The following is a 115,343-nucleotide window of genomic DNA, read 5'->3' on the forward strand; positions in this document are numbered from 1 at the left end:
AACAGGTGTTTCAACAACAGGTGCTTTAACAACAGGCGTTTCAACAACAGGTGCTTTAACAACAGGCGTTTCAACAACAGGTGCTTCAGGATATCTTGATTGAACAGGGTCTTCACTTACTTCGATATTTGAAACAACCGCAGTGCTTTCAGTTGTGGCGTTATCTGAAGATTGGCGACGACGTTGTCCATTAGAACGTAAATGTCTAGGTGAACGACGGTTTCTAGGACGTTGTTCATCAGTCGTTTTAGTCTCACTAAGCTCTGGCTGTGTCGCATCAGGTTGAGTAACTACTGTCTCAACTGTTAACGCTTCATCAACTTTAGCTGCTACTTGAGTATTTTCTTCTGCGGCTATTTTGCTTAACGCGGCATTATTAACAACCGTTGAGTTTTCATCAACAATACGTATTTTCTTCGTATTAGTGCGACGCTGACGGCGTACCGTCGTTTTTTCTTCTTTAGGCTTAGTATTACGCTCTACTGGCGCTTTACGAGGCTGTTTATTTTGCTTATTATCTTTATTTTCATTAATGCTGTCTTTACTGTCATTAATGTTAGTTTTTAATTCAGCGCGTTCTTCATTTTGAGCATCATTGCGCTTGTCGTTACGATTTACATTTCTATTGTCGTTACGATTTTCATTGCGATTATTGTTACGGCGTTGTCCTTGACGACTACGCTGAGGACGACGCTCATTACTACTGGTTTCTGGCTTCTTAACTGGCTCAACAACCTTAGGTGCAACTTCTTCAGTAACAAATAGTGCTTTAGCCCATTTAACTAAACCATCAAAAAATCCTGCAGATTCTTTTGTAGCCGTTGTTGTTGGAGCTATTGGTTTAACAATGGTTAAAGGTGCTGATTGCTTAGGCGAAGACATACCCTGTAATGCAGGTTCATCGCGTTTAGCGGCTTGCTTGTCAAATTTTGGCATTACTGCTTCTTCAACTGAAGCTTCAGTAATGGTTCTTTCGTAACTGGCTTCTTCAACACTTTCGTCTGTTCTTACTCTAAGTACTTCATATTGTGGTGTGTCCATATGAGGATTAGGAATAATAAGAATATTAACGCTGTGATGTTTTTCAATATGAAATACTGAGCGACGCTTCTCATTCAAAAGGTAAGTCGCAACGGGTACAGGAACTTGAGCTTGTACATGTTGCGTATTTTCTTTAATGGCTTCTTCTTCCATTAAACGCAAAATAGACAAAGCTAATGATTCGACACTACGTACGTGTCCTGTGCCGTTACAACGAGGACAAACGCCTTGACTGGTTTCACCGATAGAAGGGCGTAAACGTTGACGCGACATTTCTAATAAACCAAAACGAGAAATACGGCCTAATTGAATGCGAGCTCTGTCTTGTTTTACAGCGTCACGCATACGATTTTCAACTTCACGTTGATGGCGCACTGGTGTCATATCAATGAAGTCAATAACGACTAAACCGCCTAAATCACGTAAGCGTAATTGACGAGCAACTTCTTCAGCAGCTTCTAAGTTAGTATTGAATGCCGTTTCTTCTATGTCACTGCCTTTTGTTGCACGGGCAGAGTTAACATCAATTGATGTCATTGCTTCAGTTGGGTCAATAACGATTGAACCGCCTGAAGGAAGTCTTACTTCACGTTGAAACGCTGATTCAATTTGTGTTTCAATTTGGTAATGGGTAAAGAGAGGGACATCGTTAGTGTAGAGTTTGATTTTACTTAGAAAGTCTGGACGAACCACTTCAATATGTTTTTTAACGCTTTCGAATGTTTTCGGGCGATCAATTAACACTTCACCAATATCACGACGTAAATAATCGCGAATAGCACGTAAAATAACGTTAGTTTCTTGATGAATTAAAAAAGGAGCTGGTTTTGTTTCAGCCGCTTCTGAAATAGCTTTCCAGTGATGTAATAAAACATTTAAATCCCAGTCTAGCTCTTCGTAGTCTTTACCAACACCAGCAGTGCGAACGATTAAGCCCATGCCTTTCGGTAAATCTAGTTTATTTAGAGAGGTCTTTAAGTCAGTACGCTCATCACCTTCAATGCGACGAGAAATACCACCAGCACGAGGGTTGTTTGGCATTAATACTAAATAGCTACCCGCTAAACTAATAAAAGTCGTTAACGCTGCGCCTTTTTGGCCACGTTCTTCTTTATCAATTTGAACAATAACTTCTTGGCCTTCGCGCAAGACTTCTTTGATATTTGGACGACCCTGAAAGGTATAACCTTTAGGGAAATATTCGCGAGCGATTTCTTTCATCGGTAGGAAACCATGACGTTCTGCGCCATAGTCAACAAATGCAGCTTCTAGAGAGGGCTCTATACGCGTAATTTTTGCTTTATAAATATTTGATTTCTTTTGTTGATGACCAGGACTTTCGATATCTAAATCATAAAGTTGTTGACCATCGACAAGTGCTACACGTAACTCTTCCGATTGTGTAGCGTTAATTAACATACGTTTCATAGTTTTAGTGACTCGTTTTTAGTCACAACACTATAAGCTTCGAACACAAAGCAATTTATCGCTATGGTAACAGCAAATTGTCAGCCTCTCGGGTGTCATATTACAGCGCCATATTACGCAGTAAGCTGTTATTTAATCTGATTGTACTCTCAGGTGACCTTCACCCAAGAAAAATTGTTTCTTCATGCGCGCAGCAAATCGTGCTGTGCTCGATATTATCAAATTGATATTTGTTGAGCAGTTTGAAGTTCGGCGATTTGGCTTACTATTCGGGTTGTAGCTCGATGGAAATTTATCTAATTTGGTTTATATCATTATAAATACAAAATAGCTTTCGTTGCGCGGGACGAAAATGTTTATGCCGTTTTTTGACTTGTTATTCAGGTCAATTCTTGCAATAGGCCGTTCGGTTAATGTGTCGGCGATAATAATTTATCGAGATAACGCACATTAATGTGGCCGCATTTTGCCTCTTACGTTTCGCTAAAAGCTTCTATTTTTAACCTTATTGTCTTAAATAAACAATAACGCTAAGATTATCCCACTTAATTGAGGCAAAAGGCAATTAAATCGCTGAGTTAATTACTCAAAAATGAAAATATATATGTTAAACTCACTTTTATGAATGAAAATACAAAACCCCAAGTTCGATTTTATACAATCGATAGCGAAGACGCTGGTCAAAGAATAGATAACTTTTTATTAAAAACCTTAAAAGGCGTGCCGAAAAGCATGATTTATCGCCTGTTAAGAAAAGGTGAAATTAGGGCTAATAAAAAACGGACTAAACCAGAATACAAAATTCAAGATGAGGATCTGATTCGTGTAGCACCCATTCGTATTTCTGAAAATACCAATGAAGTTTCAACAAAATTAAATGTTGTTGCTAATTTAGAGAAGCAAATATTATTTGAAGATGACCGTTTAATTGTTATTAATAAACCTTCTGGCATGGCAGTACATGGTGGCAGTGGTTTAAGTTTTGGCTTAATTGAAGCTATGCGAGCTCTTCGTCCTGACGCAAGAATGCTTGAACTTGTTCATCGACTTGATAGAGATACTTCGGGTTGCTTAGTTATTGCTAAAAAACGTTCAGCTTTACGTCACTTGCATGAGCAGTTACGTAGCAAAACCGTGCAAAAATATTATCATGCATTGGTTAAGGGACAGTGGTCGACTAAATTAACGCGTGTCACCGAAGGTTTAAAAAAGAATGATTTGAAATCAGGCGAACGTGTTGTTGTTGTTGATAATATTAATGGTAAAGAAGCTGAAACACGCTTTAAAGTACTGAAAAATTTCGAAAATGCCACACTAATTCGCGCTTTCCCCGTAACTGGGCGAACGCATCAAATTCGTGTTCATTGTCAAATTAAAGGCCATCCTATAGCGTGTGATTCAAAATATGGCTATGAAAACTTTGATGAAGACATGAGAAAGCTTGGCTTAAAACGGTTGTTTTTACATGCGGCGAGTATTGAGTTTACTCACCCTAATACAGGCGAAAAAATGAAAGTAGAAGCGCCTTTAGAACATTCATTACAAAATTTACTGACAAAGCTTAAGTAATTTTTCCAGCGTGATGCAGAAACGATTTCAGTATCACGCTTTTCCTACCTATATACATCTATGTAAAGCCAAGTACTTATCAGTAAATTAACTCGATAATAAATTATTAATTAAAAGAGAATGTATGCACCATTATAAATTGGTTATTTTTGATTGGGACGGTACTTTGATGGACTCTGTCGATCGTATTGTTTTCTCAATGCAAGCGAGTGCGATTGCACTATCACTTGAACCTCCTTGCTATCAGCAAGCTAAACAAATTATCGGTTTAAGTTTACCTAAAGCGATTAAAACTTTATTTCCAAGTTTACATGAAGCACAGATACAACAATTTACAGAACAATATAAGCATCAGTATGTTGAAGTTAATACCACGCCAACGCCTTTGTTTAATGATGCACTTGAATTACTCGTTAATTTAAAAAAAGAAAATAAATTATTAGCGGTTGCTACAGGTAAAGCGCGGGCAGGCCTACAGCGCGTATGGCAGGCGAGTGATACCGAGCACTTTTTCCATGCATCTCGCTGTGCCGATGAAAGTATTTCAAAACCAGATCCAGATATGATTAACAGTTTGTTAAAAGAATTAAATATTCAAAAACATGAAGCAGTGATGATAGGTGATACATCCTTCGACCTTGAAATGGCGCAAAGGGCAGGGGTTGATAGTATAGGTGTGACTTATGGCGTGCATGATAATGAGGTACTGTCAAAGTTCCAGCCAAGAGCTATTGTTGACTCGCTGGCTGAATTACATCAACTCTTATTAAACACCGCAGTAAAGCTTTAAAATAAGTCAGCCTTTGCTATTACCTTTTGATATTTTTATTTATTGACCAAAGGGTAATTGTTGGGGCTGTTTCATTGCCTTTTTATTATTGAGCTATTGTTCTTGCAAAACATCTAAACCTTGGGCCTTGAGCAAGCCAATAAGTTTAATTAAGGGTAAACCTATTAGGGTGTTAGGATCGTCACCCTCAAGTTTCTCAAATAAACAAATGCCTAATCCCTCGCTTTTAAAACTCCCAGCACAATTATAAGGTTGTTCAACATTTAGATAAGCGGTAATTTCTTGTGTTGATAATTTTTTAAAATGTACAGTGAATAATTCAACTAAAGACAGGGACTTTCCTGTTGAACTGTCGAATACGCATAAACCAGTATGAAACTCTACCGATTTACCACTGAAACTAGCGAGCTGTTTAAAGCCATTTTCAAAATTGTGAGGTTTACCTAATATCTTTCCTTCAGATAGAGCTACTTGATCTGAGCCGATGATCAGTGCATTTGGAAATTGACGAGCAACAGCTTTTGCTTTTTCTATGGCTAAACGTTCAACAAGCTCGATGGCTGTTTCGTCAATTAGTGCTGTTTCATCAACATTCGGTTTTGCACACTCGAAGGCCAAATTTAATTTTTCTAAAATAATCTTTCGAAAAGGAGATGTTGAAGCTAAAATTAAGGTTTTCACAGGAATTACTCAAAATATAAACAGTTAGGTAATAATATGTGGGCTTTCTTTAGTTTTTAAACAAAATTTGTTATTTTTCTTTTGACAGAAGAGGGCAAGCACATTAATATGCGCGCCTTATGCAAAATCTTAAACTCCCGATAATGATAAACCCCCGAAAGAGCGCCCAACGTAGGTTGGTGTGTGACGGCTTCTTTGAAGTGTCGGGGATGACTAGATTGCTTGATGTGTGTACTCCATGCAATGAGCATATGCAGGTTAATGTTAAATTTGATGTAGATGATCTAGGCTTGAATGTAATCTCAGGCTCAGGGAACTTATCAGTAGCATTAATTTGTCAGCGTTGTACTGAATCATTAATTATTGATTTGGATATAGAGTTTACTCTTAGTCCAGCCAAGAATGATGAAGCCGCTGAAGCATTGCCGTCATATTATGACGCAATAGAATTAGATGAAAATGGTGAAGTTAACCTGCTAGAATTAGTGGAAGAAGAGTTACTACTCGCAATTCCATTAATAGCAAAGCATGAGCCTAGTCAGTGTCAGGCACCAGTTGACAGTGTATGGGGCGAATTGCCTGAAGAGCTAGAAAAACCAAACCCTTTTGATGTATTACAGAAATTTAAATAAATAATTTATTTAATTATTAACGATTAACCGATTTTAGGAGTAGCTAATGGCAGTTCAAAAGAGCAAAAAGTCTCGTTCAAGACGTGGCATGCGCCGTTCACATGACGCAGTAACAACAGAAAACTTATCAGTAGATCCAGTATCTGGTGAAACACACCGTCGCCATCATGTAACAGCTGATGGCTTTTACAAAGGTGTTCAAGTAATCAATAAGTAAGCTGATTGCTTTGAATAGTCTAACCATAGCGTTAGATGTTATGGGGGGCGATAAAGGCCCCCTTATAACAATACCTGCTGCTATTTTAGCAGTCAGAAACATTCCTGAACTTCATCTCATTCTTTGTGGTGATGCCGATATTATCAACGCTGAATTATCAAAAAAACAGTGTCTTGAACATCCTCAATTATCAATTTTTCCAACCACTCAAGTCGTGGCCATGGACGATAAACCCTTTGTTGCCTTGCGCAGCAAAAAGAATTCTTCAATGCGTAAAGCACTTGATCTTGTGCATGAAAAAAAAGCGCAAGCCTGTGTAAGTGCGGGTAATACAGGTGCGCTATTTTCAATGGCTCATTTTGTCTTAAAAACACTAACGGGTGTCGAACGGCCCGCATTAATTTCTTCTCTACCTACCCATGATGAAAATAAGCATGTCTTTATGCTCGACTTAGGCGCAAATGTTTTTTGTGACTCTAATGTTTTGTACCAGTTTGCAGTTATGGGCTCTGTCATGGCTGAGCAAGTCGATGGTATTAAAGCGCCACGCATCGCATTATTGAATATGGGCGAAGAAGAAATGAAAGGTAGTGACCACATAAAACTAACCGCTGCGATGCTAGCACAAAATAGTGAAATTAATTATATTGGCTTTGTTGAAGGTAATGACATTTTTACGAACAAAGCAGATGTGATTGTCTGTGATGGTTTTGTGGGTAATGTAGCATTGAAAACCTGTGAAGGTGTTGCTCGTTTAGTCTATCAAAAAATGAATACGGTGCTATCACGCAACCTTTTTACCCGAATTGTTGGTCGATTATTGTCCTCAACGTTAAAAAAACTCTTTAAACCCCTGAACCCCGACCAGTATAACGGCGCAAGTCTGATAGGATTACGCGGTATTGTAGTCAAGAGCCACGGCGATGCGAGTTCAAAGGCTTTTTATATGGCTATATTAGAAGCGATAAAGGAAGTTGAACGCCAAGTACCGGATCGAATTAAAGACAAGCTTGAAAATGGTTTTGCTTGTGGCCGTAAATAAATCATGCGTATTTATCTAAGGTAAAATGTATTTAAAAAATTGTTTTTTTCAACAAGAAAACAATTCATTAAGTATCATTGATGCATACTTAATTTAAACACAAATAAACATTAGGTAATAAAATGCAAAATAATTTAGCGTTTGTTTTTCCCGGCCAAGGTTCTCAAACCGTTGGCATGTTAGCTGATTTTGCTGACAATGAAGTTGTACAAAATACTTTTTCAGAAGCTTCGGCTGCTTTAGGTTATAACCTTTGGCAATTAATTGCTGAAGGTCCCGTTGAAAAATTAAACCAAACAAATTTCACACAACCCGCTCTATTAACAGCCAGTGTCGCATTATGGCGTTTATGGGCATCTCAGTCTGATTGTAAGCCTGCAATGTTAGCAGGTCATAGTTTAGGTGAGTATTCAGCGTTAGTTTGTGCCGGTGTTATTTCTTTAACGGAAGGTGTTAAGTTAGTAGAAAAGCGTGGCGAATTTATGCAAGCCTCGGTGCCTGAGGGTGTTGGCGCTATGGCTGCTATTATTGGCCTTGATGATCAAGCGATTATTGATGCCTGTGAAAAAGCACAAGGTGATGATGTCGTTGCGGCAGTAAACTTTAACTCACCTGGGCAAGTGGTTATTGCGGGGCATAAAGATGCTGTAGAGCGAGCTGGAGTGTTATGTAAAGAAGCGGGCGCTAAACGTGTATTACCTTTACCTGTGAGCGTTCCGTCGCATTGTGCATTAATGAAAGATGCCGCGGATAAGCTTGCTGAAGAATTTAGCCAAATTACCTTTAATACGCCACTGATCCCTGTGGTAAATAATGTTGACGTAGTGGCAGAAACTGATGTTGCTGCGATTAAATTAGCCTTAATTAAACAATTATATAGTCCGGTACGTTGGACAGAAACGATTGAAAAACTAGCAAGTAATGGTATTTCATTGGTTGTAGAAGCTGGCCCAGGCAAAGTATTACAAGGGTTAATTAAGCGTATCGACAAATCAATTATCAGTGTTTCAGTTAATGATCAAGTATCATTGACTAAAGCATTAGAAACAATTAAATAGGATAAAATATGTTTTCTTTAGAAGGAAAAGTCGCCTTAGTTACTGGCGCAAGTCGTGGTATAGGCAAAGCGATTGCTACGCAACTTAAAGCCTTGGGAGCAACGGTTTTAGGTACAGCAACATCAGCACACGGCGCTGAAAAAATTAGCGAATATTTAGGTGAAGGGCATGGTTTAGTGCTTAATGTCACCGACAATGATTCAATTGCAGCATTGTTTGATTCTATTAAAGAAAACCATGGTGGCATTGATATTTTAGTCAATAATGCTGGGATTACGCGTGATAATTTATTTATGCGAATGAAAGATGATGAATGGCAAGATATTATTGATACCAATCTTTCATCAGTGTTTAAAATCAGTAAAGCGGTTATTCGCGGCATGATGAAAAAACGCAATGGTCGCATTATTAATATTGGTTCAGTAGTAGGGACTATGGGTAATGCAGGGCAAGTAAATTATGCAACAGCCAAAGCAGGACTGATTGGTTTTACAAAATCATTGGCACGCGAGGTTGCATCTCGTGGCATAACTGTTAATACTGTATCGCCGGGGTTTATCGATACTGATATGACACAAACATTAACTGATGAGCAAAAAGAAGGCATTTTTTCTCAAGTTCCTGCAAATCGTTTAGGTAAACCTGAAGAAATTGCAAACGCAGTTGCTTTTCTAGCTTCTGATGGCGCAGCATATATTACCGGTGAAACATTGCATGTAAACGGCGGTATGTATATGGTTTAATTTGTTTGCTGAGATTTAATAAGGCAATAAATTGAACAATTTTAGAGCAGTCAACAGGTTAGACCAGACGAAAATTAAAATTAGAAGCTTGCAAGCTAGGCTGTTGACGAATAAACTACACACAATTATGAAAAATTATATTTTCTAGAAAGGAAAAAAAATGAGTACTATTGAAGAACGCGTAAGAAAAATTACTATTGAACAATTAGGTGTAAGTGAAGAAGAAGTTAAAATTAGCTCTTCTTTTGTTGACGACCTAGGTGCTGACTCTTTAGACACTGTTGAATTAGTAATGGCGTTAGAAGAAGAATTTGATACTGAAATTCCAGACGAAGAAGCTGAAAAAATCACTACTGTTCAAGCAGCTGTTGATTACGTAACTGCTAACCAATAATTACAACGTAATTATTGGCTTTCAAGTAAAGCTTTTTAAATGAGAATTTAAAGTACATATTCAGGCGGTTTTTACCGCCTGTTTTTTTATCTACGATTTCAGTTTGTTACTTTCTCTAAATGAGAATGTAATGACTTCCTATCCCTTATAAACTCTTAGCGGAGGCACATAGCCATGAGACGCGTTGTTGTTACCGGTCTTGGTATGTTAAGCCCTTTGGGCAATTGTCCTGAATCTACTTGGCAAAATTTATTGCTGGGTAAAAGTGGTATTAGTAACATTGAACATTTTGATACGTCTGCATACACGACCAAGTTTGCCGGTTTAATCAAAAACTTTAATGCAGAAGACTATATTGCACGAAAAGATGCTAAAAAAATGGATCTTTTTATTCAATACGGTGTTGCTGCAGGTGCACAGGCTTTCAAAGATTCTGGTCTTGAAGTTAATGATGTAAACACCCATAGAATTGGCGTTGCTGTTGGCGCGGGTATTGGCGGTCTAGGGCTTATTGAAGAAAACGTCGAAAAAATGTTAAATGCGGGACCTCGCAAGTTGTCACCATTTTTTGTGCCCTCAACTATCATTAATATGATTTCTGGTCATTTATCTATGATGCATAGTTTAAGAGGCCCTAATATTTCTATAGCAACCGCTTGCACGAGTGGGGTTCATAATATTGGTCATGCTGCCCGTATGATAGCCTATGGCGATGCTGACGCTATGTTAGCGGGTGGAGCTGAAAAGGCATCAACACGTACCGGTATTGGTGGCTTTGGCGCTGCACGTGCATTATCAACACGAAATGATGCACCAGAGCAAGCTTCGCGCCCATGGGACAAAGACCGTGATGGTTTTGTACTTGGCGATGGTGCAGGTGTTCTAGTGCTTGAAGAGTATGAACATGCAAAAGCTCGTGGCGCAAAAATTTACTCAGAGCTTGTTGGCTTCGGTATGAGTGCTGATGCTTATCATATGACATCACCACCAGCGAATGGTGAAGGTGGCGCGCGTGCGATGATTAACGCGATTAATGATGCTAAAGTTGATATAAGTAACATTGGTTATATTAATGCCCACGGCACATCAACACCGGCAGGTGATATTGCTGAAACAAATGCGGTTAAATCAGTGTTTGGCGACCATGCTTATAAATTGATGATGGGCTCAACAAAGTCAATGACAGGTCATTTGTTAGGTGCTGCAGGTGCGGTTGAAACTATTTTTACTGTGCAAGCCTTGATGAATAATATGGTACCACCGACAATAAACTTAGATAACCCAAGCGAAGGCTGTGATTTAGATTACATTGCTCATACGGCACGTGATGTGAATTTAGAATATGCCTTATGTAACTCCTTTGGTTTTGGCGGTACGAACGGTTCATTAATCTTTAAAAAAGTTTAAGCGTCATAACCGATAGATATCATCAACTAAACCTTGCAGTTAATTGTTTAAGCCTGAATACTAGTCATCAGTATTCAGGCTTTTCTATTTCTAATGAAACCCAATATGTATTATCAAAGTATTAATGGCCAAGCAGAACAACACTTATCAATCAATAACCGTGGGTTAGCTTATGGCGACGGCGTGTTTACCACTGCGAAAGTGGTTAACGGCCATGTCGCGTTATTATCGGCCCATATCGAACGATTAACACGAAGTTGCGAAACACTCAATATTCCCTTGCCAGACATGGATGACGTTACTCGTGAATTAATTGCTGTAGCCCAGCGTTACGCTTTGTCGGTGGCGAAAATCATTATAACGATGGGGGATGGCGGACGAGGTTATTCTCGACAAGGTTGCTTAACAAGTAACGTTATTATCACCTTCCATGATTTCCCTAAACATTATGCCGATATGCAACAACAGGGTATTCACCTAGGTGTATCTTCATTGAAGTTAGGTGTAAACCCATTACTCTCAGGGATAAAACACCTAAATCGACTTGAGCAAGTGCTTATTCGCCAAGAAGTTGATAACCGAGAGGAGGATGATCTATTAGTACTGAATTACTTTGATGATATTATTGAAGCGAGTGCAGCAAATGTTTTTTGGCTAAAGGATAATTGTTGGTATACGCCACAATTAAATGAATCAGGTGTTGAGGGGCTAATGCGTAATCATATTTTACAGTGTTGTAATAATGATCGTAAAATAATAGTCGTCAAAGAAAAGCTTTTAGGGCTTAAAGATATTGACGCAATGTTCATTTGTAACAGTGTTATGGGGATTATGCCGATTAGACAATTTCAAAATCAACCATTAGCACTAATACCATGCCATGAGATGACTAAATTTATACAGGATGTTAAGTAGAGCATGAAAAAATTTAAGATATTATTATCCGTTTCAGTTATAGCGCTGCTCATATTAAGTGCTTCGTTGGTTGCTTACACCTTCTACCAAATTAAACAACCACTTAATATTCCAACCACCCAATTATTAACCATTAAAGAGGGCACCTCGTTTAGTCGGTTTTCTCAGCAATTGATTAATGAAGGCTGGCTTGAAAGTCGTTTTTGGGTACGTAATTATGTTCGGCTAAAACCTGAATATGCCAATATAAAAGCGGGTACTTATCAAGTTAATAAGGGTAGCTCTATCGAGCATTTATTAGTGCAATTAGTTGCAGGTAAAGAACATCAATTTAGCATCACTTTTATTGAAGGAACAACCTTTAAACAATGGCTAGTACAGCTAAGTGAAATGGATAACCTGGTGCAGACCCTACAGCAAAGTTCGGTGGCTGATATTGTTAGCATACTCAATATTGAACAAGCAAACCCAGAAGGACTTTTTTACCCTGAAACATATGCTTTTACTGCGGGTACAACAGATATAGAATTATTAAAACGCGCCCAACAAAAAATGACAGTTGAACTAAATTTAGCTTGGGAAAGTCGTGCACATCCTTTGCCTTATGAAAATAAGTATCAAGCGTTGATTATGGCGTCAATTATTGAAAAGGAAAGTGGTGAAAATGCAGAACATGGCATCATTTCATCGGTGTTTATTAACCGTTTAAATAAAAAAATGCGTTTGCAAACCGACCCAACGGTTATTTATGGTTTAGGTGAACGTTATCATGGAGACATCAAATATCGTCACTTGCGCGAGAAAACACCGTATAATACTTACCGAATTAATGGCTTGCCGCCAACACCTATTGCTATGCCAGGTAAAAGTGCATTACATGCCGCGTTAAACCCATTAGCAACTGATTATTTTTATTTTGTCAGTAATGGGAACGGGCAGCATATCTTTTCTACTAACTTAAAAGATCATAATGCAGCAGTAGCAAAATATCAGTTAAAATAAAAACTTAAAAAGAAGTGAAAAATGAATAAAGGTCAATTTATTGTCATCGAAGGTATTGAAGGTGCGGGAAAGTCTTCAGCTATTTCGGTGGTAAAAAAAATATTAGCTGAGCACGGGATTGATTTTATTACTACCCGAGAGCCTGGAGGAACCCCCTTAGCCGAATCGTTGCGTAACATTGTAAAATCTGCCGATCACGATGAAGTATTAACACAAGAAACTGAGTTATTACTGATGTACGCTAGCCGAAGCCAACTACTCGCCAATAGAATTCTTCCGGCGTTAGAAAAAGGTCAATGGGTTATTGGCGATCGCCATGATTTAAGCTCGAGAGCTTATCAAGGTGGTGGTCGAGAGTTTAACGATGAACTTATGGATACTATCGCCCAAGTTACCTTAAAAGGCTTCAAGCCGCAGTTAACACTCTATTTAGATATATCTCCTGAGTTAGGTTTAGCAAGAGCACAAGCACGCGGTGCGTTAGATCGTATCGAGCTAGAAAAAATAGAGTTTTTTCATCGTGTGCGTAATAAATACCTTGAAATTGCTTTAGCAGATGAGACAATTAAAATTATTGATGCGAGTGCTCCTATGCCTGTCGTGCATAATAATATTCGCTTGACGGTTAACGCTTTTTTGAAAAATTATCAATAGCCATAACGCTTTTAGGAAACACTAATGCACAGTTGGTTAGATCAGCAGCAGCTTTTATTATCAAAGCAAATAGCGCAAATAAAACTACCTCATGCCATTTTAATTAATGGTGTTGAAGGGGCAGGTAAAAGTGATCTTTCTCAATGGCTCATTCAGGTTTTGTCATGCGCAAACCCTGTAAATAATCAAGAAGTGCTATTACCCTGTAAAATATGTAAATCGTGCTTACTGCATAAAAGTCATACTTATCCTGACCATTTACTGATTGAAAGTGACGGTAAAAGCATCGGTGTTGATCAAGTTCGACAAGCGAGCCGCTTTTTTGAAAAAAAAGCGCAAATAGGTCATTGTAAAACTACCTTAATTACCGCTGCGCATCAAATGACGGTATCAGCGGCAAATGCCTTATTAAAAACGCTTGAAGAACCCAATGCCGATAATTTTATTGTATTGCTGACCTCTGAACTTGAAACATTATTACCAACCATTATTAGCCGCTGTTATGTTATAGATATCAGGCCGCCTGTAGGCGAGAAATTATTAGCAGAACTTAAGCAGTCAGGTACTGACCCTTTTGTTAATTTGAGCCATTTAAAAGAGCTCTCTGACACTTTTGTAAATGACCAATACCAACATTTTGAAAGTTGTTTCTTTACTTTTTTGCAAAATAAACCCATAAATCGTAGCGAAATATTGAGTTTACTGGCTGAAAATACTAACAGTGTACGCTGGTTAGAAAAAGTGATGGTTAAATTGATGCGCCAACAATATGCCTGGCTAAAAACCGAAATATTACTGAGTGAACAGGTAATATGGTCGATATATCAATTAGTGTTGTCTGCCGTTAAACAACTCAAGTTACTCATGCAAGCTAATAAGCAGTTTGTCTTTGAAAAGCTCCTCGTCGATATAACAGCGGTTATCGATGAAAAATAAAATAAAAGTCTAGCGATATTAATTTTTGAGGAATAACTATGCACCAATTTAGCTTAGAGTTTTTATCCGACAGAGAGTTGTACCAATACTATATGCCTTTTGTAAAAAATGGTGGGTTATTTGTTCGAACCCCCGAACATTATAGTTTAGGCGATGATATTAAACTAGAAGTGACCTTACCTGACGCCTTAGAAGCATCAATTGTTATCGGTAAAGTTTGCTGGTTAACCCCTATAGGTGCCCAAAATGGTACACCAGCAGGCATAGGGGTAAGTTTTGATGAAGATAAGGATAATGTGCGTAACCAAATAGAGCAGTTGATAGGGCGGTTACTCAGCTCTTCAGAACCTACCTTATCGATGTAGATATGTTGTAGTTAACTAAAAAATTATAGGAGAAAATTATTTGTTTATAGATTCACATTGCCACTTAGATAGGCTCGATTTAACTGAATTTGATGGCAACCTAGATAATGTCCTCGCGGCAGCAGCAGCAGCTAAAGTTAGCGAAATTTTATGTGTTAGCGTTACATTAGCTGAATTTCCTAGCATGGTAGAAAAAACCGCTAAATACGATAATGTTTGGTTGTCGTGTGGTGCTCATCCATTAAATCAAGATGATTTAATTGACCAAGAAGAGCTTGCTCGTTTGTCGCAAACAGACAAAGTTATCGCGATTGGTGAAACCGGTTTAGACTATTTTTATGCCCCTGAAACGAAAGCGGTGCAACTTGATTCTTTTCGCAAGCATGTTCGCGTTGCTAACCAATTAAATAAACCCTTGATTATTCATACGCGCGATGCCCAACAGGATACCTTGGATATGCTTCGTGAAGAAAATGCAGAGAATGTTGGCGGAATTTTACACTGTTTTACTGAATCTTGGGACATGGCTAAACAAGCGATTGATCTTGGCTTTTATATTTCATTTTCTGGCATTGTTACCTTTAAAAACGCCAGTGAATTACGTGAAGTTGCCAAACAAGTACCCGATGACCGATTTTTAATTGAAACAGATGCGCCTTATTTAGCGCCTGTTCCGCATCGAGGTAAGCAAAATCAACCCGCTTATGTTGTTGATGTTGCTAAATTCTTAGCTAGTGTTCGTGGGCAATCAATTGAAGAAGTAGCGGCGCTTTCAACCGCAAACTTTAAACGCCTTTTTAAATTAGATTAACACTTATTTCACACGCAAAAAAGTGCCCGAAACTATTGCTAGTTCGGGCTCAAGGGAATGGCTCATATGGAAGTGAGCCTTGCGCTAATAAACTTTATTTACATTAATAAAATGCAGTAAAATAAAAATGAAACGTTGCGAGCAATTGATTAATATTTAAACTGTACAGTCAATTGTAGTGTAATCTTTTTTAAAAGCTAATTTAATTTCCATTAATTGTAAGTCATTAATAATTAAGTTATAAAATTATTTTTGAATTGCTTTTTATTTTTGTGGTTAAATTTTATACACCTACTGTGCACTTGTTCCTCACACCTTTTCCACAAGCGCTTTTGCCTGTAATTACTACTCGTTTTATGTCATGATAATTTCATTACCTCTGTGACTAATAAGATTATATTTGTGCTAAATCGTTTATGGATCAGTTTCTTTTTTATTGCTTTTGGCTCAGCGATTTATCAATGGCTATTTCTTGACAATCTTTTAATCTTTGAACAGCTCGTGCAGGCACTTTTTTCAATGTCAAAAGTGACTGTCGATATTGCCATAGGCTTAATAGGTATTTTAAGTTTTTGGCTAGGGATGATGAAAATAGCTGAAAACGCGGGTTTGATGGACAAGCTTGCGCGCGCTATTTCTCCGTTATTTACTCGCTTAATGCCAGAAGTACCTAAAGGCCACCCGGCTATTGCTTCTATGACGATGAATTTATCGGCTAACTTTTTGGGGTTAGACAACGCAGCAACACCGCTTGGTTTAAAAGCCATGCAAGATCTTCAGCAATTAAACCCAAAGAAAGATACCGCGACCAATGCGCAAATACTGTTTCTTGTTTTAAATACCTCATCGGTAACACTTTTTCCCGTTGCTGTTTTTGTTTATCGTGCTCAGCAGGGAGCTGCTAGCCCTACCGATGTTTTTGTTCCTATTATATTGGCAACGTTTGCTTCAACCTTTGCTGGTTTATTAGCAGTGGCAAGCGTTCAAAAAATTAAGCTGTATAACTCAATTGTTTTACTTTATTTGTCTGCTGCCATTGCCTTAGTAGGTGGTTTAGTGGTTTATTTTTCGATGCTCACCTCGCAGGCTCTTGCTGAACAATCGTCATTTTTGGGTAACTTTTTAATTTTCTCTACCTTAATTTTATTTATTTGGGCAGCGGTGCGTAAAAAGGTCGATGTTTATGACAGTTTTATAGAAGGCGCTAAAGAAGGGTTTGAAACAAGCATTAAACTGATCCCCTATTTGCTGGCGATGTTAGTGGCTATTGGGGTGTTTCGTGCCAGTGGCGCATTAACACTAATTGTCGACAGTTTTAGGCAGTTAGTGATGTTTCTAGGTTTTGATACCCGCTTTGTTGATGCGATGCCAACGGCGTTAATGCAACCGTTAAGTGGCTCTGGTGCGAGAGCAATGATGATTGAAACCATGAAAACCCACGGTGCAGATTCTTTTGCTGGTCGATTAGCGTCGATTTTTCAAGGATCGACAGAAACCACCTTTTACGTATTGGCTGTTTATTTTGGCTCAGTGGGTATTCGATATAGTCGACATGCTATTGCATGTGGCCTATTCGCTGACTTAGCAGGGATTAGTGCAGCAATAGGGGTTTGCTACTGGTTTTTTGGTTAATACTGTTAGGTGTAAATTTAAATTTAAATTAACAAGCAGATTGTCGACAATTATACTTTGGTCTACTTGACTTTTACTCTGTGTGCTTTACTATAATTTCTAAAATCAGTAAATGTCGACAATTGTATTGCTAAAACACTTTTGGTGTTAAGACAGTTATACGGTTAAGGCAATTATGGCGTTAGGACACTTATGGCATTAGACAATCCAACCTTACAAAAACCAGTGACTACTGCGGATAAAGTTTTTGATGCAATACTTCACGCTATCGTTGACGGAAAAATAGCGGCAGGCAGTAAAATTAGTGAGCCAGGTTTAGCTAAGCAGTATGAAATTAGTCGTTCAACCCTGCGTGAAGCTCTCAATCGTTTAGAAAAATGTCATTTAATTGAACGTAAAGCCAATGTTGGCTCTAGAGTTGTCGATTGCACTATTGAAGGCTTATTAGAAATATATGTTGTGCGCGAAGCACTTGAAGGTATGGCTTGTCGAGAAGCCGCAATCAATATGAGCGACGATGAAATAGCAGAAATGCAAGATATGCTTGCTCAACATGCCAACTCACAAGCCCTTATCGATGGTATCTCTTACTATCAAGAAGAGGGCGACTTAGACTTTCACTATAAAGTGATTTTAGGTAGTCACAACCAGCAACTGATTAATATTCTCTGTGGACAGCTTTATCACTTAGTGCGCATGTACCGTATTCAATTTGGTATGCACAGCCCACGCGCTACTCGTGCCTTTCATGAACATTCAAATATTATTCAAGCGATTTGTGACCGAGATGGTGAACTTGCTGAAATCTTGATGAGGCGTCATATTGCCGCATCAAGAAAAAATATTGAAAAGAAAATAGCGCTACAAAACAGTACTGCAGCTTAATGAGAGTACTAATAAATATATTAATAACGTTAATTATTATTTGATGACTATTGTTTAATAACAAATTTTTAACGACTATTATTCAACGACAACTAAGAGGAAACCCTATGTCTACGCAACTTTCACCTGGCGCAAAATTCCGCCAAGCACTAGTAAACAACAAACCTTTACAAGTAGTGGGTACTATCAACGCTTATTGCGCGATGATGGCAGAGCAATTAGGTCACCAAGCGATTTACCTTTCTGGTGGCGGTGTTGCCAATGCTTCCTATGGTTTGCCCGATTTAGGTATGACCTCTTTAAATGATGTTATTGCTGACGTTCAACGTATTACTTCTGCTTCAAGTTTACCTTTGTTGGTTGATATAGATACCGGTTGGGGTGGTGCGTTTAACATCGCTAAAACTATTCGCGATATGGAAAAAGCAGGTGCAGCGGCGGTTCATCTTGAAGACCAAGTGGCGCAGAAGCGTTGTGGACATCGTCCGAATAAAGAAATTGTTTCAACCCAAGAAATGGTTGACCGTATTAAAGCTGCTGTAGATGCGCGTATTGATAAAGACTTCTTTATCATGGCTCGCACTGATGCTTTTGCACAAGAAGGCTTAGCAGCTGCACTTGAAAGGGCTAAAGCTTATGTAGCAGCGGGTGCCGATGGTATTTTTGCAGAAGCGGTTAAAACAGAAGAACATTATCGCGCCTTTACCGAAGCGTTAGATGTGCCAGTACTTGCTAATATTACTGAGTTTGGCCAAACCGAATTGTGGAACAAGGAGCAATTAGGTGAGTGGGGTTGTGCAATGGTACTTTACCCATTATCAGCATTTCGTGCGATGAATAAAGCGGCTGAATCGGTTTACAAAACCTTACTCGCTGATGGCGACCAAAAAGCTGAAATCGACAATATGCAAACGCGTATGGATTTATACGATTACTTGGGTTATCACGACTATGAGCAAAAGCTTGATGCTTTGTTCACTGAAGGCAAAAATAAGTAACAGATAATAAAATAAAATAAAGTTAGTAGCGATACAAGCAGCTAACCCAACAAAAGAATATGAGGAAAATAGTATGTCAGATGTAAAAGTAGCAGATAAAAAAATTGGTGGCGCAGGCTTACGTGGTCAAAGTGCGGGTGAAACCTCTCTTTGTACCGTTGGTGAGTCAGGCTCAGGTTTAACCTATTGTGGTTATGATATTGCTGACTTAGCTGAAAACAGCACCTTCGAAGAAGTCGCTTATTTACTCTTTCATGGCGAACTCCCTAATGAAAAAGAACTCGCCACTTATAAAACTGAGTTGTTTGCCATGCGCGACTTACCGCAAGCATTAAAAGCGGTATTAAAACTTATTCCAAAAGAAACTCATCCAATGGATGTTATGCGCACAGGTTGTTCATTTTTAGGTAATTTAGAGCCAGAAAATGATTTTAGCGAGCAAAACCAAGCGGCCAATCGCTTATTAGCGGCATTTCCTGCCATCATGTGTTACTGGTATAAATTCTCCCATGACGGCGTAGAAATTGACTGTACTTCAACCGAAGACTCTTTAGGCGGACATTTCTTGCGCTTACTAAATGGTGAAAGCCCATCAGCGCAGCATCAACGTGTTATGGATGTATCATTAATTTTATATGCAGAACATGAGTTTAATGCTTCAACCTTCACGGCGCGTGTATGTGCTTCAACCTTGTCTGATATGTTTTCATGTGTCACCGGCGCTATTGGCACATTACGTGGTCCACTTCATGGTGGTGCTAACGAAGCCGCAATGGATATGATTGAATCATTCTCATCGCCAAGCGACGCTAAAGAAAAAATGGCGGGTATGCTTGAACGTAAAGAAAAAATTATGGGCTTTGGTCACGCAATTTACCGTACTTCAGACCCACGTAATGTCATTATTAAAGCATGGTCTGAAAAGTTAGCGAACGAGAATGGGGATACGTCACTTTACGATATTTCAGTGGCTTGTGAAGAATTCATGTGGGATACCAAAAAGTTATTCTGTAACGCTGATTTTTTCCATGCTTCAACGTACAGCTTCATGGGTATTCCAACTAAATTGTTTACCCCTATTTTTGTCTGTTCACGCGTAACAGGTTGGTCTGCTCACATTATGGAGCAACGTTCAAATAACCGTATTATTCGTCCAAGTGCTGACTACAAAGGCGCTAAGCCGAGAACGGTTCCACCTATCAGCGAAAGGTAATGACTATGAATTATGAACATCGCAAACCGTTGCCCGGTTATAAAATTGGCGGCATCAATATAGATTATTTTGATACTCGAGGGGCGGTTGAAGCAATAAGCGCCGGTAGTTACGCAAAACTACCTTATACCTCACGCGTATTAGCTGAACAATTGGTACGCCGTTGTTCACCTGAAACCTTAACAGATTCACTTAAGCAATTAATTGAGCGTAAGCAAGATCTTGATTTTCCATGGTATCCGGCACGTGTTGTTTGTCATGATATTTTAGGTCAAACGGCTTTGGTTGATTTAGCGGGTCTGCGTGATGCCATTGCCGAGCAAGGTGGTGATCCTTCAAAAGTAAATCCGGTTGTACCGACGCAATTAATTGTTGATCATTCTGTTGCTGTTGAACATGCTGGTTTTGAAAGTGATGCGTTTGAAAAAAATCGAGCCATTGAAGACCGCCGTAATGAAGACCGTTTCCATTTTATTGAATGGACCAAAACAGCGTTTAAAAATGTTGATGTTATTCCTGCGGGTAATGGCATTATGCATCAAATCAATTTGGAAAAAATGTCACCGGTTATTCAACTGCGTGACGGTGTTGCTTTTCCTGATACTTGTGTTGGCACCGACAGCCATACCCCACATATCGATTGCTTGGGTGTTATAGCTATTGGTGTCGGTGGTTTAGAAGCTGAAACTGTCATGTTAGGTCGCCCGTCAATGATGCGCTTACCTGATATTATTGGCGTAAAACTGGTAGGTAAACGCCAACCGGGTATTACAGCTACTGATTTGGTTTTAGCCATTACTGAATTTTTGCGTAATCAAAAAGTGGTATCAAGTTACTTAGAATTCTTTGGTGAAGGTACCAAAGGTTTAACTATAGGTGACCGCGCTACTATTTCGAACATGACACCTGAATATGGCGCTTCAGCAGGAATGTTTTATATTGATCAACAAACCATTGATTATTTAAAACTGACCGGCCGTGAGCCAGAGCAAGTTGAACTGGTAGAAACCTATGCTAAACATACCGGTTTATGGGCTGATGACTTAGCTGACGTTGAATATGACCGCGTTATCGAGTTTGATTTATCATCAGTTGGTCGTAATATGGCTGGCCCGTCTAATCCGCACAGTCGTTTACCGACCAGCGAATTGTCGTCAAAAGGCATAGCGAAAGACCTTGATGCCTGTAAAGCACAAGAAAAAGCCGGAGAGATGCCAGATGGCGCGGTTATTATTGCCGCTATAACCAGTTGTACTAATACCTCGAACCCTCGCAACGTTGTGGCCGCAGGCTTAGTGGCTAAACGCGCTAACGAGCTTGGCTTATTGCGCAAACCTTGGGTTAAATCATCTTTTGCACCAGGTTCAAAAGTCGCAAAACTTTATTTAGAAGAAGCCGGCTTATTATCTGAAATGGAAAAAATGGGTTTTGGTATTGTCGGTTACGCTTGTACAACTTGTAACGGCATGTCGGGCGCGTTAGATCCAAAAATTCAACAAGAAATTATCGACCGTGATCTTTATTCAACGGCGGTTTTATCGGGTAATCGTAACTTTGACGGACGTATTCATCCGTATGCTAAACAAGCCTTTTTAGCTTCACCACCATTAGTAGTTGCTTATGCTATTGCCGGTACGATGCGTTTCGATATTGAAAAAGATGTACTCGGACAAGATCAACAAGGTAATGATATTACCTTAAAAGATATTTGGCCAACTGACGAAGCCATAGATGCGATAGTTGCAAGCTGTGTTAAGCCAGAGCAGTTCAAGAAAATTTATACGCCGATGTTTGATTTAGGCGCTTTTGAACCGGCTGAATCTCCGCTTTACGATTGGCGAGAAATGAGCACTTACATTCGTCGTCCACCCTATTGGGAAGGCGCCTTAGCGGGCGAACGTACCATGAAAGGTATGCGTCCGTTAGCAGTTTTAGGTGACAACATCACCACAGATCATTTATCACCCTCAAATGCTATTCAACTCGATAGTGCTGCAGGAGCTTATTTAGATAAAATGGGCTTACCCGAAGTAGACTTTAACTCTTATGCAACGCATCGCGGCGATCATTTAACCGCGCAACGAGCAACTTTTGCTAACCCTAAATTGTTAAATGAAATGTGTCGTGATGACAACGGTGACATTAAACAAGGTTCACTGGCGCGTATAGAACCAGAGGGTACTGAGTCACGTATGTGGGAAGCGATTGAAACCTACATGGAGCGTAAGCAACCGTTAATTATCATTGCTGGCGCTGACTATGGTCAAGGTTCATCACGTGATTGGGCGGCTAAAGGTGTTCGTTTAGCCGGCGTTGAAGTGATCGTTGCCGAAGGTTTTGAGCGTATTCATCGTACTAACTTAGTGGGCATGGGCGTTTTACCTTTGCAGTTTGTTAATAACGAAACACGCCATACCTACAATATTGATGGTACCGAAACGTTTGATGTTGCAGGTAACGGGGAAATGTCACCGGGCGCTGAAATGAACGTGTTAATGACCCGTACCAACGGCGAATTATTAACGATACCAGTTAAGTGTCGTTTAGATACCGCCGAAGAAGTGTCAGTTTACAATGCGGGTGGCGTATTGCAAAAGTTTGCGAATGACTTCTTGGAGTCTAATAGATAATTGATTTTTAATGTTTTATCTAGGTTTAAAGTGCTCATTGACCTTAGTCAACTGCGCATTGGCCTTGATAAAACACTTCTTATAAAAATCAACTCGGTGTAATTTTAATTAAAGCAGCAATTTAGGTAACTAATTTGCTGCTTTTTATTAGTGACAAAATCGTAAAGCAAAAAGCTTTTTAGTCAGGATAATGGCAGCAGCATAGACCGCTATGTGACATCATTCAACCTAGCTAAAGCGTCTTGCGAGAAGCGAAAAACATTGAAGGAAAACTGATGATTCATACTCCCCAAGTACACATACCTCAAGTAAAAATTCCTGCTACTTATATGCGTGGCGGCACTTCAAAAGGTGTGTTTTTTAATTTAACTGATTTACCAGAACGTTGTCAGGTTGCCGGCGAAGCACGCGACAATATGCTGCTACGCGTTATTGGTAGTCCAGATCCTTACGGTAAACAAACCGATGGTATGGGCGGCGCAACCTCAAGCACCAGCAAAACAGTTATTTTAGCAAAATCAAACCAAGCTGATCACGATGTTGATTATTTATTTGGTCAAGTAGCAATCGATAAAGCATTTGTTGATTGGAGTGGTAACTGCGGTAACTTAACCGCTGCAGTTGGCTCATTTGCGATTAATTCTGGCCTTGTTGATGCAACGCGTATTCCTGAAAACGGAATTTGTACCGTACGAATTTGGCAAAAAAACATCTCGAAAACGATTATTGCCCAAGTACCTATCACCAACGGTGAAGTACAAGAAACCGGAGATTTCGAGCTCGACGGGGTTACTTTCCCTGCGGCAGAAGTACCGGTTGAATTTATCGCGCCCGTTGATCCATCAGAGGCGATGTTTCCAACGGGGAATATTGTTGATGACCTAGAGGTACCCGGTGTTGGCGTTTTTAAAGCAACCATGATCACCGCAGGTATCCCAACCATCTTTTTAAATGCAGATGAAATTGGTTATACCGGCACCGAGTTACAAGAAGCCATTAATGGCGACCCTGCAGCACTAGAACGCTTTGAAACGATACGTGCTTATGGCGCGATTAAAATGGGCTTAATTACTGAACTTTCAGAAGCAGAGGCTCGCCAGCATACGCCCAAAGTTGCTTTTGTTGCACCAGCTAAAGATTATGTTACCTCAAGTGGTAAAGCTGTTTTAGCAAGCGATATTGACTTACACGTGCGCGCATTGTCTATGGGGAAGTTACACCATGCGATGATGGGCACAGCGGCAGTCGCTATTGGCGCAGCAGCCGCTATTCCTGGCACTTTAGTTGCTCTTGCTACAGGTAATGCTGCAGGTGAAGGCTCAGAATCTGTGACTTTTGGTCATCCATCAGGCACGCTTAAAGTGGGCGCACAAGCTAGTGAAGTTAATGGCGCCTGGATTGTTGATAAAGCCGTAATGAGCCGAAGTGCTCGGGTATTAATGGAAGGTTGGGTACGTATTCCTGGCGATTCATTTTAGGTAAGCGTCTTTCATGCTATCAATAAAAATGGAGCGATTAGGCTCCATTTTTATTGAGTAATTACCTCATGTTAAATACAACATAAATAACAAGGTAACTTTAAGACTGTAAGTATTGATAAAGCGCTTTAAGCACCTTCATTTTCCCTGCATCGCTCTCATGTTCATGCGCTAAATTTTCTAAAGTGATCATAAATTCATCAGCACTTAATAAGCCTTTACCACCAAACTGAATTTTGTCTTGGCAACGTTGCTGCCATTTTTGTTGTTCAGCACTGCTTAAGGTTAATGGATAATTTCTGGCTCGATATAAAAACAATAAAGGCATTAATCGTTCATCTTGAAAAATAAACGGGTGAGTCGCTAATTGTTCAGGTGAAAGTTCACGCAAAATATCCATTTGTGCTTTGTCAGCGTGCGAAAAGAAATTACCTCCATACAAGGAATGCTCAGCGTCTGGTTTTGCTTGGTCGCTATAGTCTTCGGCGGCAAAAACTTCCGCTAATTTATCTCTTACTTCTAAATGCTGTTTTAACTTAGCCAAATTTGCTAAACAAAGCTCGCGAGGGATCTTCAAACGTTCGGCATTTTCAGGCAATAATGTTTTTGCTGGCGCAACAATAGGGCACTTGTTGAGATGAATAAGTTTTATGGGGATGGGTAATTCGTCATCGGCTAATTCATCGTGTCGAGTATACAATCGCGCTTTGATTTCATCGCTACTTAACTCAAATAATGGCTGTGGATCTAACGCTAAGTCTACGGCGATAATGGCATTTTTATTAACAGGATGATAAGCAAAAGGGGCGAACCAGCTGGTACAACCGTGCTCAGATGAAATTTTACTCGAGGTATGCACAATCGGCGTCATATTATAAACGTCAATTAATTCAGCAACCTGTTTTTTATTTCTCAGATTAAAAATAAAATCATAAAGCTTAGGCTGTTTTTCTTTAATCAACTTTGCCATCGCAATAGTGGCATAAACATCGCTCATCGCATCATGGGCGGCTTCATGAGCAATATCATTGGCTTTAGTTAGTAACTCAAGACGAAAACTAACCACTTGTTCACCATCTCGCTCAACGGTTGGCCAGTTGATACCTTCAGGGCGAAGGGCATAACAAGCACGCACCATATCAATAATATCCCAACGAGAATTACCATTTTGCCATTCCCGGGCATAAGGGTCGTAAAAATTACGATAAAGCAGATAACGGGTAAATTCATCATCAAAACGAATACTGTTATAGCCAGCAACGCAGGTATCAGGTTGGGTAAATAACGTATGAATACGTTCAGCGAACTCAACCTCAGATAAACCTTCTTGCTGAGCTTTCTGCGGAGTAATACCCGTAACTAAACAAGCTTCCGGCTGCGGAAGATAATCTTGTGGCGGCCGACAATAAAACATTTCTGGTTTACCAATAATGTTTAAATCATGATCGGTACGTATACCAGCGAACTGAGACGGTTTATCAAACTTCGGCGATATACCGAAAGTTTCATAATCGTGCCAAAGGATTGTAGCTTGGTTACTGGTATCGTTCTTTACTGGAGAATATTGTTTAGTCATCCGTATTTACTGGCCTTTAATCAATCTACTGTTGTTTGTTATTGTTTTTTTATTGTCATTAAATGATGTTTTAAATTTTTATACACACAGCTGCCAACATAAATTTTTTATGTGTCTGCATAAAATATGAAGCTTACAGAAAAAGAATTAAAGAAGCTACAGGACAAACAATAAGATAACCCCCTGAGGTCACTGATCAAGACTCTATAAGTCCTAGGGTATCTAAAAAGGTAAAGTTGTTTAGCAATATCGATATAAATTTAATAATAAGCCTATTCGCTTAACATTAGATATTACCCTAGCATGTCATTGAGTGAGGTACGAAGTAAAGTACATCACTTAAAGGTTTGTTATTAGGTCACACCAGTCGCGCCTCGTAGTTTTAATTCAGCTATATGAATTTAACTCTATCGGTTATCAATCAATAAGCATATTTTATCGTTCTTGATAGGTAACCGATATATCTAGCTAAGACCTATTGATGGTTATTCATTTTTTCAATAGATATTGGTATCGATTTATATGTTGGGGTACCGCATTCGTCAGCGATACTTTCTAACGGCACTAAGGGATTTGTTTCTGGATAATAGGCAGCCACACACCCTGGGGGGATAAGGTATTCAACAATTTTAAAATTAGAGAGCGAACGTTCTATGCCATCGTTTGATACGGTTGTTATTTTGACATAATCTCCATTTTTTAATGCCTGTTTATCTATATCTTTTGCACTCATAAAGATGATATTACGTTCACCATATACACCACGGTAACGATCATCCATTCCATAAATAGTGGTGTTGTATTGATCGTGTGAACGCAGTGTTTGCAGCGTTAGTACCGGCCTTTTAGTGATTAACTGTGCACGTTCATGTACTAATTGGTCTGGTAATCTAGCATCACTAAAAATGGCTTTTTTTATTGGAGTACGCCAATGACGTTGTGCTGCTGAATTTTCTAGGTGGAAACCTCTACCTGCTTTTATTCGGGTGTTATAGTCATCAAAACCGGGTATAACAGCACTTATTTCTTTACGAATTAACCCGTAATTACCGGCCAGCGTATTCCAATCGACTATTTTATCGCCTACTGATGCCATGGCTATTGCAGCAACAATAGCTGTTTCTGAGCGAAGAGTGTTAGCTGCTGGTTCATTTTGACCCGTTGAACTGTGTACCATACTCATTGAGTCTTCTACCGTAATACATTGTTCACCGCTAGATTGACGATCTATTTCTGTACGGCCCAAGCACGGGAGAATTAGCGCACGTTTACCTGTTATCACATGGCTTCGATTTAATTTAGTACTGATTTGTACGGTTAAGTCACACTTTTTTAAGGCCTTGTGAGTACGTGTGGTATCGGGTGTTGCCGCTGAAAAGTTACCGCCTAAGGCAATAAATACCTTAGCCTTACCCTCAAGCATGGCATGAATAGACTCAACAGTATTAAAGCCATTATCACGAGGAACATTAAAGGAGTAACGATTCTCTAGTGCATCAAGAAAGTCCATTGACGGATTTTCATTGATCCCCATAGTACGATTACCTTGCACATTTGAATGACCGCGTACCGGACATGCGCCAGCCCCTGCTTTGCCAATATTACCCCTGAGCATTAGTACGTTCACTAACTCTCGCACTGTAGCGACAGAGTGGCGGTGTTGGGTAATACCCATCGCCCAAGTGAAAATAACCTTATTACTGCTGGCATATATTGTTGCTATCTGTTCAATATTTTCTCGAGTTAAACTACATTGATCAAGAATTTTGTCCCATTCACTTGCCGCAACACTTTGTTGATATGCTTCAAAACCATGGCAATGTTTATTGATAAAGTCGATATCGAGCACTGATTTATCATGCTCAAATTTTTCAAATAAACATTTAGCGACGCCACGTAATAACGCCATGTCTCCGCCTAAGCGAGGGGTGAAATAATATTGACTGATGGTAGTCCCCGTTAAGAAGATCATTTCTTTTGGGCTTTGTGGGTCTGAAAACTTTTGCAATCCACGTTCTTTTAAATTGTTAACGGAGACAATTTTAGCTCCGCGTTTACTTGCCTCACGCAAGGTTCCCAACATACGAGGATGATTAGTGCCTGGGTTTTGGCCGAAGACAAAAATGGCGTCAGCTTTAGAAAAATCGTCCATAGTCACCGTACCTTTACCTGTACCTAGACTATTTGTCATGCCTATGCCAGAGGCTTCATGACACATATTAGAGCAATCAGGAAAGTTATTTGTGCCTAATACTCGACCAAATAACTGATATAAGTAGGCCACTTCATTACTCGCTCGACCAGAGGTATACAATAATGCTTCATTGGGGGAGGAAAGTTGCTGCAGGCTAGTGCCAATTACTTTAAAAGCTTCTTGCCAATCAATTGGCTGGTAGTGATCACTTATTCCATCGTAATACATTGGTTGGGTTAAACGGCCACTTTTCTCTAGTGAATGATCATCCCATTGTTGTAATTCTGTTATTGAATACTGTTTGAAAAAATTGCTATCAACACGTTTACTGGTGGCTTCCCATGCAATGGCTTTAACGCCATTTTCACAGAAGTCTACTTTCCCGGCAGTGGTAGAATCACCCCATGCACAACCAGGACAATCAAAACCACCTGGCTGATTTGCTCTGAGTAATGCTTTAACGCTTTTCGCGGCATTTTCACTTTGAATTAAGTGTTTAGCTGAGCTTCTTAGTGCTCCCCAACCACCAGCAGGTGAAGAATAGGCAGGATTGTTTTTTGATGACTTAGACATATAAATCCTTTATTAGGCGTAACGTTTTAGTTGCCCATGTTGGAAGCAAAATAAGGCTATTTGTGATTTGCGAGCTGAATTAACAGCTAAGTCAGTCGGCTGTGCTAGCGTGACTAACGTTGTGAGAGATAAGCGAGCTGCCTTGGCAATTAAATCATGACTGCAGCGGCTTGTTATTAAAGCAAAACCATCATGAGTCAGTCGTTTTTTATGCGACAAACAACCCAGCAATTTATCTAACGCTGAATGGCGACCCACATCTTCTCGAAAGGCGATCATTTTAGCAGATAAATCAAAAAATGCAGCGCAATGATTTCCTCTGATACTCCCCGATTTTTTTAAAATACTAGGTAAGGTATCTCTTGCTTGAATAATAATTTTCTCAGAGGGTAATTGAAACGATTTTATCTCTTTTTGATGAGGCTGATTTAATGACATAGCAGCTTCAATAGAGTCAAGGCCACAAAGGCCACAGCCACTTGGCCCAGCCATCGTTCTACGTCGTTGTTTTAATCGATGCTGAACTCGTGCTAAAACCAGAATATCAACTTGCCATCCAGAGACATGTGATTGAACAATGATATCTAAAACTTCGTTAACCGAATGAATTAAGCCTTCGCTTAAACTAAAACCAAGTGCAAAGTCTTCCAAATGCTCAGGAGATGCCATCATTACCGCTTGGCTAATGCCATTAATACTAATTGCAATTGCTGCCTCAGTAAGCTGCGCTTGATGCAACTCTTTCTGAGGAAGTTCAGCAATTTGTTTAGTGCAGCTAAGATGCTCTATAATAAAATTCTCCAAAGTGTTTTTATCTTAAAAGAGTGGCGCTTTGCCATACTATCGACAAAGCCATTCTATTATACAATAGGACCAGTAAGGATTTTAATTACCTCCAGCATATTTTCTCGAACACTCAGTGTTTTCAACCAGTACATTTAGATCTATAGTATTAATTTTTATCCAGACATCATCAATTTCAATACCATATTCAACCGTATATTCTTTTTTTTTGTGAATTTATTCAAAACTAATGAGATGACTTTTACTATTTTTAAAGAAGAGGTTAAATCTAGCCGTGAGCTAATAATCAAAAGAAGAATTAAAGAATTACTAAAGAATTACTAAAGAATTAATAAGATACTCACGTTAAATAGCTAAACATATGACAAATATACTTCAACATTTATGGAGTCCTCACCTATAAGAGATATTTTGACAATATATTTGTGTGTTAAAGAAAGATGTAGTCAATTTCTTCCAAAATAATAATTTTTTGGCAAGGTTATTTCCCCAAAATCATGGTTCCATAATTCACACCTGTTTTTAATGTCTTCAAGCAAAGAGTTTATTGCAATGGCTTAAGTTATGTCGTTGCTTTAATTGCTGATGCTCGCAGTAATCACTAAGCACATCTTCGTGGCCGATAGCACCATGAAATTGTGTTCTAAATTCGGTGGTGATGATTAACCAGTTGTCCGCTGAAATATTTAATCGCTTGAGTATCTCTGGTTGTTTTTGTTCGATGAAACCCCGTTTATCTCCACTAATACAGCGGCCAGTTAACGCAATTAATTGAAGATAGTCGGCGAGTTCAAAAGGTAGCCCCTTTGGCATGTTTTTTCTGGGGTTACCAATAAAGGGAAATAGGGTCTTTGGCTGCAGGCCATTTCTTGCCTTTTTACAACGAAGTTTTATGCTGGTGTGGGCAGAGCTCTCTGGTGTCTTTGCGATATTGGCTCGAATAGGGTTTAAATCAACATAGGCCATACAAGACGCTAGCGCTGCTTCATCCAATAACGCTTGGGATTTAAAGCGTCCTTCCCAAAATCTATCTGTGCAGTTATCTTCTTGGTTAGCCGCTCTTGCAATACTTTCATTGATATACCCCATAAACCAACTGATTTTCATCAGGCGTTTTCGATACACCTCTGCGGTTGCATTAACCTCATCAAGTAAGGGTTTAGCTAAACGCTCACCGTTGCAATATTGTTTGGTCAGTAACGTGCCTTTGTTTATGCGGTGCCAACGCACAAGTACGTCAGTCATTGTCCACTGCTTCGCTTTTTCTTCATCAATAAAGAAATAAAGAAATAAAGATATGATGGACAAGTAAGCATCCATTTAACCAAACTGAAAAGTAAGTAAAAATAGGACCTAATCTCTTGTTTATAAAGTCTAAATACTAATTTGCTTTAAAACCGATCCTAAATCCTCCCCAATGTTTGCCATTAACAAAAATAGGTGCGGAAACATCATGCATAATTTCACCCGTATCGCGTTTGTAGGTCTGTAACAAAAATTTATCGGTGTGTTTTCCACAGCGGATCCCTGTGGGATCATTAAACAAACGTTTGGTGCGATTACTAATAACATCTATTTGCTGATTACCGGTTAGTGGCTTTGAAAAGCATTTATTATGTGTAGGAAAATAACCATTAATATCGACAGCGCCTGCATAAATCATATTAGAAAACTCTGCTAATAAAGGCTCTTGAATGGCAGGTAAATGTTGATCTGTGAACTTATCAAAACCGGTGGTAAATTTAGGGGGCTCGGTAACTCCTAGTGGTTTATAATTAAAATCAAATAACTGTTGTTCTGATATTTTATTATTATGGATGCTTTGTTCAAATAATTTACCAATTTTATTGGCGGTATGCTGCGCTTGACTACACATGTTACTTATTAATGTCTCACTAGAAAAACCAGAAATTTGCACAAAAATTGACTCAGTACCGTTAGACATTGTTGTTGCTTGTTTTGATACAGCATTTGTTTCGTGGCTTTTATTAACTAAGAAGTCATGTAAATTTACAATGGCCGTAGAAATTTCATGAGCTGCTAAGTCTTGTTCTTTCAAAGCGTGACTTATTTGATCACTGGCGCCTGAGGAATCAGCCATGAGCTGGTCGATTTCTTGAAAACCTTGTGATAAGTCGGTCATGGTAACGACAACGCTATCAGTTTTCTCAACAATCTCCGCTATTACTTGCGTTGTTTCGCTTGTTTCATCACTAATTTGTTTAAGCATGTCACCAATTTTTCGAGTAGCATCAGCTGTTTTTCCTGCTAATGCTCTAACTTCATCGGCAACAACCGCAAAGCCTCGACCTTGTTCGCCTGCGCGAGCAGCTTCTATAGCTGCATTTAATGCCAATAAATTAGTTTGGCTCGATATGCCATCTATTACATCAGTAATACTCTGTATTTGTTGTGTTTTAGCGGCCAATGATTCAATTTTCTGTGTGGCTGTACTAACCGCATGATGAAGCTGATTAACGATATCGATGTTCTGGCTCAGCTTTGAGGAGCTTAAACTGCTGGCGGTCATTGCGAGACTTGCTTGCTCTGACGCTAATGAAGCATTGTCATTTATTTGTTTACTGTTAGCAGACATTTCTTCTGCTGCAGTTGCTAATCGGTCGACATCTTCACTCGATTTTTCTATCGCTTGGCTCAATTGGTTTAAAAAGAAGCTTACCTCTGCAGAATTAATGGCTAATTCACTCGCAGTACTGCCAATAGACTGGCCAATACTGGCAAGGTATTCTTGTGTTAAGTTACCATTTTTTTTTGTTGTTGTGTCTTGTTGTATGGTTTTATAATTTTGACTTATAAAGAGAAATACGACAATAAAGCTAATAATTGATACAGTTAGTGACGAGAGTAATATTGAAGAAAAAGCCTTATGGCTAGCATATGCGGTTAACGTGATTATTATGGTAATAACCAATGAAACAAGGAGTGTTTTTTGTAATTTATTTTCCATATTCCTACCCATTATAAAATTATGATATTGATGTCATAGATAATAGTTCAGTTAATCCATTATTTATCATTACATTAATACATGATTATTAAGCAATATGCACTGTAGACTTTAGTGTTAGCTGTATCATTTTATTACTTAAATCTTGGTGTTAATGTTTAGCAAATAAAAGTGAATATTTACTTATGATAAGACGTCTTACCTCATCATCATTTTATCTGACAAAACATTCGTAAGCATCACTAATTAGGTTTTATAACGCTTGTGCAAATTTTTGTTTTCTGCAAAATAAGTAAATTGACTAATACCTTCCCATTTCATGATTATTACCTATAGATAATAGTTATTTACCTAAAAACTATATTATCATTTTTAGTTGTTTACTACGGCGAGTAAAAGACTCTACCAGCCTCTAATAACCGTTCACCAACATGAAAGGTTTTACGATTTAAGTTTTGTTCAACTAATTGAGTTATTAGCTGTTCATAGAGTCCGGTTTGATTCATTAAAATCCCTTTTAACTTAATACTTTATTAGCTCCAGGGTATCTGAAAAATGAGTAAAGAGGAATGACAAAACAGAGTGATCCTCAAAGAAGGGAAGGGTATTTATAGGGCTTGTTTACAGACTTAATCTATCTAACATCAATCTGAGGTCAGCAAACTACATTATTGTTTAATTAGGTTGCTGACCTTTATTGCTAACGTGCAAAGGCTGATGTTAGAAAATCTCTAGCACGTCTTTAACATGAGATACGGGTATTAAGGTAACGCCTTTAGTTTCTAAGCGTTTATTGTAATTTCTTTTCGGTAATATGATGACTTTAAAGTCGTTACGAATAGCTTCTTTGACACGCTCTTCACCTGAAGGTACGGGTCTTATACTGCCGTCTAAACCTATTTCTCCAAAGGCGATAGTATTGACCGAAAATTTATGTTCTCTTGATGACGATATCATTGCGAGGATCAAAGGCAGATCCGAGCCAACATCTTTGGTTAAATTAACACCTGAGACCACGTTTACGTAAATATCATTACCACCAATATTGACACCCATACGGCTTCTCAATATGGCCAACAGCATTTGCATGCGTTTATAATCAAAACCGACACCGCCCCTAATAGGGTTCTCAGCCTGAGACTCAGTAACAAGTGATTGTATATTGATTAATAAGGTTCTGCCGGTATCGTTTGATGCATAGGCCATATTTCCACTTGATTCAGCACCATCTTTATCCAAAAAGATGGCCGACGGATTTACAACATCTTGCATACCTTTGGCTGTCATGGCGAAAGTGGCTATTTCTGTGGTGTCACCAAATCGGTTTTTAGAGGTTCTAAGTGTTCGGTATTTACTGTCAGCTTCAGGTTCTATTTTACACATACAATCGCCAATGTGCTCAAGTACTCTAGGCCCAGCCATATCTCCGGATTTAGAAACATGACAAACTAATATAACGGTAACGCCATGCTCTTTCGCTAGTCGGTTTAGCATAGCCGCTGATTCTTTGACTTGAGTAACACCGCCGGGAGAATTTGGCAGTGAACTAATAAATGCAGTTTGAATAGAGTCAACAACGAGGAACTTATAACCGTCGGTGACCATGACATTACAGATAAGCTCAACGTCACCGGAGTTCATTATGTCAATTTTAGAAATGTCGGCTTGCAATCTTAAGCCTCGGTCTCTTACTTGACCTTTAGATTCTTCGCCTGAGGTGTATAAAGATTTACCGATTTGGCTTAAATGAGCGCATGTTTTTAACAACAATGTACTTTTACCCGCACCTGGGTCGCCTGCTACAAGAATAACAGACCCTTCAACAATACCACCGCCCAACACTCGATTGAATTCAGAGCTACCGGTATCAAATCGAGTTAAGTCCATATCAGAGACTTCACTCAATTTATCTATTTTTGCATCTTCTTTAGAGTAACCTCGGTGAGCGTTTTTACTCGGTGTGCGCTGTGTTATAACCTTGGACTCTTTAAATTCTGTAATGCTGTTCCAAGCCGAACAACTTGAACATTGACCTAACCATCGAGGATGATTTTCACCACACTCAGTGCAAACATAAGTTGTTTTATCTTTTGCCATAATATTCTTAATAATGTATTTGTGAGGGTTATTATTTCGCGCTAGTTATATTATTTAACGAGAAAGTCAGTAGAGTCAACACGATCAATCGATTGACAAGTTATGAGTTTATTCCAATTCCTGATGCGCATTTAACCACAAGCTCAGGTGAAGAAGCAAAAATATAGTCTTTGTCAATATAAGTGATTTATATATCGCTTTCAATTTAGCTCGCTTGGTTGCCCATTACATAAAGTAGAATGAAATTTATATGCTGTTGGTTTTAATTGATTACATTTTGCTTAAAGGTATTATTATGTACTAGAAACTTAGGTGAACACTAAGAACATTGAAAGCGTGGTAGTATATTACTGCGATTTTAATGTAAAAACATCAGTCCTAGGGTGTTTCAGTTGAATGTTGAACGATATACGTTCATTAATAAAAAGTAACGGTATGTATAACAATAAAAGTAAAAAAAGTACGAAGCCTCAAGAGATTTCTTATAAGCGCGTTCAATCATATATGATGTGGATGATCGAGAGATATGGCGATTATTCAGCAAAATCTTTACTGCAAAAAGCAAATTTGTTATTTAAAGAGGATACACAGTTTAATCAAACCGCCCTAGATTATTTAATTGAGCATGAAATTATAGACGATGCTCGTTATGCAAAAAGGCTCACGATGAGTCTTGCCGAGAGTAAGATAGGTCCAAATAAAATAAAAGAGAAGCTTTACGCAAAAGGTTTTCAATCAGCAACGATTAATGACTGCATAAACGAACTTGAAACCACAGAAGATGATTATTTTGATAAAGCATTAGCGCTAAAAATAAGAAAGTTTGGCGAAGAACCTATCTCAGATATAAAGTTAAAGCAAAAAGCTCTACGTCATTTAACAGCTACCAAAGGGTTTTCATATTCAATTGCTAATAAAGCCATTACTTATACGCCTGACGAAGAATAAGTTAGTTTAAGCGCTAACTAAGCGGGTGTTGTTATCAAAAATGACATAACTGCTTCTGAAAATGTGACTGCGCATAATGATTGATATTACCAATCACCAAATGAGATTGATCACTTTTACCATAAAGCTGACGTTAGCACTGGTGAGGTAGCATTGAATTAGAATTAGTTTTTGTATCGATAACACCCCATTAAGAGGCAAATAATAGTTAGCTAAAATGTAGCGAAGCGGAGCCGAGCAAACTGTTAGCAGTCCCGTCTTAATTTGCTTGTTGGTGTTGTTTACACATGCTGGTCAATTAGGATGGAATTACCGTCAGGGTCTTTAATAGAGAAACTAGAGGGACCGCTTTCACCAGCAATAGATTTTTGTAATATATTGACGCCTTGAGCTTCAAACTCTTTTAATAGCTCTCTAACGTCAGTGTGTGATCCTAGTGTTTTGCAATTTTTATCCCAACCAGGATTGAAAGTCATTATATTACCTTCAAACATCCCTTGAAATAAACCTATAGTATGATCACCGTTTTTAAGTATTAACCAATTTTGAGATTGATCTCCGCCAACTATCTCGAAGCCAATTTTTTGATAAAACACTTTTGATTCTTCTATTTTATTAACCGATAAACTTACTGAAAATGCACCTAATTCCATTTTACACTCCATTGTTTGATTACAACACTAACGCCGAAATAACAGGCTAAAAATAGTGGGCTAAATGGATCGAAGTGAACAGCCCGCTGTGTTTAGTCCTTGTTGACTTGCTTGTTATACTCTGTAGCTATTCACTAAACTTACTATTAAAAAGATTAGTACTCTGCCCAATTACATCTTTTGTTTTAACAAACCACTTGGTAAATAATACGCGAATTAACCAATAAAACATTATTACAATTAAAAAATAAATTGGTAAGTTTGCATCAATGAAATTAGGCCATTTATCTGACGTGTTAGCAACAAAGGAAAGGACCGCTCCTAATAACGCATAACACATACGCCACAAATGTCGTGCGATGCGGTGAGCACCTGATATTCCACCTCTAATAATCATATTCAAATCAAGAAGTGCTGCAATCAAAGCAACACTTCCAAATATATAGAACATAGTAACCATGAAGCCTGGTTCTGATGTGATTGCTGCATAAAAGAAGTTTGCACTTATTATTGAAATGACAATGAAAGCTATTATGTCAAAAACACCTGTTTTATTTTCTGGCCTCAGAACGATAATCCATGCGGTTGAAGCGAAGTATACAGATGAAATAGCGATCGTAGGGTCATCGGCAAAGTAGGCTCCACTTCCTGCCATTAATAACAGTGACAAGAAAAACAAATTACCAGAATACCTATGTAATGTTTCCCCTTTACTGAAAATCAAAGCGCCTATACCAAATAATAGAACAAATGAACCAGCCATGATGTGAAACAAAAGCATAATAATTCCCTTTAATAATTTACATTATAATAATATAAACCTGATCCTCAGGCTTTGGAATATAATATCCCATAATTTCATGGATTTAGGAAATACAAATTTTAATTTTTATCATAGTTTGGATATTACTGAGAAGTTTCAGTAATATCCAAAAGAGCACTTAATGTTATTGCTATTAATATCAGCCCGTTAGGCGTACAGATGAATATTATCTAGTTATTTCTAAGACTTCTCAGTAATGTGAAAGGGATAATTCATTAGAAAAAATATAGCAATTTATTCTCCGCTTTAATCGTTTTCATACATAAACTTCATTTAACTCAAGCCACATTTTCCTGTTAACTATAGATCTATTTCATTTGCTATTTAAGTCAGCTGATTAACTGTAGAAGCTAATTTATGTAGTAGTATAAGATGAAGTTGAAATAAATGTCGTCGGCAGAATAACCAAAAAGGCCGTAACTTTTCGTCTAATGGAGACGTTTTATGAAAGCATCAGATCTATTTGTAAAAGCCTTAGAAGCTGAAGGTGTTGAATACATCTTTGGTATACCCGGTGAAGAAAACCTCGATATTCTTAACTCACTTGTCGATTCTAATATCAAACTTATTTTAACTCGTCATGAACAAGCTGCTGGATTTATGGCAGCCACTTATGGTCGTTTGACAGGCAAAGCTGGGGTTTGCATGTCTACGCTTGGACCGGGCGCAACTAATTTAGTAACAGCGGCGGCTTATGCGCAATTAGGTGCTATGCCTATGTTGATGCTCACGGGACAAAAGCCCATTAAGAGCAGTAAACAGGGACAATTTCAAATTATTGATGTGGTTGACATGATGCGGCCAATCACAAAATATACTCGTCAGATCGGCGGCGCTGATTTAATTCCCGCCAGGGTGCGTGAGGCCATTCGACTCGCTGAAGAAGAGCGCCCAGGTGCTACTCACATAGAACTTCCAGAAGATATTGCTGGTGATGTAACTGATGCACCTATCATTCAAAAGAGCTGCTATCGACGACCAATAGCAGAAGAAAAATCAGTTTGCGCGGCGGTTAAAATGATTGAACAAGCGAAATCCCCGCTGCTATTAATTGGTGCAGGCGCTAATCGAAAAACTACCTCGAAGATGTTACGTGAATTTGTCAGTAAAACTGGTATTCCTTTTTTTAGCACGCAAATGGGCAAAGGCGTGATTGATGAACGTGACCCGCTCTTTTTAGGTAATGCCGCTTTGTCTTCTGGGGATTTTTTACACCGCGCTATAGAACATTCAGATCTAATCATTAATGTTGGCCATGATGTGGTTGAAAAACCGCCTTTTTTTATGGAAAAAGGAGGCTTCAAGGTTATTCACGTCAATTACACTACGGCATCTGTAGATGCTGTTTACTATCCACAACAGGGGGTTATTGGCGATATTGCCAATAGTGTTTGGCAATTGTGTGAAAATATTAACGTGCAAGAAACATGGGATTTCTCATACTTTTTGAGTGTAAAAGAGCATGTTGAGCAACATTTAAGTGAAGGAATAAATGACAGTAGGTTCCCGATGTATCCACAGCGTATTGTTGCCGATATCAGAAAAATAATGCCAGAAAACGGGATCATAGCACTAGACAATGGAGTATATAAAATCTGGTTTGCTCGCAATTATAAAGCCTATCAAGCGAATACGGTTTTACTCGACAATGCACTCTCTACGATGGGGGCCGGGTTACCTTCTGCAATAGCGGCAAGTATTGTTTACCCCGATAGAAAAGTGATGGCGATTTGTGGTGACGGTGGCTTTATGATGAACTCTCAGGAACTTGAAACTGCGGTACGTTTAAAAGTAAATATCATCGTGCTAATTCTTCGAGATGACGCGTATGGGATGATTAAATGGAAACAGGAAAATATGGGTTTTAAAAATTTCGGCTTAGATTATGGAAACCCTGACTTTGTAAAATACGCTGAAAGTTACGGTGCACATGGTCATCGAGTTGAAAACAGTGATGCACTTATTCCCTTACTGAACGTTTGCTTTGCCACAGCAGGGGTTCATGTTATCGATGTTGCTGTGGATTACTCAGAAAATGACAGAATATTGCATCACGAGATCCAAGAAAAAAGCCGCTTAGTCAACGAGCAATAAGTCACGTTACATTGGCAACATCATTGAAAATTTAAGCTGTGCATAGACAATAATGTCAATAGCGAAACAGTCATGATCACACTGAATGTTTATAGTTAAAAATTTTAAACCTCGGTGTGCTGGCGTACATACAAAAAGTCATGACACCTTGTATGGTTAAGGTATTACTTATTTATAAATAAAACCTTAATGAATATAGGAGAGTAGTCGATGTTACGAAGTCTTAATGAAATTATACGTTTCCAACTTCAAGGTATTGATGAAGAAATAGGGCGTTGTAAATATTTTCTCTTTGACGACAAGTTCTGGGGAGTGCGTTATATGGTGGCTGACACCAATAAATGGCTTCCTGGCGGGAGAAAAATATTAATCAGCCCTATATCCCTCTGTGTTCCTAAGTGGGAAGAACATCAATTTCCCATTAATTTAACCCGAGAAGAAGTTAAAAATAGTCCTGCACTTGATGAACATCAACCGATATCTCATTTATATGAATCTGAGTTATTTAAATACTATGGTTATGGTAATCATTGGACAGATAAAGCTCTATGGGAAGGTTATCCTAGCCCATCACCTTTAGTTGACGCTAACGTACTTAAAGACTCAACTCAGGTTAAAGCTGAAGATCGACATTTGCGATCAACAGATGAGGTCAAGGGATATGAGATACATGCTACGGACCAAAAAATTGGCCATATTGATGGTTTTATTTTAAATGATGAGGATTGGAGCATTCCTTATATTGTTGTCGATACACGTAATTGGTTACCCGGTGGATATAAAGTTCTGATTAGTCATAAATGTATCAAAGCAGTAAACTGGGCTGAGGGTTCTATAGTGGTTAATGTAAGTGCAAAAAAAATAAAGGAAAGTCCACCTTTTGATTTGGAACGACTTGTTGATCCTCAGTATGAAATTCATCTTCGTCAGTATTATGATCTTTCGCAAGATTCAAAATACTCACAAGATCTCAAAGACCGATTATAAACAGGGATGAAAAATGAGTTAAACAAAAAATTATTCACCACTCGCTTGGTATTTTTATTAGGTATTTATGAATCGTACTTAGCGCTTTAGATATAAATGAGGCTATTATGAACTCTGACAATTCATTACCGGATGATAATACAAAACGGATGCTCGTTGATATTGAATCAACTGACAGACTCACCTCAGACTCAATTGATAAGTTCTCGCGTAAACCTGCTTTGTTAAAGGGGTATTTGGATGCTTCTATTGGCCATACATTTTCAGAGTTGATGTTCCGTTTGACGCATGAGATTTATACAGAAAAAAAAGCATCGAACCTTTGGCATAAAATCGTTAAACATAGAAAAAATTTAAAAAAGAAACTTAACCGTGATATGGGTATGCTTGTGTCCGCGCTTGACTATCTCTCTAATATTTCTGGCGATATTTCTAGCCCAAAAATAATGGGGGATTTACGCATTGAAGCCGCAGCGGCTATGGCAACCCGTGATGCATTGACCGGACTATACTTGCATGGTGTATTGGACTTTATGTTGGAACAGATGGTCGCTGAACATAGTAGGTATAACAAAAGCCTTTCCCTGCTTATGTTAGATATCGATGACTTTAAGCAAGTGAACGATGCTTATGGACACCAATTTGGTGACGAGATACTACAAAAGCTGGGGAGAATAATCAAAAAAACTATTCGTGATGCCGATTTCCCTGTGCGTTATGGGGGCGAAGAGTTTGTTATTGTTTTCCCTGATACTGCGATTGATTCAGCCGCTGAAATGGCAGAAAGGTTGCGAATGGAAGTGAATAGATACTTCTCGGAAAATGGACCAAAGATAACCGTGAGTATTGGTGTTTCATCTATACGCGATCCGGATGTTATCACCGCATCTGAGTTAATTCGCCAAGCTGACGATGTAATGTATAAGGTCAAAGGTAGTGGTAAAAATAGTGTCGGAAAAATGCTTGGCTCCTCTGATTAACAAAGTACATTGAAACGACACTACCGTGTAAAATAGCTAACTATTGTGTAAGTAGTTAGGAAATACTTTTCATTAAATTATATTGACTCTGTATCAGTTAAATTGAGTACAAATGCTGACTATTTAATTGCACCACCGTTACCTATGAGTGTTTTTGGGTCTAATAGGGCAACAAGTTCTGTTTCGCTTATATCGGTTAGCTCTTTGGCAACATCTAAGACGCTTCTTTTCTGTGCATAGGCTTTTTGGGCGATTTCTGCGCTTTTTTCATAGCCGATCAAGTTTGTTAATGCGGTGGCTAACATAGGGTTTTTGACTAAATTTTGATTAATCATCAAATGATTTACACTCATGTCTTGTATAACTTTATCGGCAAGTGCAGTGCTGCTTGAACTGAGCAGTTGAATACTTTGCACTAAAGTATGAGCAATTAAAGGTAACATGGTGTTGAGCTGAAAATTACCCGATTGTCCTGCTAAGGTAATGGTTGTGTCATTTCCTATTACCTGCGTGCAGGCCATTAATACCGACTCAGGTATCACAGGGTTCACTTTACCTGGCATAATACTGCTACCTTTTTGACGTTCAGATAGCTGTATTTCATTTAAACCATTTAATGGTCCACTGCTAAGCCAACGAATATCATTGCTAATTTTACTCAGACTAACCGCGGTAGTTTTAAGTAAGCCACTTAAATGTACGGCCGTGTCTTGAGCACTTATTGCTCTAAAGTAATTTTCAGCGGCAATAAATGTTAACCCTGTTTTTGCTGTTAATAGGCGAGTAACAATAGCGGCAAAATCTGGATGTGTGTTAACACCTGTGCCAACTGCAGTGCCACCAATAGCAAGCTTGCATAAACTAAATAAGCTATTTTTAAGCTGTTCATGTGCATAGCTAACTTGAGCACTCCAACCACTTATCTCTTGGGCAAAACTCAGCGGCATTGCATCCATTAAATGCGTACGGCCTGTTTTTATGGTGTCATGATGTTCATTGGCTTTTTCATTTAATGTGCTACGCAAGTGATCTAACGAAGGCAGTAACTGTTCCGCGACAAGTTTTGCGGCACTTAAATGAATACAAGAAGGGATCACATCGTTAGAACTTTGCCCCATGTTCACATCATCATTTGGATGAACGTTGATTGTATTCTGACTAGCTAACTTGACTAATGAAGCAATGACTTCATTAGCATTCATATTCGTGCTGGTACCAGAGCCTGTTTGAAATACGTCAATGGGAAATTGATTGTCGTGAAAGCCATCAGCAATTTCCTTAGCCGCTAATTGAATCGCAGCAGATTTATCTGTATCGAGCAGTCCCAACTCTTGATTCGCCTGTGCACAGCTACCTTTTATCGTTCCCAATGCCCAAAGAAATGAGCGTGGCATTTTTAGATCACTAATGGTGAAATTAGTCAATGCTTTGGCTGTTTCACTGCCATATAAACACTCGGTTATATGCTTGTTATTGGACATTGTGTTGTCGTCTTTTTTTTGCATTTCGCTGTCCTTGTTTTTTGGCTCGTGGAATAAAGCCACTCGCTAAAAAATGTTACGCTTGTGAGCAATATTAATATTAATATTTATAAAAGCTTCTATTTTTAAGAAACCGCTTACTCGTAATAATAGAGTAAGGTTAAGAAGAGTAAATTCAATAGGATTATTAATTAGACATTAGTATGTTTTTAACCGCTTTGAGATAATCTGCATCATTCAATTTATCGACTTCATATTCAGGGCAAGATTTTATCTTTTCCAAATCAAGGTTACAGGTGACTGTTTTATCTTGCCAATTTAAAGTTTCAAGATGTTCAGGCAAAATAAGCACTTTTTTACCTCCGGGTAACCAATCACGTGTATCAACGACAAGATAACGCAGTGACCAATTGTAGGTATCCCATATTAAGTCTTTTATATAACCTTTTTTATCATCTAAAGCATCTATACCGTAATGCATAATCTCATTAGCCGAACGAAGATGATTACTTGTTTTAGCTTCATCATTTTGCTGGTTATCTATTGGCGTGATATTTTGAGTATTTAAAGCCATAGGATATGCATATTCTCCCCATGCTCTTGGTCCTACCCAATAGTATCCATAGGCATAATAATCAAAATAGCTCTTTTCAAATTCACGAGAAACCGTTTCATGTTCTTCGATTTGAGGACTGTTTTTAACTTTCTCTTTTGAGATGGACACATTCAGTCTGTGCTCTTTGGCATTGAAATCGAGTAATGAAATTGGGCTTATCAACGTTTTTGTACTTAATGGTACCCATGGTTGGATATCAACGACCAAAAACCTTATGGTCCAATGTCTATCATCAAAATAGACATCTTTGACTTGTCCAATATCACCTTCTAAAGCATGAATAGTACTACCGCTTAATGTTTTTAAATTGATTAACATTACTTTCTCCTGACTGATGAATTAGATTTCACAACTGACTTTAATCAAACAACGTTAACGGCTCAGTCTTAAGAAAAACAGTTGCTTAAGACAATCACGGTCACAGGTGATACCGATTAAATAATTGAATACTAATTATATTGCAGCCAAATTGTATCGCCTCATCATCTATAGCTCTGTGCGTTACCGTACAGGTTATATTAGGTTAAAATGGGCTCTGTACTAAACGTTTGTGAATGGTAGACTGATATATATTAAGCTGTTTGGCATTTTCAATACCCATACAAAAAACTCGCCTATGAAACGTAATTTTTCTTTTATTATAAGCTCTGCTACTTGATGTAATGCTTGAATATATTTAAGTCAATAATGATTTTTGGATACACGCTTCGATTAAGAAAAAACACATAATAAAATTATGGAGACATATTTATGAGTTATGAAATAAAAGAAGAAAGTCGAGAGCATGCGCCGCTAGAGCGTAAATTTCTTAAATTTTCTCTACCTTTTGAGTCATTTATTAATAGCCAGATCGTAGCAGGAATCGTATTACTTATTTCAGCAATAGCCGCTATTCTCATGGTTAATTTAGGATGGGAGCAAAGTTATGAAGCCATAAGTGCATTAAAATTAACCATGTCGATTGGCAATTTGGAAATAAGCCACTCTATACATTATTGGATAAATGACGGGTTAATGGTGTTGTTTTTTTTCATTTTGGGCTTAGAGATTAAATATGAATGTTTAGTCGGCGCACTTAGCGATTTAAAAGATGCGGCATTAGTGATTGTTATGGCATTAGGTGGCATGGTACTACCTGCACTTATCTATATAACTATTATCTGGAGTAGCGGTTCTGATGCTTATCAGGGGTGGGGCATACCGATGGCCACAGACACTGCGTTTGCCATTGGCATTCTCACACTGCTTGGAGCAAAAGCGCCTCGAGCTGCTTATATTTTACTCACTGGTCTAGCGATTGTTGATGATATGGGAGCGGTTGCTGTTATTGGTTTTTTCTATACCGAACAAATTGTTGTTCAGTCACTTCTTTGGGCAGGGTTCACATTATTCGTTATGTTTATTATAAATCTCCTAGGTATAAGAAAACCTGTTTTTTACTTAACGGGTGGGATTTTTCTTTGGTGGTTTATTCTTCAGTCAGGTGTACATGCAACAACCGCAGGTCTGTTAGCTGCCATGATGGTGCCAACACGTCCTTATGCCAATAAAGTATGGTTTCGTCGTAAAATGCAAAACGTCATTGAAGACTTTAAAAAAGCTGACACCCTTGACACGCCTATTCTTGAAAATGAACAACAACATGCGCTCGCGGTTAAAGCTGAAGATATTGCTAAGCAAACAACCGCGCCGATATTACGCTGGGGTTATACACTTGATAAACCGGTCAGCCTTATTATTTTACCCTTGTTCGCTTTTTTAAATGCGGGAGTAATGTTGCCTACGGTACTCCCTGAATTTAACGACACGGTGGTTACTTTGGCTATTATATTTGCGTTGGTGTTCGGTAAAGGTATTGGTATTAGTCTTTTTGCATGGTTAGGCTTAAAAATGGGGGTAGTGAGGTTACCATCAGGTGTGAAATTTTCTCATATAATGGGTATCGGCTTTTTGGCAGGTGTGGGTTTCACAATGTCATTGTTTATATCGGCATTAGCATTTGAGGGACAAGCTGCACTTATTGAACAAGCAAAATTGGGTATTCTTTTTGGTTCATTAATTGCCGGTGTTGCTGGGGCTATTATTTTGTTCTTCACCGCTAAAGATTGATTCAATTATTTTTTTAATTAGGGGCTAACCATCTCTATTTGCATATGCTCTTGATACCATCGTCGTACGTCACTATTTTATAGTTGATTAACATGGAGGCATTTACCCGCTTTACTCCTTAATTTATCATGCGTATTTACCGTCAGTTTAACGATGAGAGATGACATATCGTGATCTCTTTTATTTATTAATATTTTTTCACTTCCTTTGTCTTCTTTAATAACAAGCTACTCACTTATTTGTTGATTTTTTGTGCAAAATAAAATCAGCCTGCATCCCTTATTCTACCTGACCACTTGGATGACTTTTATAGGAGTCACTGTTTTTCATGAAATTAATGGTTGACTATTTGGTCAATATTTTCAAAAATCTTATAGAAAAATAACAAAACTGTAACATTGGACGTTCAGTATAAAGTTGGAACTTTAACCAACAGGCGTCTTTTTTAGCTAATAGTAATTACAAATCTGGAGAGATAGAATGAATACTAGTCAGGCAAAGCCAAGTCGATTTTTCGGCCATGGTAAGTTAAATTTAAGTTTGATCGCACTTTGTGTTGCTTCAACCTTCGTTACTCATAGTGCATTTAGTGGCGAAACACTATGGTCAGAAGATTTCAATGACACACAGTTAAATAATAAAGGTGCCGTGTTTGATACCCTTGATATGAGCGGTGTTACGCGTTGGTCTATCGATGTTAGTAATGCTCAATTAACGGCGAACAGTGATTGGTTTAAAGTAACCAATAGCAACCTTGAGGCAAGAGATGTCGATGGTCGTGTTGATTGGCTGTCAGAGCCTATTAGCATTGAAGGAAAGACTAACATTCAGCTATCTGTTTTAGCTGAGGAAAATGGAAATCACGAATCAGCAGACTTTTTTGATCTTTCATACGCTATAGATAACGGTCCCTTTGTCAGGGTAGAGAACTGGCAAGGTAAGGGAAATGATAGTCATACGTTAATTGATGACTTTACTTCGGTTACCATCACCCAAGTCATTCCTGAAGGAAGCACTTTGCAAGTTAAAGTGTCGATGGCTAATAATTCAGGCAGTGAATACATCCGTTTAGATGATGTTTTTATTACTTCGGGTATTGTAGATGGAGGAGGCAATGATGATAGTAACCTAGTCACTGATGCTTGCTTTAACTGCCCGGACTTGGGCCGGATAGCAAGTGCAGCTGAATTTGATGATGCTACTTATTATGCACCCGTTATTAATGCGATCAATTCTGAACAAAGTGCAGAGGTGATACGCATTAACATCAATGATGTTATTTCTGCCAATCATAAGCAATTAACTTATTCAGAAGCCTGGACCGCTTTAACGGTTACCGATGAAGATCCCCTTAACGCCGATAATGTTATATTATTTTACCGTGGCATTTCTAAAGCAAAATTCTCAAACGGTAGCGGTCCACAATCAACAAACCCAGATAACTGGAATCGCGAACATGTATGGGCAAAAAGCCATGGTTTCCCAAGTTCTAGTGCACGTGCTTATTCAGATATTCATCACTTACGACCTACTGATATTTCGGTTAACTCATCAAGAGGTAATTTAGACTTTGATAACAGTGACGCACCTTTACCAGAGTCACCAGAAAATCGTGTCGACGGTAATTCTTTTGAGCCAAGAGGGGCAGTAAAAGGTGATGTTGCACGTATAGTGCTATATATGGATACGCGCTATGCCGGATTAGACTCGGTGACACCTGATTTACAAGTTGTTGATATGCTAACTTCTGGTGGTGAGCCAAAGTTAGGTAAATTATGTACGCTTTTAGCGTGGAGCGAAGCAGACCCTGTTGATGAATTTGAAATTAACCGAAATAACAAAATTTATGAGTTTCAAGGAAATCGTAACCCGTTTATTGACCACCCTGAGTGGATTTCAACACTTTATAGTTCATCATGTTCTAATGTTGATCCTGTCGACCCAGTAGATCCGGTTGACCCGGTTGACCCGGTTGACCCGGTTGACCCAGTAGAGCCCGGCGTTGATTTGTTTTTCTCTGAATATATTGAAGGGTCAGGCTATAATAAAGCGGTAGAGATTTATAACCCTACCAATGAAACGATTGCTTTAGGCGATTACCAATTCAACTTTTATGCTAATGGCAGTCTATCTGTCACCAGTAGCTATACATTAACAGGGCAGTTACTTGCCAATGATGTTGTAGTACTTGGTTCAACTCAAATCGCAGATGACTCTACCTTAATCCCTTATATTGACCATTTTGTTAGTGCTATTAATTTCAACGGTGATGATTATATCGAACTTGTTCATGGCGATATCATTATTGATAATGTTGGCACTTACGGCGTTAGACAAAATTGGGGTAAAGATACTTCATTAGTTCGTTTAGCTTCAGTAAACTCGGGTGACAGCGACCGAACAGATGAATTTATTAAAGCTGACCAATGGCAGTCAAATCCAAAAGATACTTTTGAGAATTTAGGCGTACATCTATCAGCGCCACCAACTACAGAGCCCAGTGACTCGCCTGTCATAGGTATGTGTGGTGATGAAGCTGATTTTATTCATACCATTCAAGGCAGCGGCAGTGATTCAACTGTTATTGGCGAGGTTAAGGTTATTGAAGGTACCGTTACTTTTGCTGTGCCAAGTTTAAATGGTTACTTTGTGCAAGAAGAAGCCGTTGACACTGATGCTGATACCACAACCTCTGAAGCCATTTTTGTTTATTTTAGTAATATTACAAACTTTCCTACCCAAGGTAATAAAGTCAGAATAAACGGTACCGTTAAAGAAAATTTTGGTCGTACACAATTGACCGCGACCACGCCTTTTGTTGATTGTGGTGTGGGTGAATCTATTGAAGCGACAATGGTGTCTTTACCTGTTACTAGTAACGACTATTGGGAAACAATAGAAGGTATGGCGGTTAGTTTTTCTGAGACATTAAAAGTTAGTGATACTTATAACTTGGCACGCTTTGGTCAGTTAACCTTATCAAATGGACGCTTGATACTTCCTACCAATATTTATAACGCAGGCAGTGAACAAGCTATTGCTTTAGCGGATAAAAATAGCCGAAATCGTATCACCCTCGACGATATGAATAATACGCAAAACCCTGATAACGTGGCATTTCCTGCGCCAGGGTTAAGTTATCAGAATACGCTACGTTTAGGCGATTCCGTTGCTAACTTAACCGGAGTTATTGATTATAGCTACAGTACCTTCCGTGTTTTACCTACAGTAACACCACAATTTAGCGCGAGTAATGCGAGAACGTCACAACCCAATATTAGCGGAGGTGGTTCTTTAAAAGTCGCTAGCTTTAATGTACTCAATTACTTTAATGGAGACGATGAGGGTCAAGGTTTTCCAACCGCTAGAGGGGCTGATACTTTTGAAGAGTTTACCCGTCAAAGTAGTAAAATTGTTTCTGCTCTTGTTGAAATTAATGCCGATATTGTTGGCTTAATGGAACTAGAAAACGATGGTTTTGCCAGTACTAGTGCTATTGCTGAACTTGTTTCGCAGTTAAATTTCAAGTTAGGTGAAGGAGCATATAACTACGTTAGCCTTAATCAAGCTGGTGTCGGTGGTGATGCAATTACCGTGGGTTTACTTTATAAGCCAGCGACCGTTGCCTTAATCGGTAATGCGGTCACGACAAGTCAGAGTCCATTTGATTTTGGTAATCGTCAACCGCTTGTACAAACGTTTAAAGAAATTGCGACTGATGAAACATTAACGATTGCCGTTAATCACTTTAAGTCAAAAGGCAGTTGTGGCAGTGCTTCGGGTAATAACCTTGATCAAGGTGATGGACAAGGATGCTGGAATGAACTGAGAACTCAAGCAGGCAGCGCATTAGCAGCCTGGTTAAATACTAACCCTACGGGATCTGCAGATACTGATTTTCTTATTATTGGTGACTTAAATGCTTACGGTAAAGAAGATCCAATCAATGCGATAACAGCCAGTAATTACCATAACTTGGTCGCTGAGCATATGGGCAGTGCAGGTTATTCTTATAGTTTTGGTGGTGAAATAGGTTACTTAGATCATGCTCTAGCCAGTGATGATTTGGCTAGGCAAGTCGTTGATACAACGGTTTGGCATATCAACGCTGATGAACCTCGTATTTTCGATTACAACACCGAATTTAAATCATCAGAGCAATTATCAAAATATTTTGCTGAAGATGCTTATCGAGCATCAGACCATGATCCCGTTATCGTTTTACTTAACTTAAATAGTCAAGTTGAGCTGGTAGGTGATTTTGATGCAGATGGTGATATTGATATAAATGATGTTAGAGAGTTCTCGATGCTGATCCGCAGCGGCGAGCTTAACGATATTAAATACGACTTTAATCAAGACAACGTAGTAAATGGTCGTGATGGAAGAGCATTAATGTCTTTGTGTACGCGTTCGCGCTGTGCAACACAATAAAAATAATTTTAAGTTAATCAATACATAATTAAAAAGGACGTAATCATGAAAAAAATAATCATACTATTAACAACACTTTTTGTTTCGCTAAGTAGTCAGGCAACATTAATTACTGTTGAGCTAAACCAAAATACCTACCAAGTTGGCGATGTGCTAACAGCAAACTTTATTATTTCTGAGATTGAAGATGACGCCTCAGCGTTACAAAGAATGCTGAGCGGCTTTGGTTTTGATGTCTCATGGAATAATATGATGATTGAATATTCAGCCGTGCGTTTTGGCGATAAACTTGATGCAGCCCCAGGATTTAGTGTTCAATCACCTATTAACCTGATGGCAAACAGTTTAACGCTGTCAGAAACCAGTTATTCATGGTCTGATGAACTCTTTGCAGTACAAAATGGTTTAAGCCGTTTTCTATTAGCGAGTGTTGATTTTAACGTGGTAGGTGCCGGTAATGGTTTGGGATCTTTAGATTTATCAAATGTCGTGTTATGGGATGATTTCAATATTGACTTTTCTGACATTAATAGCAGAAACAAAGAGTATTCAGTGACATCAGCAACCCCTATTGATGTGCCAGAGCCGTCGTCAATGGTGTTAATGCTAATGGGGTTCATCTTCTTGGTTCGTAAAAAGATAATGAGTTAACCACTTTGTTTTACTTATCGGCATTAGGTTGTCGATAAGTCAGCGAACTAACTAAAACCCTTATCTTTTTGATAAGGGTTTTTTATTTTAACCTTTGAGGCTAGCTAAGCGGTGCAAGCAGTGAGCTTAAAATATCATCAGTTAAGCTTAACTTATTATCACTCACTTCTTCAGATAACAGTGCTTTTGCAAGCGCAGCTTTATTTTGCTGTATTTTTTGAATTTTTTCTTCTATTGAGTTTTCAATAATATATTTGTACACAAAAACAGGTTTGTCTTGGCCAATACGATAAGCTCTATCGGTGGCTTGGTTTTCAACTGCAGGGTTCCACCAGGGGTCAAAATGAATAACCGTGTCTGCTGCTGTTAAGTTTAAGCCCACGCCACCGGCGCGTAAGCTAATTAAAAATACGGGTACTTCACCTTCTTGAAACTTATCAACAACTTCTTGTCTTTTAGTGGTTGCGCCTGTCAATTTAACAAAGTCGATTTTAGCGGTTACCAGCTCTTCTTCTATCAAAGCAAGCATACTGGTAAACTGTGAAAAAATTAATATTTTACGTCCTTCAGCAATTTGCTCCGGTAGCGTTTCCATTAAATGATCAAGCTTAGCTGATTGATTTACTTTTTTAGCGCCTTCAAGTGACAGTAACTTAGGATGATTACATACTTGTCTTAACTTCAATAACGCGTCTAAAACTTCTATCTGGCTACGTTTTAAACCTTTGTCTGCAATGATATCTTTTAAGCGACTGTCCATCGCCAAGCGCACTGATTCATAGAGTTCAGCTTGCTGGCCTTCAATACGTAACTTTTGAATTATTTCAGTTTTTGGTGGTAATTCAGTGGCTATTTTGTCTTTAGTTCGGCGTAAAATAAACGGTTTAATACGTTGATTTAATAACTGCTTACGCTCAAGTTCACCGTGTTTTTCTATCGGTGTTCTAAAGAGTTTAGTAAATTGTCTTTGTCCACCTAAAAAACCAGGCAGTAAAAAATTAAATTGAGCCCAGAATTCACCTAAATGATTCTCCATAGGCGTACCCGTTAAACACAACTTATGCTGCGCTTTAAGGGTTAAAAAAGCTTGGTATAATTTAGTTTTAGTATTTTTTATATAATGAGCTTCATCAAGAATAAGGTAATAAAAACTTTGCGCATTATAGAGCGCTAAATCTTTAGTAATTAACGCATAGCTAGTAATAATTATATCAACCGGATTTTCAATACCTTCAGCGCCTTCAAGGCAACCAAAGTGTTGCTGGCGTTTACTACCGTGCAATACTTGATAAGACAGCTCTGGGGTAAATTTTTCTATTTCATTTGCCCAGTTAAAAATAACACTGGTGGGCGCAACAATTAAGACGGGTTTGTTAAGTCGGCCTTGCTGTTTTTCAATTAATAAATGCGCTAAGGTTTGAATCGTTTTGCCTAAACCCATATCGTCAGCCAAAATACCGTTTAATTGATACTCTCGTAAAAACTGTAACCAGTTTAGCCCTTGATGCTGATAAGTTCGCAACGTTGCATTCAAGCCTGTTGGTACCGGAACTGTGGTAACTTGTTGGAAATCCCTTAGTTTATCAGCCAATACTCTTAATTTAGTGGTGCCAGTTGCGATCATTCCTTGGTCATCTAACATGGATAACGTTTGATGACCTTGAAAACGCGATAGCTCCATCGTGCCATTTTCATTTAAGGCATTAGGCATAAACAGTTCAATAAACTGTTTTAATATTGGCTGGACACTTTGATAGCGCAAGGCAACAAAGTCACCATTTTCGAGATCAACATATATAGGAGAGTCAGGCGCGATAAGCTTTTCTTTTTCTCGGTCAAGTAATGCCGACTTAGGAAGTTGTTCTATAGCACCAAGCAAAATAGGAAACGCGGGCATTTTTTTACCATCGATGGTTAAGTTTAACCCCAATGAGAAAAAGTCGTGGTCATCCGTTTGAATGACCTCGGCATCAAAGATGCTGTCGGTAGCGAGTGCTTTATAATAAAAATCATCAGCAAAGCTAATATTCCAGCCAAGATCTTTAAGTAATTGTACTTCCTGGTGCAAAAAATGATGCCAAAGGTAGCGACCTTGCATCAGCATTGAAAACTTAGGCGTTTTATCTTTATTTAAGTAGTCTTCATTGGTAAACGTGTAGCGCTTAGCTTTGGGCTGAGGGCTGAATTTTAAACCGGTTAATTTATCAATAACGGCCTGTTCAAAGGTTAAATCTCGATACAATTTAACCTTAGTGTCGATGTCGCTTGTCTTTGAAGGTGTAACCGTAACATTTTCATTATGCGGATTAACTAAGTTACCTTGATAAGAAAAATTAACTTTGACAAAGCCTGACTGCGGATCTTTTTCTCGGGGAGTAGAAAAGTGTAAATACACTTCAGGTTTTGTTAATTCTTGAGAAAATTCTGTTTTGGGTTTAGGTAAACGCTGCACGGCATCACCTAAAGACATAGACAGCTTATTCATTACCCAGGGTAATTTGTCTTCTTCGAAAATAGGTGAATTAAGTAGGTCTGCTTCAAAATTACACTGAGTATTGGTATTAATCTTTCCAAAGCAATTTTTTTGTTCATCATAATAACAAAGGGGTTGTGCTTTTATAATAAGTATACTTTCTGAAGGTTGCATAAAAACAAGCTGCAAAGTGTGTAATTTATTATCAAGCGCTAACCATTGCCACTGAGCCTCTAATGGCTCACCTAAAGTTATTGCTTCGTTAAGATCGTAACTTGTTTGCCAAAAACAGCGATTAGTTTTGATAATACGCTCGAATAAATCAAAATACTTAATGTTATCGCCATACTGATTGGTCCGAATAAGTTCCGTAAGTACAGCCACATCTTCGTTATTGGCATAAGCGCTATTTATTAACGAGCTTGCAGAAAATTCACTGCCAAGCGAGCTACTCCAGCCTCCACTATTTTTTGGGCGTGCTGATTTTATACCTAAAGTAAAATAGTCGTCTTCGTTATAGCTGTTGGGTTTTAAAAAGTATAATAACGATTTTTGCTGACTGTTGGGCTGGTATCTACTTGGTTGAGCTTGAAAGCGACTAAGCCATTTATCAATCACTTTTTCAGAGGTGGCAATACTATTTTGGTCAAAGTGTTCGTGAATAAAGTATTGCGCGAGGGCAGCGCCATGTTTACAGTCACGCCCTATGTAACAATCACAATAACTGGCCATACCATCATACTTAACATTTAACACTAAACGCGTTAAATAACTGCTTTGGCGAGAGCGCTCACTAAATACGACTCCCCGAATTATTTCACCATCAAGGGCGCAGGTTTTAATACCTTTATCCTGAAAAATGCGTGTTCCTTTTTTCCATTCATTTTTGGTAAAGTGTTTTTCAAGTAATTCAGGTGTAAAAGTGTTTGTAGCCATAAGTTTTTAATTATTCAGAATTCAAATAGAGTGTAAATGGATAAATTAGGTTTTATCTCTTCTTGATAGAATAAAAATATCAAGAGGATGATAAATATACATTACTGCAATAGCATTTTCAGGACTTATTGCTAAGAGCTGATCATTTATTATATCATCTCAATAGTATCACTGAGAATTAAAACCTTCAATTTGTCTTAATACTTGTCATTAATAACAATATATTTAAGTAAAGTTCATCAATAGCCAACATTAATATTGACCTATCTCTCTATTTTTCCATGCGGTGATCAAATAAGATGAAATAGAATCACCACTGCTTGTTCTATATTCATGCTTTTCTTCATTATTATCTAGAGTAGTCTCGGTAATATTACCCATTTTATTGGGAGCATGAGCACCGACATAAAATTCGGCTAATTGTTCTCTAGAAAACCATTGGCAATCCTCTAAGTCGTCTTCACTAATATCAATAGAGGTAGAGGTCGCAACTGCAGTAAAGCCTAACATCACTGAAGCGGGAAATGGCCAAGGCTGAGACGTTATATACTGAGGATTTTCAACATCTACAGCTGTTTCTTCTAAAACTTCCCTTATTACGGCTTCTTCTAGTGTTTCACCGGGGTCTACAAAACCGGCTAATGTTGAATAAATTCCAGCTTTCCAGCTGGCTTGTCGGCCTAATAAACAGCGAGCGATACCATCAGGAAACATATGCTCAACAAGCATTATTACCGCGGGATCTGTACGGGGAAATGACATGTTACGACACTCAGTGCAGCGCCTAGCGTGTCCTGCATAAACAGATCTATTGGCGTTGCCACATTTACCACAGTAAAGATGTGTTGTATGCCAATAAACTAAAGCTTTAGCTAACGCTTGAATTGACACATCTATAACCGTTAAATTTGGTGTCGCTTCACGAAGTTTTTGCCACTTACCTAGATTAAGTAATTGCGCTTGGGTTGAAAAACGTAACTTTTCAAAATCTACGGTGAACAATGAGATACTTCTGGTAGGTTCGTCTGACGTAGACTCTTTCCCCAGAGTCCCTTTACCTAAATAAATGCAACTTTCAATCGTTAAATTATCAAGCTGAGATTGATTTAAATAAATCGGGGTAAAAGTATCATCATGAGAAAAAAGGCCCATGCCGTCGTTAATAACGCAAAACAAGGTTTTTTGATGATTAAATTCTGATGTTAGCCAGCGTTTGTCTTTACGTTGATTACTACACCGGTCGAGCGGCATATTTGCGTATGTTAAACTCATACATCGTCCTTTTTTATTTGGCTAGCCCATTGCAGGGACCATTCTCCGAGTGGAGAAATCACTGAAAACAATCCTTGCCCTGTTAGCGTTAATTGATAACCATTTGGCGTTGACTCAACGAGTTGTAAAACTTTTAATTCTTTTAAACGGGTGTTTAAAAGGCTTGGTGAAATTTGCTCACAACGTTGCTGTAACTGTCTAAATGTTGCATTTCCTTTGCTTAACTGCCAAACAATACCCAATGCCCATGTTCGACCAAGTAAATCGAGTAACGCCATAATAGGTTTACCTGTTTTAGAGCCTCTAACTTGCTCTCCGGGTATAGGTAATGACATAATTTCTCCTTAATAACCAATATAACAATGCTACAATATTAGTAGCGATATTGCTAGTGGTGAGTATAATGCAGTACATAAGTAGATAACGAATTCTCTGAGAAAAGGAATAGTTTATGATTTCAAAAAAAGTAAGAGAGTTGTTCGTCTCTTTAATGGAAGCCACAGATGCTTCTGCCGTTTCTTATGATATTGAAACTGAACAATACAGTGGCAACTTCAATGCCGCAGTTGTTGATAAATATGCTGAATTAGGCGCGCTGGTACTTGTTGAAGGAGTAAGCAGCTCAACAACCATCTTGATTAATAACAGAGATGATTTTTTAAGCTCTTTTGCTGCTGGCGCTAGAGAGGCTAAAAATGGTAGTGATCAGTCTTACGCAGACTACAATGCAAACCCATTTGCCTTCTCTGTTGGTTATGAACATTACCATCAAATAGCAAAGAAAAAACGGCCAGTAAGTGGTTATCTATGCCATGGTTTTGAAAGAGAAGACACTGGTTTAATACACCAACAATAATGTTTTACTTACCGTGGTAAGTCAGTGCTGAATAAATTGTTGTCTTTGTATTATCCCATTGAAATGAAATGCGCAGTAGGAAATTATTAGGAAAGCTCGTTAAAAATCATTCCATATATTTTTTCCAAAGTGTTTGATAACGGCCATCTTTTTTGATTTTATCTAATGCTTCCTGCAATTGGACTAACGTTTTATTTGATGTTTTTTTACTTAATGCAAAATAATATTCAAGCTCGCCTGAAAGTAGGTAGGCGGGTTCAAAAATATTTACGTTTATCTCTGGTGTAAGCAATTTTAATCGCCATTCCAATTCGACAGGACTAAAGGTAACTAAATCAACTCTGCCCTTGATTATCTTATTGATGTTTTGGTTTTCCCTCGTCACAAAGGCTAAATTATTCCCTTCTTCAAAACCAGCGTTAATTAACTTCTCAGAAGATGAAGATCCTCGCATAACGCCTACTCGATAATTTTTGATATCTGCTATTGAAGTGACTTGAATATCTTTTCTAGACTTTAATTTATATAACCATATTTCGCGAGGAGCAATGGGGCCGACCCATTTATAATGTTCTTCTCTGGCAGAATTTCTTACTATATCCAGGATAAGAATATTAGGTTCATTTTCAATAATTGTTAATGCTCTTGCCCAAGGGAGTAGTTCTATACTTGCTTCTTTTTTACTCCCTATGTCGTTGAGAATTAATTTAATTAATTCGACGGTAAATCCTCTAATTTCTTTTTTTATCTTTTTTCCGTCGGTTAAATAATAGTTAAAAGGAGGAAATGAATCTTCACCAATAATGCGTAGTTGTTTGGTTGCATGACTTGGAAAAATCACGGTAAGTGTCAGTATGAATAAGATAACCCCTTTGATTAAATTCCTTTTATTGATTTCCATTTTCTCGTTTTCCTAAGAGCTAAACAAAGGTTCAGTTATATTTTTTTATGAGTGTGTAACAATTCGAAATAGATAAAACCTTATCGCCTTTGTTGATTTTTTAATACGTTGTAAAACATCGGTATGTAATATTCTTAAAAGCACCGCACACGTTCATCTTTACATACAATACTAGCACTGTTTTATCCATTGTTGATACTAAGGAGCCATGAAAGGTTGCCTCAAATTTAATAGTCTTTTGAATTTGAGTTATTTGTAGCTATTTAACAATAATCTCAGTTACAAAGTTTAACTTCTAGGCAATAACTTTTGTGTCATTAGAATATGTAAGAAAAATGGCTATTTTACTAGACGATAAAATGGGCCGTGCTTTTAAATGAATTTCAGCCGTTCTATATCTAAGTTAAGGTAAAGTAAAGGTGTCACTCCAAAGGAGACATTTAAACGAACCTGATGCTACAGGTGTATTGCCTATAACTGTCTGTTTTTTTTACACTAAGTGTTCTTTTATACGCCGCCGCCATTTAACTAATTGTTAATTAATAGTTTTTTTTATTGGAATGATAATTGCTCATTGCTATTTGCAAAACTAAATTGATTATAACTTTATGATCAATATCACATTAAAAGGAATTATATTTTGAATTTTAAAAAATTATTACTAACAGCAACCTTAGCTTTAGGCGCTTTTTCAGCCTCAGCTACAATTATCACCAATGGTTTAGGTGGAACTCAAGGTTTTGGTGAGGATAGCCTTGCTGCTAATGATGATGGTTCAACCGCTTTTTTAGACTTGTCGAGCGTTTTTTCTAGTGGTTTAAATTTTTTCGGCACCAGTTATACTGGCTTGTATTTAAACAATAATGGTAACGTTACTTTTACTAATCCTTTGTCAACATTTACTCCTCCTGCTTTAAGCGGCAGTACTGCTAACCCTATTATTGCACCTTTTTTTGCTGATGTAGATACACGTGGTGGTGCGGTGTCGGCAACACCAGGTGGTAATTCAACAGGCAGTAATTTAGTTTACTGGGATTTAGATACTGTTGGTAATATTTTTACGGCTACTTGGGATGATGTAGGGTATTTCTCAAATGAAACAAATCTACTCAATAGCTTTCAACTAGCACTTATTGACCAAGGTAGTGGCAATTTTGATATTGAGTTTCGTTATGAAGATCTTAACTGGACAACAGGTAATTCAAGTGGTGGTTCAAATGGTTTAGGCGGAACCGTTGCTCGTTCGGGCTTTAGTTCTGGTAACGGTAGCGATTTCAATGAATTAAATGCATCAGGAAATCAAGCAGCAATGTTAGGTTTAACTGGTACTTCAAATGTAGGTGTTGCTGGTTTATATCGTTTTGAAGTTAGAAATGGTCAAATTGCCCCTCCAACAGATGTTCCAGAGCCTACAACATTAGCAATTTTGGGTTTAGGCTTACTAGGTTTAATGAGTAGACGCTCTATTAAAAAATAACGCGTTTAATTATAAAAGATAAATTATTTATCTTTGTTTGAGGCCTCACTTTTAGTGGGGCTTTTTATTGCTTGTCATTGTATATTTTATTAATTTCCCCCTAACTTTAAAGCCAAATCATTTGTCGATACTATTAAGTAAAAGTTATTCAATTCAGAAAAAATCACAGTGTTGTTTATTGGTGTTTTTTTGTTCTGTGCTATTTGCTCGGTCTATCAGATAACCGATTTACGCAACCGTATTAACAATGACTCTTATTTTACTTTACACAACCTCAAAACATTGGTGAGTCGCCCAGAGTATAGGCGACTATATTCCATTAAGTACGGAAATTTTACTTAATCAATGTTGATAGCAATTCTCGATCATGGGCCATATTAAAGTCTATATGAGGACCTACCGGTAAAATACGGGTTGGATTAATTGTTTCGTGACTGCCATAGTAATGTGCCTTGATATAATCCATTGCGACAGTTTCTTCAATACCGGGCACTTGATACAAATCGCGTAAGTACCCCCAAATATTTGGGTAGTCGACGATTCGACGTAAATTACACTTAAAATGCCCGACATAAACGCTGTCGAAACGCACTAAGGTTGTAAATAATCGCCAGTCAGCCTCTGTTATCGTATTACCCGTTAAGTAACGACGATTTTCTAAACGTACTTCTAAGGTATCTAATGCATCAAAGACTTCGACCACCGCTTCGTCATAAGCGGCTTGTGTTGTAGCAAAGCCAGCGCGATATACACCATTATTGATGGTTGGATAAATAAACGCATTTAGCTCATCTATTTCAGCTAATAACTCTGGTGGTGAAAAGTCACCCGGCAAGGCTCCTATGTCGTCAAATGCTGAATTAAACATGCGTATAATTTCAGGAGATTCATTGCTAACGATGGTGTTGGTTTTTTTATCCCATAAAATAGGCACGGTTACTCGCCCCGTATAATCAACTTGCGCTCTGGTATAGATTTCATGCACGTTAATTGCGTTTAAAATGGGGTCAGGTACTACACCTTCACCTGGTGCGAATGTCCAGCCTTCGTCACCCATAAACGCATTCACTACCGACATGGATATCATGTTTTCCAAACCTTTTAGTTTCCGATAAATAATGGTGCGATGCGCCCAAGGGCAGGCCAGAGATACATATAAATGGTAACGATTAGGCTCTGCTTTAAAGCCGGCAATACCTGATATGCCAGCACGACCATCTTTGGTGATCCAATGACGAAAACTGGGGGCTTTTCGTTCAAAACGCCCACCACTTGATTTTGTGTCGTACCATTGGTTTTGCCATTTTCCTTCAACTAATAGTCCCATAGTGCTCTCCTAAATCATTCGATTATAAAGTTAGCCAAGTGAAGAGGAGTAAAGCCATCACCCCTTAGCTAAGTTTTAATTAATAGCGTAAAGTATTTTTGTTCAATATTAATTAAGTGTGTTTTTTGACGTGCGATTATCTATAGAAAAAGCTCCTGGACCATGAACAAATAATGTTAAAAAGCCACCCGCAATAGCAATATTCTTCATGAAGTTATTCATTTCTGCTTGGTTACTAAAATCAGCGTGAAAAAGTATTGCTGAAAGTATGCTAAAACCGGTTAAAGCAATGGCAGCATATTTTGTTTTCCATCCTAAAATAATCGCTAAACCACCCATAACTTCGACCAAAATAACTAAAGGTAATAAAGCGCCCGACACGCCCATTGCTTCCATATAACCTTGTGTGCCAGCATATTGTGATATTTTTGTTATTCCAGACATAAAGAACATGATAGCTAAAAAGAAACGTCCCGTTGGTGCTGCAAAAGTTTGTAAGGTATTCATTGTAAATCTCCTCATATATTTGAGTGAAAGTTCGTGTTATTTATTAACGGTGGGCGCTTTGTAAAGCGACTTACTTTGTTGATGAGGCTATCTTATTAGTAATTAAAAAGTGAGTAAACATCAAAAATAAGAAGTCTTTGTTCTTATTTTGAGAATAATTAGATGGGTGAAACTGATAGTTACTTGATCACTTATTATAGAGACAATCATAAATATTAAGGGGGGGGAGGGTGATAAAAAGATTATTTTGATGGAGCAAAGCCAATGTTAGCTGACTTTCAAAAGGTAGTGTTTTGTCTGTGTTTAAACAAAACACCTTAAATTCATCACTATTGATCCCAATAGGGATTATCACCAAATCGCTCAACCAAAAAATCAATCAAGCTACGCACTTTAAATGGCAGGTGCCTGTTGGGAGGATAAACAGCATAAGCATGCATGGTGGGGAGTTTATATGCTTCTAACACAGGGATTAACGTTTGAGTGGCTAGTGATTGCCACACAATGAAAGTGGGTAAATAGGTGATCCCGTGACCTGATTCAGCCAGTAATTTTAGAAAGTCACCATTATTTGCGATAATATTTGGTTCAAGATGCACAATATGTTCTTGCCCCTCTTTACTGAGAAGTTTGATACCACTTTGTTCAGAACTACCATACCTAATAACGCTGTGTTGTTTTAAATCGTCCGGTGTTATTGGCTTTCCATGTAACATTAAGTAATCAGGACTCGCACATAACACATGTTTTATTGGGGCAATTTTTCGTGCTTGCAAAGTAGAATTATCTAATTGACCAATGCGAAAGGCCAAGTCAACTCCCTGCTCAACGATATCTATTTTTTGATCTGAAAAATTAATATTTAATTTTAAATCGCTATGCTGTTGTAAAAATAAATCAAGTGCTGGAGCGAGATGAGTGAGTCCAAATGATAACGGGACGGCAATATTTAATGTTCCCTCTAATGCGCTATTACTGCTTGTTGTTTGACTATTTAATTCATCTACTTCTTCTACGATTAATTTACTTCGATGATAATAACGCTGTCCCGCTTCTGTAATACTCGATTTTCGAGTGGTGCGATTGATGAGCTTAATGCCAAGCTTTTGCTCTAACAAAGAGAGTCGCTTACTGACCGCTGATTTAGCAATATTCATTTGCTCAGCTGCTTTGGTGATGCTGCCTGTTTCAACAACACGCAAAAATATATACATATCTTCAAGTTGTCCCATATCATCTCCACTTATGTTCAAGAACGATTGTTTCTTTTTAGTAAACTATGTTTTTAGTTAACGGGTGTTTATTCTCTTAATGTAAACAATTATTATGGGTTCATCAAGTTTCAATCCTCCACTGAGAGTTAAGCACTATCTTAGCGATATACTTATACTTACAGCAAAATTAACAAGGTACATTAATATGACTCAAGCGACTGTAAATAAGACTATGCGAGAGCTGTCATCTCTCTCTCAAGGGCAACTTGGCTCAGATGGAGACGGCGTAAAACTTACGCGCTTTATTGGCAACAACGTGCTGAATATGCTTGACCCATTTTTGCTACTCGATCTTTTTGAATCTGACCAACCCAATGATTATATTGGTGGTTTTCCAGAACACCCACACAGAGGTTTTGAGACCGTTACTTATATGTTGGCGGGTCGAATGCGCCATAAAGACAGTGCAGGTAATGAAGGGGTTATCTCTGCGAATGGTGTGCAATGGATGACGGCAGGAAAAGGCATTGTACACTCTGAAATGCCTGAACAAGAATCTGGCTTGCTTAAAGGGTTTCAGCTTTGGGTCAATTTACCTAAAACACATAAAATGACCGATCCGGTATATCAGGAGTTTCCCGCGGATAAATTGGCAATGGAATACGGTGACGATGGTAGTGAAATAAGGATTATTGCTGGGGTAACGAATAAAGGAACTGTTGGTCCAGTTATTAATAACCATGTTAAACCTACTTATATGGATGTGCATTTACCCGCAGGAACGATATTTGAACAAACCCTGCCTATTGATGACAATGCCTTTATTTTTGTTATTAAAGGGATCATATCAGTAGGTAGTAAGGGGAAAAACCTTCCTCAAAATCATCTTGGGTTATTATCTAAAGGTGATTTGGTGTCAATTACTGCATCATCGGAAATGTGTCAATTTTTACTGATATCAGGCAAACCACTTAATGAAACTGTCGCCAGAGGTGGGCCATTTGTAATGAATACCGAGGCCGAAGTTATGCAAGCATTTAGTGATTTTCGAAACAATAAATTTTAGCAGGACAGGATGAAGCATTACGTTTACTTTACCTATAGAGGGTAATTCATTCACTTTTTTAACATTATAAAGTTAATAAAATTGAAAACCTGCCGATACAATAGTCAGTAGTAATTAATTAATTAAGGTATTAAGATGGAAACTAAATTAGACGTAAATTCAATCAAACTAACCTCAAAATATATTAATAATGAGGTTGCTCATCAATCCATCCAGTTTAATAAAAATGTATTGAGAAAACTAAGCGAGAAAGCACTCAACAGAGCATTTGAACTTGACAGAGCTCGTACATAACACAGGTGATTTTTACTTATTTTGTTAAAATCACCTTCGGTTTTTTTATTGATAGTGATCTTAAACTTATTCTCATAAATTTCATCACAAACTATTTTTATTACCAGAATATATAAATCAGTGGAATACTACCACCAACAATAATTAACCAACCACGCTTTAAACGCCAAGCGCTATACTTTCCCTTCACCATAAAAAGTGCCGACAAAGCCAAGAATAGCAGTAAACCCGCATAAATATCAGAAAAAACAATCCAACCTTTTTTCGCTTCATTGAGATGTAAAGTATTAAACTGTTTAAAAATAACACGTTCCTGAAAATGTTCGTAAACGGCAGTTTCTTTAGCAAAATTGACCGTTATTGCACCACCATTTTTAAAAAACAATTTGTATTGCGTGACTGATTCCCAATAAGTTGCCTTAATCGGCTCACTGCTTGGAAATAACATTAATAGCTCAACGTTTAATTGTTTGTCTGGTAAGTCACTCTTAGCAAGAAATGCTTTTTCAGTGCGCTCAACAATATAATTTGGATCCCAATCTCCTACATGGTTTAAAGCGATGCCAGAGATAGCGAAAACAATGGTAAGGCCGATACAAAGATAACCAATATCTCTGTGTAAGGTTCTATTGAGTTTAAACCAGTCAATTGAACCTACTTTAATCAAGAATTTTTACCCCAATTGGTGAAAGTTGATAAATTGACATTGCCACCGTTATATTTTCGGTATCTATTGTGTCGCCACGACGTTTAGCTAAATTTACTTTGTACTTTTTTGTTTCTTCTAAACTTAATTCAATCGCCTGAAGCGTGCCGGTTGCCAATGCCTGACGGCCTTTCGAGTGAATGGGAAAAACCATATCGCCATCACGTACTTTAATACGTAATTTTTCGAACTTTGCATCTGAGGCTATATCCACCCAACATCCACGACTACTACAAACACCAACAATAGTGCCTGAAATAGTCACTTCTTTATCTAAAAATTCAGTTGGGCTTGCAAGTAATGTAGAAATACTGACTTTTGCCTCTTCATTGACGGCTTTGCCAAATAAAATTTCTTCAGAAAATACTGACGTAGACATTATTAACGTCATGAACAATAACGATATTTTATTTATAATTTTCATTTTACATTCCAAATTTAATGTTAAGTCTAGAGGAAATACGCATGATACTATTTTACACATTACCTCCCCATGAAAAACTTGGCTTGGTGGTGTTAGTCGTGTTTTTAAATTAAATCAAAGGGAATATTCTAAAGCGCTAATAAAGGGGCAGGGCTGTTTAACGTTTTTAATAGCGCTAAATGTCTCACCGCTTATTATGGGGCGACTCTTAAATTTTTTCCATAAAATTCAATTTTTCTTAATATTACACAATATCAATAAATTATAAAACGAAAACAGATTGTTTTTTATAGCATGAACTCGCTTACTGATCATTTTGTGATCACTTAACTTAGTCACTCTAAGTTTTTAATCACATAGTAACGTTATTTATGGTCACTACAATTGAAGTTAGCTTCGCCTATTGGTTTACACTTGCTACAAAATCTATATGATTTAAGAAAATATTAAAATAAAAGTAATATATGTCAAAGGGTTTAATTCTAATCGCTGATGATAAGCGTGATGTGATCATGGCGCTTGAAGCGTTGTTACGTAGCCGAGGTTTTACGACGAGTTCAGCTCAAACACCTGCTGATGTTATACGTTTAGTGCAGTGCAAAGCATTTGATGCCGTGTTACTCGATCTTAATTATTCGAGAGATACCACTTCAGGTCAGGAAGGCTTGAGCCTGTTGTCTGAAATACAAGATATAGCGCCACATTTGCCGGTAGTTGTTATGACCGCTTTTGCCAATATGGACATTGCCCTTGATGCAATGCGCAAAGGGGCACGAGATTTCATCGAAAAACCATGGGATAACGAACGTTTACTGGCTATTTTGCAAAATCAGATTGCTCTGGGTCATGCCCTTGATCAGGTAGATAATCTTAAAACTGAAAACAAACGTCTATCCGGCGCAGATAAAATAGACTTTGTTGCTACCTCAAAAACCATGCAACCTGTGCTTAATTTGATCGCGCGTATTTCAAAAACTGATACTAATGTAATGATCACTGGCGAACATGGAACGGGCAAAGGCGTTATCGCTCGATTGATTCATGACCAGTCTGACTTTTCTAATAACACAATGGTCAGTGTTAATATCGGCGCAATTCCTGATAACTTATTTGAGAGTGAGCTTTTTGGCCATGTCAGAGGCGCTTTTACCGATGCAAAGTCTAATCGCGACGGTCGCTTTAAATTGGCCAATAATGGAACGATTTTTCTTGATGAAATTGGCAATTTATCTATGGGCATGCAAGCCAAGCTCCTTCGGGTAATCGAAACGGGTGAATATGAGGCTGTAGGTTCATCGTTAACTGAGCACACTAATGCTAGATTAATTTCAGCGACTAATGCCGTGCTAAGTGATTTATGTGGCTCGGGACAGTTTCGCGAAGACTTGTTATTTCGTCTTAATACCATAGAGATAAAATTGCCACCACTGCGTGAGCGTGAGGAAGATATTCAAGCGCTGGCGGATAACTTTCTGCAAACCTATAGTCAAAAATATAATCGAGCAGAGTTAACCTTTTCGAGTGATTGTCTTGAACTAATGCGTGTATATCCTTGGCCAGGTAATGTTAGAGAAATGGATCATTGCATACAACGGGCGGTATTAATGGCTCAAGGTTTACAAATCACCTCTAAAGAACTGGGTTTAACTGCTAAATCGAGTAGTGCGATTGATGATTATGAGAACATGACTCTAGAACAAGTCGAGCAACTGCTGATTGAAAAGGCAATAAATCAATGTCATGGCAATATGAAAAAAACCGCCGAAAAACTTGGTATCGCCCGAAGTTCATTATATCGACGTATTGAGAAATATGGACTGGAAGTGAATCGATGAGTTCACCAAATAAGTCTAAACCCAAAGGCGAACGTAAATCAGAACATAAACCCGAATTTTGGGTACTTATCGCTTCCTTAATTGCGATATTACCACTTTGCTTTGTCAGTTTAATTTTACTTTCTATGGCTGAATTGCCAGAACACCTTTTTTGGACATTGCTATTTATGGTCGTTGGCTCGTTTATTTGGTCATTGGTCTATTTACAAAGGCGAATATTGTTTGCCTTGCGAAGTATCTCAAATGCATTGATGTCTCTAGCAGAGTCAGACTATTCTATCCGACTCGGGCTTTGTGAGCGTGGTCAAATACTTGATGAAGTCGTGCGTTCAGTTAATCGACTCAGGGATTTATTACATGCTGAACGCACCGGAGCTGCCGAAACGGGTGCCTTGTTTGCAAGGGTGGTTGAAAAAGTTGATGTAGCGCTTTTTGCTTTTGATCCCCACGGCAATCTTTGTATGGTCAATGAACGAGGTTTGTTACTGCTTAACCGATCACGCAAAGAGGTATTAGAAAAAAGTGCGCAAATGTTGGGGTTGGCTGCTTGCTTGGCTAGTTCAGATAACAAGGTGTTGCGCTTAAATCTTGCAGGTAGTGCCAGTAATTGGTTGATTAAAAAAGCACAATATAGAGAGTTTGGTGCACCAAGAGAATTGGTCATTATGTCAGACCTTACCGCACCATTAAGAGAAAAAGAGCTAGAAGCTTGGCAAAGGTTAGTCGCTGTATTGCGTCATGAAATAAGTAATGCTCTCGCGCCGATAAAATCTTATAGTCAGACATTAGGCTGGACGCTCAGACAAACAGAACGTCATGAAGGTTGGGAACAAGATTGTATTGAAGGGTTGGCTGTTATCGAACGTCAGACAACGGCACTAAATTATATGATGCAATCTTATAAGAACCTCAATCAGTTACCTACACCTGTGCCTCATTATTTTGATTTACAGCCTTGGCTTGCTGAAATAGTGAAGCAAGAGTTACGCCTTCCAGTGCAAATCTTTTCAGGTGAACCGCTAGAGCTTTATGGCGACCGTGAATTATTAAGCCAAGCTTTGGTCAATATTATCAATAATGCGATTGAGGCGAGCACCAATGCACAACCACCAATAATTAGTTGGCAAGTGCTTACTCGGCCAGGTAATAATCACACTTGGTTAACGTTAGATATTACCGACTTTGGTGAGGGTGTTGCCAATGAAGATAATTTGTTTGTGCCATTTTTTACCACCAAAGCTAAGGGGTCAGGTATTGGTTTATTAGTTTGCCGCGGCATAATTGAAGTCCATGGCGGTCATTTTAACTTGATGAATAAAGCGCATGGTCAAGGGTGTATTGCCAGAATACAATTACCACTGCCATTAAGTGCTCATCATTAAAGTGTCCCGTATCGGGACAGTATTCTGTCTCATTACGGACATTAATCATAAATATTACACCGTCTAATTAATCTAAGTGTATGAATAAATTGAATTAGTATCACTTGGCATGGTCTCTGCTGTCTTATAGCCATAGTTAACCAAGGAATAAATAACATGAAAAATAAAAAGCAGCAGCTGTCTCCAGTGATTAATATGCAAAATATTCAAAAGCACTTCAGCGGTAATGGTGTTGAAACTCTTGCTCTTAGTGGTATTAATCTTGAAATATATCCAGGTGAATATACGGCGATTTGTGGCCCGTCAGGTTGCGGTAAATCAACATTATTATCTTTGATCGGCCTGCTCGATGGTGCGAGTCAGGGAAGTTACCAGCTTAACGGTGCAGATGTTTCCTCGCTAAACCTCAATCAACGTTCGGCAATTCGTAACCGTGAAATAGGTTTCATCTTTCAAAACTTTAATCTTATTGGCGATCTTAACGTTTTTAAAAATGTCGAGTTGCCTTTGGTCTATCAAGGTGTACCTGCCAAAGAGCGTAAAGAACGGGTTGAAGCGGTATTGGCTCGAGTGGGTATGTCTGAGCGAATGGCACACTTTCCCACGCAGCTCTCTGGTGGTCAACAGCAGCGCACCGCTGTTGCTAGAGCATTAGTGACTGATCCGGCGATTATTCTTGCTGATGAGCCTACTGGAAATCTAGATTCAGAGCAGGGTAATGCGATTATGTCTTTGCTCGACAAACTGCATGGTGAAGGTGCGACTATTTGTTTGGTTACCCACGACCCCCGATATAATAATTATGCTGAGCGTCAGATCAATTTACTCGATGGAAAAATAATCAGTGAAAATATTACTGATAGTAGCGTTCGTCTAAACAAAAAAAGCGCATAAGGAGATGATGATGATGATTGACTCTTTATGGCAAGACATTCAATACGGCTTTGTTCAAATGACAAGGCGTTTTAAGCTCAGCCTAGCGATCATTTTTTGTATTGCGCTGGGCATAGGGCCTAACACCACACTATTTAGCATGTTCAACAGCTTATTGTTAAATGAACCTGCCGTTATGGCACCCGAACAGTTGGTTTCAATTCATAAGTACCGCCCAGGAAAAGAGGGGCTTCCTACATTTACTTACCCTGATTTAGTTGATTTTAACGATCAAGTGTCTCAGCTTGAGGGTATTTTGGGCTTCAGCTATCAAAGTGCAAGTGTCTCAATGCCCGAAGGCCCTGAAATGTTACCTGTTGAGATGGCAACATCGAACTTTTTTGATCTTTTAGGTGTTCAACCCTTGTATGGCGAAACCTTTCACCGCCAGACCAGCCAAGCGCCGGGTTCTATGCCGGTTGTTGTTTTGTCATATAGCTTCTGGCAACAACGATTTGCTGAAGATAAAAGCGTTGTTGGCCGCAAGATAAAATTAAATGGCAGTGACATGACCATTATTGGTGTGATGCCAGCAGATTTTACCGGTGCACTTGGCGCTTTTGGCTCAAAAATGTGGTTGCCGATGGTGATGATGAATATTATTGATCCCGATTCACCTGCTCGCTTAATATCACGTAACGATAACTGGATCATACCGGTTGCGCGTTTAGCGGAAAATGCCACATTGGAGTCGGTTAATCAGGAAATGGCCACTATCGATAGTAAACTTCAGGCACAATATCCAGAAACTAACGAAGGCAACACGCATAGAGCAGTGCCTTACTCGAACATTCCCTTTATACCTGAAACGGCTCGTTCTATGGTGGTCTTCGGTGCCTCATTGGTTGTGGGGTTAATCTTACTGGTTGCTTGTTCAAGTGTGGCTGCGTTATTGTTATCGCGCGCTACAGAAAGGCGTCAGGAAATATCGGTAAGGCTTGCGCTAGGCGCGCCACGTTACCGGGTTGTACGTCAGTTGATGATTGAAAATTTAATGCTGGCATTGGTTGCGAGTGTGGTTGGCTTTATCTTTTCGCTTTGGGCTGTGGTGGTATTTAAACAAAGTTTGCCAGCAGAAATTCCCTTTCAGCTCAGTTTAGATCCAAGTCTTGATGCCAACATGTTGCTTTATACCTTAGGCGCCGCTTTTTTATCTAGTCTGTTATTTGGTTTAGTGCCAGCTCTTCAGGCAACTAAAACTGACTTGTTCAGCGCGCTTAAAGAGCAGCCTCAGGCTGGCGGTACGCAGGTACAAAGTTCAAAGTTACGTAGTTTCTTTTTGATCACTCAATTTTCGCTCAGTGTTTTTCTCTTGGTTATTGCGGGTTTAACCATTAAAGGACTGCACAATTCTGTCAATATTAATCCAGGTTTTGATGCCGCTAATCTGTTGACATTTAAGACCGACTTGTCTTTGTATGGCTACCTAGATGATGAAAAAACAGCGTACTCTCAGCGGTTAAATCATGAGTTAGCAAGCCTTGCTGGCGTTGAGTCGGTGGTTATCTCGCGGACCCCGCCAATGAGCGGCGACAAAACCGCAACGTTAGTTTCATCTTTTAATGACGCTATGGAAGCCGGAGAGGAGACTAGAACCTTTTATTCGATTATTACCCCAGGCTATTTTGCTACTATTGGTGCAAAACTTTTGCGGGGTCGTGAATTTACCCTTGATGATCAAAGTTACTTATCGCCTAAGGTGATTATTAATCAGGCAATGGCCAAGACGTTATTTGTTGGAACAGATGCCATGGGTAAATATCTTTCTATACCGAGCAGTGACGATGCTTTTGAAATCATAGCCATTGCTGAAAATATTGCTAATAGTAGTATTGGCAGTATGGATGAGCCTTATATGTATATTCCGCTAGGGCAACGCTTTGACCATGGTTTGGTTTATGTGGTTCGTACCGAGCAAGACCCAGCGTTACTGATCGATAACGTAAAAGCTAAAATTGCTGAGCTTAACCCTGATATCGCACTAAATATGATAGAAACAATGACAGATACCGTCTCTCGCTCGTTGTTCTCGTTACGTGCGCTGGCAATTGCTACCAGTGGTCTAGGTTTACTGGCACTGTTACTCGCTACTATTGGTACTTATGGTGTGGTTTCTTATAGCGTTAAATTACGTCAGCACGAAATAGGCGTTAGGTTGTCGTTGGGCGCCCAACCCCGAGCGTTGGTCTTTATGCTGATGTCTTCTGGCCTAAAACTGATCATCATTGGTTGCGTCTTAGGATTAGGACTATCGTTTGTTGCTGGCGAATTGTTAAGTCCAATGTTGTCGGGTGTTGGCCCGCGAGATCCATTGGTATTTATACTGGTACCATTATTCATGTTGAGTCTCTCTTGTTTGGCGATATATTTTCCTGCGAGAAAGACCAGTCGAGTGGATCCCATGCTGGCACTTCGCTACGAATAACTCCCCATTTGTAATCTAATATCGGCAAGGCTTAGGCTAGCAATAGCTGTAGATATGCCGAAATAGGAACACTAATATGACAATTGTTAATTTTACTAAGGCGCTTATTTTTAAGCTGCTCTTTCTTACTCTCTTGGTAAGTGCTAATGCTCAATCGATGGCGATGAGCGGGCCATTAAATATTGAAGGTGTTGCAATTCACCGTGATACCATTGTATTTGCCAGTAATGGACAACTCTGGATGGTGGCTGTTACAGGAGGAGAGGCCACAGTACTGACTCCTGCTAAAGGGGATGATGCTTTTCCTGTTATTTCAAAAGATGGCTCTAAGGTTGCTTTCACTCGCCGTAGTACAGGGCGAGGCGATGTGTATGTACTTGATTTAACAAGCCGTCTGACCAAACGTCTAACCTACCATCCGTTAGCTGATGTGCCCGTTGCTTGGAGCACAGATGATACTAAGGTAATTTTTCGCTCAGCACGGGAAAATGGTCGTGCCCATCGCTTATATCAAATTTCGGTCAATGAACAATGGCCAACTGAATTATCCCTTCCTTTTGGCGTACAGTATGCCTTTGGTGATAGCGATGCGGGTGATTTTTATGTGCCCATGGGCATTTTCCCGGGCTTAAGTGAATTTCGCTATTACCGAGGTGGCATGCGTGCGGGTATCTATAAGCTAACACCTAAAACGTACGACACTCAGCTGATTGTCGGCGAAAAATACAATGCGTTTTCTCCAATGCTTTATAACACCAGCATCAGTTATATATCTGATCAAACCGGTACTCATAATCTTTTTGTTTGTGATGTGTCTGGCGCTAATATTAAGCAACTAACCGATTTTGATAAATATGGCGTGCGCTTTGCGAGCATTGATAGCGAGCAAGGGAATATAGCGTTTGCCCGTGATGGCGCTTTGTATACCTTAAATTTAGCGAGTAACCGGGTAATCAAATTGAATGTAAGTGTCACATTGGATCGTTCTTTGATGAGAGATCGTCGAGTCGATGTTTCACGTTGGTTAACTGATTATCAGCTAATGCCCGAAGGTGAAAAGGCAATTTTATCAGCGAGAGGTGATTTATTTAGTTTTGATCTCAATAGTAAAAAATCAATAAATTTGACACAAACTCCGGGGGTGAGTGAATTTGGCGTCGCCATTGCTCACAATAGTAAGCATATCGCTTACTTCAGTGATGTCCATGGCGATAATCGTCTGGCATTAATGAACCTTAAATCAAAGACAACAGAAGAATTTATTATCGAAGAGCATCCGTCGGTTTATTATGAGCTAAGTTGGTCGCCTAATGGTCAATATTTAACGTTTGCTGATCACCGGTTGAATTTATGGTTGTTTGATAGAGTCACAGGTAAGGCAAGGATAATCGATAACTCCAATGATCCCGGTCAAGACTCTTGGTCTGGGGTCTGGTCTGGAGATGGTCGTTATTTTGCCTATGTAAAAAAGCTTGATAATTATTTACCAACATTGTTTGTACGTGATTTAACAACAGGAAAAAGTCATCAAATGACTAAGGGCGATATCTATGTGGCATCACCCGCTTTTGATCAAAACGGTCAGTATCTTTATTTTATGTCGAGCTATAATCGTGCTGCATCAGACTTTAAATGGAGTGTCTTGAGTGCTTATGATCAAAGTAGTCATCTTAGTGGTCATTTGAATGTGATTTTACTGCAAAAAAATACTCCCCCTCCTGTGTTACCTGTTATTAATCAACCTAATATGAATGTAAATTGGTCTGTTATTCAACAAGGGGCCGAGATTGATTTTAATGAGATAGGTGAACGGATCATGCCGTTAGCATTACCTCATAAAGGCCTAGAAAGTATTACTGCATTATCGCCGGGAAAAATGCTGCTACAAACCATGGAATGGCCAGTTAACCCTGCGCAAGTGTCAGAACCCAGATTGGCGTTATATCTTTATGATCTTAAAAAACCTGCGAAACTTACCAAGCTAAGCTATTCAACCCAGCAGTTTACTGTTGACGCTTCGCGTCGATATGTTCTTTATAAAAAGGGCGCTAACTTTACTCTCCAAGATTTTGGTCAAGAAAAACCTCAAGTAACTGAAGTTAGCATACCGTCACTGGGGGCAAAAATTGATGTGATTAAGGAATGGCAACAGATCTATCAGTCTTCTTGGCGATACCTTAGAGAACAGTTTTACGATGCCAACGTTCATGGTTATGACACGATTGAGTTAGAGCAACACTATCAACAGTTTATACCTAACATTACCAGCCGTAGAGGGTTGAAGCGTTTTAATGATCGTATTTTCTCTCATACCTCCGTTAGCCATTTAGGGTTAGGAACTGGTGACAATGGCATTAAAACACAAAAAAATAGTCAGCCGGGATTATTAGGTGCCGACTTTATAGTGGCTAATGGCCGTTATCGGGTATCTAAAATATATCAGCAAGGGCATTACGATCGCAGAGATGGAGTTTATGGACCTTTAGATCAGCCAGGCAGCAGAGTGAAAAACGGAGAATACCTAATTTCAATTAATGGTCAAGCGTTAACCGCTGAGCAAAATCTTTATCGTCCGCTAATGAATATGGCAGGGAGAGTCATATCTTTGGAAGTCTCTACCAACGCGAATGGTGATAACAGTCGAACAGTAAAAGTAATTCCTTTGATGAGGGACGATCAACTACGAATCGCTGATTGGGCTGAAAATAACCGACGTCAAGTGGAAAAGCAAAGCGCTGGACAAGTAAGTTATCTACATATTGACGGTTATAACGCTCAAGGTATTGAAAACTTTTTGCGCGGTTATTACGGCGCGAAAGCTAAACGAGGGTTAATTATCGACCAACGTTTTAATGGTGGCGGTATCACTTCTGATCTTCTGATCTCAATGCTACAGCGCAAGCCTCTTTACGCGTATAAATTTAGATATGGACAAGACCTTAAGGTTCCCGTCAATAGTTTTGAAGGCAAAAAGGTTTTATTGACCAATGAATGGAACGCTTCGGCAGCAGAAACATTTGCAACTATGTTTCAAAAGGCAGAGCTTGGCATTAGCGTTGGTAGACAAACGTTTGGTGCAGGTATAGGTCCGTGGGGTTTTAAAATGCAAACGATAGATAATGCAAAAGTTCAAATTCCAAATCGAGGAGCTTATCTCCCCGATGGTGATTGGGGTATTGAAAATCAAGGAGTACCGGTAATGATTGAAAAACAGATTTGGCCAAAAGACTATATTAAAAACATAGATCCGCAATTGCAAACGGCTATTAATGAGGCAATGAAGAATAATCAGAACGTTATTTTTTCTAACCCCAAATACCCTAATCATCCTGGAAGTTCCAGCTATTTAAACAAAATAATGCCGCTAGGGTTAATTCAGTAATACACAACATTAGTCGGGGGGAATAGTTTATAAAGCCTAAAAATAATGGGGAAACGACCTATATAAAAAGATAAGTTACCATTTTTTTAAATGCTTTTACAAAATATACAGTGGGTGGTATGAGAAACCAATTCACTGTATTTCGCTGCAAGGGGGCAGAAGTAAAATCATATACGGTCTATGTCAGGTTACTTTTTAAATAAATGACAGAAAGTTTGTCTCTATTACAGCAAAAAGTGAGCAATTAAAATGAACGTGGCAATTTTCTACTTTTAGCGATTAAAAGCCATAAGTAAAGTTTAACAACTCGCCTGACTCGCTTTTGGTAACTTAAGCAGTCGTCTTGATAGGATATCAATAACGACATTGAGCAGGGCGGTACAGGTGATCAGTACCAGTGCATTGCTGTAGCGTATTTCGCTGAAGCTACTGTCAATATAAAATCCTAAGGTCATAATACCTAAAATGCCAAACACGGCAGTTTCTCGTACGATTATTTCAAAACGATAGAACATTAAGGCCATTATATTAGGATAGATACTCGGCATTATGTGGTAGTTAAATTGGTTTAGCTTACTTATCTGCATTTGCTGTGGTGCAATGGTGTTACTTTGTCGAACAGCCAAGTAGGCGATAACGCAGCCATTGTGTATGGCTAATGCGATTATTGCCGGTAACATTGAAGGGCCAAGCAGCATTAAAAAGATAAATGCTAAAATATATTCTGGTACGCAGCGGCCTATTAATAACATTAACTGTCCCAACCAAGTTAATGGTACTGGCGATAATTGTTTACTTGCTAAAGCATGAGCATTTAAAGTAACAAAGTGGGTAGCTGCCAAGGCAAGTAAGGCTAAAGTCATGGTCGCTATTACGCCTGGAATCGCTTGCAGTGTTATAATATCGCTAAGCCAAACATAGAGTGAAAGCCATTGCACTTCTGCAAACGTCGCCGTGTTTACCAACATCGGTGGCAATATATCTTGGCTAATAAACCGGACTAATAAGCTGCTGTCTACCGCAGGAATTTCTACCAATGTGACGCAAGCAATAACGAGGTAAACCCCGAGTAATTTAGGTGGGCACCAGTAACGAATGGTGCTAATAAGAGCAACGAATAGCATCAATAATGCGGCGCCTTCGTTATAATTCCCTTGTTTAAAAGCTGTTTCCATATAAAAACCTAGCGTTGGCATACCAATAAAACCGAGGACGGCGCTACTGCGCAGGGCACATTCAAAGCGGTAACGAGTGTAGGCCATAAGTTGCGGCAGCACCTGAGCGATTTTTCCATAAGTATAACGGCTAATAATATCTGCGCGGCTATCGATAATTTCTAAAGGGCTGTCTGATGATTGGTTGACAATATCGTGAAATACTCGGGCAAAAGTCGCGGCAAACGGGATCGCTATCGCTAAAATTCCGGTGATGGGAGAAAGACCAAAAACCTGTAAGAATAACAGTGCCCAAAAGATTTCATGAATAGCCCGAAAAAAAGAGCAGCAGCCAGAGACTATGGGGTTTTGATATATTAGGGCAAGCGGCGCGCCAACTATTAACCCTAAACATACACCGATAATGGCAAAATTAATGGTTTGAATTACCGCTTGAAAGAGGTATTCGGTGGCAAAAAAATTGGGGGACATTAACCCTTGTGCCATCAGCGTTAATTCAAGGAAAGGGTCGAAGTTTACAATTTCTATATCGGCGAAAGGAAGAATAACCAAGGCGATAAGCCAAATTGATAAAGTGACTTTTTGCCAATAGCCCAAAGGATATTGTCTATTATTAAGCGGCGCCATAAAATAAACCTACGCGACAGCGCTCGTTTGAAAGAGCTTGGTAATCTGTTGTTGGTTAATACTCTGCTGTTTGCTGTCGAGTACCAGTCGGCCTTTATCTAAGGCGATAACACGGTCGAAGGCGGTCATTGCGAGTTCTCGGTCATGCATCACCATAATTACACTGTTGTGCTGTGCGAATACGATGTCGAGTAATCTTGCCGTCATTAATGGGTCAAGCGCAGAAAAAGGCTCGTCACCAATAAAAATTCCTTGTTGCTGATACAAGGCTCTTGCTAATGCAACTCGTTGTCTTTGCCCACCAGAAAGCTGATTTACTTTTTTAGCCAAGGGTTGGTCTAACTCTAATTGCTGACAAAGTGCGGTGATCTCGTTGAGGTTTTGTTTGAACGGTTTAATTAAATTTATTAAGTTATATAACCAGTGATGGCGGGCTAAAGCGCCCATAAATACATTGTGATAAATACTTAAATTATCAACTAAGCCTTGTCGTTGAGAACAAAGAGCTGCGCGGCTTTGTAAGGTTTGATACAAATGGTGCAGTAAGCTAGATTTTCCTGCACCTGATGGACCAATAATCGCAACTTTTTCACCTTCATTGATGGTCAGGCTCAGATCAAAAATAACCTGTGTAGATGCCTTATGTTTACCGGTGCTTTTACCTGTGTTCTTATCGGTAGTTTTACCAGAGCTATACTTGGCTGTTTTATTATAATGAAGGTTTAGGTTGTCGATTATTATCATTAATCGATAAGTCCTATCTTTTTAGCGACGGTTAATACCGGTTCAAAATCTTTATTTGTCGCGTTAACAAATGAAGAACGAGGAAAACTTTTTAGTAGCTCAGGATCATTCATGTTAAGCAGTGCCGCTTGTACTTTATCTTTGAACCCTTTGCCAAACTTAGCATCAACACCTGCGCGTATTGTCCATTGGTAGTCAGGGTAAGCAGGTGTTTCCCAAATCACGCTGACTTTATTCGACTCTATTTTTCCTGAAGCAAGGGCTGTTTCCCAGACTTTATAATTAACGGCGCCAATTTCGTAAGCACCCGCTTGTACTTGGGCAATAGTACGGCTATGGTCACCGGAAAAACCAACACGTTTAAACGCTTGCTGTGGCTTTTTCTCTAAATGCTTTTCGATATAATATTGTGGCATCAATCGACCTGATGTAGAGCCTTTTGAACCAAAGGTGAAGGTTTTCTGGCTAATAGCAGGAAAACTCTCGCTGCGCTCTAAGCCCGTACTATAGTGAGCAATAAAATAGCTTTTAAAAAACTGGTCTTCATAACCTTGGGCGATCGCTTGCGAATCAGGTACTAATCGTCTGGCTTGTACACCAGATAAACCGCCAAACCAGGCAAGTTGCACTTGGTTATTTCTAAAGGCTGTTACCGCTGCAGAGTAAGACTTTACCGGTACATACTCTACTTTAACGCCAAGTTTTTGCTCTAAATAAAGAGCAACCTTCTCGAAACGGGTTCTAAGTTGAGATTCGTCTTCATCAGGGATCGCAGTAAAAGTAAACGTCGCGGCGCTTGTGTTGATATTTACAAATATGCTTAGTATTAACGCACATAATGTTATTAGTTTAGTGACTGTTTTCATCATATCTCTGTTTATTAGCAATTTATCAATACAATCAACGTTATATCGTTAATATCATAAACTACGGAAGTTCGATGGCGCATTATCACTTAAAAAATAGGAATTCACACTCTTTTGCTTTGTTATTGAATTTATATCCAATAATCTGAATTTTTTGATAACACATTATTAAAGAATAGCTTTATGTTTACTGATGTTAGGTTGATTCTGAATCGCCAGTTGTTATGGGTCTTAATTTTTTGGCAAATTTTTAACGGATTAGAAGTAATAGCAGTGTAACGTCTAAAGTTAATGATTGATTATGTAGCTACTAGGAGTTAGTAGGTTATGCATATCTGATATTAATTACACTCATTACTTTGAGAGGCAATACATAAAGGTCAGTGTTTCTCTATTTCTTTATTTCTCTATTTCTCTATTTCTGTATTTGAGTGTTAGGGTAAAACAAAGTTAAATATTGGGTTAACATAAAATAAAACGAATATGATGGTTTGATAACTCCGTGCTGAACAACATTAAAGTATTGTCTGATCGAATTCACTAACTTACCCGCGATAAATAAGCTAAAATAGCGGCACTTATCTAAGCTTTGAGCCCTTTAATTAATGACTTCTGTCGCAACCCCAGCAAATTTTAACGAACTTGGCCTTATTCCCCCTTTGTTAGCTCGATTAACTGAACTGGAATATCAGCAACCTACGCCTATTCAAGCACAAGCTATACCCAGTGTATTAGCGGGGCATGACTTAATTGCAGGGGCAAATACAGGCTCGGGTAAAACAGCCACTTTTGCATTACCATTATTGCAGCACCTTTTTCAGCAAAAAAGCGCGGATAAATCATTAAGTAACAAAGGTAACTATGTATCTGGACTGATATTAGTGCCGACCCGTGAACTGGCTAAACAAGTTGCTGACAGTATTAAGTCTTATTCGGCACATTTTAACGGCGCGATTAAAACGCTTGCTGTTTTTGGTGGGGTATCAGCGAATACACAAATGCTGGCATTACGTGGTGGTGCTGATATTTTGGTTGCAACGCCAGGTCGACTACTCGATTTGATCTCAAGTAATGCCGTTAAGCTTGATTTGGTGAAAACCTTAGTGCTTGATGAAGCCGACAGAATGTTAAGTTTAGGCTTTACTGAAGAGCTAACTGCGCTGTTAGCTCTATTACCTAAGAAAAAACAAATATTATTATTTTCAGCAACTTTTCCTGATCAAGTAAAAGCGTTAACTCAAGCGTTACTGCACAATCCGATTGAAATACAAGTGCAAAGCAGCGATGCGAGTACTTTGGTACAGCGTGTTTTTACCGTTAACAAGGGTGATAAAACCGCTGTGTTAGCACATTTAATTAAAGAAAATGAATGGCGACAAGCGCTTATTTTTGTTAATGCTAAACACCATTGTGAGCATTTAGCTGAAAAATTAGCTAAACGTGGTATTACCGCCGAGGTGTTTCATGGTGATAAAGGCCAAGGTGAACGCAGTAGAGTACTTGACGGTTTTAAAGCCGGTGAGATTGACGTGCTAATTGCTACTGATATTGCTGCACGCGGTATAGACATTGAAAAACTGCCTGTGGTGATCAATTTCAATTTACCGAGAAGTCCATCAGACTACATGCATCGTATTGGCCGAAGTGGCCGCGCGGGCGAAGTAGGCTTAGCATTGTCATTAATAGATCATGAAGACTTTCACCACTTTAGTGTCATTGAAAAAAAGAATAAAATTCGTCTTGAACGTGAGCAAGTAAAGGGGTTTGAAGCGGATGAAGTGAGTAGTGATTCAATAACTGCCGCAGAGAAGCCAATGGCAAAACCTGAAGGTACAGGTAAGAAAAAACGTAAAAAGAAAACGCCAGTCAATACCATCAACGCCGATATCTGGTCTGGGTATGTTGATCCAGAATAAACGGCAAATACTGATATAGTCTCCAGTCTTTTGTGAGTTAATTTTTTATTAGATTAATTATATACTGGGTCCGAGTGGCCCAGAGAAGTGTTGCAAGGGATTGGCGCGTATAAAAGGCTATACAGGTATCTAGCGGTTAACGTTGATTTTGAGCTTTTTACTGGTATTTTAAGCAATAAGCCAAACAAAAAGATGCAGATTAATTTTAGCATCTCTTTAGATACATTTATCATAGAAACGCCGGTATATACTTTGCAAACCTGCCCACCTATTAAAGTCTACGATTAACTCATTTCTTTCATTTCACCACAGTAATACAGAAGAAGCGCATAAACACACATGATTTTGGCTTTCTGTTATTAATTTATTCCTATGCTACTATCCTAATACTAAATGGAATTAAGTTACTTGAACGGACTATATTAATACAGTTTTACGTCAAATGATTTATTACATTCATATTAAGTATAGTGGGTTCATATGTTCAATGTTGACCGTTTTAGTCTTTTATCCGCGTTAAAATACGCTTCCCTCAATTGTTTATTCTCGCTTTTTACTTTTTCGTTATGCTTTTTTTCAACCGATACCTTCTCAAACAGTAACTTTAAATCGATTTTTGAAAAGCATAGTGCGATTATGTTAATTATTGAGCCCCAGACAGGGGATATTATTAAGGCAAACATAGCTGCGCATCAGTTCTATGGCTTTTCTAAAGATAAGTTAGAGTCTATGTCTATTCAAGATATTAACTTGTTAAGCCCCGAACAAGTGGCTTCAGAAAGAGCGTTAGCGAAATCAGAAAATAGAAATTATTTCATTTTTAGGCATAAAGTTAAAAATGGCGACATCAAAACGGTTTCCGCTCATTCAATTCCTATCAATTATAATAATAAGAAGGCACTTTTTTCTATTATTCAAGACGTAACAGCAGAAAGAAAGTACAAAAAAGCACTATGGCATTATCAAAGTAATTTAGAACATTTGGTCGATAAGCAAGTCAACCAAATTGATAAAACTAAAAGAAATTTGATACACATTCTCTTCCTCAGCATTTTATTATTATCCATTTTAGCTTCATTTTTATTCTTTTTGTTAAAGCGTAAAAATGAAGCAGAAGAGCAGCGTTCTTTAATCGCCCAAATTGTTGAGCAAAGCCCCGTATCAATTCAAACAACCGATCTTGACGGTATTATTACTTATGTTAATAAAGAATTTATTAACAGTTCAGGGTTTGAATCAACAGAAGTCATTGGTAAAAAGAACAGTATTCTTAAATCTGGCGTACATCAAACGGCATTATATGAAAATCTATGGCACACCATTACATCAGGTAAACACTGGGTAGGAGAGTTTTACAACCAACGAAAAAATGGTGAAACGTTTTGGGAGAAAGCCAATATATACCCACTTAAAGACTCTAAAAATAAAATTACAAGTTATGTCGGCATTAAAGAAGATATAACCCAACTTAAAAATGACGAAAAACAACTAAGGCTGGCTTCAACCGTCTTTAAAACAGCTACAGAAGCGGTGATGGTCACTGACACTAAGAATAAAATTGTTGCCGTTAACGAAGCCTTTATATTTATTACTGGCTATCAAGAAAGTGAAGTACTAGGTAAAAATCCTTCTTTGTTAAGCTCTGGGCATCATGATGTTGAGTTTTATGAGCGGATGAATGAAACGTTGGAGAAATCAGGTCAATGGCAAGGTGAAATATGTAATAGGCGAAAAAATGGTGAAGTCTTTTATGAATGGTTATCGGTTACTGCACTAAAAGATGAGTTAGGACAACTCGAATCCTATGTTTCATTATTTAGTGATATTACTAAGCGTAAAAAAGCAGAAGATAAAATATATCGTCAAGCCAATTATGATTCATTAACAGGATTAGCAAATAGAAATTTGTTTGTAGACAGATTTGAGCATACTTTAGAGGTTGCTAAAAGAGAGAACAATACCGTTGCAATATTTTTTATTGATTTAGATGGCTTTAAAAATGTAAATGATACTTTTGGCCACGCCAAAGGAGATATGCTGCTAAAATTAACCACAACACGCATCAAAGAAACATTAAGAAAAATAGACACGGTAAGTCGTTTAAGTGGTGATGAGTTTGCTATTATTTTATCAGGTAATCATGATGTGTTTAGTTTTGAAAAAATTGCCTCTTTGATACTTGAGAAAATTGCTAGTCCATTTCAACTCGAAGAAATAGAAGCCTATGTTACAGCAAGTATCGGTATATCAATATTTCCAGACGATGGAGAAACATCTGAAGAACTCCTGAGAAAAGCTGATAGTGCCATGTATAAAGCAAAAGAAAAGGGTAAAAATAATGTTCAGTTTTTCACAAAAGAAATGGATATTAAGGCGCAACAACGACGAAATTTAGAAGTTGAGTTGAGAAAAGTTATTTTAAACAAAGAATTGATTTTGCATTACCAACCTATACATGAAGTAAGCACGAATAAAATCATATCCGCTGAAGCTTTAGTTCGGTGGCTACATCCTATAAAAGGCTTAGTTGCACCCTCTGAATTTATCACGTTAGCCGAAGATATTGGCTTTATTACCGACATTGGTGATTGGGTTTTAGAAGAGGCTTGTAAACAAGCGAAATACTGGCAGAGTCAATTCGATGTTGCCCCTAAAATTTCAGTTAATATCTCTAGTGTTCAGTTTCAACGCCAAGACTTTATCAGTAAGCTTGTACATATTTTAGAAAAAACGCAACTTTCTCCTGATTCGTTAATCCTTGAAATGACAGAGAGTTTATTAATTCAAGAAGATGATCAAACCTTTATTCAACTCTTAACCCTTAAAGAAATGGGGATAGCATTGTCAATTGATGACTTCGGTACAGGGTATTCGTCACTGAGTTATCTAAAGCGTTTTCCTATCAGTATACTTAAAATAGACCGTGCTTTTATTAAAGATATTACATCTAATTCAGAAGACGAAGCTTTAGCTTGTGCAATATTAGCAATGGCTAAAAGTTTAGGATTAAAAGTGGTTGCTGAAGGCGTTGAAGACTTGGCACAGTGTCAATTGTTAACTAAACATGAGTGTCACTTTATTCAAGGGTATTTTTTCAGCCGTCCACTTGATGCAGATGCCTTTACAGAATATCTCACTCAACATATATAATGGTTTTTGTTTCGCTGATGAACAGTAAGACCTCGCCTAGTTTAATTTGAAATACAGTGATATTTTGCCAAATAAAACTCTCTTCCCCTTAAGCTAGCTAAACAGTTTATAATAGCCTCAAAATAACCCTTTATTTTAGTACGCTGATTTATATTGTTGGAAAATGAAAAAGTATATGCTCAAAAAAAACTTACGTTGGCTCGCTGTATTTGTCTTACTGTTCATTTTTATTGTTGTAGGCTCATCAATCAAACATCATTTTAATAATAAGCTTGTCTCTATGGATGAAAAGCTCACTGAAGTTTCAGGTATTGAGTTTGATAAAAAAGGTAAGCTTTGGGCAATAAATGATGGGGGAGACCAACCTAATTTATACAGAGTTGAACCTGATGGGACAATAAGTAAAACGGTTTTGATCACTAACGCTAAGAATATTGACTGGGAAGACATGACTCAAGATGATTTTGGACATTTCTTTTTAGGAGACTTTGGTAATAACGAGAATAAGCGAAAATGGTTAACGATATATAAAATAGAAAACCCTATTGATATTAAAGGAGAGACTACCAGCGCTGAAATAATTAAATTTATGTATCCAGAGCAAATAAGTTATCCGCCAAAAGAAAATCAGAAAAAATATGATTTAGAAGCGTTTGTTTTTTACAAAAAGAAATTGTATTTATTCACAAAGAATAGATCGGTGCCGTTTGATGGAGAAACTAACTTATATCGAATAGGTGCTTATGCAGCTAATCATCAGGCCAAGAAACTCAGTTCATTTACCACTTGTACCCATCATGAGAAACTTTGTTGGATAACTTCTGCGGCACTAAGTCCAAACAAAAAGAAATTGGTATTGCTCGACTCACAAAGACTATGGTTATTTGAAAATTGGCAAGATGATGACTTCTTTTCAGGTGATGCTTATGAAATAGATCTAGGCACCATTACGCAAAAAGAATCGGTGACTTTTTATGATGATAATACCGTTGTTTATACTGACGAAGAGTTTATGGGCATTGGTAGGAATGCCTATTTAATTAAACTTGATGAGCAAAGAAAAATCCCTGTTCGATAACCCGCTTAGCTCCACGATGTAAATATCTCAATTATTTCTTACTCTCTCTAAAATAAAATATGCGGAGTAAACTTTGCTCACGTAAAATAGAGTGAGTGAATCATGAAAATATATTGGTAAATGTCTGTTGAAATAGCGACAATAGCAATTATATAATTTTTATGGTTTTAGGAAAAATAATGAACCCAATTATTCAGGCGTTAAAAGAATTAAATGTAAGTGAAGAAAAAATTAAAGAACTTTTTCAAGTGCTAACTGAAAATCCAATGATGGCTATGATGAATATTCAATCATTGGGTTTGCCACCTGAGAAGCTGCAATCAATTATGATGATGGTGATGACTAGCCCTGATCTCATTAAAGAAGCGGTTGAAGAATTAGGCTTAGATTTTGCTAAGGTTGAAGCGGCTAAAGCTAAACTAAAAGAAAATCAATAACGGCTGACATTTTTAACTGATGGCTAAGCCTAATAAGAAAGTCCCGGAAAAGTCTGTCGATATTTATTGCAGTAAGTGCAGAGCACCTTTGTATAAGTATAAAAAAGGCGGTAAAGGGGCTTTAGTTAAATGTTTTAAAGTACGTATAGTTAAAGACTTTACTGTTATCCCTTGCGTTTGCCCAAACTGTGAAAGTGTCTTTTCACGTGAGATGTTAATTCGTGGCATGCCTGCATTTAAAATGATTGGTGGCAAAGTTACCTTTAAATAAATCTTGTTTCATTAGCAAGTGTACTAAGGTGTTGTAAATGACCGTAGACGATATTTTAAATTTCTGGTTTAAAGAAGTAGAACCATCACAATGGTGGGTGAAAGATTTAGCGCTTGATGAACTTATTATCAACAGGTTTTCAACGGTCCATCAGTTGGCAAACAACTGTGAGTTATTTCTATGGCGATCGACACCTAAAGGTCGGCTTGCTGAAATTATTTTATTAGACCAATTCTCTAGAAATATGTACCGCAATACGCCACGTTCTTTTGCTGCTGATAAGCTTGCTTTAGCGCTTGCCCAAGAAGCGATTAATGTTGGTGCTGATAAACATTTAAATGCACTTGAAAGAAACTTTCTCTATATGCCGTTTATGCACAGTGAATCTCTAGCAATACATGAAGTTGCCGTTAAGTTGTATTTTGACAATGGCGTTGATTCAAGTATAGATTTTGAACAACAGCATAAAATAATAATAGAAAGATTTGGGCGTTATCCGCACCGCAATAAAATACTAAACAGAGTATCAAGCAATGAAGAAATTGAGTTTTTAACACAAACCAATTCTTCTTTTTAATTAAGGAGCAGTGATCTACATGGATTCAAAAATTGACTTTACGTCATATACATTAGAAGAACTACATTCAGCAGCAGACACTATCGATAGTGAGAAGTACCCTGAAAGAGCAGAGGAAATTAATCGATTAATACAAGAAAGGCCTGTTATTCATCCTGAGGAAGTTGACAATACAAAAAGAGTTGGCGAAAAAGCAACAAGAGGAGATCGCTTAATTGCCGCCTTAATCGACGGTGTTATTGGCATAATCTCTGCCATACCTATTTTTATTTATGTTGATTTTGAAACACTTACTGACCCCACATTTTCTTTATCGGTGATGTTACTTGCTTATGGCATTATGGTAGGTTTTATTCTACATGGTTATCTTCTTTACCATTATGGCCAAACGATTGGTAAGAATTTTATGTCAATTCGTATTGAGAATTTAGATAATACTAAGGCAAATTTAACGACAATTTACTTTAAGCGTATGATACCGATGCAAATACTTTCAATGGTACCTTTTGGAGGTCAGTTTATTGCCGGTATTGTTAACCCACTTTTTATTTTTGGTAAAGAAAAGCGTTGTTTACATGACTATGTAGCGAAAACAAAAGTGTGTTATACCAATAATTAGACGCTACAGATAAGGGGTGAACATTCACGATAAGCTGCAGCGTTTTATTATTTACTGTGATAATAGACGCTGCAACGTTATGAATTATAAGGACTAGCTACAATCCTGTGTGATACTGGCTGTCAGTTGACTCTGGTACCATAACATTCAGTGTTTCAGAAACGTTTGAATTACCTTTAAGTAACTCCTCAAACTGAGTAATTAACAACGCTTTTTCAGGCATTTCTTTATCACCAGAACCAATGTTAGTTAAATCAACCATAAAGCCGTCAAATAAATCACTTAGGTCTTCAATAATCTCAGTATTTAAAAACTGATCTTGATTATAAATACTTGGGTAACCTGCTTTTTGTTTGTCGATAGCAAACGAAACACCTTTCAAATTAGTAATGCTGGTTGATTTATCACATGACAGCATACAGCCATTATCAATACGTGGTTTTTCACAGCCAACACTTTGTTGAAAGAAACACTGTCTGCTAGCCATTAATAAAATGGGGTGGTAAATACTATAAAACAGTTTGAAATTTTCAGGGCGAGCAATATTTCTGATTTGCTGACGGTTTATTTCGTTAGAAATAAACGCTCCTTTACAATCAAACCCTTCTTGCATCGCAAGTAAAGCGTAAGAGTTCGTGGTGTTTAGAAATGGACCTGCTATCCATTGAATACCTAACCGGTTGGCTTCATAAGCGATACCAGTATTATTAGTCACAATAAGCTCAGGTCTTACTTGTTCTAATATGTTAACTGCTACGTCGTAATCTTTACCAATTAATACCGAAGAAAACCAAGGGATAAGACGAGGGTTGTCTTTTAGAAAACCAACATATTTAGTGCAACCGCGTTTATAAGCTTCAGGCAGTTTAAAGTAAATGTCAGCATCAGTTAAACTGGCTAATTCTACATCACTTTCATCACAAATAAGAATGGATAGCTCTGCTTTTGCATCAACCGTGGTTGTTAATTTCGGATGCCTAGTTAACTTAGGTAATTGCACTTCAGCTATTACGGGTTTTGAATTGTTTAAAAGGAATGCGGCTTGATTTTTCAACACCGTTAATTCTTTAAAAGGAATACTTAAACCGTCTTCTAAGCCTTGTGTGAGTATTTCTACAAGGTTGAAATGTGCATTGTTGAAACTCTTAAAGCGCTTTTCAACGGTCTCCCTATCAATACTGATTTTGCCACTTTTTACTAAAACACTTTGTGACTTTAGTTCAAAACTTTTTGTTTCTATGCCTTTATCGCTGTTGTCAGCATCAACAAAAGGTTGTTGTTGAGAAAGTTCTTTTGTGGTTACTGTTAAGGTGAGTGGTTGATCACTCTGCCCTGAAAAAGTTAACGTTAACGGTATTTTATCAATCGTTAAGTGTTTTATTTTATCGTCAACAGAAGCGTTTATAAGTTGCTTCTCATCATTAAGCTTTTGCTCAACTTCTTGAATTTGTACAACAGAAATCGCATTACTTTTATCTACGGCATAATATTTAGAATTATCACGCGGGTTTTCTGTAAACATTGATTGGTTTAAATCGCCACGTAAAAAGGCGTTAGAAAAATCGCGGTTAAATACTTTGTATAGTCTTTCACCGTCTTCAAGTAGTTCACCCGTTTTAAGAAAACCATCAATTTGCTTACGAAAGCTGTCAACAACAGTGTGTACATAGCTTGCGCCTTTAATTCGGCCTTCAATTTTAAATGAATGAACACCCGCTTCAATAAGTGCAGGTAAATCAAAAAATGCAGAGTTATCTTTAATATTTAACGGGAATTTATTACCTGTTGCAGTTGGCTCATATTCTTCACGACAAGCTTGGCTACAACGACCACGATTACCTGAATTACCGACACTGGCAGAAGTTGAATAACATAGCCCAGAAAATGCGACACATAATGAACCATGCACGAAAACTTCAGTTAACGTATCATGCGCTTTACCTGCTGCTGCCATAGCCGTTATTTCACGTAAATCTAACTCTCTTGATAAGTTCACGCGTGACGCGCCAAGTTTTTTCAAGAAAGGTATTTGACCAACATTATGTGTTGTTAATTGTGTTGATGCGTGAATATCAAGTGTTGGGAAATACTTTTTAAGAATGTAGAACATACCAATATCTTGCACAATAACGCCATCGAGTGTGGTGTTAGCAAGTTTGGTTAATAATTTAGCCAGTGAAGCAAATTCGCGTTCTAAAATAACAACATTCAAGGTTAAAAAGATTTCGCATTGATACTGATGAGCTAAGCGAATAACACCCACAAGCTGATCAAATGAGATATTAGTAGCACGATTTCTGGCGTTAAAAGTATCTAGGCCACAGTAAACGGCATCGGCGCCAGCAATAATAGCTGCTTTAATTGCTTCGACATCACCGCCGGGTGCTAATAATTCTATTTTTGGATCCATGGGGTCACTTATTCTTCACTTAAATTTAAAGGTGGCGATTTTACCGATATATTTCCTTAATGAATACCGTTAAAGTAACTTATTCTTGTATATTTTTTATAAATAAAATCACCATGACGTCAAATTTACCCTTACCTATATTATATTCTCTTCGAAACTGTCCGTATGCTATGCGTGCAAGAATCGCAATATATTATGCAAAACAAAAAGTTGCACTGCGAGATTTAGTGTTAACTGACAAACCTGATGAAATGCTCAAGGCATCACCTAAAGGAACTGTGCCCGTTTTAGTCACTGAACAGGCCCCAGATAAAATAGTCGTTATTGAAGAAAGTTTAGACGTTATGTTATGGGCATTACATGAAAGTGACCCTGATAACTTGTTGCATAGCGAAACGCCTCACTTATTATCTGAAATGTTATTGCTAATTTCACAGTTCGATAATGAATTTAAAGCCTGTTTTGATAAATATCAATGTGCAAAACGTTATCATGAAGATTCACTTGAAAGTGATAGAAAAGCTTGTGAAAAACACATCACCGATTTAGAACAACGTTTACAGTTCAATGATTTTTTCATGTCAAACAAAGCCAGTTTAGCTGATATCGCTTTGCTGCCTTTTATTCGTAAATTTTCAAAAGTCGAGCGTCAATGGTATTTACAGTCACCATATCCCAAACTACGAGCATGGTTAAATAACTATTTGCAAAGCCGAATGTTCAGTAAAGTGATGACCCAGTATCCATTATGGCTAGAAAACAGAGAGCTCGTTATTTTTGGTGGCGATACTTAAAAAATGCTTTCTTAAGTTTTCCTTAAGAAAACTTAATTATTATTGAATTAATTATATTTTTTGATGGTATTTTAGTGAATATACAGCTTATCCAACACTCCTGTAAAACCACTCTTTCGGTGGCTCGAAAACTTCAATTCGTTTCTCTACTAACGTTAACTTTTTTTCTGTTTTTAAGTGCTGCTCAAGCAAAGAATGTTGCAGAAATTTCAGCTAAAACGCAATTAGACCGCTTAATCTCTCAGCACCGTGGTGAAGTGATTTATGTTGATTTTTGGGCGTCTTGGTGCGGACCTTGTCGTAAATCATTCCCGTGGATGAACAAAATGCAACGTGAGCATCAATCAAAAGGTTTTACTGTGATTAGTATTAATCTTGATGCGGAACAAGCTTTGGCAAAAGAATTTTTACAGGATAATCCTGCCAACTTTGCGGTTGTTTATGATCCTAAAGGAGAGTTAGCGCGCTTTTTTAAAATTCAAGGTATGCCAAGTAGTTTGACCATAAACAAGAAAGGCAAGATTAAATACGCACATAGTGGTTTTTTTACCACAAAAGTTTCACAATACGAACAAGAAATTCAACAGTTACTTGCTCTCTAACCGATAATACAAAGAAAATAATGAGGTTTTCAATGAAAAATAAATTTAAGTACTCACTCATCTTCGCTGCGGTAACTTTAGCATCTGGTTGTTCTAGTTTAGGTGTTGAACCTTGGGAACGCGATCTGTTAGCAAAAGAGCAAATGGCATTAACATCTTCGCCAATTGATTCTGCACTTGATGACCATATTTATTTTAGTAAAGAAGCATCAAGTGGCGGTAAAAGCTTCGGTGGAGGAGGTTGTGGATGCAATTAATTAAAGATAATAAGATGAAAAAAACGGTGAATAAAGGTAACCTTAAAGCGGCGTTAACCTTAGCAACAACAGCTTTGTTAGGCAGTGTTCAGGTCGCGGCTGCGCCAACTTCGGTTGAGTCTGCTGAAGATAGCTGGTCTTTTGATTCAGCCTTTTTATATTATAGCGAGGCAGACCGTGTCTCTGCGGCAGAAGCCGTTTTTAATGCTAAAAAAACCTACAGTGACGATAGCATTTTAAATCTAAAGTTAACCATCGATGCTTTAACGGGCGCTTCAGCCAATGGCGCTGTGGCCCAGCCAAATGTACAAACATTTACCCGACCTTCAGGTAAAGGCGATTATGATATTAAACCGGGTGATACCCCACTCGATGATACCTTTCATGATACTCGTGTGCAGTTAAACGCACAATGGACTCAACCATTAGCTCAAAATTATACCGGCAGCGCTGGGGTACATATTTCAAAAGAATATGATTACCTATCTTTAGGGGTGAACGGTAATATAGCTTATGATTTTAATAAGAAAAACTCCACTGTTTCATTTGGCTTAAGTCATTTTCAAGATACCTTTACGCCCGAAGGTGGCTTACCGAAACCTTTTGCGTCGATGGCTTCTGCCTATCATGACGATGGCGATGAAAGTAGCCACGATGCAACTCGAATGGGAAGTGATGACGATAAAACCACCACCGATATTATGGTCGGTTTTACCCAAGTGATTAATCGCAATATGGTGACGCAATTTAACTATTCATATTCAGTCGTTGATGGTTATTTAACGGATCCATTTAAAATATTAAGTTTGCTCGATTCAAACGGTATTGCGCAAGACTATTTATATGAAAACCGCCCTGATAAACGGACTAAGCAAAGTGTTTTTGCACAAACAAAGTATCATTTTGATGAAACTATTTTAGATGTGTCTTATCGTTATATGTGGGACGATTGGGAAATAGATTCTCATACGGTTGATACACGCTTTTATATTCCATTAGGAAACGGTAGTTATTTAGAGCCACATTTGCGTTTTTATCAACAAGCCGCTGCAGAATTTTATCAACCTTTCTTGATGCAAGGTGATGCACTACCTGAGTTTGCTAGTGCTGATTACCGTATTGGTGAAATGACAGGTTATACGGTCGGTCTAAAATATGGTATGAAATTAGCTGATGGCAACGACTTATCTTTCAGACTTGAGTATTATCGCCAAGACCCAAAAAGTGCAGGGCAAAAATCTCCTGGCGCTTTAGCCGATATGGAAATATATGAAAGTATCGATGCTATTATTGCGCAGGTAAGTTACTCGTTTTAAGCAGTAAACTTTAGCAAAGAGTCTTTATTTTTTCATAAGTTATGTTGTAAGCTCTTATTTAATCAATAAGGGCTTTTTTTATTTAGCGGGTTAAAATTCTGATGTGTCTTGAAAAACATATCGTGTTCGGCAATAAATATAGCAGGTTAAAATTTGAGTAAGCGCAGAAAAATAATAACGACTGAACGTGAAGATGGTTATTGTATTGAGTTTGATGCAATGGCAAGTCCGTGTGAGGTGATTATTGAAACGTCGGATAGGGCACTTGCCAATCTTGTTGGTAAAGCAATTAGTACAGAGGTTTGGCGTATTGAGGACAAGTATAGCCGTTATAATAGCGAAAGTCTTTGTAGCCAAATAAACCAAAGCCAAGGCAACCCTTTCGCTATTGATGATGAAACGTTTGCTTTATTAAATTTCGCAGATACCTGTTATCAACTCAGTGATGGGGTTTTTGATATAACGTCAGGGGTGTTAAGAAAAGTCTGGACTTTTGATTGCTCGAGCAATATCCCTAGCCCGCTGGCGGTTGCTGATGTCATGAAAAAAGTTGGTTGGCATAAGGTCAAATATAACCAGACACAAATAATATTACCTGTTGATATGGAAATTGATTTAGGAGGAATTGGCAAAGAGTATGCGGTAGATCGCGCCATCTTGTTAATTACTTCCTTAACGCAACAACCAGTACTTGTAAATTTAGGGGGAGATTTAGCCACAAATTCACCTAGAAAAAATGGTCAGCCTTGGCAGGTAGGTGTTGAGCATCCTGGATTTGTTAATAAGAAAACAATGGTAGTGTCATTATTTAAAGGGGCACTAGCAACAAGCGGAGATGCTAAACGTTTTTTATTAAAAAATGATCATAGATATAGCCATATTCTTAATGCTAAAACGGGGTGGCCAATCGAGAATGCACCTCGTTCAGTGACAGTTTCTGCGCCACAGTGTATCCAAGCCGGAATATTAGCTACATTGTCACAAATGCAGGGTGAGCATGCTGAAACGTTTTTAGAGGAACAAGGAATTAAGCACTGGGCTATTCGTTAACGTTTACCTCGTGATTTTTTGTCTATATATTTATTTAAGTGCAATAATAAAGTCACGACGCCTCGATGAGAATATCCGTGGCTACCGTCATTCATGACAAGGACTAACTCTTAGGAAAACCATGAAATATATATTCATTATTATTATAAGTTTATTTTCTACGCTTATTACCGCAGAACAGTATGTTAAAAAGGGTATTGAAGTTATTGGTAAAGGTTCTGTAAGCGCTGAGCCCGACCAATTTACTTTTACCGTTTCAATTAACAAACGCGGTAATATTGCCAGCAAAGCTAAAGCATGGGTTGACCAAAAAAGTGGTTTAGTCACCAACCTGTATTTATCAATGGGTATTGCAAAAACGGCTATCGAGTCTTCTCGCTTAGAATTAATGCCTCGCTATGAAAAGCGTGCGGTGCTCCCTGAGTATGAAATACATCAAAGATTGCCTACCCCAAATGAAAATAAGCTAAATAAAGAAAGAAGTAATACAAAAGTAGTGATCAGTAGTCGTGAATTAGCGGACAATACGTTGCATGAGCAAGAAAAAATTTACTTTGAGGTATCTCGAACAATTACGGTGACCTTTACTGACTTCTCTCTTTACGACCAGCTACTTGATAATGTGGTAAGAATAGGTGTTAGTCGGATCTCTGCACTGCAAACAGAAACAACAAACAATGAAATTTTGTATCAACAAGCGCTGCTTAAGGCTTTAGAAAATGCGCAGCTAAAAGCAAGAGCTATTGCAAATAAAATAGGTGTTCAGCTTGGTAAAGTCTCCATTTTTGAAGAATCTTCCTACCACACGCCAAATGCTTATGCCATGGCAAGTAGAAGTAACGATGGCTTTAGTTCGCAAGTTGCCAATAAGCATGTTTCAGCACAGGTAAGTGTTACTTTTGCTATTAAATAGGTAAATAATGACGCTAAGTTTACTAAAACAGGTGAAATATAAGTTAAAACCACATAAAATCTATAATAAGTACTTTAACTTCACGGGTTATCGGGTTATGTTATGCGCTTTTTGACCATCACTTATCTTTGATAAACTAAGAATACTGTTATTTATGAACAAAAATGAATTATATCAAGAACTTTACCAACAAGTTGATGCCTTAATCAACGACGAACCTGATCTCATTGCTAATATGGCAAATATTAGCGCCTTACTTTTTGAGCATTTATCAGAAGTTAACTGGGTTGGATTTTATCGTTTAATTAACAATGAACTGGTATTGGGTCCTTTTCAAGGGAAAGTAGCTTGTATTCGCATTCCTGTTGGCACGGGCGTTTGTGGTACAGCCGTTAGCGAAAGTACCACACAACGAATTGAAGATGTTCATTCATTTGATGGTCATATCGCTTGCGATGCAACCAGTAATTCAGAAATTGTTATCCCTGTAAAAGTAGATGGTAAGATTATTGCGGTTCTTGATATAGACAGCACCTCTTACGATCATTTTGATGAAGATGATCAACAAGGACTGGAAGCAATAATTAATTTATTTGAAAATATGATCATCAAGCACAGCGTGATAAACTAATGAAAGAAATTATTGTTATTCATGATTACCTCGTTAGCGAAAGTATTGTCGGTGACTGGGATGGTCAAGAAGAATTCGTTGCCGAACGAATAAATGAAATTTATCACCTGATTTATGATTTAGCCGAAGAAGATATTGAACCAGAGATATTAGCGCAATTATTATCTTTGGTTTGGGACACTTGGATTTGCCAAGAATCACTACCTGATATAGATAGTGAAGATATTTATGACTGGTGCCAACATTTGTTGGATAACCGTGAACAGTACCTTCAGGATTTAACCTCTTAAGATTTAAGAATTTTTAAAAAGTTGTATTTATGGACACTAAAATAGAAAACGAAGTGAGCAAAACAGAAATGACTGACACTGAAACTAGTATTGAAATTAGTACTGAAGTTGCAGAACAAACACCAGTAATCGCTGAGCAAGACACAGAAGTTAAGCGTTTAAGCACAAAAGAAATTATCGCTTATTTAGCTGATAAATTTCCGAAGTGTTTCTCAATTGATGGACCAGCTAAAGCCCTTAAAATTGGTATTTTTCAAGATTTATCTGCAAAGTTAGCTGAAGACGAAACGGTGAGTAAAACTCGCTTACGTCAAGCGTTAAGACACTACACAAGCAGCTGGCGTTACTTGAAAGCCGTTAAGCTAGGAAGTTTTCGCGTTGATATTGACGGAAACGACTCGGCTGAGATTGATCAAGAGCAAGCAGATTATGCGAGTAAGACGCTAAAAGAGAGCCAAGACAAATTTGGTAACAAAAATAAACACGACAAAGCAAGCAAAAAGCCTTATAAGGGATCTAAGCTTAATAAGTCTGACAATTCATCTGAAGTAAAACCGTCTACTCACAGCCAAGAAACAAAGCAAGAGAAACAAGCTAAGTTTAAATCAGTAAAGTCAACTAAACGTACTCATATAAAGGAAGAAGTTAAACTTGTTCCTGTTGAAGACAGTGCCGTTGTTGTTGGTAAAAGCGTTAAAGTTAAATTAGGTAACTCACCTATGGACGCTATTATTACAGAAGTTGCTGGTAAAGATGTGAGTGTTCAATTAAATTCAGGAATGGTTGTTAAGACACAAATTAAAAATATATTTACTGAATAAATTGGAGTATTTGGGCATGCTAAAAATTTGTCGTATCGCAATTGCCGTTTCTTTATCGCTATCTGCAATGAACGTATTTGGTTTTGAAAGTCTCGATAATGTGGATAACCTTCCTATATTGGCGCCTGAAAGCCAGCATGCCATATCAAGTAAACGCATTACTGCGCAGTTTACTCGTGCACATTACACCCAAGTTAAAATAGATGATGCACTCTCTGAAAAAATATTTGATCGTTATATAAAACAACTTGATTATGCTCGGAATGTTTTTTTAGCAACAGATATTGATAATTTTCAAAAATATCGTTTTGAATTTGACCTTGTTATTTCTCGTGGTAAATTAGATATTGCCTATGAAATATTTAATTTAAATCTTCAGCGACGCCTAGAACGCTATGAATATGCGCTAAGTCTATTAGAAAAAGAGCCTTTCGATTTTACCAAAGATGAAGTCTATAGCTTTGATCGAGAAGAATCTGCTTGGCCACAAGGTATAAAAGAATTAAATGAATTATGGCGTTTAAAAGTTAAATACGATGCTCTTAATTTAACGTTAGCGGGAAAAGAGTGGCCTAAAATTCAAGAAGTTTTGGCTAAGCGTTACCGCTATGCGATTAAAAGATTAAAACAAAGTGAAAGTGAAGATGTTTTTCAAGTCGTCATGAATAGCTTTGCTCGTGTTGTTGAACCTCATACGTCGTATTTGTCACCGAGAAATGCTGAAAAATTTCAAATGGACATGAATTTGTCTCTGGAAGGCATTGGCGCAGTACTTCGAGCAGAAGAAGATTATACTGTTATTAATAGTGTCGTTCCAGGCGGACCTGCAGACAAATCAAAAGATGTTAAGCCTAAAGACAGAATTGTTGGCGTTGCTCAAGATGATGAGAAATTTGAAGATATCATCGGTTGGCGCTTAGATGATGTTGTTGATTTGATTAAAGGGCCTAAAGGGACAAAAGTCCGCTTACAAATATTGCCAGCAAAAGCTGAAAATGATGCGGTTATTAAAGTTGTTACCATCGTTCGCGATAAAATATTACTTGAAGATAGAGCAGCAAAGTCTGAAGTTTACTTTGAAACTAAAGGTGATGAAAAATCAAAAAAACTAGGGGTTATTACTATACCTAGTTTTTACAACAACTTGTCCCGTGACGTTAAGAAAGAGCTCGATAAATTAAAAGCAGAAAAAGTTTCTGGTATTATCATTGATTTACGTGGCAATGGTGGTGGTTCGTTACGCGAAGCAACATTACTAACGGGTCTATTTATTGATAAAGGCCCCGTTGTTCAAGTACGTGATGGCGCAAACAGAGTACAAGTTAACAGTGATGATGACGGCGTAAGCTCTTATGATGGCTCATTAACGGTCATGGTTGATCGCTACAGCGCGTCTGCCTCTGAAATTTTTGCAGCAGCAATCCAAGATTATGGCCGCGGTGTTATTGTTGGTGAGCATACGTTTGGTAAAGGCACTGTTCAGCAGCATCGAGGATTAGGACGTGTTTATGACCTTTATGATAATCCATTAGGCAGTATTCAATTTACTATCGCTAAGTTTTACCGAATAAATGGCGGCAGTACTCAGCATAGAGGGGTACTTCCTGATATTTCTTTTCCTACAGCGGTTAACCCTGAAGACTGGGGCGAAAGCCGCGAGAAAAATGCGTTGCCATGGGATCAAATTCCTAAAGCAAATTATAAACGTATAGGAAACTTATCAACAGATTTGTCTTATTTGAATTCTTTACATATTGAACGTGTTAAATCTAATCGTGAATTTAACTATTTACTTGATGATATTATTACTTATCAAAAAGAAAAAGATGATAAAACTATTTCTTTAAAGCTTATCGAACGTAAGCAAAAGCGTGAAGAGAGTAAAGAAAAACAACTTATCCGTGTCAACGAGCGTTTAGTTGTTATGGGTAAAGAAAAAGTGAAATCATTAGACGATTTACCTGACGAATTGGAAACATTAGATCCGTTTTTAGACGAAACCGCTAAAATTACTTTTGATTTAATTTCTTTAGGTAAAATGGCTAAAAAATAATTAAACAACAACTCAACAAAAGCCGCTTTATTGCGGCTTTTATGTAAGACAAAAGGCTAAACTCAATTTATCAACAGATTAGTCAATAAACCTTATCCTGACTTTTCAGGATTTTGTGATTAAAACATTAAAACATTAAAACATTAAAAATTATAACTATAATAAAACTTAAGGTCAGCATCGCACATGACAGAGCCAGAAAACAATAACCAGATCCCGGCAACGCACTTGCCAAAAGAACCCAGTATGCTTGATGCGTTAATTCCTATTTTTGCATTGGTTGTTATGTTAACAACGGCTGTATGGTATTTCGCTGATAACTCATCTTATGGACCAAATCAAATTGCTTTATTACTCGCTATGGGAATTGCAATTGTTATTGGCATTAAAAATGGTTATACATGGCAATCTATCGAAAAGTCTATCGTTGGTGGTATTTCTATTTCTCTGGGGGCTATCTTAATTTTATTGGCCGTTGGCTCATTAATTGGAACTTGGCTACTTTCAGGCACCGTACCTACAATGGTGTATTACGGTTTGAAAATTATTGACCCAAGTTGGTTCTACGCGGCTGCTTGTTTAGTTTGTGGTATCGTTGCTATGAGTATCGGTAGCTCTTGGACGACAGCTGCGACCGTAGGTGTTGCCTTTATTGGTATTGCTAATGGCTTTGAAATGTCTACTGCGGTTACTGCCGGTGCGGTCATTTCGGGTGCATATTTTGGTGATAAATTATCACCATTGTCTGAAACAACAAATCTTGCACCTGCCGTAGCTGGAAGTGAGTTATTTGAACATATCCGTTATATGTTATGGACCACCATACCCTCTATCAGCATTGCTCTTGTTTTGTTTTTACTTATTGGTTTTGACCACTCTTCAACCGTTACAGGTGATACGGCAAGTATTGACGCATTATTAAAAACACTCGATGATACTTATAATATATCTGTCTTTAATCTTATACCGCTCTTCATATTACTTTATTTAGCCTTTAAAAAAGTGCCTGCGTTCCCTGCTGTTGCTATTGGCGCTTTAATTGGCGCTGTTTGGGCATTAATTTTTCAACAAGATCTTATATTGAGTATGGCTGCGGAAGGGGTAAGTGGTGTTAAAGCTTATATTACTGTCGTTTGGACAGCCTTTTTTGATGGTGTTGTAGTTAACACCGGCAATAAACAAATTGATGAACTGCTTAGCCGTGGTGGTATGTCTAGCATGCTAAACACTATTTGGTTAGTCATGTGTGCACTGAGCTTTGGCGCAGTGTTAGAACATTTAGGCATGTTGAATAAATTTGTTAAGGCTATTTTATCAACAGCCAAATCTACTGGTAGTTTAATTGCAAGTACAGTTGCAACGTGTATTGGTACTAATTTAATAACAGCGGATCAATACATGGCGATCGTTATGCCAGGTAGAATGTTTAAAGCTGAATTTAAACGTCGTGGTTTTCATCCAACCCTATTAAGCCGTACTTTAGAAGATTCAGGTACCATAACTTCACCTTTAATTCCTTGGAATACTTGTGGTGCTTTTATGTTTGCTGCATTAGCATTAACCTCATACGATTATATTTTTTATTGTTTTTTCAATTTAATTAATCCAGTACTTGCCATAATTTATGGATACACTGGTTTTAAAATTAAAATGTTAGCAACAAGTAGTGATGAACTTGTAAAGAGCTAGCATTAAATACAAAGAGTATTGCTGGAGAATAATACATTCTTTTATTTACTCTTAATCTCGACTTAATATAAAGCCTGTTTATGCAGGCTTTATATTTTTTTCAAAAGGAATATCTCATGACTGACTTTACAGCGCGCTATTTATCTGACTACCAAGTGTCAGATTTCTCAATTTCCACGGTTGATCTAACGTTTGAGCTTGCCGATACGGCGACCATAGTTACGAACACAATGGCAATAAAACGTGAAAATAAAAAGGCTAAGCAATTAGTACTTGATGGAGAACAACTCAAACTTGTTTCGCTGCAAATCAATCAACAAGTATTGCCTACAAGTTTTTATCAGGTGAGTTCAACACAGTTAACCGTTGATGTTAATGCAGAAGAGTTTATGTTGACAATTGTTACTGAAATTGACCCACTCAATAATACGTCACTTGAAGGTCTGTTTAAATCGGGAGGGGCTTTTTGTACACAGTGTGAAGCCGAAGGTTTCAGACGGATCACTTATTATTTAGATCGCCCTGATGTTATGGCGACATTCTCCACTAAAGTTATCGCCGATAAAAAACTATATCCTTACTTATTATCAAACGGCAATAAAACCGATGAAGGGAATTTACCACAAGGCAAACATTTTACTTGTTGGCAAGACCCTCATCCAAAGCCTTGTTATTTATTTGCCGTTGTAGCAGGGGATTTTGATTTATTATCAGATACGTTTAGGACAAACGATAAACGAGATGTTGCTTTAGAAATATTCGTTGATAAAGGTAACTTACATAAAGCTCATCATGCGATGTCATCACTTAAAAAATCGATGCGCTGGGACGAAGAAACGTTTGGTTTAGTTTATGATCTTGATATTTACATGATTGTTGCAGTCGACTTTTTTAATATGGGCGCAATGGAAAATAAAGGCTTGAACGTTTTTAATTCGAAATTTGTTCTAGCTGATGATGAAAGTGCTACCGACACTGATTTTTTCAATATTGAAGCGGTTATTGGTCATGAATACTTTCATAACTGGACAGGTAACCGTGTTACTTGTCGTGATTGGTTTCAGTTAAGCTTAAAAGAAGGTTTAACGGTATTTCGCGATCAACAGTTTAGCGCAGACATGCATAGTGCAGCGGTAAACCGTATTAAAAATGTTAGATTGTTACGTTCTCAACAGTTCGCTGAAGATGCTGGACCTATGGCACATCCTATTCGTCCAGAGAAAGTATTGGAAATGAATAACTTTTATACCTTAACTGTTTATGAAAAAGGTGCTGAAGTCATCCGGATGATACATACCTTATTAGGTAAAGAGAACTTTAGAAAAGGCATAGATTTATATTTTGCTCGTTACGATGGCATGGCCGTTACTTGTGAAGACTTTATTAATGCAATGTCTGATGCTTCAGAAGTAGATCTCGCATTATTTAAAGCTTGGTACCATCAGTCGGGCACACCTACTTTAACGGTTAAAGAAAGCTTTTTAAATGGAAAGTACCAGTTAAGTATCACGCAGAAAAGCCCTGCACAAAAAGATGGCAGTGCAGGTAAGTCGTTACATATTCCAGTTGCGATTGAACTTATTGAAAATAACAAAGTAACAAAACACCAGCTACTTGAGTTAACTTCTGAGCAGCAAACGTGGACTTTTGACCATTTTTCTGAAAAACCTGTATTAGCGATCTTAGCTGATTTTTCTGCGCCAGTGAAATTAAGTTTTAACCAAACAGATAAAGAGCTGGCGACCATTATGGCTTTTGCTGATGACGAGTTTTGCCGTTGGGACGCGGGTCAGAAATTAATGTTGAATTACATTAAAGCACTAGTGAATGACGATACTTTTGTTTTACCTAAGAGCTTATTAACTACCTATCAAGCTATTTTTGACGCAAGCACTGACAATGCATTTAAAGCTGAGCAGTTGTCCTTACCAAGTTTTGATGAAGTTGTTGCTGAAATTACACAGGTAGATCCCATAAAAGTGGTCAATGCAATTTCAGCCGTGAAATTATTTTTAGTTAAAGGTTTAACGGCAAGTTTTGAAAAAGCATTCGCTGATAACAAAAGCTCACAGTACGTATATAGCGGCGATGAAGTCGGTAAAAGGGCACTGAAAAATGTTTGTTTGTCTTATTTATCGCTACTCAATGAACAGCAAAAAAATGTGGGGTTACAATTTAACTCATCAGATAATATGACAGATACTTTAGCTGCGCTGGTATGCTCAGCTAAAAATAACTTAGTTGACTTTGATGAACAATTACAACATTTTGAGAAAAAGTGGCACGATACACCATTAGTTATGGATAAATGGTTTAGTATTGCTGCCCAGCAATGTGATACTGATATTTTTAGTTCGCTTGATGCTTTACTCGTTCACCCCTTATTTAGTTTAAAAAATCCAAACCGAGCACGTTCATTACTCGGTAACTTTAGCGTAAATAATCCTCGTTACTTTCATTGTAGAACAGGACAAGGTTATCAGTTTCTGGCGAAACAAGTCGCGTTGATGAATGAAATAAATCCACAAGTTGCCTCAAGGTTAATAACGCCACTTATTCAATTTAAAGCTTTTGATTTACCGAGACAGCAATTAATGCGAGCAGAACTAGAAAAATTGACTAAGCTTAAAAAATTATCAAAAGACTTAAAAGAAAAGCTTGATGCTGCCTTAGCTGGCTAATTGCTTTATGAAATATTACTTTTTAATCAATATGACTTCTGCTGAGTTTTATCCCTATTATGAGGGTAAAGCTCAGCACATGGTTGTTACAACAACTGAAGGTCTGCGAGTGCAATTTCCAGCAATGCACATGAGAAAATATTTATTATCTAATGGAATTAAAGGCTGTTTTTGTATGGAAACTAAAAATAATAAATTTTTGTCTTTAACTAAAATCACATAGTTAGAGTATTAGCTTTAAACAGTGGTCGGACCATCTGGTGTGCTTGAAGCTATCTAGTCAGTTTCGCTGTAACACTTAATACAAGTCACTACTTGTTGAAAACTATATGAAGAAAGTTTTGTTTTAAACAACTGTTTTAAACAAGAGTGTGTGATTAGGCTTTTATTGATTAGAAGTCATTAAAACATAGGGTCTTATCAATTGTTTTTAGCTCTTGCGCCATTGATAAAATGATGCAATTATTGTTTTAGACCACTTATTTCAAATAGTAAGTAGCGATGATAAAAATAAAATATAATTTACACGCTCTGGGGAGAGAATAAATGAAATATAGCCCTCGCAACAGGTTTTACAAGAAGCCTTTGGCTGCAAGTATAACCGCTGCACTTGTTTGTTTAGCGACAGTAAACCACGTACAGGCAGAGAATTTTACATTAGGTAACTTTGATGTAAGTTTTGATTCAACATTTAGTTACGGTCAAAGTTGGCGTGTAGAAGACCGCAATTGGAACGATAACGTCGGTAAATCAAATAATCCTAACAATGGTTTTGATTTCAGTAGTTACCATCCATCATTAAATCCAACGCCTGATGCTGGGACTGTATGGAACGGACAGGGCGGTTACTCAACGAATGGTGATAACGCTAACCTCAATTATAATTCAGGCGAAAGCTTTTCTCAGATAATCAAGGGCTCACATGACCTTGAAGTTCGTTATGAAAATTTTGGATTGTTCGTTCGTGGAATGTACTTCTATGACTTAGAAATGAGTGACAGTGACCGAGCATGGGCTAATCCTTTGTCAGGGGTAACTAACGACCCTTGTCGTGACGGTGAAGCGAGTGATCAGTTATGTAGTGACGTAAGACTTCTTGATGCCTTCGTTTATGGTGATTTTCATGTTGGCGATATGCCGCTTTCAATTCGTGTAGGTCAGCAAGTTATTAGCTGGGGAGAAAGTACATTAATTTCTCATGGTATCAGTGAGCTAAACCCTGTTGATATTGCACGTCTTCGTGCGCCCGGTTCAGAATTAAAAGAAGCTTTTATTCCTTTCGGAGCTGTTTGGGCATCATTAGGCATATCTGAAAATTTCAATATTGAAGCTTTTTATCAGTACAATTGGGAAAAGACAGTATTACCAGCACCTGGTAGTTACTTCTCAACCAATGATTTTGCTGGTGATGGCGGTCAATATAACAATGTTCAATTAGGCTTTGCTAGTAACCCAGATCTCGATTTAGATTACCTTATTTCAGGTCTTAATAGACTCAGTGGAGCAATTGCTACAGGTGCTGTTCCTCCTGCAAGTATTGGTGGCGCTTATTTAGGCGCCTTTCCAACCAAAGTGACACTTCGTCAAGATGATGCTGAGAACGAGCCTGAAGATGGTGGTCAGTACGGTTTACGTTTATCGTGGTTTTTACCCGATTTCAATGACACTGAAATTAGCCTTTATCACATGAATTACCACAGTCGTCGTCCAATATTTGCGGGTGTTACTGCAGACTTCAGTAACGCGGCAATTGGTCACGATATTGGTATGTTACTTTCAGGTCCTATTACTGAAGACAACTACACTAATTTAAAAGCTTTCTCACGAGTTGAGCTTGATTACGTAGAAGATATTAAAGTTTACGCAATGAGTTTTAATACGGTGTTAGGTACTACCTCAGTAGCGGGTGAAGTAACCTTCCGTCAAGACGAACCATTACAAATTGATGATGTTGAGTTGTTGTTTGCAGCTATGCCACAACAATTAGCGAATGACCAAGGTCGCAGCGAACTTGATGGCATATCTCAAATGCCAGTATTCCAAGGCGGAGAGCACGCAGATGGTTTTGTTTTATCTGATACTCTTCAAGCACAAACAACACTAACTCACCTTTGGGGTCCTTCATTTGGTGCAAGTCAATTAACAACATTACTTGAAGTGGGCGGCATTAATATTCAAGATATGCCTGACCAAGATGTATTACGACTGAATGGTCCTGGTACTGCACGTAGTGGTGGTATCGCGGGTAAAGAAGGCTTAGAATTGGCCGTGCAAGATGGCGTCGAAACTAACCCATTCCCAGATGCATTTGCTTGGGGTTACCGCGCAATTGTCAAGTTAGACTTTAATAACGTGGTTGCAGGTATTAACGTTTCGCCACGTATGGTTTTCTCACATGATGTGAAAGGTACGACACCAGATCCATTATTTCTTTTCGTTGAAGAGCGAAAGTCAGTAGCTTTAGGCATCAACTTTAATTATCAAAGCCGCTGGTCAGCAGATATAAGCTATAACGGTTTTTGGGATGGCGTAGGAACAACCAATAAAATGGAAGACCGCGATTACATTTCATTCAGCATTAAATATTCAATATAAGGCTAAGTTAATGAGCAATATTATGAAAAATTCACTTAAAAAATTAACATTAGCCTCAGTTGCAGTAAGTTTGGCTATTGTGTCAACGGCAACTCTCGCTAAAGTTTCACCGACAGAAGTCGCTAAGTTAAGTAAAGAATTAACGCCAATTGGCGCGGTTCGTGCGGGTAACAAAGATGGTTCTATTCCTTCATGGAAGGGTGGTATTACTTCAGTTCCTGCTGGATATACCGTGGGTGACCATCACGTCGACCCATTTTCCACAGATAAAGTAAAATATACGATTACTGCGGCTAATGTTGCAGAATATAAAGCAATGTTAACACCAGGTCAGGTAAAGCTTTTTGAAACTTACCCTGATACTTATAAAATGAATGTTTATCAATCAAGACGTTCTGCTTCTTATCCTGAGCATGTCTATCAAGCAAGTATTGATAACGCTGGGCGTACAGAGTTAGTTGAGGGGGGTAACGGCATTGAAAATGCAGCTGTTGGTATTCCATTTCCTGTGCCAAAAGACGGCCTAGAAGCTATTTGGAACCATATTTTACGTTACCGTGGTGAATCTCTTACACGTGAAGGTGGTCAGGCAGCACCAACAGCTTCAGGTGATTACACTTATTTAGGTTTTGATGACCAGTTAATGATCCCTTACGGTGTTAAAGGAGCTTCAGCTGAAAAACTTAAAGAAACTAATATTTTGTTTAAATTTAAGCAAAAAGTTACTGAACCAGCACGTTTAGCGGGTACCGCATTATTAGTTCATGAAACAATGAACCAAATACAAACACCTCGCCAAGCTTGGACATATAATACGGGTCAACGTCGTGTTCGTCGTGCACCTAATGTTGCTTATGACACGCCAGGTACTGCGTCTGATGGTTTACGTACCACTGATGATTTCGATATGTTTAATGGTGCACCAAATCGCTATAACTGGACATTAAAAGGGAAACAAGAGTTATTGATCCCATATAATGACTATCGTTTACATAGTGACAAATTAAAATATGCTGATATTTTACAGCCTGGACATATTAACCCCGAGCATGTTCGTTATGAAAAACATCGTGTGTGGGTTGTCGAAGCTAACTTAAAATCAGACACACGTCATACTTACAAAAAACGTGTTTTCTTTATTGACGAAGATAGCTGGCAAATAGCGGTTACCGATATTTACGACAACCGTGATGAGTTGTACCGTGTTGGTGTTGCACATGGTTTGAATTATTACGAAGTTCCGACGCAATGGTCTACACTTGAAGTATTTCATGATTTACAGTCTCGTCGCTATATAGCAATGGGCTTAGATAATGAAGCTAAAATGTATGACTTTTCTGCAGAGTTAGAAGATATTTCATTTACTTCTTCTGCATTAAGGCGTGAGGGGCGCAGATAGCATTTAGCGCCTAAAACTTATAACGGCTGGCGAATGTCAGCCGTTATACATTATGAAATATGATAATTTCACAACTTCATCGACGATGAAACAACAGAAAAACCTTAATTTTTAACCAATGAGTACCTTCTCTTATGCAACGTTTGTTGGCTTTCCTTTTTAGCACCTTATTTTTCCTTAGCGCTTCTTCACAGCAATTACCTGCTATGCAAGCACCTCTAGCCAGTAAATCACTTATGCTTGATATTTTCAAAATCAATGATAAGCAGCTTGTTGCTGTAGGTGAACGCGGCCATATTTTACTTTCAGATGATGCAGTAACTTGGCATCAAGCTAACGTACCTGTTCGCACCACATTAACCGCTGTCTATTTTGTTGATGCAAAACACGGCTGGGCTGTTGGACATGACGCGACAATATTATTTTCTAGTGATGGTGGTGAGAATTGGGAAATACAACAACACCTTCCAGAGAAAGAAAAACCATTACTTGATATAATCTTTAAAGATAAAAATCAAGGGATTGCTATAGGCGCATATGGGCAATTATACCGCACTACTGATGGCGGCTTAACGTGGACTTTTGAATTTCACGGTGAATTTTTATTTCCTGAAGATTTAGATTATCTAGAAGAGCTTAAGGAACAAGATGAAGAAGCTTATTTAGATGAGCAAGGAAGTATTCTTGCGCATTTCAACAGTATTTTTAAAGACGGTCTTACCCTTTATATGGTTGGCGAAGTCGGGCTGATTGCCAAAAGTGATGATTTTGCGCAAATATGGCAACCACAGGATAAAATTTATCAAGGGTCATTCAACGATATTGCTCGCACTCAACAGGGTAACTTATTGGTTGTTGGTTTGCGTGGTAACGTTTTTCGCCGTTTAGAAAGTGGCGCACCTTGGCAGCCGATCACTACGGGAACGAATGCCTTACTAAACTCAATTCTTCTTGGTGATAACGGTAGCATTTACGTTTTAGGTAATAATGGTGTTATTTTAAAAAGCGATGATGACGGAATGAGTTTTTCTTTAAATATTCAAGCTGACGGCAAAGCCCTTATTAGTGGTGTTTGGTTTAATAACCAGCTTGTGATAGTTTCTGAAGTGGGTATTAAAGTCATTCCGCTGACGAAGTTAAAGTAAAGTAAAGTAAAAAAGTTGTTGTTATTACCGCCAATCCAAATGAAGTAAATTAAATGAAAATTGAATCCCTTATTAATGTTATTGAAGCCACGATGTTCCGCAAAAGAGTACTTGTGCTTGTGGCTTTCGTACTCGCGAGTATTTTTCTTGTTTTTCAAGCAAGTCAAATAAAGCTTGATGCAGCTTTTGAAAAGCATATTCCCCTTAATCATACTTACATGAAAACCTATTTAAAATACCGTGAAAACTTTGGAGGTGCGAACAATGTTCTAATCTCTGTCTGTGATAAAGAAGGTGATATATTTAATGAACCTTTTTTTGGTGCTTTAAAAGGTGTTCATGATCAATTATTTTTTATCCCTGGTGTTGATCGTATTCAAGTAAAATCGCTGTATTCACCGAGTACACGTTTTGTTGAAATAGTTGAAGATGGATTTGCCGGAGGTCCAGTGATCCCCGCTAATTTTCAGCCTGACTCGCAAGGTTTAGCCATTGTTAAGTCAAATATCGAAAAAGCAGGCATTGTAGGCAGCATTGTTGCTGACGATTATAGTTGTGCGATGGTAAAAGCTTCCTTAATGGACACTGACCCACAAACGGGTGAACGATTAGATACACTCGTTATTGCTGAGCAACTTGAGCAGCAAATTAGAGGACAATTCGAAAAAGATAATATCAGCATTCATATCATTGGTTTTAGTAAAATGGTAGGCGATGTTGCCGAAGGCGCAAAAGGAGTTGTTGCCTTTTTTGCTATTGCTATTGTCATTACCACTTTGATGGTTTTCTGGTTCTGTCGTTCTATTACACTAACTCTTTTGCCTATTGCGTGTTCTCTTGTTGCCGTTGTATGGCAGTTAGGTATGTTATCAACACTTGGTTTTGGCTTAGACCCGATGTCTATTCTGGTGCCATTCTTAGTGTTCGCCATTGGTGTTAGCCATGGTGTACAAATGATTAATTCGGTCTCAAAACAGGTCACAAAAGGGGCAACCTCTAAAGAAGCTGCACAAATGAGTTTTCGTTTGCTATTGATCCCAGGCGGCGTTGCTTTGCTTTCTGACACGGTAGGTTTCTTAACGCTGCTTTCAATTGATATTGGTATTATTCGCGAATTGGCCATAACTGCATCTTTAGGTGTAGCGATGATTATTTTGACTAATCTAATTTTATTGCCGTTACTTGTCTCTTTTATTCACGTACCTAAAGTAGAGCCAATAACGCCAGACAAGAATAAAGTCACCGTTTGGGATGTAATGTCTTCATTTGCCACTAAACGAATTGCGACAATAATCCTAGTTATTACCGCTATTTTATATGCGGCTGGCTATTATTATTCTCAAGATATGAAAATTGGAGAATTGCATGCGGGAGCGCCATCATTGCACGAAGACTCGCGCTACAACCAAGATACGTTCTTAATTACTGACCGTTATGCTATTAGTGTTGATTATATGTCAGTCATCGTAGAAAGCCCTGCCGATTCGTGTACGTTTCATGAAACAATGAACTTAATTGATGATTTTCAGTGGCAGATGGAAAACACGGTTGGTGTTCAATCGGCAATTAGTTTAGCGTCAGTCGCTAAAATTGTTAATGCTGGTTATAACGAAGGTAATGCTAAGTGGCGTGTTTTATCACGTAACCAACAAACCTTAGTGCAATCTATCGCACGGATACCGTCATCAAGTGGTTTATTAAATAACGACTGTAGTGTAATGCCCGTTATCTTGTTTTTAGAAGACCACAAAGCTGAAACCATTAATCGCGTCGTTGATAAAGTTAAAGTTGTGGCCAAGTCATTGTCTACAGACGAAGTAAAATTTAAACTTGCATCCGGACCTGTAGGAGTGATGGCCGCGACAAATGAAGCGGTTGCCGAAGCACAAACACCAATGATGCTTTATGTTTATGGAGCGGTAACTTTACTGTGTTTTATTAGTTTTAGAAGTATTCGTGCCACGATTGTTGTCATTGTCCCTCTTTATGTTGTATCGACACTTGCACAATGGTTAATGACCGCACTTGATATTGGCTTAACGGTTTCTACTTTACCGGTTATTGCATTAGGTGTAGGTATTGGTGTTGATTATGGTATTTATATCCTGTCAACAATGAGTATAAAGTTACGTGAAGGCTACCAAGTTCAAGAAGCTTATTTATTAGCGTTAAAAGAACGTGGCAGTGCCGTTTTGATCACGGGCGTTACATTAGCTATTGGTGTGTCAACGTGGTTTTGGTCTGATTTGAAATTTCAAGTTGATATGGGAATACTCTTAACGTTCATGTTTTTGGTGAATATGATCGCTGCAGTGCTGGTCTTACCAGCTATAGCCGCTTTTTTATGGCCTAATAAAAAATAAATTTAAATCGTTATTCTTGAATAAATAAACAAGAAAATGGCCGTAAGGTCATTTTCTATTTATAACAAGTGAATAAACACTTACTCTCAGTAATTTAGATCCTCTCTTAGAAACAATCATTCTCAAAAAATAGTAAAATATTCCTCGCAATAGCCTAAAATTCTTAATAAAATCGTACATATAGTCTATTCTTTTAGACAATAATAAAAATTTATAAAATAAATAATACAAATTACACATTAATTGTTGTTAATATTATATTTTGAAGCAATTAGTACAACAGCGTTTTATCCAAAAAGGAAAACGGCATGACGTTAGTAGACGGTTTACCCTCAGTGATACTTTCGAACGTAGCACAGTTAATTCAGCAAAAAGTACCCGCTAAAACGGCTCCGCTTGTCGAGCAGTTTGCAGACCTCCTTTATAGTAATATTTCCACGCTTGATTTAGAGTATCGCAACGATAGTGATATGTATGGCGCAACGTTAAGTTTATGGAATTCGTTAAATGATCACCAAGACAATAACCCGGTGGTTAAAGTTTTTAATCCTCAAGTTTCAAAGCATGGTTGGAAATCAAGCCATACAATCATTGAAGTTATTATTAAAGATATGCCTTTTCTCGTCGATTCTTTACGAATTGCGCTTAACCGATTAGGCTTATCCCCACATTTAATGTTAAACAGTCCAATTAATATTATACGTGACAAGAATAACCAAATTACCCAGTTTGCTGCCGCTGCTAATAAGTCATTAAAATCATCATCTGTTGAATCTGTCTTTTTTATTGAAGTCGATCGTCAAACCGATCAAAAAGTACTTGATAAAATTGCCAAAGAAATTCATTCAGTTGTTGATGATATCGCGATAACCGTTGATGATTGGCAAGCGATGCGAACGCGTTTAGGTGAATTGATCACTGAAACAACTGAAGCAAAATTACCTTGTTCAATCAATGAACATGATGATGCACTAGAATTTTTAAAATGGATGCTAAACGATAACTTTACGTTGTTAGGCTACCGTTCATATGATGTAAAAACCTTAACGGGTGACAAAGCATTATCTGCCAATGTTAAATCAAGTTTAGGGCTAATGAAGCGCTCTGATGGAACCGTTGAACGTCTAATTTCATCTTTATCAAGCTCCGCTCGTGAACTCGCATTAGGTGTTAACCCTTTAATTTTAACCAAAACCAACTCTCGTTCGCGCGTTCATCGTCCTGCTCACCTTGATTATATTGGGGTAAAACGTTTTGATGATAAAGGTAATGTAATTGGTGAAGAGCGCTTTGTCGGCTTATTTGGTTCTGCGTATTACACTAATAGTGCTTTGGATTTACCGTTAATAAAATCAAAAGTGACTAACGTTTGTGAAAGCTCTGGTTTTGCTCGTGGTACACATGCTTACAAAGCCTTAATTAATATTTTAGAAACGTATCCACGTGATGAAATATTACAAAGTAGTACTGTTGAGCTATTGAAAAATGTTTTAGGCATTTTTCAAATGCAAGAACGAGATTATTCTGGGTTATTTGTGCGTCGTGATGCTTTTGACCGTTTTTATTCTTGTATGGTTTATGTGCCAAGAGAGCGTTACAACACTGAACTTCGTGTTAACACTCAAAAATTATTGAAAGAAGCATTTGGTAGCGATCAAGAAGTAGAGTTTACTACTTACTTTTCTGAATCAGCACAAGCACGTACTCATTATATTGTGCGTGTTAAATCAACTAAAGCAGATATCAACGTGAAACAAATTGAAAAGAATTTAAATGAAGCGGCAAGAAGCTGGGATGACAAACTCGCAGCATCGCTTAACTCTCACAAAGGAGAGGCAAAAGGGAAAACATTAAGTCGCAAATATTGCAGTTTTCCGCAATCATATAAAGACGAAGTTTTACCAGGCACAGCCATCGTTGATATTGAAAAACTTGAGTCAATATCTGCAGAAAACCCGCTTGAAATGTTGTTTTATCAACCACAAGAGGAAAGTGCTGATAGCCGTCACGTAAAATTAAAATTATTTCATACTGGCGACCCAATCCACTTATCGGATATTTTGCCTATTCTCGAAAACTTTGGTTTACGCGTTATTGGTGAAAGCCCTTATTTGGTAAAAACCTCAAGTGGCGAAGCTTGTTGGATCTTAGACTTCTCGATGTTACTTACCGGTCAAGGTAAGTTCACTCTTGAAATAGTGCAAAACCTATTCCAAGACGCCTTTGCTAAAGTTTGGGCAGGTGATTTAGAAGATGATGGCTTTAACCGTTTAATTTTGGGTGCCGAACTCGGTGGTCGTGAAGTCTCAATTATACGTGCTTATGCTCGATACGAGCGCCAAATTGGTGGTACTTTTAGTCAAAGTTATATCGAAGATACCTTTGCTCGCTACCCCAATATTGCTGAATTACTGATAAAATTCTTTAATTTCCGCTTTGATCCCACCACAAAAATTTCAGAGAAAGCGTTAAACAAAGTCAGTGCTGATATTGAAAAATCTCTTGATAATGTGGCGAATTTAGATGATGACCGTATTATCCGCCGTTTTGTTGAAATGATCAGTGCGACCATTCGTACGAATTATTTTCAACCTCATGCGGTCACGGGTGAAAAGTCTTATATCTCATTTAAGATTTTACCTCGTCAGATTAGTGATGTTCCTCTACCGATACCTGAATTTGAAATTTTTGTTTACTCACCACAACTTGAAGGTGTTCATTTACGTGGTGGTAAAGTCGCTCGTGGTGGTTTACGTTGGTCAGACAGACAAGAAGATTTCCGTACCGAGGTTTTAGGCTTAGTAAAAGCACAACAAGTTAAAAATACAGTCATTGTGCCTGTTGGTGCTAAAGGTGGTTTTGTTTGTAAACAATTGCCAGCGAATGGTAGTCGTCAAGAAATATTTGAAGCGGGTAAAGAATGCTACCGTACCTTTATTCGTGGTTTGTTAGATATAACTGACAACATTATTGATGGCATCGTTGTTCCACCTCTTAATGTTGTTCGTCTCGATGAAGATGACCCTTACTTAGTGGTTGCAGCAGATAAAGGAACGGCAACGTTCTCAGATACGGCTAACGCTATTTCTGACGAATACAACTTCTGGATGGGCGATGCGTTTGCCTCCGGTGGTAGTGTTGGTTACGATCATAAAGCGATGGGTATTACGGCTAAAGGCGCTTGGGAGTCTGTTAAACGTCATTTCCGCGAGATGGACATTGATTGTCAATCTACTGATTTTACCTGTATTGCTATTGGAGATATGGCGGGTGATGTATTTGGTAATGGCATGTTGTTGTCAAAGCATATTCGTTTACAAGCTGCCTTTAACCACATGAATATCTTCATTGACCCAAATCCAGATGCAGCGAGTTCTTATGTAGAGCGCGAACGTTTATTTAACACCCCAGGTTGTACTTGGGAAGATTATAACAAAGACTTAATTTCTGAAGGTGGTGCTATTTTCAGCCGCCATGTTAAATCTATTAAATTAACACCGCAAATCAAGAAAATGCTGGGTACGCAAAAACAAACCATGTCGCCGCTTGATTTAATGCAAGCCATTTTAAAAATGAAAGTCGATTTATTATGGAATGGTGGTATCGGTACGTACGTTAAAAGCTCTAAAGAGTCGCATCTTGATGTTGGCGATAGAGCGAATGATTCACTGCGTATTAATGGCAACGAATTACAAGCAAAAGTTGTTGGTGAAGGTGGTAACTTAGGTTTTACACAGCTTGGTCGTGTTGAGTTTGGTCTACGTGGCGGAAGAATTAATACCGATGCGGTTGATAATGCCGGTGGTGTTGATTGTTCTGATAATGAAGTAAACATTAAGATACTCTTAAACAGTTTAGTTCAAAACGGTGATTTAACCGTTAAACAACGTAATAAGCTACTTTATGATATGACCGATGATGTTGGTGAAATTGTAATTGAAGATTGTTATCGTCAAACACATTCATTGTCAATTACGGCAATGCGTGGTGTTAAACAATTAAAAGAACAAGAACGCTTCATTCATGGTTTAGAAAAAGCAGGGAAATTAGATCGTGCTTTAGAGTTTATTCCAACTGATGACGAAATTTCTGAGCGTTTATCTAAAGGTCAAGGTTTCACTCGTCCTGAACTTTCTGTACTACTTGCCTATGGTAAAATGGTCTTAAAAGAAGATTTAGTTTGCCCTGGAATTACTGATAATCCATACCACGACCGTTTATTACTTGAAGCTTTTCCACCTCAGCTACAAGTTAAATACCAAGACCAAATGCAACTTCATCCACTACGTGCTGAAATTATTGCGACTAAGTTGGCTAATAATATTGGCAACGACATGGGCTTTAACTTTGTTAATCGTATGCATGAAGAAACAGGCGCAACGATTGCTGAAATAGCTAACTGTTATGTTATGGCGAGTGAGGTTTTTGAATTATCTACGATTTGGAACGAAATAACGAAATTAGATAATAAAATTTCAACGTCTATTCAAACCGAAATGCTATTTCAAATGCGTCGTACAGTAAGACGCGCTACTCGTTGGTTCTTACGTCATCGTAATAAAGCATTAGGTATTGCTGAAACGATTGAGTTTTACAGACCTACCTTTATAAATCTAGCCAGTAATTTAGATCAATTACTTGTTAAGGCTGAAGTCGAGCAATTAAAGCGTGTTGAAACAGATCTTGTTACAACAGGTGTTCCTGAAAATATTGCGAGACGCATATCACAGTTAAGCTCACTATTCCCTGTGATGGACATTGCTGATATTTCAGTGGCCGATGGTCGCTCTATCGAGCTTGTTGCGCATTTGTACTTCAAATTAGGTGTGCGTTTACATTTACATTGGTTCTTAGACCAGATCACGGGTCAGCCGGTGGCGAATCATTGGCAAGCACTTGCTAGGGCTTCATTTAGAGAAGAACTAGATTGGCAGCAACGCTCATTAGCTCAAGTGGTATTACGATGTAATTGTAGTGTTGAAGAGCCAGAGATTGAAGCTTTGCTTGATCAATGGATCGAGACAAATGCTCAGCCTCTTGAACGTTGGCACCAAATTTTAGCTGACTTTAGAATTGGTCGAACTCACGAGTTCGCTAAATTCTCTGTTGCGCTAAGAGAGCTTATGCTTTTAAGTTTAAATTGTGATCCAACAAAATAAATGAAGTGTAATAATCGAACTTTAACGAGATTGATTTAACTGATAAAATCCTCACTATTAAGTGGGGATTTTTTTTAAGAGGCAATATGTTTTATTCCGCAATACGCAAAGTATTATTCAAGTTTGATCCTGAAACTATTCATGAGATGACTATTAAAGGTTTTAAAGCGACAGGTTCTTCGCCGCTAAACCTCTTATATAAACAAAATATTACCGATAAACCTGTAGAAGCGATGGGCATTGTTTTTCCTAATCCAGTAGGCTTAGCCGCAGGGTTAGATAAAAATGGTGAATGCATTAACGCTTTTGCTGCTATGGGGTTTGGTTTTGTAGAAATAGGCACTGTTACGCCTAAACCGCAACCAGGCAATCCAAAGCCTCGTATTTTCCGTTTACCATCTGCCAACGCGGTAATAAACCGTATGGGCTTTAACAATAAAGGTGTTGACTACTTAATTGACCAAGTGCGAAAAGCAAACTTTACCGGTGTGCTTGGTATTAATATTGGTAAAAATAAAGATACGCCTGATGAGCATGCAAAAGATGATTATCTTATTTGTATGCGTAAGGTATATAATTACGCCACCTACATTACGATTAATATTTCATCCCCCAACACCCCCGGCTTACGTTCATTACAATACGGTGATGCACTGAATGAATTACTAGCTGCGCTTAAAGCTGAACAGAAAGTACTGGCAGACCAACACAGCAAATATGTACCATTAGCGGTTAAAATAGCTCCTGATTTATCTCAAGAAGAAATTGAATCGATTGCTGACTGTTTGATTCGAAATAAGATAGACGGTGTTATTGCCACAAACACCACGCTTTCTCGTGAAGGTGTTGAAGGTCTTGAGCATGGTGAAGAGCAGGGCGGCTTAAGTGGTAAACCGGTAAAAGACAAAAGTACCGAAGTTATTCGTTTATTGGCAATAGCGTTAGACAATAACTTACCTATTATTGGTGTCGGCGGTATCTCAAGTGGCCGTGATGCTCAAGAAAAAATTGCTGCAGGTGCTAAATTAGTACAAGTTTATACGGGTTTTATTTATAAAGGCCCTGAACTTGTTAAAGATATTGTAGATACGCTTTAAGATTAGCTTTAACTTATTTTCTTAGAGGTTATAACGCTATTTCTTAGACTTGATTAAATAGGAAATAGCGTAAGCTGCTTGGCAATTAAATTGATAATTTTATGAAGTTTAGCTTCAATATAACGAGGCAATAATTTATTTTGCTGTTCGAGTAATATTAACTCGGCAGGTGTTATCGCGATAAAACAATTTATTTTTGGTGTTTCTTTTTGGTAGACACTAAAAACATCATCAGCGTATTGGTTAATATCGCCTTGATGATCTTTTTTAATTTCACACTGAAAAACCTCGTTAGTTTCTAAATAAAGATTGATCAACAAAATATTATTCTCATCACCATACCAATTTGCTGTCAGTGTTTGAAAATTAAACTGAGCTTCAAGCTTATTAGAGACTGATTTTATTTGCTTAAATTTTGCCATTAAATCGTTGCTAGGCATAATAGCGATAGGTAGCTTTTCTGTCATAGTCTTAGGGTTGTTTTAAATATTAATATTTAGACATTACCAATATTAATTAATAACATAAAGCATAACGAATTATTTTTATTAAATTTATCTCAATTGTTTATGTTTGGTGTGATGATAAAATGCAACTCGTTCCTAACCTTAACCTATCGAATTTTTAAAGAACGTATTAATCTAATGGAATATCTAGGCATGTTTTTAATTGCTGCCAGTGTGGTTATTTTATTACTTT

The 115,343-nt window shown here is 38.1% G+C and carries 90 protein-coding genes; 63 read left to right on the plus strand and 27 right to left on the minus strand.

Annotated elements, in window-relative coordinates:
• Positions 1–2,469: ribonuclease E (gene rne, locus H4J39_RS01325; protein WP_182225643.1), on the minus strand; the 2,469-nt coding region annotated here is incomplete at its 3' end.
• Between the two features lie 621 nt (positions 2,470–3,090).
• On the opposite strand from rne, the gene rluC reads away from it, so the two are divergent.
• Both rluC and H4J39_RS01335 read left to right on the plus strand, forming a co-directional pair.
• Complete coding sequence (gene rluC, locus H4J39_RS01330; RefSeq protein ID WP_182179723.1) at positions 3,091–4,038, plus strand: 23S rRNA pseudouridine(955/2504/2580) synthase RluC; 948 nt, start codon at positions 3,091–3,093, stop codon at positions 4,036–4,038.
• 124 nt (positions 4,039–4,162) lie between these two features.
• Positions 4,163–4,828, plus strand: coding sequence for an HAD-IA family hydrolase (locus tag H4J39_RS01335; RefSeq protein ID WP_182225644.1), 666 nt, complete (start codon positions 4,163–4,165; stop codon positions 4,826–4,828).
• Positions 4,829–4,921: 93 nt separating this feature from the next.
• Here H4J39_RS01335 and H4J39_RS01340 read toward each other — a convergent pair whose 3' ends face one another.
• Positions 4,922–5,509, minus strand: a complete 588-nt coding sequence (locus H4J39_RS01340) for a nucleoside triphosphate pyrophosphatase (RefSeq protein WP_182225645.1) — start codon at positions 5,507–5,509, stop codon at positions 4,922–4,924.
• Positions 5,510–5,628: 119 nt separating this feature from the next.
• Here H4J39_RS01340 and yceD point away from each other — a divergent pair, with 119 nt between their 5' ends.
• The 19 genes from yceD to prpF all read left to right on the plus strand — a co-directional run bounded on the left by yceD (position 5,629) and on the right by prpF (position 24,521).
• Positions 5,629–6,141 carry a 23S rRNA accumulation protein YceD gene (gene yceD / locus H4J39_RS01345; RefSeq protein WP_182225646.1) on the plus strand — a complete coding sequence of 171 codons (513 nt, stop codon included), beginning with the start codon at positions 5,629–5,631 and terminating at the stop codon, positions 6,139–6,141.
• Positions 6,142–6,187: 46 nt separating this feature from the next.
• On the plus strand, positions 6,188–6,358 hold the full coding sequence (gene rpmF, locus H4J39_RS01350) for a 50S ribosomal protein L32 (RefSeq protein ID WP_070376498.1): 171 nt from the start codon (positions 6,188–6,190) through the stop codon (positions 6,356–6,358).
• A gap of 40 nt (positions 6,359–6,398) precedes the next feature.
• Positions 6,399–7,400 carry a phosphate acyltransferase PlsX gene (gene plsX / locus H4J39_RS01355; protein WP_404842676.1) on the plus strand — a complete coding sequence of 334 codons (1,002 nt, stop codon included), beginning with the start codon at positions 6,399–6,401 and terminating at the stop codon, positions 7,398–7,400.
• Positions 7,401–7,522: 122 nt separating this feature from the next.
• Complete coding sequence (gene fabD, locus H4J39_RS01360; RefSeq protein ID WP_182225647.1) at positions 7,523–8,458, plus strand: ACP S-malonyltransferase; 936 nt, start codon at positions 7,523–7,525, stop codon at positions 8,456–8,458.
• An 8-nt stretch (positions 8,459–8,466) separates the two neighbouring features.
• Complete coding sequence (gene fabG, locus H4J39_RS01365; RefSeq protein ID WP_182225648.1) at positions 8,467–9,201, plus strand: 3-oxoacyl-ACP reductase FabG; 735 nt, start codon at positions 8,467–8,469, stop codon at positions 9,199–9,201.
• A 160-nt stretch (positions 9,202–9,361) separates the two neighbouring features.
• Positions 9,362–9,595 (plus strand): acyl carrier protein, encoded by a 234-nt coding sequence (acpP, locus tag H4J39_RS01370; protein WP_182179736.1) that lies wholly within the window; start codon positions 9,362–9,364, stop codon positions 9,593–9,595.
• Positions 9,596–9,763: 168 nt separating this feature from the next.
• The gene (gene fabF, locus H4J39_RS01375; protein ID WP_182225729.1) at positions 9,764–11,002 is read left to right on the plus strand and encodes a beta-ketoacyl-ACP synthase II; all 1,239 of its coding nucleotides are present in this window, start codon (positions 9,764–9,766) and stop codon (positions 11,000–11,002) included.
• A 93-nt stretch (positions 11,003–11,095) separates the two neighbouring features.
• A complete protein-coding gene (pabC, locus tag H4J39_RS01380) occupies positions 11,096–11,917 on the plus strand; it encodes an aminodeoxychorismate lyase (protein WP_182225649.1) in 822 nt (273 codons plus the stop codon).
• Positions 11,918–11,920: 3 nt separating this feature from the next.
• Positions 11,921–12,919, plus strand: a complete 999-nt coding sequence (gene mltG / locus H4J39_RS01385) for an endolytic transglycosylase MltG (protein ID WP_182225650.1) — start codon at positions 11,921–11,923, stop codon at positions 12,917–12,919.
• Between the two features lie 21 nt (positions 12,920–12,940).
• A complete protein-coding gene (gene tmk, locus H4J39_RS01390) occupies positions 12,941–13,573 on the plus strand; it encodes a dTMP kinase (protein WP_182225651.1) in 633 nt (210 codons plus the stop codon).
• 24 nt (positions 13,574–13,597) lie between these two features.
• Positions 13,598–14,509, plus strand: coding sequence for a DNA polymerase III subunit delta' (locus H4J39_RS01395; protein ID WP_182225652.1), 912 nt, complete (start codon positions 13,598–13,600; stop codon positions 14,507–14,509).
• A gap of 38 nt (positions 14,510–14,547) precedes the next feature.
• Positions 14,548–14,874, plus strand: a complete 327-nt coding sequence (locus H4J39_RS01400) for a PilZ domain-containing protein (protein WP_182225653.1) — start codon at positions 14,548–14,550, stop codon at positions 14,872–14,874.
• Between the two features lie 40 nt (positions 14,875–14,914).
• Positions 14,915–15,685, plus strand: a complete 771-nt coding sequence (locus H4J39_RS01405; protein WP_182225654.1) for a TatD family hydrolase — start codon at positions 14,915–14,917, stop codon at positions 15,683–15,685.
• Between the two features lie 402 nt (positions 15,686–16,087).
• Positions 16,088–17,317, plus strand: a complete 1,230-nt coding sequence (locus H4J39_RS01410) for a nucleoside recognition domain-containing protein (protein ID WP_182225655.1) — start codon at positions 16,088–16,090, stop codon at positions 17,315–17,317.
• 192 nt (positions 17,318–17,509) lie between these two features.
• Complete coding sequence (locus H4J39_RS01415; RefSeq protein ID WP_182225656.1) at positions 17,510–18,202, plus strand: GntR family transcriptional regulator; 693 nt, start codon at positions 17,510–17,512, stop codon at positions 18,200–18,202.
• Between the two features lie 107 nt (positions 18,203–18,309).
• Positions 18,310–19,200 (plus strand): methylisocitrate lyase, encoded by an 891-nt coding sequence (prpB, locus tag H4J39_RS01420; RefSeq protein ID WP_182179752.1) that lies wholly within the window; start codon positions 18,310–18,312, stop codon positions 19,198–19,200.
• A gap of 73 nt (positions 19,201–19,273) precedes the next feature.
• Positions 19,274–20,413, plus strand: coding sequence for a 2-methylcitrate synthase (gene prpC, locus H4J39_RS01425; protein WP_182225657.1), 1,140 nt, complete (start codon positions 19,274–19,276; stop codon positions 20,411–20,413).
• Between the two features lie 5 nt (positions 20,414–20,418).
• Complete coding sequence (acnD, locus tag H4J39_RS01430; protein WP_182225658.1) at positions 20,419–23,043, plus strand: Fe/S-dependent 2-methylisocitrate dehydratase AcnD; 2,625 nt, start codon at positions 20,419–20,421, stop codon at positions 23,041–23,043.
• Positions 23,044–23,318: 275 nt separating this feature from the next.
• A complete protein-coding gene (prpF, locus tag H4J39_RS01435) occupies positions 23,319–24,521 on the plus strand; it encodes a 2-methylaconitate cis-trans isomerase PrpF (RefSeq protein ID WP_182216859.1) in 1,203 nt (400 codons plus the stop codon).
• A 100-nt stretch (positions 24,522–24,621) separates the two neighbouring features.
• Here the strand turns inward: prpF and sbcB are convergent, their stop codons facing one another.
• The 7 genes from sbcB to radA all read right to left on the minus strand — a co-directional run bounded on the left by sbcB (position 24,622) and on the right by radA (position 34,733).
• Positions 24,622–26,097 (minus strand): exodeoxyribonuclease I, encoded by a 1,476-nt coding sequence (gene sbcB / locus H4J39_RS01440; protein WP_182225659.1) that lies wholly within the window; start codon positions 26,095–26,097, stop codon positions 24,622–24,624.
• Positions 26,098–26,572: 475 nt separating this feature from the next.
• The gene (locus H4J39_RS01445; RefSeq protein ID WP_182225660.1) at positions 26,573–28,864 is read right to left on the minus strand and encodes an FdhF/YdeP family oxidoreductase; all 2,292 of its coding nucleotides are present in this window, start codon (positions 28,862–28,864) and stop codon (positions 26,573–26,575) included.
• A 12-nt stretch (positions 28,865–28,876) separates the two neighbouring features.
• Positions 28,877–29,668: a formate dehydrogenase accessory sulfurtransferase FdhD gene (gene fdhD / locus H4J39_RS01450; RefSeq protein ID WP_182225661.1), complete on the minus strand. Its 792-nt coding sequence runs from the start codon at positions 29,666–29,668 to the stop codon at positions 28,877–28,879.
• Positions 29,669–30,199: 531 nt separating this feature from the next.
• A complete protein-coding gene (locus H4J39_RS01455) occupies positions 30,200–30,976 on the minus strand; it encodes a transposase (RefSeq protein WP_259368714.1) in 777 nt (258 codons plus the stop codon).
• A 73-nt stretch (positions 30,977–31,049) separates the two neighbouring features.
• Positions 31,050–32,636: a methyl-accepting chemotaxis protein gene (locus tag H4J39_RS01460; protein WP_182225662.1), complete on the minus strand. Its 1,587-nt coding sequence runs from the start codon at positions 32,634–32,636 to the stop codon at positions 31,050–31,052.
• 383 nt (positions 32,637–33,019) lie between these two features.
• Positions 33,020–33,142, minus strand: coding sequence for a hypothetical protein (locus H4J39_RS19025; protein ID WP_259368715.1), 123 nt, complete (start codon positions 33,140–33,142; stop codon positions 33,020–33,022).
• A gap of 214 nt (positions 33,143–33,356) precedes the next feature.
• Positions 33,357–34,733 carry a DNA repair protein RadA gene (gene radA, locus H4J39_RS01465; protein WP_182179777.1) on the minus strand — a complete coding sequence of 459 codons (1,377 nt, stop codon included), beginning with the start codon at positions 34,731–34,733 and terminating at the stop codon, positions 33,357–33,359.
• Positions 34,734–35,129: 396 nt separating this feature from the next.
• Between radA and H4J39_RS01470 the strand changes: the two genes are divergently transcribed.
• Positions 35,130–35,681, plus strand: a complete 552-nt coding sequence (locus H4J39_RS01470; protein ID WP_259368716.1) for a regulatory protein RecX — start codon at positions 35,130–35,132, stop codon at positions 35,679–35,681.
• Positions 35,682–35,962: 281 nt separating this feature from the next.
• Here H4J39_RS01470 and H4J39_RS01475 read toward each other — a convergent pair whose 3' ends face one another.
• Both H4J39_RS01475 and H4J39_RS01480 read right to left on the minus strand, forming a co-directional pair.
• On the minus strand, positions 35,963–36,334 hold the full coding sequence (locus tag H4J39_RS01475) for a VOC family protein (protein ID WP_182225663.1): 372 nt from the start codon (positions 36,332–36,334) through the stop codon (positions 35,963–35,965).
• A 127-nt stretch (positions 36,335–36,461) separates the two neighbouring features.
• Positions 36,462–37,115, minus strand: a complete 654-nt coding sequence (locus H4J39_RS01480; protein WP_182225664.1) for a hypothetical protein — start codon at positions 37,113–37,115, stop codon at positions 36,462–36,464.
• 486 nt (positions 37,116–37,601) lie between these two features.
• Here H4J39_RS01480 and H4J39_RS01485 point away from each other — a divergent pair, with 486 nt between their 5' ends.
• The 3 genes from H4J39_RS01485 to H4J39_RS01495 all read left to right on the plus strand — a co-directional run bounded on the left by H4J39_RS01485 (position 37,602) and on the right by H4J39_RS01495 (position 41,218).
• Positions 37,602–39,251, plus strand: coding sequence for an acetolactate synthase large subunit (locus H4J39_RS01485; protein ID WP_182225665.1), 1,650 nt, complete (start codon positions 37,602–37,604; stop codon positions 39,249–39,251).
• A gap of 210 nt (positions 39,252–39,461) precedes the next feature.
• Entirely contained in the window at positions 39,462–40,238 is a 777-nt protein-coding gene (locus tag H4J39_RS01490; RefSeq protein WP_182225666.1) for a PRC-barrel domain containing protein, read from the plus strand.
• A gap of 107 nt (positions 40,239–40,345) precedes the next feature.
• Positions 40,346–41,218, plus strand: a complete 873-nt coding sequence (locus tag H4J39_RS01495; RefSeq protein WP_182225667.1) for a GGDEF domain-containing protein — start codon at positions 40,346–40,348, stop codon at positions 41,216–41,218.
• A 119-nt stretch (positions 41,219–41,337) separates the two neighbouring features.
• On the opposite strand, the gene H4J39_RS01500 is transcribed toward H4J39_RS01495, so the two are convergent.
• Positions 41,338–42,723 (minus strand): lyase family protein, encoded by a 1,386-nt coding sequence (locus tag H4J39_RS01500; protein ID WP_182225668.1) that lies wholly within the window; start codon positions 42,721–42,723, stop codon positions 41,338–41,340.
• Between the two features lie 163 nt (positions 42,724–42,886).
• Positions 42,887–43,633, minus strand: coding sequence for a PRC-barrel domain containing protein (locus H4J39_RS01505; RefSeq protein WP_182225669.1), 747 nt, complete (start codon positions 43,631–43,633; stop codon positions 42,887–42,889).
• A 432-nt stretch (positions 43,634–44,065) separates the two neighbouring features.
• On the opposite strand from H4J39_RS01505, the gene nhaA reads away from it, so the two are divergent.
• From nhaA to H4J39_RS01520, 3 genes are all read left to right on the plus strand, one after another.
• Positions 44,066–45,424 carry a Na+/H+ antiporter NhaA gene (nhaA, locus tag H4J39_RS01510; RefSeq protein ID WP_182225670.1) on the plus strand — a complete coding sequence of 453 codons (1,359 nt, stop codon included), beginning with the start codon at positions 44,066–44,068 and terminating at the stop codon, positions 45,422–45,424.
• Between the two features lie 480 nt (positions 45,425–45,904).
• Entirely contained in the window at positions 45,905–49,858 is a 3,954-nt protein-coding gene (locus H4J39_RS19250; protein WP_182225671.1) for an ExeM/NucH family extracellular endonuclease, read from the plus strand.
• A gap of 45 nt (positions 49,859–49,903) precedes the next feature.
• Positions 49,904–50,509 (plus strand): PEP-CTERM sorting domain-containing protein, encoded by a 606-nt coding sequence (locus H4J39_RS01520; RefSeq protein WP_182225672.1) that lies wholly within the window; start codon positions 49,904–49,906, stop codon positions 50,507–50,509.
• A 100-nt stretch (positions 50,510–50,609) separates the two neighbouring features.
• Here H4J39_RS01520 and H4J39_RS01525 read toward each other — a convergent pair whose 3' ends face one another.
• From H4J39_RS01525 to H4J39_RS01535, 3 genes are all read right to left on the minus strand, one after another.
• On the minus strand, positions 50,610–53,918 hold the full coding sequence (locus H4J39_RS01525; protein WP_182225673.1) for a DEAD/DEAH box helicase: 3,309 nt from the start codon (positions 53,916–53,918) through the stop codon (positions 50,610–50,612).
• A 252-nt stretch (positions 53,919–54,170) separates the two neighbouring features.
• On the minus strand, positions 54,171–55,190 hold the full coding sequence (nudC, locus tag H4J39_RS01530) for an NAD(+) diphosphatase (protein WP_182225674.1): 1,020 nt from the start codon (positions 55,188–55,190) through the stop codon (positions 54,171–54,173).
• Positions 55,187–55,525, minus strand: a complete 339-nt coding sequence (locus H4J39_RS01535) for a helix-turn-helix domain-containing protein (RefSeq protein WP_182225675.1) — start codon at positions 55,523–55,525, stop codon at positions 55,187–55,189. Before H4J39_RS01535 ends, nudC begins: the two co-directional genes overlap by 4 nt.
• Positions 55,526–55,641: 116 nt before the next feature.
• On the opposite strand from H4J39_RS01535, the gene H4J39_RS01540 reads away from it, so the two are divergent.
• A complete protein-coding gene (locus tag H4J39_RS01540; protein WP_182225676.1) occupies positions 55,642–56,046 on the plus strand; it encodes a hypothetical protein in 405 nt (134 codons plus the stop codon).
• 106 nt (positions 56,047–56,152) lie between these two features.
• On the opposite strand, the gene H4J39_RS01545 is transcribed toward H4J39_RS01540, so the two are convergent.
• On the minus strand, positions 56,153–56,947 hold the full coding sequence (locus H4J39_RS01545) for an ABC transporter substrate-binding protein (protein ID WP_182225677.1): 795 nt from the start codon (positions 56,945–56,947) through the stop codon (positions 56,153–56,155).
• 640 nt (positions 56,948–57,587) lie between these two features.
• Here H4J39_RS01545 and H4J39_RS01550 point away from each other — a divergent pair.
• Positions 57,588–58,424: a nidogen-like domain-containing protein gene (locus tag H4J39_RS01550; RefSeq protein WP_182225678.1), complete on the plus strand. Its 837-nt coding sequence runs from the start codon at positions 57,588–57,590 to the stop codon at positions 58,422–58,424.
• Between the two features lie 334 nt (positions 58,425–58,758).
• On the opposite strand, the gene H4J39_RS01555 is transcribed toward H4J39_RS01550, so the two are convergent.
• The 3 genes from H4J39_RS01555 to H4J39_RS01565 form a co-directional block, all read right to left on the minus strand.
• Positions 58,759–59,751 (minus strand): glutathione S-transferase family protein, encoded by a 993-nt coding sequence (locus H4J39_RS01555; protein WP_182225679.1) that lies wholly within the window; start codon positions 59,749–59,751, stop codon positions 58,759–58,761.
• Positions 59,752–59,859: 108 nt separating this feature from the next.
• Positions 59,860–60,258 (minus strand): DoxX family protein, encoded by a 399-nt coding sequence (locus H4J39_RS01560; RefSeq protein ID WP_182225680.1) that lies wholly within the window; start codon positions 60,256–60,258, stop codon positions 59,860–59,862.
• A gap of 329 nt (positions 60,259–60,587) precedes the next feature.
• Positions 60,588–61,490 carry a LysR family transcriptional regulator gene (locus H4J39_RS01565; protein WP_182225732.1) on the minus strand — a complete coding sequence of 301 codons (903 nt, stop codon included), beginning with the start codon at positions 61,488–61,490 and terminating at the stop codon, positions 60,588–60,590.
• A 187-nt stretch (positions 61,491–61,677) separates the two neighbouring features.
• Between H4J39_RS01565 and H4J39_RS01570 the strand changes: the two genes are divergently transcribed.
• Positions 61,678–62,538 carry a pirin family protein gene (locus H4J39_RS01570; protein WP_182225681.1) on the plus strand — a complete coding sequence of 287 codons (861 nt, stop codon included), beginning with the start codon at positions 61,678–61,680 and terminating at the stop codon, positions 62,536–62,538.
• 135 nt (positions 62,539–62,673) lie between these two features.
• Positions 62,674–62,832, plus strand: a complete 159-nt coding sequence (locus H4J39_RS01575) for a hypothetical protein (RefSeq protein WP_182225682.1) — start codon at positions 62,674–62,676, stop codon at positions 62,830–62,832.
• A 100-nt stretch (positions 62,833–62,932) separates the two neighbouring features.
• Here H4J39_RS01575 and H4J39_RS01580 read toward each other — a convergent pair whose 3' ends face one another.
• On the minus strand, positions 62,933–63,499 hold the full coding sequence (locus H4J39_RS01580) for a hypothetical protein (protein WP_220462097.1): 567 nt from the start codon (positions 63,497–63,499) through the stop codon (positions 62,933–62,935).
• Positions 63,492–63,962: a DUF4920 domain-containing protein gene (locus H4J39_RS01585; RefSeq protein WP_259366742.1), complete on the minus strand. Its 471-nt coding sequence runs from the start codon at positions 63,960–63,962 to the stop codon at positions 63,492–63,494. Before H4J39_RS01585 ends, H4J39_RS01580 begins: the two co-directional genes overlap by 8 nt.
• 464 nt (positions 63,963–64,426) lie before the next feature.
• Between H4J39_RS01585 and H4J39_RS01590 the strand changes: the two genes are divergently transcribed.
• The 5 genes from H4J39_RS01590 (at position 64,427) to H4J39_RS01610 (ending at position 73,919) form a co-directional block, all read left to right on the plus strand.
• On the plus strand, positions 64,427–65,797 hold the full coding sequence (locus H4J39_RS01590) for a sigma-54 dependent transcriptional regulator (protein WP_182225683.1): 1,371 nt from the start codon (positions 64,427–64,429) through the stop codon (positions 65,795–65,797).
• Complete coding sequence (locus H4J39_RS19040) at positions 65,794–67,179, plus strand: PAS domain-containing sensor histidine kinase (protein WP_182225684.1); 1,386 nt, start codon at positions 65,794–65,796, stop codon at positions 67,177–67,179. Before H4J39_RS01590 ends, H4J39_RS19040 begins: the two co-directional genes overlap by 4 nt.
• 156 nt (positions 67,180–67,335) lie before the next feature.
• A complete protein-coding gene (locus H4J39_RS01600) occupies positions 67,336–68,073 on the plus strand; it encodes an ABC transporter ATP-binding protein (RefSeq protein WP_182224384.1) in 738 nt (245 codons plus the stop codon).
• A 10-nt stretch (positions 68,074–68,083) separates the two neighbouring features.
• Entirely contained in the window at positions 68,084–70,537 is a 2,454-nt protein-coding gene (locus tag H4J39_RS01605; RefSeq protein ID WP_182225685.1) for an ABC transporter permease, read from the plus strand.
• A gap of 76 nt (positions 70,538–70,613) precedes the next feature.
• Positions 70,614–73,919 (plus strand): S41 family peptidase, encoded by a 3,306-nt coding sequence (locus tag H4J39_RS01610; protein WP_182225686.1) that lies wholly within the window; start codon positions 70,614–70,616, stop codon positions 73,917–73,919.
• Positions 73,920–74,218: 299 nt separating this feature from the next.
• Here the strand turns inward: H4J39_RS01610 and H4J39_RS01615 are convergent, their stop codons facing one another.
• The 3 genes from H4J39_RS01615 to H4J39_RS01625 are packed head-to-tail and all read right to left on the minus strand — an operon-like array spanning position 74,219 to position 77,331.
• Complete coding sequence (locus tag H4J39_RS01615; RefSeq protein ID WP_182225687.1) at positions 74,219–75,721, minus strand: ABC transporter permease; 1,503 nt, start codon at positions 75,719–75,721, stop codon at positions 74,219–74,221.
• Positions 75,722–75,730: 9 nt separating this feature from the next.
• Positions 75,731–76,465 (minus strand): ATP-binding cassette domain-containing protein, encoded by a 735-nt coding sequence (locus H4J39_RS01620; RefSeq protein WP_182225688.1) that lies wholly within the window; start codon positions 76,463–76,465, stop codon positions 75,731–75,733.
• Positions 76,465–77,331, minus strand: a complete 867-nt coding sequence (locus H4J39_RS01625; protein ID WP_182225689.1) for a putative selenate ABC transporter substrate-binding protein — start codon at positions 77,329–77,331, stop codon at positions 76,465–76,467. The genes H4J39_RS01620 and H4J39_RS01625 overlap by 1 nt, the downstream gene beginning before the upstream one ends.
• A 605-nt stretch (positions 77,332–77,936) precedes the next feature.
• On the opposite strand from H4J39_RS01625, the gene H4J39_RS01630 reads away from it, so the two are divergent.
• From H4J39_RS01630 to H4J39_RS01660, 7 genes are all read left to right on the plus strand, one after another.
• Positions 77,937–79,247, plus strand: coding sequence for a DEAD/DEAH box helicase (locus H4J39_RS01630; RefSeq protein ID WP_182225690.1), 1,311 nt, complete (start codon positions 77,937–77,939; stop codon positions 79,245–79,247).
• Positions 79,248–79,727: 480 nt separating this feature from the next.
• The gene (locus tag H4J39_RS01635; protein WP_259368717.1) at positions 79,728–82,397 is read left to right on the plus strand and encodes a bifunctional diguanylate cyclase/phosphodiesterase; all 2,670 of its coding nucleotides are present in this window, start codon (positions 79,728–79,730) and stop codon (positions 82,395–82,397) included.
• A gap of 175 nt (positions 82,398–82,572) precedes the next feature.
• Entirely contained in the window at positions 82,573–83,475 is a 903-nt protein-coding gene (locus H4J39_RS01640; protein WP_182225692.1) for a hypothetical protein, read from the plus strand.
• Positions 83,476–83,654: 179 nt separating this feature from the next.
• Complete coding sequence (locus tag H4J39_RS01645; protein WP_182179833.1) at positions 83,655–83,912, plus strand: DUF2999 family protein; 258 nt, start codon at positions 83,655–83,657, stop codon at positions 83,910–83,912.
• Positions 83,913–83,931: 19 nt separating this feature from the next.
• Entirely contained in the window at positions 83,932–84,183 is a 252-nt protein-coding gene (locus H4J39_RS01650) for a hypothetical protein (RefSeq protein WP_182225693.1), read from the plus strand.
• A 37-nt stretch (positions 84,184–84,220) separates the two neighbouring features.
• The gene (locus tag H4J39_RS01655; protein ID WP_182225694.1) at positions 84,221–84,760 is read left to right on the plus strand and encodes a DUF924 family protein; all 540 of its coding nucleotides are present in this window, start codon (positions 84,221–84,223) and stop codon (positions 84,758–84,760) included.
• 19 nt (positions 84,761–84,779) lie between these two features.
• Positions 84,780–85,379 (plus strand): RDD family protein, encoded by a 600-nt coding sequence (locus tag H4J39_RS01660; RefSeq protein WP_182225695.1) that lies wholly within the window; start codon positions 84,780–84,782, stop codon positions 85,377–85,379.
• Positions 85,380–85,476: 97 nt separating this feature from the next.
• On the opposite strand, the gene H4J39_RS01665 is transcribed toward H4J39_RS01660, so the two are convergent.
• Positions 85,477–87,789: a DUF3656 domain-containing protein gene (locus H4J39_RS01665; RefSeq protein ID WP_182225696.1), complete on the minus strand. Its 2,313-nt coding sequence runs from the start codon at positions 87,787–87,789 to the stop codon at positions 85,477–85,479.
• 113 nt (positions 87,790–87,902) lie between these two features.
• Between H4J39_RS01665 and H4J39_RS01670 the strand changes: the two genes are divergently transcribed.
• From H4J39_RS01670 to pyrD, 19 genes are all read left to right on the plus strand, one after another.
• A complete protein-coding gene (locus H4J39_RS01670; RefSeq protein WP_182225697.1) occupies positions 87,903–88,583 on the plus strand; it encodes a glutathione S-transferase in 681 nt (226 codons plus the stop codon).
• A gap of 74 nt (positions 88,584–88,657) precedes the next feature.
• A complete protein-coding gene (locus H4J39_RS01675) occupies positions 88,658–89,185 on the plus strand; it encodes a TlpA disulfide reductase family protein (RefSeq protein ID WP_310649705.1) in 528 nt (175 codons plus the stop codon).
• A gap of 32 nt (positions 89,186–89,217) precedes the next feature.
• Entirely contained in the window at positions 89,218–89,442 is a 225-nt protein-coding gene (locus H4J39_RS01680) for a DUF4266 domain-containing protein (protein ID WP_182225698.1), read from the plus strand.
• The gene (locus tag H4J39_RS01685) at positions 89,433–90,758 is read left to right on the plus strand and encodes a DUF3570 domain-containing protein (RefSeq protein ID WP_182225699.1); all 1,326 of its coding nucleotides are present in this window, start codon (positions 89,433–89,435) and stop codon (positions 90,756–90,758) included. The genes H4J39_RS01680 and H4J39_RS01685 overlap by 10 nt, the downstream gene beginning before the upstream one ends.
• Before the next feature lie 153 nt (positions 90,759–90,911).
• Positions 90,912–91,808: an FAD:protein FMN transferase gene (locus H4J39_RS01690; RefSeq protein ID WP_259368718.1), complete on the plus strand. Its 897-nt coding sequence runs from the start codon at positions 90,912–90,914 to the stop codon at positions 91,806–91,808.
• Between the two features lie 121 nt (positions 91,809–91,929).
• Positions 91,930–92,721: an SIMPL domain-containing protein gene (locus H4J39_RS01695; RefSeq protein WP_182225700.1), complete on the plus strand. Its 792-nt coding sequence runs from the start codon at positions 91,930–91,932 to the stop codon at positions 92,719–92,721.
• 154 nt (positions 92,722–92,875) lie between these two features.
• A complete protein-coding gene (locus tag H4J39_RS01700) occupies positions 92,876–93,352 on the plus strand; it encodes a GAF domain-containing protein (RefSeq protein ID WP_182225701.1) in 477 nt (158 codons plus the stop codon).
• Positions 93,352–93,642 carry a hypothetical protein gene (locus H4J39_RS01705; RefSeq protein WP_070376584.1) on the plus strand — a complete coding sequence of 97 codons (291 nt, stop codon included), beginning with the start codon at positions 93,352–93,354 and terminating at the stop codon, positions 93,640–93,642. The genes H4J39_RS01700 and H4J39_RS01705 overlap by 1 nt, the downstream gene beginning before the upstream one ends.
• 29 nt (positions 93,643–93,671) lie before the next feature.
• Entirely contained in the window at positions 93,672–94,463 is a 792-nt protein-coding gene (gene proQ / locus H4J39_RS01710) for an RNA chaperone ProQ (protein WP_259368719.1), read from the plus strand.
• A 16-nt stretch (positions 94,464–94,479) separates the two neighbouring features.
• Positions 94,480–96,516 (plus strand): carboxy terminal-processing peptidase, encoded by a 2,037-nt coding sequence (prc, locus tag H4J39_RS01715; RefSeq protein ID WP_182225702.1) that lies wholly within the window; start codon positions 94,480–94,482, stop codon positions 96,514–96,516.
• Between the two features lie 186 nt (positions 96,517–96,702).
• Positions 96,703–98,205, plus strand: a complete 1,503-nt coding sequence (nhaC, locus tag H4J39_RS01720; protein WP_182225703.1) for a Na+/H+ antiporter NhaC — start codon at positions 96,703–96,705, stop codon at positions 98,203–98,205.
• 116 nt (positions 98,206–98,321) lie between these two features.
• Positions 98,322–100,886 carry an aminopeptidase N gene (gene pepN, locus H4J39_RS01725; protein WP_182225704.1) on the plus strand — a complete coding sequence of 855 codons (2,565 nt, stop codon included), beginning with the start codon at positions 98,322–98,324 and terminating at the stop codon, positions 100,884–100,886.
• A 7-nt stretch (positions 100,887–100,893) separates the two neighbouring features.
• Complete coding sequence (locus H4J39_RS01730; protein ID WP_182179858.1) at positions 100,894–101,109, plus strand: DUF2835 family protein; 216 nt, start codon at positions 100,894–100,896, stop codon at positions 101,107–101,109.
• Between the two features lie 323 nt (positions 101,110–101,432).
• Positions 101,433–103,481 (plus strand): DUF1302 domain-containing protein, encoded by a 2,049-nt coding sequence (locus H4J39_RS01735; protein WP_182225705.1) that lies wholly within the window; start codon positions 101,433–101,435, stop codon positions 103,479–103,481.
• Positions 103,482–103,503: 22 nt separating this feature from the next.
• On the plus strand, positions 103,504–104,880 hold the full coding sequence (locus H4J39_RS01740) for a DUF1329 domain-containing protein (protein WP_182225706.1): 1,377 nt from the start codon (positions 103,504–103,506) through the stop codon (positions 104,878–104,880).
• Between the two features lie 134 nt (positions 104,881–105,014).
• Positions 105,015–106,025 carry a YCF48-related protein gene (locus tag H4J39_RS01745; protein ID WP_182225707.1) on the plus strand — a complete coding sequence of 337 codons (1,011 nt, stop codon included), beginning with the start codon at positions 105,015–105,017 and terminating at the stop codon, positions 106,023–106,025.
• A gap of 53 nt (positions 106,026–106,078) precedes the next feature.
• Positions 106,079–108,388: an RND family transporter gene (locus tag H4J39_RS01750; protein WP_182225708.1), complete on the plus strand. Its 2,310-nt coding sequence runs from the start codon at positions 106,079–106,081 to the stop codon at positions 108,386–108,388.
• A 308-nt stretch (positions 108,389–108,696) separates the two neighbouring features.
• Positions 108,697–113,547, plus strand: coding sequence for an NAD-glutamate dehydrogenase (locus H4J39_RS01755; RefSeq protein ID WP_182225709.1), 4,851 nt, complete (start codon positions 108,697–108,699; stop codon positions 113,545–113,547).
• An 86-nt stretch (positions 113,548–113,633) separates the two neighbouring features.
• On the plus strand, positions 113,634–114,644 hold the full coding sequence (gene pyrD, locus H4J39_RS01760) for a quinone-dependent dihydroorotate dehydrogenase (RefSeq protein WP_182225710.1): 1,011 nt from the start codon (positions 113,634–113,636) through the stop codon (positions 114,642–114,644).
• Positions 114,645–114,697: 53 nt separating this feature from the next.
• Here the strand turns inward: pyrD and H4J39_RS01765 are convergent, their stop codons facing one another.
• Positions 114,698–115,111, minus strand: coding sequence for a hypothetical protein (locus tag H4J39_RS01765; RefSeq protein WP_182225711.1), 414 nt, complete (start codon positions 115,109–115,111; stop codon positions 114,698–114,700).
• Positions 115,112–115,343 lie beyond the last annotated feature (232 nt).

Source organism: Colwellia sp. Bg11-12, assembly GCF_014076955.1.
GTDB lineage: Bacteria > Pseudomonadota > Gammaproteobacteria > Enterobacterales > Alteromonadaceae > Colwellia_A.

Excerpts from the sequence above, each read along its gene's own strand:
- H4J39_RS01750 (WP_182225708.1), top strand. The coding sequence starts at position 106,079 with ATGAAAATTGAATCCCTTATTAATGTTATTGAAGCCACGATGTTCCGC.
- H4J39_RS01565 (WP_182225732.1), bottom strand. The coding sequence starts at position 61,490 with ATGGGACAACTTGAAGATATGTATATATTTTTGCGTGTTGTTGAAACA.
- H4J39_RS01460 (WP_182225662.1), bottom strand. The coding sequence starts at position 32,636 with ATGGAAAATAAATTACAAAAAACACTCCTTGTTTCATTGGTTATTACC.
- nhaA (WP_182225670.1), top strand. The coding sequence starts at position 44,066 with ATGAGTTATGAAATAAAAGAAGAAAGTCGAGAGCATGCGCCGCTAGAG.
- prpC (WP_182225657.1), top strand. The coding sequence starts at position 19,274 with ATGTCAGATGTAAAAGTAGCAGATAAAAAAATTGGTGGCGCAGGCTTA.
- H4J39_RS01570 (WP_182225681.1), top strand. The coding sequence starts at position 61,678 with ATGACTCAAGCGACTGTAAATAAGACTATGCGAGAGCTGTCATCTCTC.
- H4J39_RS01585 (WP_259366742.1), bottom strand. The coding sequence starts at position 63,962 with ATGAAAATTATAAATAAAATATCGTTATTGTTCATGACGTTAATAATG.
- yceD (WP_182225646.1), top strand. The coding sequence starts at position 5,629 with ATGCAAAATCTTAAACTCCCGATAATGATAAACCCCCGAAAGAGCGCC.
- H4J39_RS01575 (WP_182225682.1), top strand. The coding sequence starts at position 62,674 with ATGGAAACTAAATTAGACGTAAATTCAATCAAACTAACCTCAAAATAT.
- H4J39_RS01615 (WP_182225687.1), bottom strand. The coding sequence starts at position 75,721 with ATGGCGCCGCTTAATAATAGACAATATCCTTTGGGCTATTGGCAAAAA.
- rpmF (WP_070376498.1), top strand. The coding sequence starts at position 6,188 with ATGGCAGTTCAAAAGAGCAAAAAGTCTCGTTCAAGACGTGGCATGCGC.
- prpF (WP_182216859.1), top strand. The coding sequence starts at position 23,319 with ATGATTCATACTCCCCAAGTACACATACCTCAAGTAAAAATTCCTGCT.
- H4J39_RS19040 (WP_182225684.1), top strand. The coding sequence starts at position 65,794 with ATGAGTTCACCAAATAAGTCTAAACCCAAAGGCGAACGTAAATCAGAA.
- H4J39_RS01620 (WP_182225688.1), bottom strand. The coding sequence starts at position 76,465 with ATGATAATAATCGACAACCTAAACCTTCATTATAATAAAACAGCCAAG.
- H4J39_RS01610 (WP_182225686.1), top strand. The coding sequence starts at position 70,614 with ATGACAATTGTTAATTTTACTAAGGCGCTTATTTTTAAGCTGCTCTTT.
- H4J39_RS01655 (WP_182225694.1), top strand. The coding sequence starts at position 84,221 with ATGACCGTAGACGATATTTTAAATTTCTGGTTTAAAGAAGTAGAACCA.
- H4J39_RS01670 (WP_182225697.1), top strand. The coding sequence starts at position 87,903 with ATGACGTCAAATTTACCCTTACCTATATTATATTCTCTTCGAAACTGT.
- radA (WP_182179777.1), bottom strand. The coding sequence starts at position 34,733 with ATGGCAAAAGATAAAACAACTTATGTTTGCACTGAGTGTGGTGAAAAT.
- H4J39_RS01535 (WP_182225675.1), bottom strand. The coding sequence starts at position 55,525 with ATGTCATTACCTATACCCGGAGAGCAAGTTAGAGGCTCTAAAACAGGT.
- H4J39_RS01650 (WP_182225693.1), top strand. The coding sequence starts at position 83,932 with ATGGCTAAGCCTAATAAGAAAGTCCCGGAAAAGTCTGTCGATATTTAT.
- H4J39_RS01735 (WP_182225705.1), top strand. The coding sequence starts at position 101,433 with ATGAAATATAGCCCTCGCAACAGGTTTTACAAGAAGCCTTTGGCTGCA.
- H4J39_RS01625 (WP_182225689.1), bottom strand. The coding sequence starts at position 77,331 with ATGAAAACAGTCACTAAACTAATAACATTATGTGCGTTAATACTAAGC.
- pabC (WP_182225649.1), top strand. The coding sequence starts at position 11,096 with ATGAAACCCAATATGTATTATCAAAGTATTAATGGCCAAGCAGAACAA.
- H4J39_RS01695 (WP_182225700.1), top strand. The coding sequence starts at position 91,930 with ATGAAATATATATTCATTATTATTATAAGTTTATTTTCTACGCTTATT.
- pepN (WP_182225704.1), top strand. The coding sequence starts at position 98,322 with ATGACTGACTTTACAGCGCGCTATTTATCTGACTACCAAGTGTCAGAT.
- H4J39_RS01680 (WP_182225698.1), top strand. The coding sequence starts at position 89,218 with ATGAAAAATAAATTTAAGTACTCACTCATCTTCGCTGCGGTAACTTTA.
- mltG (WP_182225650.1), top strand. The coding sequence starts at position 11,921 with ATGAAAAAATTTAAGATATTATTATCCGTTTCAGTTATAGCGCTGCTC.
- H4J39_RS01445 (WP_182225660.1), bottom strand. The coding sequence starts at position 28,864 with ATGTCTAAGTCATCAAAAAACAATCCTGCCTATTCTTCACCTGCTGGT.
- H4J39_RS01685 (WP_182225699.1), top strand. The coding sequence starts at position 89,433 with ATGCAATTAATTAAAGATAATAAGATGAAAAAAACGGTGAATAAAGGT.
- acpP (WP_182179736.1), top strand. The coding sequence starts at position 9,362 with ATGAGTACTATTGAAGAACGCGTAAGAAAAATTACTATTGAACAATTA.
- H4J39_RS01335 (WP_182225644.1), top strand. The coding sequence starts at position 4,163 with ATGCACCATTATAAATTGGTTATTTTTGATTGGGACGGTACTTTGATG.
- tmk (WP_182225651.1), top strand. The coding sequence starts at position 12,941 with ATGAATAAAGGTCAATTTATTGTCATCGAAGGTATTGAAGGTGCGGGA.
- H4J39_RS01730 (WP_182179858.1), top strand. The coding sequence starts at position 100,894 with ATGAAATATTACTTTTTAATCAATATGACTTCTGCTGAGTTTTATCCC.
- H4J39_RS01665 (WP_182225696.1), bottom strand. The coding sequence starts at position 87,789 with ATGGATCCAAAAATAGAATTATTAGCACCCGGCGGTGATGTCGAAGCA.
- H4J39_RS01600 (WP_182224384.1), top strand. The coding sequence starts at position 67,336 with ATGAAAAATAAAAAGCAGCAGCTGTCTCCAGTGATTAATATGCAAAAT.
- rluC (WP_182179723.1), top strand. The coding sequence starts at position 3,091 with ATGAATGAAAATACAAAACCCCAAGTTCGATTTTATACAATCGATAGC.
- H4J39_RS01400 (WP_182225653.1), top strand. The coding sequence starts at position 14,548 with ATGCACCAATTTAGCTTAGAGTTTTTATCCGACAGAGAGTTGTACCAA.
- H4J39_RS01605 (WP_182225685.1), top strand. The coding sequence starts at position 68,084 with ATGATGATTGACTCTTTATGGCAAGACATTCAATACGGCTTTGTTCAA.
- H4J39_RS01485 (WP_182225665.1), top strand. The coding sequence starts at position 37,602 with ATGAAAGCATCAGATCTATTTGTAAAAGCCTTAGAAGCTGAAGGTGTT.
- H4J39_RS01740 (WP_182225706.1), top strand. The coding sequence starts at position 103,504 with ATGAAAAATTCACTTAAAAAATTAACATTAGCCTCAGTTGCAGTAAGT.
- H4J39_RS01755 (WP_182225709.1), top strand. The coding sequence starts at position 108,697 with ATGACGTTAGTAGACGGTTTACCCTCAGTGATACTTTCGAACGTAGCA.
- sbcB (WP_182225659.1), bottom strand. The coding sequence starts at position 26,097 with ATGACTAAACAATATTCTCCAGTAAAGAACGATACCAGTAACCAAGCT.
- H4J39_RS01505 (WP_182225669.1), bottom strand. The coding sequence starts at position 43,633 with ATGTTAATCAATTTAAAAACATTAAGCGGTAGTACTATTCATGCTTTA.
- H4J39_RS01495 (WP_182225667.1), top strand. The coding sequence starts at position 40,346 with ATGAACTCTGACAATTCATTACCGGATGATAATACAAAACGGATGCTC.
- H4J39_RS01520 (WP_182225672.1), top strand. The coding sequence starts at position 49,904 with ATGAAAAAAATAATCATACTATTAACAACACTTTTTGTTTCGCTAAGT.
- H4J39_RS01540 (WP_182225676.1), top strand. The coding sequence starts at position 55,642 with ATGATTTCAAAAAAAGTAAGAGAGTTGTTCGTCTCTTTAATGGAAGCC.
- fabD (WP_182225647.1), top strand. The coding sequence starts at position 7,523 with ATGCAAAATAATTTAGCGTTTGTTTTTCCCGGCCAAGGTTCTCAAACC.
- H4J39_RS01660 (WP_182225695.1), top strand. The coding sequence starts at position 84,780 with ATGGATTCAAAAATTGACTTTACGTCATATACATTAGAAGAACTACAT.
- H4J39_RS01480 (WP_182225664.1), bottom strand. The coding sequence starts at position 37,115 with ATGCTTTTGTTTCACATCATGGCTGGTTCATTTGTTCTATTATTTGGT.
- H4J39_RS01490 (WP_182225666.1), top strand. The coding sequence starts at position 39,462 with ATGTTACGAAGTCTTAATGAAATTATACGTTTCCAACTTCAAGGTATT.
- H4J39_RS01475 (WP_182225663.1), bottom strand. The coding sequence starts at position 36,334 with ATGGAATTAGGTGCATTTTCAGTAAGTTTATCGGTTAATAAAATAGAA.
- acnD (WP_182225658.1), top strand. The coding sequence starts at position 20,419 with ATGAATTATGAACATCGCAAACCGTTGCCCGGTTATAAAATTGGCGGC.
- nhaC (WP_182225703.1), top strand. The coding sequence starts at position 96,703 with ATGACAGAGCCAGAAAACAATAACCAGATCCCGGCAACGCACTTGCCA.
- H4J39_RS19025 (WP_259368715.1), bottom strand. The coding sequence starts at position 33,142 with ATGAATCAAACCGGACTCTATGAACAGCTAATAACTCAATTAGTTGAA.
- fabG (WP_182225648.1), top strand. The coding sequence starts at position 8,467 with ATGTTTTCTTTAGAAGGAAAAGTCGCCTTAGTTACTGGCGCAAGTCGT.
- H4J39_RS01705 (WP_070376584.1), top strand. The coding sequence starts at position 93,352 with ATGAAAGAAATTATTGTTATTCATGATTACCTCGTTAGCGAAAGTATT.
- H4J39_RS01645 (WP_182179833.1), top strand. The coding sequence starts at position 83,655 with ATGAACCCAATTATTCAGGCGTTAAAAGAATTAAATGTAAGTGAAGAA.
- prc (WP_182225702.1), top strand. The coding sequence starts at position 94,480 with ATGCTAAAAATTTGTCGTATCGCAATTGCCGTTTCTTTATCGCTATCT.
- H4J39_RS01745 (WP_182225707.1), top strand. The coding sequence starts at position 105,015 with ATGCAACGTTTGTTGGCTTTCCTTTTTAGCACCTTATTTTTCCTTAGC.
- H4J39_RS01470 (WP_259368716.1), top strand. The coding sequence starts at position 35,130 with ATGTTGAACGATATACGTTCATTAATAAAAAGTAACGGTATGTATAAC.
- H4J39_RS01630 (WP_182225690.1), top strand. The coding sequence starts at position 77,937 with ATGACTTCTGTCGCAACCCCAGCAAATTTTAACGAACTTGGCCTTATT.
- H4J39_RS01415 (WP_182225656.1), top strand. The coding sequence starts at position 17,510 with ATGGCATTAGACAATCCAACCTTACAAAAACCAGTGACTACTGCGGAT.
- H4J39_RS01560 (WP_182225680.1), bottom strand. The coding sequence starts at position 60,258 with ATGAATACCTTACAAACTTTTGCAGCACCAACGGGACGTTTCTTTTTA.
- H4J39_RS19250 (WP_182225671.1), top strand. The coding sequence starts at position 45,905 with ATGAATACTAGTCAGGCAAAGCCAAGTCGATTTTTCGGCCATGGTAAG.
- H4J39_RS01590 (WP_182225683.1), top strand. The coding sequence starts at position 64,427 with ATGTCAAAGGGTTTAATTCTAATCGCTGATGATAAGCGTGATGTGATC.
- proQ (WP_259368719.1), top strand. The coding sequence starts at position 93,672 with ATGGACACTAAAATAGAAAACGAAGTGAGCAAAACAGAAATGACTGAC.
- pyrD (WP_182225710.1), top strand. The coding sequence starts at position 113,634 with ATGTTTTATTCCGCAATACGCAAAGTATTATTCAAGTTTGATCCTGAA.
- nudC (WP_182225674.1), bottom strand. The coding sequence starts at position 55,190 with ATGAGTTTAACATACGCAAATATGCCGCTCGACCGGTGTAGTAATCAA.
- H4J39_RS01635 (WP_259368717.1), top strand. The coding sequence starts at position 79,728 with ATGTTCAATGTTGACCGTTTTAGTCTTTTATCCGCGTTAAAATACGCT.
- H4J39_RS01640 (WP_182225692.1), top strand. The coding sequence starts at position 82,573 with ATGCTCAAAAAAAACTTACGTTGGCTCGCTGTATTTGTCTTACTGTTC.
- H4J39_RS01500 (WP_182225668.1), bottom strand. The coding sequence starts at position 42,723 with ATGCAAAAAAAAGACGACAACACAATGTCCAATAACAAGCATATAACC.
- H4J39_RS01765 (WP_182225711.1), bottom strand. The coding sequence starts at position 115,111 with ATGACAGAAAAGCTACCTATCGCTATTATGCCTAGCAACGATTTAATG.
- H4J39_RS01395 (WP_182225652.1), top strand. The coding sequence starts at position 13,598 with ATGCACAGTTGGTTAGATCAGCAGCAGCTTTTATTATCAAAGCAAATA.
- plsX (WP_404842676.1), top strand. The coding sequence starts at position 6,399 with ATGGGGGGCGATAAAGGCCCCCTTATAACAATACCTGCTGCTATTTTA.
- H4J39_RS01555 (WP_182225679.1), bottom strand. The coding sequence starts at position 59,751 with ATGGGACTATTAGTTGAAGGAAAATGGCAAAACCAATGGTACGACACA.
- H4J39_RS01545 (WP_182225677.1), bottom strand. The coding sequence starts at position 56,947 with ATGGAAATCAATAAAAGGAATTTAATCAAAGGGGTTATCTTATTCATA.
- prpB (WP_182179752.1), top strand. The coding sequence starts at position 18,310 with ATGTCTACGCAACTTTCACCTGGCGCAAAATTCCGCCAAGCACTAGTA.
- H4J39_RS01700 (WP_182225701.1), top strand. The coding sequence starts at position 92,876 with ATGAACAAAAATGAATTATATCAAGAACTTTACCAACAAGTTGATGCC.
- H4J39_RS01525 (WP_182225673.1), bottom strand. The coding sequence starts at position 53,918 with ATGGCTACAAACACTTTTACACCTGAATTACTTGAAAAACACTTTACC.